We start from the raw sequence: 115343 nt of genomic DNA, 5'->3' as shown, positions 1-115343 counted from the left end.
ATGTTCTATCACCTAATTTATTAGCGTTATTACATAACTTAACCACGTTTGGAATAGTTTTGAAAAATTTTAAAATAAAATAGAATATGAATAAAAGAATGAGAGGATTTGATGAAAAATCCTTTCATTCTTTTAATTTTCCAGAAGAAAATAAAATATAAGGAGTTTATCGTCTTAATATGCTATAATATTGTCATGAGTAAAAGCCGAAGTAAAGGGGTGATTAAATGGGTAATAAAGTTAGCGAAAATATCGGAAAAGAAATAAGTGCTAAAGTAACTAAGGTCGAAGCCAATGGCTTATATTTTCAGTTAGAAAGTGGAGATCAAGCGTTCTTACCAAAGGAAAATATGCATGTAGGGAAGAAGAAAAAACTAACGGAAATTTTTTCGGAAGGCTTTGTAGTTAATGCAAAGATAAAAAATATCAAAAAAGATAAGGTTATTTTAACGCAAAAAGAAAAAGTAGATAGCACCCCAAAAACAGTAGAAGCTACAAAAGCTAAACATAACAAAAAGAAACCCAAAAAGTTAAATCAAGATAGTGTTAAAAAAGATAAAGAATCGAAAATTAATGAACAGCCTAAACAACCTAAACAAGAGGAAAATGTACAAGAAGAACCTAAACAAAAGACTCTAAAAGATTTGAAGAAGTTACAATATATAGGTAATATGAAAATCTCAGTAGGGCGTGGGAAAAAATCAAATTTAACGAAACTGGCAGAAGAAAAAGAAGAAGTTATTGAACTACCGAAAGTTCCAGATGGCTTATTAGATGATATAATTACCTCTACAGCCGAAGCAACCGAAAAATTTTCAAAATTAGTTGAGGATTTAAAAGAACGAAGTTTGTTAGAAGAGGGAGGACGTTAAGATGAATAGTAATGTAGAACTAATTGAGAATTTTGATGTTCTATGGACTAAAGAAGATAGACTTGCCTTAGCTCTTTCTGGTGGAGTAGATTCGATTGTTCTTTTTCATCTTCTAGTAACAAAATACCGTCATACTTACAAAGAATTAGTCGTTTTTCATATAAATCATGGGCTTCGCAAAGAGTCTTATGAAGAAGCGGAGTTTGTAGAAAAATTTGTAAGTAACTATGATATAAGATTTTATAAAAAAGAGTTGGAGATGAATTCTCTAGCGCGAGATAAACATATTTCTGAGGAAATGCTTGCACGAGAACTACGCTATAAAGCTTTTAATGAAATGGCGGCTAAAGAAAATATTACTAAGATTTTAACCGCGCATCATAAAAATGATCAGGTTGAAAATATTTTGATGCGCCTATTAACAGGTCGCAGTATGGATTATAATTTGGCAATAGATAATAAAGGCAGACATGGGAACTTAACTATTTATCGTCCGCTATTAAATGTTCTAAAGGAAACTTTGGAACAGTATGCTCAGAAAAATAACTTGAAGTATTATACGGATGAAAGTAATTTTGACACAGATTATACGCGTAATAATATTCGCCATAATATTATTCCGTTATTGAATGATATTAGTACGGCGAGTTTTGATAATTTAATTAATTTTGCCAAGTATTATAAAAATATTAACGATGTGTTAAAAACTAGGTTACTAGCCAATAAAGATAATTATATTTTGGAAAAGAATCAAAAAAAAGTAGTATTACCAAGGACGGACGTTTTAAGCCTAAGCGCTGAAGAAATATATTTTTTACTAAAAGATATTTTGATGGCAGATTTAGGTGTTTTTGATGTAACGCAACGCGCACTTTTTAAAGTAGTTGAACAGTTGCGCAATAATTTGGGTAATAAAAGTTACGATTTGAAAAATAATTTAAAAATAGTTAGCGAATATAGTGTCATATATGTTCATAAAATTGAAAAAAAATGTTATAATGATAAGATGGAATTAATTATAGATGATATTTGTAAAGATAAAATTTATAAATTTTGTCAGAGTGAATTTCTAATAACAACTAATAATGAAGAAGCAGAGATAGGTTTTAATAAAGAAGACTTACCGCTGCTTATTACAACAAAACGCCAAGGAGACAGGCTTCGACGCGGTAATATTACAAAAAAACTTTCAAGATTCTTTATTGATGAAAAAATTCCGAAAGAAATTCGTAGTCAGATCCCAGTTGTCCGTAGTGGTGAAAAAGTGCTTGGAATAATAGGTTTAGATACTAAGATTAATAAAGACAAAAAATATGATTATTATATAAAAACGAAAGGATAGAACAGTGGAAAATTTATTAAAAGACATAGAAGAAGTTTTATTTAATCATAAGGAGATTGTTGCAGCTAGTAAAAGAGTTGCTAAACAAATAGAAGAGGATTATAGAAATAGAGATCAAGAGCCTGTTCTTATTTGTACATTAAAGGGAGCTTTACCTTTTATGGCAGAACTTATGAAATATATAGATATTCATATAGTGACTGATTTTATTGATGTTTCTAGTTATCATGGTGGAACTAGTTCAACTGGAACTGTAAAAATTAAGAAAGATATTGGTATGGATATTGAAGGACGAGATGTAATCATCATTGAAGATATTGTTGATACTGGAAGAACTCTTAAAGCGCTTATTAATAATTTGAATGAACGAAAAGTAGCATCGGTTACATGTGCATCTCTAGTAGATAAACCTGAAGCTCGTATTGTTGATGTTGAGGCAGATTATGTTGGTATAGTTGCACCAAACGCCTTCTTAGTTGGATTTGGGTTAGATTATGATGAAAAATATAGAAACCTACCATACATAGGTGTATTAAAAAAAGAAATTTACTCATAAAAGTGAAGAATTAGCTTAAGTAAGAAGTAACTAGGAATATTAAAATTAAAAGTCAAAAAAAGTCAAAAATTTTAGTTTGATTTTAAGTGAGTTATGTTAGAATATTTCTTGAGTTAAAATATATTAAACTTAGATAAAAATATGTTAAAATTAAGATACTTTTAGGAAAATAGGAGGACATTGTCTATATGAACAATAAAAAAAGACAAAACCCTTTCCTTGGGATGCTTGCCTTAATCGTTATTGCAATTGGATTATTTGCCTATTGGCAGCAAGATTTACCAGGGACTACAGAAAAATTAGACTACGCTAAACTTGTTCAAAACATTAAAGATGATAAAGTAAAAGAGATTAGTCTACAAAGAAAAGATGAAAACTATAATGTAAAAGGAACTTTGTCAGATGGCAACAAGAACTTTGAAGCATTAGTTCCAGCTTCTGATAATGAGGTTCAAAAACAAATAAATGAAAAAGCTAAAGATGGGAAACTAAGCGTAGTAGAATATAAACCAGCGGAAAAAACTGGCGCTATTCTATCATTCTTAGGAAATATTATTCCGTTTATTCTGATGATGGGATTACTTTTCTTCTTTATGTCACAAATGCAAGGTGGCGGTGGAGGTAAAGTAATGAACTTCCAAAAATCTAAAGCGAAAAAACTTGAAGGTGGAGAAACTAAAGTTACATTCAAAGATGTAGCTGGTGCTGACGAAGAAAAACAAGAACTTGCAGAAATGGTTGAGTTCCTAAAAGACCACCGTAAGTTTACGAAAATGGGTGCGAAAATTCCTAAAGGTGTTTTATTAGAGGGACCTCCAGGAACAGGTAAAACATTATTAGCTCGTGCTGTTGCTGGTGAAGCAAAAGTGCCATTTTTCTCAATTTCAGGTTCGGACTTCGTTGAGATGTTCGTAGGGGTTGGGGCAAGCCGTGTTCGTGATCTATTCAAAGAAGCGGAGAAAAATGCACCATGTATCATTTTCATCGATGAGATTGATGCAGTAGGACGTAAACGTGGAAGCGGAGTTGGAGGAGGAAACGATGAACGTGAACAAACTCTTAACCAACTTCTTGTAGAAATGGATGGATTCGATGGGGAAAAAGGTATTATCGTAATCGCAGCGACTAACCGTGCTGATGTTCTAGATAATGCACTTCGTCGTCCAGGACGTTTCGATAGACAAATTAAAGTGTCTACACCAGATGTGCGTGGTCGTGAAGCTATCCTTAAAGTTCACGCTAAAAACAAACCACTAGCAAAAGATGTTGAACTTCGTTCATTAGCAGAAAAAACACCAGGATTCTCTGGGGCTGACCTTGCTAATATCTTGAATGAAGCTGCACTTCTTGCTGCTCGTGAAAATAAAAATAGTATAGAAAAAGCTGACTTAGATGAAGCTATGGACAGAGTAATTGGTGGACCAGCTAAACGTAGTCGTATCTACACACCAAAAGAAAAACGTTTAGTTGCTTATCACGAAGCAGGACACGCTATAGTAGGTATGGTTCTTGATAGTGCCGATAAAGTCCAAAAAGTTACAATTATTCCACGTGGAGATGCTGGTGGATACAACCTTATGATTCCAGAAGAAGAGAAATACTTCCAAACACGTACAGACCTTATCGACAAGATTTGTGGATTACTTGGTGGACGTGCAGCGGAACAAATCTTCTTTAATGAGGTATCAACAGGAGCTCATAACGACTTCGAACGTGTAACAGCAATTGCTCGTGCGATGGTTACTGAATATGGTATGAGTGAAGTTGTAGGACCAATGCAAGCTCCATTCCATGATCCATATGGTGGACGTCAACTTTCAAGTATTGGTAACTACTCGGAAGAAATGTTAAAAGAAATCGATATTGAAGTTCGTAAAATTATTAACGAATGCTACACTAAAGTTCTTCATATTATCGAAACTCATAGAGAACAATTAGAACTAATTGCACAAACGCTTATCGAAGTTGAAACAATTGATAGAAAAGAAATTGTTGCTCTTTACCAATTTGGAAAAATGCCAAAAGACTTAGATGAGAAAGAAGCAGAACAACTAGATAAAGTAGTTAATAAAAAATACTACGAAGAACAAGCACGTCTAGCACAAGAAGAAGCTGCAAAAGAAGCTAAAGTAGCAGAAGAAAAAGCTGAAACTACAGAAGAAGTAGAAGTTATAGACGTAGAAGCAAAAGAAATAGAATCAGAAGAAATACCGTCTGAAGAAATAAAGCAAGAAGACAAACCTTCTGAAGAACAATAAAAGAAAATTCCCGTAGAGAAATCTGCGGGAATTTTTATGTTTAAGCCAATAGTTCAAAAATATTTCTAACATTAACTCTGCTTAAGTTTATTGAGTTAGAATAGTATATGGAAAAATGATATAATAGATTTTATAGTGTTATCGTTTAGAGAATGGATTAGAAATTTTGAAATGATTTATAGAGATTAAAAGGAAGAAAGTTGAATATCGGAGGACAAATGAAGTATTTAACAAGTGAAGAAGTAAAAACTTCAAAAAAGAATATTAGTGTAATAAAATCTTATAAAACTACCAGAGAGATTATTACTTCTAATATTTTTACTTTTTTTAATGCCATGAACTTGGTTTTAGGGCTTTTTATCGCCACGACTTTAAGATTTGAGAATATGTTATTTCTAGGAGTTATCGCAGTAAACACGGCTATTGGGATTTATCAAGAAGTTCGTGCGAAAAATGCCCTTGCAGAACTTAGTCTGTTAGGACGTAGTAAGTATCGTGTTAATCGAGATGATGAAACGGTCGAAGTAGATTCTGAAGAAATAGTAGAGGGTGAGTATTTACACCTTAATCTCGGAGATCAAGTGCCTGTTGATGCTGAGGTCTTACATGGTAGTATAGAGGTTGATGAATCTTTATTAACTGGAGAAAGTGATAATATTTTCAAGGCAGAAGGCGATAAACTTATGAGTGGTAGTAACGTAGTAAGTGGTAGTTGCCTTGTGAAAGTTCTTGCTGTTGGTGATGATAGTTATATTAATAAACTGGCAAAAAGAACAAAAGCATTCAAAAAATATCCATCAAAATTGCGTGATTATATGGATGGAATATTAAAGGTTATTTCTGTTTTATTAATACCAGTTGCTATTTTATTATATGTTCGAGGAGCAAGTCTAGGTCGTAGCTATGTGGACATCGTTTTGCATAGTGCAGGAGCTCTTGTTGGGATGATTCCGGAAGGATTAATTCTTCTTGTTAGTGTTTCTTTGGCTGTTGCAGCGATGAAACTAGCACGTCGTAAAGTTCTTGTTCAAGAGTTATATTGTGTAGAAACACTTGCACGAGTAGACGTTCTTTGTTTTGATAAAACAGGAACAATCACAACTGGGAATATGAATGTAGTGGAAATAGATGACGAAGTAGGAGAAAAACTTTCGAGCTACTTAGCGTATTTTGAAGATGAAAATGCAACATCAAGAGCACTTAAAAAATATTTAAACTGTGAGAAAAAATGGCAAGTGGCAGAACTAGGAGCATTTTCTAGTAAAAATAAATACTCATATATCAGACTTGAAGAAGGTGGAACATACTTTTTTGGAGCGTATGAGTTTTTAGGTTTTGACACTCCGATGACAGAGTACTATGAAAATCTAAAACAACAAGGATTTAGGATTTTATCATTAGCTTATACAAAAGACAACATAGATAAACCAACCAATATGGAGCTTATTGGTCATGTTGTCCTAAGTGATGAGATAAAAGCAAATACAAAAGAAACGTTTAAGTATTTTGAGTCACAAGGCGTAGCGGTCAAGATTATTAGTGGAGATAATCATATCGCAGTTCTTGGAGTTGCCAAAAAGGCTGGGTTTAAAGAAGATGCACGAGCTATTGATATGACAAAAGTATCAGAAGAAGATTTTGAAAGAGTAGTTTTGGAAAATGATATTTTTGGACGTGTAACACCAGAGCAAAAACAACATATGGTAGAAGTGCTTCAAAAACATAAGAAAACAGTAGCTATGAGTGGAGATGGTGTCAATGACGTACTAGCGCTTAAAAAAGCTGATATTAGTTTTGCGATGAACGGAGCGACTAGTGCGGCTAAAAGTGTTTCGAATATTGTCTTTTTAACAGATGATTTCGATGTGTTCTACGATATTCTTATGGAAGGTCGTCGTGTTATCAACAATATTCAAAAAGTAGCCTCACTATTTTTAACAAAAACATTTTTCTCGATTACTTTCTCAATATTAAGTGTAATTTTTGCATTAGAGTTTGCGTTTATTCCGATTCAATTTACGATAATTTCAGCAATAACAATAGGAATTCCATCGTTTTTCCTAACGTTTGAATCGAATAAAGATAAAGTCAGCGATCACTTTATGCGCGATATATTAACAAATGCTGTAATAGGAGGAGGAGTGCTGGTATTAAGCGTTCTGTTGACGAATTTTGTAATCCATAATCCAGCACAGGTAAAATTTATTTGTTTCTTACTTGCCCTTATAAATGGATTGCTTATGGTAACTAAGGTTAGTTTACCATTCAATAAATATAAAGCAGTCCTATTAGTAGCCTTAACATTTGCAGCAGTGGTGGGGATATTTGCCAATATATTTATTTTGAAAAATCATTTTAATCCCCTAACTATAGGACAGATAACCTATGTTGCTTTAGTTGCGATAGTTATCGCAACAATTCATTATATGACAAGAAGAAAAAGATTAGTATAGAGCTAGTATAAATAGGTTAGTTATAGGAGAAATATACAAAAAATTCCCCGTTTAAGAGGTAAAGTTACTCTTGAGCGGGGATTGGTTAGTATTATTCAATAAAAAATTTATTATTAAATTTAAAATTAATGTTTAAACTAATGTAGATTATGAGTAAAGATGCTTCTTATATATATAAATAAAAGAGGAGTAAGAATTATTATCTATTTTATATATTTTAGTTTAGGAGATTTGTAATTCTTTTAATTAATTTTTAATGAATCGGAGTATGATTATAGTATCAATTTACATAAGGGTGTAATATAATAATTTAAAGATAATGGAGGATTTTCCAATGAAAAAACATAGCATTTTAAATGATCCGTTCCTTAATAAAGGAACTGCCTTTACACAGGAGGAGCGAAAGGAACTAGACCTTATTGGGTTATTGCCCCCTTATATTCAAACTATTGAAGAACAAGCGGCACAAACCTATGCGCAAATGCAAACAAAAGTAAACGATTTAGAAAAACGTCTATTTTTGATGGAGATTTTTAATACAAATCGCACGCTTTTCTATTATTTATTCTCTCAACACTTAGAAGAGTTCAATCCAATTGTGTATGACCCAACAATTGCAGATACTATCGAGGGTTATAGCGATCTTTTTGTTGAGCCACAATATGCAGGATATCTAGATATTAATCATCCTGAAAATATAGAAGAAACCCTTAAAAATGCAGCAGATAACCGTGATATACGTCTAATAGTAGTTACTGATGCAGAAGGTATATTGGGGATTGGAGATTGGGGTGTTAATGGAGTAGATATTTCTGTAGGTAAACTTATGGTCTACACAGGAGCGGCAGGAATCGATCCTTCTATGGTTCTTCCGTTAGTTATTGATGCAGGAACAAATCGTGAGGAATTACGTAATAATCCGAATTATCTAGGTAATCGTCATGAACGTGTACGAGGAGAGCGATATTATGAGTTTATTGACCAATTCGTCCAAACTGCTGAACGTTTATTCCCTAAACTTTATTTACATTGGGAAGACTTCGGGCGAATGAATGCGGCGAATATACTGGAAAAATATCGAAAAAACATCCCAACATTTAATGATGATATTCAAGGGACAGGTATCGTAACTCTAGGAGGTATTTTTGGAGCTATGGATATTACAGGTGAAAAATTAATTGACCAAGTGTATCTTTGTTATGGTGGGGGAACTGCAGGTGCAGGAATTGCATCACGTGTACTACGTGAGATGGTAAGTCAAGGGTTATCTGAAGAAGAAGCATATAAACGTTTCTTTATGGTAGATAAACAAGGGCTTCTCTTCGATGATATGGATGATTTAACTCCTGAACAAAAACCGTTTGCTAAAAACCGTGCTAATTTTCCAAATGCTGATAAATTAACAGATTTATTAGAAGTTGTTAAAACTGTTAAACCAACTATTCTAGTAGGAACTTCGACACAGCCGAATACTTTTACTAAGGAGGTAGTCGAAGCTATGTGTCAAAATACTGAGCGTCCATGTATATTTCCGTTATCAAATCCTACTAAATTAGCAGAAGCATCAGCAGAAGATTTGATTGTTTGGTCTGATGGTAAAGCGTTTGTAGCAACAGGTATTCCTTCTGATAATGTTATATATAAAGGTGTGGAGTACATTATTGGTCAAGCTAACAATGCCCTTATATATCCAGGGTTAGGGCTTGGAGTGTTAGCATCAGAAGCTAGCCTTTTAACAGATGAAATGATTGGTGCAGCGGCACACTCATTAAGTGGAATTACAGATATTACTAAACCTGGAGCTCCAGTGTTACCTCCGTTCAAATATGTTGCAGATGTTTCTATTAAAGTAGCAGAAGCGGTCGCTAAAAAAGCACAAGAACAAGGATTGGCTCGAGCTCAAGAAAAAGATATGGCGAAAGCGGTTCGAGATTTTAAATGGATTCCAAAGTATAAATAATTAAAAAGAAGTATCTTAACTCATTATGAGTAAAGATACTTCTTTTTAAAATATAGATTTGTAAAATTCTCCCCAGTCATGCATACTCTTACTAATAGGATCTAGAGTTTTCCCTAAATCTGTAAGTCTGTATTCGACGCGAGGTGGCACTTCTGGGAAAACTTCTCTTTCTATAATTCCTTTCTCCTCTAACGAGCGAAGGTTGGAAGTTAATACTTTTTGGCTGACTCCATTAAGTGATTTTTTTAATTCTCCAAAACGTTTAGTACTGGTAAATAAATCTCTTAAAATTAGTATCGTCCACTTGTTACTCAGTAAAAGTAATGTGACTTCAACAGGATAAGCAGGAAGATTTGAAGGTAGTTTTTTATTCGGCATATTATTCTCCTAAAATAATCATATATATTGATTTTATATTATATATACAATTAAGGTCAAAATAAAATAGGTTGATATATTTAAAAATTTTTTCTTGATAAATATATTCTTCTACTTAGCTCGTTGTGGAAATAACACAGCTAACCCTTGATTATATACCGCTTGTATCAATGATGGCCAAGCATTTTTTGTGGCTTTTGGTTCCTTTCCTTTTGCGATATTTTGCATAAGAACTTGATAATATACAATACCAAGGAGAGAGCCAAATATTTTATCTAACTTCTTAACTCCTGTTGATACACGTGTAGTTTCTACAATAGTGTAAGTTCCTTGTTTTATTTTATTAGGTATATTTGGATCAATTGTCAGTGGACGAGCGATACCTATAAAATCAGTAGTATTATCATTTAATAATGTGTTCATCGCATTAATAGAGCGGATACCGCCAGTAACGACAACAGGGATTTCAATTTTTTGTTTTAGTTTTTTGCTGTATTCTGCGAAAAATACTTGATTAGTAGATTTACTTGTAGCGCCCATCATCGCAGGTCTTTCATATGTTCCTCCTGAAATTTCAACAAAGTCTAGACCTAAGTTAGCTAATTCAATTATAGTTTTTAAAGAATCTTCTTCTGTAAGTCCATCTTCCTTAAAGTCGGTAGAGTTAATTTTTATTCCGATAGTAAAATCTTTTCCTAATTCTTCTCTCATCCCAAGGTAAATTTCTTTTAAAAATCTCATTCTATTTTCTAGAGAGCCACCATATTTATCAGTTCTTCTATTATCGTGTGGAGATAAAAATTGACTAATTAAATAACCGTGTGCTGCGTGAATTTGAACCCCAGGGAAACCTGCTTCTTTTGCAACTTTCGCAGAAGTTACAAATTTTTGAACAAGTTCTTCAACTTCACTAGTCGTTAGTGCGCGTGGAGTACTAAATAATTTATTAAGGCCATTTCCTAAAGGTATAGTGCTAGGTGCAACTGTCTCTTTAGCTATAGTTTTTGGGACTTGTTTACCAGGGTGATTTAATTGCACCATAACCTTAGCACCGTGTTGCTGACCTTGTTTTGCCCAATCTTTAAGAATTTCCATATTAGAATTTTTATCAAAAACTATATTTCCTGGTTCTGCAGTTCCTTTAGGGTCTACCATGATATTCCCTGTAATAATTAATCCAGTTCCTCCTTCAGCCCAACGTTTGTATAATGTAGCAATATTCTTTTTAGGTTGAAAATCTCTTGTGCCCATTCCTTCACTCATAGCCGATTTAAAAAATCTATTTTTTATAGTAGTTCCATTTGGCAATGTGATAGGGGTGAATAGTAAGTTTTCTGTCATTTTTTCATCTCCTTACTTTTATATGTTTAAACTATTCTACTATAATAAAAAATATTTAGCAATATAAAAAGGGCGTTAAAATTAGGGTGATTAAATAGTTTATTTAGAATTTATTAATTAATGGTAACTTTAAAGTAACTTACAGATGTTAAAGTGCCTACTTGTTAACTGGAAATCATGGTGTTAATATATAATTGAAATTAAAGAGATAGAGAGTTGGAAAAAAATGGATAAAATTTTACAAGCGAAAAAATTAATTGAAGAAGCAGACGCAATAGTAATAGGAGCTGGTGCAGGGTTATCGGCTGCAGCAGGATTAACGTATAGTGGTGAGCGTTTTGAAAAGAACTTTAAAGAATTTATAGATAGATATAAAATGACAGATTTGTATTCTGCAGGTTTCTATCCTTTTAAAACATCTGAAGAAAAATGGGCATTTTGGAGTAAACAAATTTTAGTAAATAGGTATACAGATGAAGGGATAGAATTGCATAGAGATTTATATAATATCGTGAAAGATAAAGATTATTTTGTTTTAACAACAAATGTTGATAGTAAAGTTGAGATGAGTGGTTTTGATAAAAGCAAAATTTTTGAAGTTCAGGGTAATTTCGGAGAATTTCAGTGTTCTGTGCCATGTCATAATAAAGTTTATAATAATAAAGAACAAATATTAGAAATGCTAAAAGAACAAAAAGATTTAAAAATACCAACAAGATTGATTCCAAAATGTCCAGTTTGCGGGGAAGAAATGGCTATGCATCTTCGTATAGATGGTACATTTGTAGAAACTAAAGAATGGCATAAACAAAGTAATGCGTTCTACGATTTTTTAAACAAGAATCAAGATAAAAAAATTGTTTTACTAGAGCTTGGAGTAGGCTTTAACACGCCGATAATAATAAGATTTCCATTTGAAAGATTAAATAAAATCCTACCAAATGCTTCATTAATCCGTGTTAATAAAGAAAATTTTGAAGTAGAAGGGGTTTTAACTATAATGAATCCAATGAATGAAATCTTTTCGGAATGGAAGAAGCAATTAACGTAGGTATTTAACTAAAGTATTAAGGAAGAAGGTGGCTCGAATGGAAAAATTAGATTATCTAATAAAAACATTAAATTCTAATATAGGAGTTCCTCAAGATAAAAAGGAAAAAGAGGATTTACTTAGAACGCTAATGAACATTTGGGAAGTTGAGGAATTACCTGATGAATTTTACAGACGTCAAGATGAATATTTACAGGAAAAGTTAGCTCAAACGGAGTTAACAAGCCTAGAACAATTAATAGAAGTAGAGAAAAATATTTATCTTTGGCAAGGTGATATAACAACGCTCAAAGTTGATGCAATAGTTAATGCAGGGAATAAAGCTTTACTTGGATGTTTTATTCCACATCATCGTTGTATAGATAACAAGATTCACTCTAAGGCAGGGTTGCAACTAAGAAAAGAGTGTTTTGATATTATGCAAAATCAAGGGCAATATGAAAAAACAGGACAAGCAAAACTAACAAGCGGTTATAATTTGCCGGCTAAGTACGTAGTGCATACGGTAGGCCCGATAATTTATGATAAGGTAGAAGAACGTGATAAAGAATTGCTCGCATCATGTTATAGAAATTGTCTGGAACTTGCAGTAAAAAACGGTATAAAATCTATTGCATTTTGTTGTATAAGTACTGGAGAATTTCGTTTTCCTAATGAGCTTGCAGCAGAAATAGCAGTATTAGCTGTAAGAACATTTTTTAAGAATAATCCAGAATGTGAAATCAAGGTAATATTTAATGTTTTTAAAGATAGTGATTTTAATATTTATAGAAAAATTTTAGACTAAGAATTTGCTGATAAAATAGCGAGTAGATATATTAAAGATTCATAATTTGTGAGTCTTTTTTCTTTGACAAAAAAGAGATTTTATCTTATAATAGTTCTAAATAGAACGATTAAAAAAGAGAGAAGAAAAATGAATTTTTGGGATCAACATAAAACAATTACTTGTTATTATGCGTTGCTTACTAAATCTGTTTGCGATAAATTCAATCTAACGCAGATGGAGTATGCTGTATTGATGTTTTTGCATAATAATCCCCAGTACAATACGGCTGCTGATATAGTGAGGGAACGCAAGTCTACAAAATCACATGTATCAACTACATTAAAATTGCTGGAAGATAATAGCTTTGTTATGAAAAAACAGAGTGCAGATAATAAGAAAAGAATAGAAATAGTATTGTTAGAACCAGCGCAAGAAATAATTCAAGCAGGGCTTAATGTACAAAAAGAATTTATCCAAAATATATTTCAAGGACTTACAGAAGAAGAAATGGCTATTTGGAAAAATATTTTTGTTAAGATGTGTAATAATGCCGAAAAATGTTTACAGGATAGATAAGAATGGAGATGAAACCATGTTTAGTGTAAAAAAGAGAACTCTTTTATTAATAGCAGGAATAGTATGGTTTATAGCGGGATTTAATGTAGCAAGATTAGGGTTTTTATCATATTTTATGATAAAATCTCAGTGGTATTTCTATATATTCTCTATAATAGTTTTTGCTTTGTTTGCGAAAATGTTTTTCAAAATGAGTATGAATCATACTAAAAGGATAGTTTCGTATGAAGATTACAGACCATTTTGGCACTTTTTCGATTTAAAGGCGTATATTATTATGACTTGTATGATGAGTATGGGAATAGGTTTCAGAATAATGGAAATTTTCTCAGATAATTTTGTTGCATATTTTTACTCTGGACTTGGTTGTGCTTTGACGCTTGCCGGAGTGATGTTTTTTATAAATTATCTTTGTTACGCAGAAATAGTAGAGAATCTGCCAAAAACATTGAAATAAAGTATTTTTTGAGTCACATTTCTTGGTAAGATAACAATAGAAGTTTGAAAAAGACTTGCAAAAATTTTGCAAGTCTTTTTAATATTATTCATCTTTTGCAAAAAATTCAGTTGCACGAACAGCGCGCTTCCAACCTTTGTATAATTTTTCACGTTCATTCTCTTTCATGGCTGGAACAAATAGCTTTCCAGCAGAGTTAAGATTTTTAATTTCTTCAAGGTTTTTCCAATATCTAGTTGCTAGTCCAGCAAAGAATGCAGCTCCAAGAGCTGTTGTTTCTAGATTCTCTGCGCGTGCAATTTTCACTCCTAATATGTCAGATTGGAATTGTAGAAGGTAGTTGTTATGTGCAGCTCCACCATCTACTTTTAGTAGTGGAATTTCAACATTGGCATCTATTTTCATTGTGTCAATAATATCGCGTACTTGATAAGCAATGGATTGTAATGTTGCTTTTACTAAATCTTCTTTTGTTGTAGCACGAGTTAATCCGAAAATTGTCCCGCGAGCTTCTGGATTCCAATACGGAGCACCTAAACCTGTAAATGCAGGGACAAGATAAACATCGTTATTATTAGAAGAATTGTAAGCTAGTTCCTCAGTTTCTGACGATTTTTTTATAAGGCGCAAACCATCTCGTAACCATTGAATAGCACTTCCTGCGATAAAAATAGAGCCTTCTAATGCATAGTAGATTTTTCCGTTAATACCATATCCGATAGTTGTCAGTAGATTATTTTTTGAAAGTTGCATACTTTCACCGATATTCATAATAATAAATGAACCAGTACCGTATGTATTTTTAATCATACCTTTATCAAAGGCAAGTTGACCGAATAATGCCGCTTGTTGGTCACCTGCTAGCCCGCTAATTTTAACTTCTCCCCCATAAAAATGATAGTCGGTAGTAATCCCGTAAATTTCAGAATTAGATTTTACCTCAGGTAGCATAATTTCTGGAATATTTAGTAGGTCTAAAATCTCTTTATCCCAAGTCAAGTCTTGGATATTGAATAACATAGTACGTGCTGCGTTTGTATAGTCTGTAACATGAGTTTTTCCACCTGTAAGCTTCCAAACTAACCAGGTATCTATTGTTCCAAATAATAATTCCCCTTTTTTTGCGCGTTCCTGAGCTCCTCCTACATGGTCTAAAATCCAACGGACTTTTGTTGCAGAGAAGTACGCATCAACAACAAGTCCAGTTTTTTTATGTATTAAATCTTTATAACCATCTTTAACTAATTTTTCAGCAATAGGAGCACTTTGACGTGATTGCCAAACTATTGCATTGTAGATAGGTTCGCCAGTTTGTTTATCCCAAACAACAGTTGTTTCACGTTGGTTTGTAATACCAATACTATCGATTTGTGTTGGTTTAATCCCGCTTTCAATAAATACTTCAGCGATAACGGATTGAACTGAGTTCCAAATAGCATTTGCATCATGTTCTACCCAACCTGATTGTGGGAAAATCTGCGGGAATTCCTTTTGACTACTTGCAACTATTTCTGCTTGTTTATTAAATATTATCGCCCTTGAGCTTGTTGTACCTTGATCTATTGCCATTATATATTTTTTCATATCACACCTCGAAAACCTTTTTCATTCTAATTATATCATTTTTATAGAAAAAATCTCTAATAATTAAAAAATATAGTTTGCTACATTAAAAGTAATTACCTCCAGATAATAAAAATATCTGAAGGCAATTTTGCTTATTTCAATAAAATTTTATTAATAGTATCTAGGATTGCTGTTTGTTTTTATCTTTATAAGTTCTTTTTATAAAAATAATAATCTCTGCTGTTAAAAGTATTAATACTATTTTAATAAGTTGTGGATAAAATAGACAAAGTATAGCGGTCAAAAGTAATATAAATGAAGCGAATTTAGCTCCACCTTTTAATATACCACCACTTGGTCCTTGTATTTTATAATATACAAATCCAACTACCAAAGTAGCGACTAAAGTTCCCCAAAATTGATCATTAGTGACAAAAATTCCCCAAATTTTTTCCATAATTATACCTCCGAGAAGATTAATAAATTTAACTTCTATTTCGATAGAATATTAATAGTTTTTAAACTGACTAACATATAAGCACTGATATAAGCAAGGTGCTACGAATATCCCCTATATAGCTACAATATATCATAAAAATAAGTAGGTGTAAATTAAAAGTATAAGTGAAATTTAGAAAATGAAAACATATAAAAAAAGAGGGATTATTAATATCTATATTTAGCAAAAATATATAAGATGAAGCGAATATATATATGAGTTTAAAACTGTTAAATAAAGATAAGAGACATTTTTAAGAAAAAATATAAAGTTATTAATTGCGCATTGTTACTATTATTTAAATTTTGGGAAATTTTCCTTGTTGTTATAAAAAATAATAGATTTTTTAAATTATAAGATAAAAATTAGAGAAGCTCCGTTTTGATTTTTAGCAAATAACTAGCGATTTTTCTTATTTTCTTATAAAATAGATAATAATGTATAGAGGCTTTTAAGGGCTGATATAAAGTTTGATTGAATCGAGAAAATACAAGGAGAAAAAATGAATTCTTTACACACATCATTGGCTAAGTTATTAGCGAAGTTAGAAAATAAACAAGTTTTAACAAAAAGTAGTGCGAATATAGGAAAGTTCAAAGTAGAAGAATTGGCAAGTTATATTCGTGATCTTTTCATAAAGGAATATCCGGAAATAGAAATAAGAAGACTATTAGAAAAAGTACATTATGCCAATACCTATGAGGATAAAGTGTTAAAAGAAATTGCGTTTTTAGTTGATGAAATTAGCGAATATATGTTTAAATTAGAAGTAGCTAATCGCGATTTTGTAGTAGGATATTTTAACACACTTATTATTGATCCAAAGATTGAACCAACAGAATATAATTTTGTTTTGATGGAAGTTGATAGCCTAATTGAAAATAGTTTTGTTGAAGTGCCTGAAGAGGAATAAAGATGAAAATTTTAATACCGACAGCGAAAGAATTAAATAAAAAAGCACAAGAAGTACCCGAAGAGCTTTTAGGTGAGAAAACAAAAAATATTATTGACGAATTTGCTGATAAAAAGCCAGAAGAACTTGCTAAAATATACAAAATAAAAGAAGAGAAAGCTCAGGAAGAATATGTGCGTTGGCAAAATTTAGCAAACTACAGCACAAAATCTTATAAAGCATTAGAGCTTTTTAATGGTTTAATGTATCGAAATATTAGTCGTGATAACTTTACTGAGGAAGATGCAGAGTATACAAAGAAAAATGTGTACATCACAACTGCTCTTTACGGGGTTATAAATGCCTATGAGGCAATTCATGAACATCGTCTTGATTTTCTACAAAATGTAAAAATTAAAGAGAGTTCTTTAAAAAATTTTTGGCGCGAAGATTATGACAAAAATGTAAAAAATGATAAGATTATTATTTCTTTATTGTCAAGTGAATTTGAGGAAGTTTTTTCAAAAACTATACGCGATAAATTTATTAAGATTACTTTTATGGAAGAAAAAAATGGAGATTTAAAAATACATTCGACTATCTCTAAAAAGGCACGTGGTAAATTTTTGAGTGAGGCAATAAAAAGAAAGATTACTAATATAAGAGAATTAGAAACTATAAAATTTGATGGTTTTGAGTACAAGTCTGAGCTTTCGACTGAGAACAATTTGGTATTTGTAGCTAAAAGATAAAAGCACAGATAAGGAGAATTTAAATAAAAAGATAGGAGTAGGGGAAAAGATTTAATGAAACAAGAAATAGATACGAAGAAGCTTTACTATGGTTTTCCAGTTATTTTAATTGGCTATAAGGATTCTAAATGGCGTTATAATGTAACGACATCAAGCTCATCATATACATTAGGTGATATGATAACTATTGGAATTGGAACTAATAGTAATGCAGAGAAAAATATAAAAAAATATAAAGAATTTACGGTTAATATACCTTGTCAGGAAATTTTGAATAAGGTGGAAATTGCAGGTTTCCATCCAGGACAAAATAAAATAGGAATGGCAGATATAACGTATGATCCTGGAAAATATGTTGATGCGCCAATATTAGATGAATGTATTTTATCTATTGAGTGCAAAGTTGAACATATAGTTGAATATGGAGGATATACTAACTTTGTTGCTAGTATCAAGCGCCGTGTAGTGGAAGAAAGTGTTATTGATGAAGAAGGTAAACTAAAAGGAGTAGAGTTTAATCCTATTTACTTCGTTGGGGACGAGCATCAAAGAGTATATCGATATTTTAATGATGAAAGTAGGAATTTAGGAGATAACATTGGTTGTTCATCGGAAGATGATGGGCCGACATGCGGTTAATCATAAGTAATCTGCTAATTTAGTTAAGGTTTAACTTATGATGCTAGAGCATAATAATTTTTAGAAGAAAGGAGGATTTTTATGGCTTATTATAATTTACAAGTTCATAGTGCATACGATTTACTCAATAGTACGATAAAGTACAAAGAATTGTTTGAGAAGCTAAAGAGCGACAATCAAGATTCGGTAGTAATAGTCGATCCTAATATGTACGGAGCGATAAAGGCTTATAAAGAAGCTAAAAAGACTGAAACAAGTTTAATTTCGGGATTAGAAGTTAAGTTGGGATATGGTATTAGTTTTTTAACCTTTAATATTTTATGTAAAAATGAAAGAATGTTCCATAAATTATTTGAGTTATCAACTCGCTTTTTGAACGAGGAAGAGTTATCGTTAGAAGTTTTTTTAGCGGAGATGAAAGATTTTAAGGATGATTTTGTTCTTATTGTTACTAGTGAATTAAGAGACAGTATAGAATTTAGTTATCTTCAAGAACAGTTAATCGGATATGATTTTTACTTTGGGTTTAATGAGAAATATAATTATAGTATTTATACATATTATGATAATATCGTTTATACTAAACCAAGTTATTATTTAAATAAAGACCACTATCAACAAGTAGTTGTAGCGCGGGCTATAAGAGATAATACTAAGTTGAATATAAGAGAATTAACGACAACTATTGGAGATCATTTTGTACGTAGCGTACAAGATTTTTCTTTACTTTTAGAGTCAGATAATGAAGAATATACTTTTATACTTCAAAAATCTCTAGATAATCAGCAAAAAATAATAGATAAATGTTATTATGAATTGGAATTTTCAGGTTATCATCTTCCTAAATATATTTATGGAGAGCATGAAGATGTTTTTGCAAAAATGTCTGCTAAGGACTATCTTCGATACTTAGTTCAAAAAGGAGCTAAGGAAAAGCTTGTCGGAAAAGATTATTATGCATATAAAAAGCGTTATGAGTATGAGCTTAAGATTATCGATGATATGGGCTTTAATGACTATTTCTTAATCGTTTATGATTTTGTTAAATATGCAAAGGATAATGGGATTTTAGTTGGAGCAGGACGTGGTAGTGCAGCGGGAAGTTTGGTTTGTTATTTACTAAATATTACCGAAGCTGATCCACTTCAGTATAACTTGCTTTTCGAACGTTTCTTAAACAAAGAGCGTATTTCTATGCCGGATATCGATATTGACTTCCAGGATACGCGTCGTGATGAAGTGATAAAATATGTGGAAGGAAAATACGGAGAAGATAAAGTTGCACAAATTATTACCTTTACAACATTTCAATCAAAGAGTGCTGCTAGAGAAACGGCAAGGATACTCCAGTTTAATGAAGAGGATTTGAAATTTATCAGCAGTAATGTAAGTTCTACAAGAACATTAACCGAATGCTACGAAGTATCAGAAAATCTTAGAAATTTTGTTAATAAAAGTGATTTGAATAAGCGTTGGTTCTCTATTGCGTTAAGTCTTGAAGAATTGCCGAAAAATCCTTCGGTTCACGCAGCGGGTATAGTAATAAGTGATGATAAACCTTTGATTAAACATACGCCATTGGCTGCTTCAAATGTAACAAAATATTTAACACAGTGGACTATGGATGATGTTGAAAGTGTTGGACTTTTGAAGATAGACTTTTTAGGAATTCGTTACTTAACGATGGTTTCAAATATAGTTGACCAGATTAAAAAAGATAATCCTAATTTTGATATAACGAAGATTAATTATGCTGATCAAAAAGTATATAATTTATTTACGCAAGGAAGAACGGAAGGTATTTTCCAGTTTGAATCAAGCGGGATGAAGGAAAAACTTCGTTTGCTTCGCCCGACAGAATTCAATGATATAGTTGCGATGAATGCTCTTTATCGTCCGGGGCCTATGGCGCAGATAGAGACGTATGTTCGAAGAAAACATGGTGAAGAAAAAGTTGTTTATCCGCATCCTCATTTGGAAAAAATATTAAGGGATACTTATGGGGTTATTGTTTATCAAGAGCAAATTATGCTTATTGCGGTAAACTTCGCTCATATGTCACTGAATGAAGCTGATAATATGCGTAGAGCGGTGAGTAAAAAGAAAAAAGAAGATTTGGAATATTACGGACGAATTTTCATTGAGAAAAGTGTAGCTGCGGGATATGACCTTAATATCGCTAAGAAACTTTTTGACTTGATAGTAACATTTGCTAATTACGGATTTAACAAGAGTCACGCAGTTGTTTATAGTATGCTTGCTTATCGTTTGGCATACTTAAAAGTTTATTATACAAAGTATTTCATGACAGCTCTTCTAAATAACGTAATTAGTAGTGAGAAGAAAATTAATGAGTATAAACAAGAATTGAATAATCTAGGGATTACCTTGGCTAAGCCAGATGTCAACGTTAGTTTAAGTGATTTTAGTGTTTATAAGCAGGATATTGTTTTTGCATTAACGGCGATAAAAAATGTTGGTTATCGCAGTAGTTATGAGATTGTTCAAGATCGACTTAATTTCGGGAAATATCAAGATATAGATGATTTCCTAAAACGTATGAATAAAAAAGTTGACTACCAAGCAGCGCAGTCATTAGTTAAGGCTGGAGCATTGGATACTTTTGGTTACAATCGTGCAACACTTATGAAAAAAGTTAAAGATTACTATGAAGATGACCGTAAGTATATAAATAATGTAAGAGTAGCCTTATCAGCAGAATCAGGCTTAACTTTGAAGGTTGAGGAGATAGAAGATTATCCGATTGCTGAAAAAATTCAAATGGAAAAAGAAGTAACTGGTACATATTTCTTGAAGCATCCAGTTCAAATAGAAAAAGAAAAATATGCTTATTTACCTCTTCGATATATTGGGCGAGATGTAAGTGATAGTTATGTTGAAGTTATTACGAAAAAAGAGATAAAAACAAAAAAAGGTGAGTATATGGCCTTTTTAACAGTTAATGATGGAAAAAATGACTATGATGTTACGGTGTTCCCTAGTGTATATAAATATGCGAGTGGTTTTATTAAGGTTGGAGAATTTTCTGTTATGACTTTGAAAAAGCAAATTCGCAACAATCGAGAACAATATATTTTAGAGAAGATAGCGAGCTTAAAAAATTATAATGATTACTGCTTAAATAATATAAAAATAATTTACATTATAGAAAGTAAAGATGTTTTGGAATTATTACAAGAACATAAGGTAGAAGATTCTGGTGTAGAAGTGGTATTATTCCAAAATAATAATACAGATAAGGCGCGTAAATTCTACATAGAAAATGAACAATTATTTGTTCATAAATTTTTGAATAAATTCCCTGGAAAACGCATTAAAATAGAATATTCAAAGAAATAAGAAAAAAAGAAAACAAAAAACGCACAATACAATTTTTTCACTAGAAAAAAAGTATAAAATATGATATTGTTGATAAGTAAATTTAAAAATATTAATAATTAAATTGAAAGAAGGTAAAACTAAATGAAAAAAATCGCAGTTTTGACAAGTGGTGGAGATGCACCGGGAATGAACGCAGCGGTACGTGCGGTTGTAAGAACAGCAATCTATAATGGTTTAGAAGTTTACGGAGTATATCAAGGATACAAAGGTCTAGTAGAAAATAATATTAAAAAATTAGAAGTTGGAGATGTAGGTAACATTATTAACCGTGGTGGGACAATGCTTTATTCAGCGCGTCTACCGGAGTTTGCTGATCCAGAAGTAAGAAAGGTTGCCATTAAAAACTTAGAAGCATTAGGTATCGATGGTTTAGTGGTAATCGGTGGTGATGGGTCATACCGTGGGGCGATGGCTTTAAGTAATGAGATGAACATCAAGACAGTAGGTGTTCCAGGAACAATCGACAATGATATTTGTTGTACGGATTACACAATAGGATTTGATACAGCGCTTAATACAATTGTAGATGCAATAGACAAAGTTCGTGATACTGCATCAAGTCATGAGCGTGCGTTTATTATCGAGGTAATGGGGCGTAATGCAGGAGACTTAGCGTTATATGCTGGTATTGCTGGAGGAAGTGAGAGCCTTCTTATTCCAGAGAAAAAAGAAGATCTTGAAGAAGTAGTTTCTCGTATTAAAGCAGGAGAAAGCCGTGGTAAAAAACACTCAATTATTGTTCTTGCAGAAGGAGTAATGGGTGGCCAAGAATTAGCCGATAAACTTCAAGAACTTACTGGTGAAAAAGTTCGTGCGACTATTTTAGGGCATATTCAACGTGGAGGAACACCATCAGCACAAGACAGAGTACTAGCATCACGCTTTGGAAACTATGCAGTTCAACTTTTATTAGCGGGTGAGTCTGGACGTGCTGTAGGTATTCAAAACAATAAACTTGTAAGTACTAAGTTCCAAGACGTATTTAGTGATGTTCATAATGTTGATTTATCAATGTATGATGTATCAAAACAACTTTCAATCTAAGTGTTTTTACGAAAACATTTTCTTTGCATGAAAACGTTGATATTTCAAGAAAAAATTTGAAAATAGAATGAAAATAAGTTAAAATAATAGGGTAAAGATAAAACTAAGAGGTAAATTAAACTATGATACAGAAAAAAACTAAAATAATTTGTACAATTGGACCTAAGTCAGAATCAAAAGAAAAACTTACGGAAATGGTTGAGTTAGGGATGAATGTTTGTCGCCTTAACTTCTCACATGGAGACTATTCTGAACATGGTGCACGTATTCAAACGATTAAAGAAGTAAGAGAAGAAACTGGAACAAATCTAGCGATTTTATTAGATACTAAAGGGCCAGAAATTAGAACACACAACATGGAAAATGATGCGATTATGTTAGAAACAGGTAACGATGTTATCGTATCTATGACAGAAGTATTAGGAACTCCTGAAAAATTCTCTATTACTTATGGAGAATTAGTACATGATGTAAAAGCTGGAGATACTATCCTTCTTGATGATGGATTAATTGGACTAACAGTTAACTCTGTTGATTCTGAAGCGGGATTAATCTATACTACTGTTCAAAATGGTGGAGTGCTTAAAAATAAAAAAGGGGTTAATGTTCCAGGTGTTTCTACTAAATTACCAGGTATTACTCCAAAAGATGAAGAAGATATTCGTTTCGGATGTAAACAAGATATTGACTTTGTTGCTGCGTCATTCGTCCGTACTAAAGAAAATGTGTTAGAAGTTCGCCGTATTCTTAAAGAAGAAGGATGTGAACATGTTCAAATCGTTCCTAAAATCGAATGTCAAGAAGCTATCGATAATATTGATGAAATCATCGAAGTATCAGATGGTATTATGATTGCTCGTGGAGACCTTGGGGTAGAAGTTCCAGCAGAAGAAGTACCAATTATGCAAAAATCTATTATTGCTAAATGTAATGCAGCAGGTAAATTTGTAATTACGGCTACTCAAATGTTAGACTCAATGCAAAAAAATCCACGTCCAACACGTGCTGAGGTATCAGACGTAGCGAATGCAATTTATGATGGAACTGATGCAATCATGTTATCAGGAGAGTCAGCAGCAGGAGCTTATCCAATTGAATCAGTTCGTACAATGGCAACTATAGCTAAACGTACAGAAGAAATGCAAGATTACTCTCGTATTCTTAAAGACCGTTCAAGAAAAATTGTATCAAAAGATATTACAAATGCGATTGGGGTATCAGTTGGGTACACTGCATTAAATTTAGATTTACACACTATTGTAACTTATACTGAGTCAGGCCAAACAGCAAGATTAATTTCTAAATACCGTCCTAATGCTGCTATTTTAGCAGTAACTCCAAGTGAAAAAGTAGCTCGTGGGTTAAGTCTAGTTTGGGGTGTAGATGCTAAAGTATCAGCACAAGTAACTTCAACTGACGAAATGTTAGACACGGCAAAAGAAATTGCTGAAACTTCAGGGTATGCTAAAAAAGGTGATGCTATCGTGATCACTGGTGGTATTCCGGTAAATACTTCAAGAAGTAATGTAGGATCTACTAACTTCTTAAAAGTTTCAGTAGTAGACTAATAAAAAAGGAAAAGGCTAGAAGCTCATTTGAGTTTTTAGCCTTTTAAAATAAGAAAAAGTAGCCTTGAGGGCTACTTTTTCGTTATGTGGCACAAAATAAAATTAGGGTAAATTCTTATTTTGTACTCTAAAACTTGAATGTTTTAGTATTAAATTAAAAGTTTTATTAAAAATTTAGCAACTATAATATAGTTATAAAAAGGTTGCTAAAAATTACAGTTATGTGAGCAATCCAAAGGATTGCATGAGAAGTATAGGTTCCCCTAACTACCTATTAACCCATATAATAATTATCATTATATGATATTAGAGGATTATCCCGATAATACCGTATTTCAGTAGTAATTAATATTAGAGTGTAACAAACAGTGTAATTAAAAGAAATAAAGATAGTATTAATTATACTAAAATATTTTAATGATAAAATTACCACAATAACTGGCTACATTATAATTGTATCAGAATGTTGAATATTGTCAAATGATAGCTGAAAAATAATCTATATTTTGTGAAATATTTTAATAAAATAGTGGAATAGCTGGGAAAAGAGTATTTATATAAAATGTATAAGTAAAGGTAATCATAAAAAATGGAATGGCTTTGAGCACATTCCATTTTTGGTGTTTTTATTAATTATCTATTTACAATATTAGGTGAATCACCAGTAGATATTACTTCGGTTGCCGCATTTAATGCGCCTTCTACAAGGTTTTTAACCGCTGTTTCTGTGTAAAAGGCGGTATGAGGAGTATAAATAATATCATCTCTAACTATTAATTCTTGCATTAATTTGTCATCAAACTCTTTGTTTGAGAAATCCTTAGGTACATAGTTTCCTTCATTTTCATATACATCAAGGCTGGCTCCTAATAGTTTTCCACTATCTAAGGCACGGATAACAGCTTTAGTATCAACAAGAATACCGCGAGCGGCGTTAGCAAAGATAGCACCATCTTTCATTTTGCTGAAGAATTCATCATTTACCATATGAGTATATTCTTTAGTGGCAGGTACATGAATAGTAACTACATCAGATTGGGCTAATAGCTCATCGATGCTATCTACATACTCAAGTACTTCGCGAGCAGCATCTGATGGATATAAATCATATCCAATAACACGGCAACCTAAACCTTTGAATAATGTTGCTGATTGGCGTCCGATATTCCCTGTACCAAGGACGCCGACAGTAAGTGTTCTAAGCTCTCTTGAAATAATATTTTTATTCCAAGTAAAATTGTGCTTCTCTACATTGTTAAGAATTTTTTTAATATTTCTACTAATGTATAAAACTGTTGTAACTACGTGTTCTGCAATTGCATTAGGAGAGTAGCGTGGAACATTTGTCATGCTTATTCCTAATTCACGCATATATCTTATGTCATAGATATCAAACCCAGCCATTCTGTTTGCTATTACTTTAACACCTTGTTTTTTAGCGTAGTCATAAACTTCTTTTGCGAATGGTCTATTTTGGAACATGACGATACCTTGTTTACCGTCGATTAAATGTTTTGTTTCTAATTGCAACTCCCCCTCGTGCAAATCAACTTCTACATCTGGATGTTCTTTTAACCAAGCATCAACAAATGGTCTTTCATCTTCTCTTAAATTGAATAGTGCTAATTTCATAATGTAAACTCCTTTTAATTTTATATTCTAGATGAATATTAGATTAGAATATTGTAATAAATAGATAATTATAAGTATCTAATATTCAGCTAGCACACAATTTGCTCAAAAAGTGTAACACGTTGAAATGTCTCATTACACCCTTTATTTTAACAGAAAAATATACGGTGTCAATATACTTAAAATTATAATACAGAGAATATATTTAACAAATAGAGTACTCTAGGAATGCTTATATAAAATATACTAGATGAAAATAATCTAATGAAAACTTAATATTTCTTAATTGAATATTAAGGTGAATTATGCTGGATAATAAAGATAACTTACAACTACATAAATATAATTTTATTAAATTAAGATGTAATTATAGAAATTAGATTATTGTTAACACAGTTGTGGATATGTATTATAAAATACTTTTGAGAACTATTTAGAAAAACATCTAAATAGTTCTTGACTTAACATGAAAATAGATATACAATCTATTTAGAAGGATATCTAAATAGATAGGTGACATAAAAGAGGTGGTATACATGGGATGAGTGAGACTTTAAAAGCTATATCAGATCCTATTAGAAGAAATATATTAGAATTACTAAAAGAAGAAAAGAAAAGTGCAGGAGATATTGCAGCAGAATTTCATTTAACAGGGGCAACAGTATCTTATCATTTATCTCAGTTAAAAAAAGCGGGATTAATTATGGAGAGTAAATATAAAAACTATATTTACTATGAACTTAACGCTTCTGTTTTTGAAGAAGTGCTAATGTGGATATATGAATTAGGAGGACAAAAAAATGAAAAAAGTAGATAGAAAAATGTTACTATTTGGATTTTTATTATGTTTATTGCCGATATTGGTAGGATTTTATTATTATGATTTACTACCTGATAAAATAGCGACACACTTCAACGTCCATAATCAACCTGATGATTTTGTTTCAAAAACCTGGGGTATTATTGGAATACCTCTTGGAATGGGGGTATTATTCGTAATTTTATCCGCTATTTTAGATATCAAAGAAGAGGCCAAAAAAGGTGTGACTATGATTAAGGTTACGATTCCTATTTTAAGTATTGTGGTACAAGGGGGAGTAATTTATTATGCTCTTGATAATAATTTTGATATAGGAAAACTAACATTATTTACTATAGGAATAATTCTAATGGTTCTGGGAAATTATCTACCCAAAAAAGAATATTGGGGTAAATATAATTTTAATCTTTGTGGCTTAGAAGAAGGTTTGAATGAGCAAAAATTTATCCGTATATATTCAAGGTTTATAGTTATAGGCGGAGGGTTGATTTTTGTTAGTGCATTTTTAGATAATCGTATTGGATTGACTCTAGTTATAGTATTTGCCATTCTATCAGGGATTTTGCCGTTTTATTTAGCTAAAAAGTATAGAATTAAAGATTAGGGAGAAATTTTTCATTTTTTAGAAGGTAGTAATAAAAGAGGAGATACAAAAAATGCTCCACTAAAGATTATGCTAAAAGAATAATTTTATATACTTTAAAGATATAAAATATCAAGTTAACATAAAGTTTTAAGTAAATATTATGTAGTTTTACTATACTAGGAATGTTGTATAAAATAGGAAGGGGAACGGAATGTTACAATTAAAAAATATTATTAAAAAATATAAAACTGGCGGCAATGACGTTGAGGTACTAAAGTCGGTTAATATTAGCTTTCGTGAGAGTGAGTTTGTTTCAATCTTAGGTGCTAGCGGTAGTGGTAAGACTACGTTATTAAATATTATTGGGGGTTTGGATAAATATTCTTCTGGAGACATGCTTCTTCTGGGGCGTTCTACAAAGGAGTTTAAAGATCGTGATTGGGATAGTTATCGCAATGGGACTATCGGTTTTGTTTTTCAAAGTTATAATTTGATTTCTCATCTAAGTGTTCTTGAGAATGTTAAATTAGCATTATCGATATCAGGGGAATCGAATAAAGAAAATTACGCAAAGGCGAAAAAAGTGCTAGAAGATGTTGGTTTAGGTGATCACATTAATAAAAAACCAAATCAACTTTCTGGTGGACAGATGCAAAGGGTAGCGATTGCGCGTGCTTTGGTGACGGAACCAAAAATTATTCTAGCTGATGAACCGACAGGAGCGCTTGATAGTAAAACAAGTGTTCAAATAATGGAACTTATTAAAGAAATAAGTAAAGAAAAATTAGTGATTATGGTTACACATAACCCAGAATTAGCTAAAACATATAGTGATAGAATCGTCCGTTTAAGAGATGGAGAAATTATTGAAGATACAAATCCATTTGTAGAGGAAACTTCTAATAGTGATTATAGTCTTAAAAAGACAGCGATGGCATTTAGTAGTGCGATAAAATCGAGTTTTAAAAACTTGCTTACGAAAAAATTTCGTACATTGATGACGATTATTGCAAGTAGTATAGGAATTATAAGTATAGGGTTAGTACTTGCTATTTCGTCGGGGATGGATAAATATATCCAAACTATGCAAAATGAAAACTTATCAAATATGCCAATTATGATTAACGCAAATCAGATTAATTTTGGTTTAAGTACAGAAGATGATAGTTCTGAACAAGATGCTAAAGGTAATGAGTTGGTTCCTAAATCACGTCGTGATGTTCATAGAAACTTATATACTGCTGATGCGCTAGGGACTGGTGAAACCTTTATCAACTACATTCAAAATAATGCTAAAGATTACTATTCATCTATTGATTTCGTTAAAGGGTATCAAGTTATGGCTCTTAAGAAGAATGCTAAAGGCGATGTGAGTGCGGTAAAAGGTGATCAAAAATCTTTTCGAGGAGAGAGTATTTTTGGAGTGCTACCAGAAGATAAAAATATGATTTTGAAACAATATGAAGTTGTGAAATCTTCTGAAAGTAACTTTGAGTATCCTAAAGGTAACGAATTAGTGTTATTCACAGCGTACAATAATGAAATAGACAAAGATACGCTAAGAGCATTAGGGTTTGACGGAAATAGTAAAGTTAAGTATGACGATATTTTAGGAAAAGAATTTAGTATAGTTGATAATAATAGCTACTATAAAAAGATAGCGGATAGATTTATTCCGGTAGAAACAGATGATAAAATGTATGATTCAGGGACAAAAGTAAAAGTAGTTGCAATATTAAAAGCTAAAGATAATGTAACAAATCCGAATTTTACTTTAGGATATACACGTGAACTACAAAAAACAATACTAGATAAAGAAGTTAAGTCGGATATTGTAGTTGCTCAACAAGCAGACAAAACTAAAAATATCATAACAGGTGAAAAAATGGATGCAGATACTGCAGAGCAGGTATTAGCTACACTAGGAGCAGATGTTGCACCAAGTTCAATTAATATTTATCCGAAAACATTTGCCGATCGTGATAAAATTGCAGAAGTAATTAATGACTTTAATAAAAAAGTTTCTGAGAAGTATGGAGCTAATAGCGCTGATTACCACAAATACAGTATTACTTATGCTGATATGGCAAAACAAATGACATCAATTATGTCTCAAATGATAAATACAATTTCATTAATTTTAACTGCGTTTGCGGGTATCTCACTAATCGTATCATCAATTATGATTGGTATTCTTACGTATGTATCTGTAGTTGAAAGAACAAAAGAGATTGGTATTTTACGAGCAATAGGGGCGCGCAAGAAAGATATTACTCGTATCTTTATTGCAGAGGCAGGACTTATAGGATTTGCTTCGGGAGCGATAGGAGTTCTAGTTGCAATGGGGTTAGCGATACCTATTAGTAGCTCAATCGCAAATGCCCTTAAAATAGAGAGTTTCAGTGCGAATCTAGATGTAAAAGCAATAGTAGGATTAATCCTACTAAGTTTAGTATTAACGCTTATCGCAAGCATTATCCCATCAAGAATGGCTGCGAAAAAAGATCCAGTAGAAGCTCTAAGAACAGAATAAAATAAAATTTTTGTGATAGAACTTCAGTAATAAGAAAAGTATACAATATATAATATGAAATGTACCCTAAAAGTTAATTGAGGAAAAGTCTAACTTTTAGGGTACTCTTTATAGATACAAGGACTAAGGTATAAAGTTAGGATTTAAGAAATAATATAAAGTAAAGATGCTTTCGAAAAAAATTGACAGCATATTATTATCCCCGTATAATAATATACTGTATTATAAATTAACCAATTTTTAACGGATTGGGGAGAGGAGGTTTGGATGTCGGTAGAATTAGGAGTTTTTATTGTTTTTGTTTTTTGGCTTTTTATATTTTTATTTGTTTTGTATAAGGACAGACGAAACTTATTTTTGGGGATAAGTTTTCTTGCAACAATGCTTTTTCTAGCGTTATATTTAATCTTTATTGTGGTGAAATATGCTAATGACTATTCAATTGTTTACTATATAGGTGTACTTGGTTTAATAGGTATATTGTTTATTATAATGGTTTTGCCACTTGGAGTAGCGTTAATGTTTTTTTACAATTCTTTTATGATTGTTAGGCGTGAAGGATTAAAACTTAGAAATCTTTTGAGTCTTGGAACAATAATTTTACTTATAGGGTATGTCGTGTGGTGGCCTAGTGTAGGGCGCTACACATATGAAAGTAGAATCTTAAATGGTGTTTACATCTATATCACTTTAGTAATATTGTATTTTATCTGTATAGGAGTATCTTATTTGGCAGCGAGTACACTAAATATTATAAATTTACTTCCAAGGAAACTTGATTATGTTGTTGTTCTTGGGGCGGGACTAATAGGAGAGCGTGTAACGCCATTGCTTGCTAGTCGTATAAGAACGGGGATAAAGGTTTATGGTAAGCATCCAGGTAGTAAACTTATTATGTCTGGAGGTCAAGGAGTTGATGAAGTAGTATCTGAGGCTTTTGCCATGAAAAATTATGCGTTTGAGCAAGGAGTCCCTGAGGAAGATATAATCATGGAAGATAAGTCGACTAATACAGAAGAAAATATTAAATTTTCAAAAAGACTTATGAAAGATGCTAACTCGCGCTTTGCCTTGGTTACTAATTATTATCATGTTTATAGAGCGTTAATTCTTGCGAAAACTTTAGGTTTTAGATGTATTGGTTATGGAGCACCAACAAAATTCTATTTTACTCTTAATGCGTTTATTCGTGAATTTATAGGGTATTTATATTTAAAAAGAAAGATACATGGTATTGTAATAACTATTTTAACGATATTATTTGTATTAGTTATTACTGTTATTGAAATATTATCGAGTTAATTTTGGTGGGGAACCAAGCCTAAAATAATAAAAGAAATATAAAATTCTGAAACTAGAAATAGTTTTGGAATTTTTTTATGTTTATAGTATAATGAGATAAAGATTAGAAGCTAGTGCATAATGAGATAAGTGAGGATAAGAATTTTGAAAGATCATAATTATTATATGGAGATGGCGTTGGAAGAAGCGCGGTGTGCCTATCAAAAAGGAGAAGTACCTATAGGAGCGGTTTTAGTTATAGATGATGAGGTAGTAGCGAAGGCTCATAATACCCGAGAAGCTAGTCAACAAGCATTAAATCATGCGGAGATGTTGGTTATAAAAGAGGCGTGCAAGAAAATAGGTTTTTGGAGATTGGATAATAGTTATCTTTATACGACAGTAGAGCCCTGCGTCATGTGTAGCGGAGCGATTATCCAAGCTCGAGTAGAAAATGTGATATACGGTGCGGCTGATGTTAAATATGGTTGTTGTGGCAGTTGTATTGATTTAGTTGCGAATAATAAATTTAACCATCAAGCACATATAATTTCAGGAGTATTAGAAGAAGAGTGCGCAGCACTTATGAAAAATTTCTTTAGGGAACTACGTGATAGGAAAAAATAAATAATATTTTTTCAGATGTATTCCTTAAAAGATTATAATTATAAAATAATAAAAAATAGTAATAAATAAATATAATAACGATAAATTTATTCTTAAATAAACTTATCGTTGTTTTTAATTTAAAGTCTATTAAAGTAAAGAAAATTAGATAATAAAGATAAAATATATTGTAAAACTAAAAAAACAAAAAATTATATCTTTATTCTATATTTTCACTATCTTTATTTTAAGAAATTTGATACAATGAGAGTAGAAAGTAAAAGAGGAATTTTGATGAAAATAGAGAATGTTATAAAGAAATTTAAAGACGAAGACATTTACCTTTGTCCGAAGTGTTTAAAGCAATCTAATATACAAAATATAAGTCTAGTTTGTGAAAATAATCATCAATATGATTTTTCGAAAAAGGGTTATATTCATCTTATAAATAATTATAAAGCGACAAAATATAGTATGGAATTATTTGAAGCCCGAAGTGTGATTTTTAAGGGGGAGTTTTACAAAGAGGTATTTCTTGAGTTAGGAAAACTTGTAGAAAAATATTCTAAGGATGTTTTAATAGATGCTGGATGTGGTGAAGGATATTATATTAGGCAACTAAAAGAGATATTTCCTGAGAAATATTTTTTCGGACTTGATAATAGCAAGGCGGCGATAGAGCTTGCGGTAAAAGAGGATAAATTAAATCCGTATATGTTAGCGAATATTGAACCACTACCTTTTCAAGATAATAGCGTGTCGTGTATTTTAAATATTCTTACACCTGCTAATTATAATGAGTTTTTTAGGGTGTTAGATGAAGAAGGGTATTTAATCAAAATAATACCTAATACGGATTATTTAAGAGAAATTCGAGAGTTAATGGGAGTAAAGGAATATAAAAATACTGAAACGGTAAATCTTATTAAAGAAAACTGCACCATAATAGAGCGTGTTAGGGTAAATAAAACGTACGAACTGGATGAGTATTTGGCGGAGAATTTTTTAAAGATGACACCATTAACATTTTCTAAAGATGTATCAAAAGAAGATATAAAAAAATTAAAGAAAATAACTATAGATTTAGAGATTTTAGTTTGTAAAAAATATAATGGACATTTTTATTAACAAAGGGGGAATTTTTTATGAATACTAAAGATTATGATCGAGTTGTTGAAGTGAAAAAATATGTAAAAAAATCATGGCCTACGAATTGTCTTGATTTTGCGTTAAGAGAAGGGGATATGTATCTTATGAGAGAGGCTAGTATTCGTCAGACGAATTATTACCTTTGCGAAAAAGATGGGAAAACGTATCTAATAGATAGTGATAAACACAAGGATGAAATAGATTGGGTAAATCTAGCTAAGTTCGTCGAAGTAGAAATAGATGATTCTGTGTACAGAAGATATAGAGTATTGAAGTAAATTGACAATTAAATAATTTCTGATGTAAAAGCGTGTAATGGCTCTAGAAGAAATAGTCTAGAGATTTAAAGGAGAAAAATCATGTACGTAGCATACGATAGTAAAGATGAAGTTTGGAACGCCTTAGATGACAAGATAGAAAAAGAAAGAGAGTATCATTGCCCAATCTGTGGAGGAAAGGTTATTTTTAAATAAGGCAAAAAAATTCAGTCTCATTTTGCTCATGCTAAAAATTGCTCATGCCAATATGAAACGTATAAAAAAGAGAGTAAGGAGCATTTAGAGACGAAAAGAGATCTTTACGAGCATTTTATGAAAAAATATCGCAATGTAGAAGTGGAACATATTTTTAAAGTAGGTGAAAATACTATCCAAATAGCAGATGTATTTATAAAGGATAAGAATGTCGCTTTTGAATATCAGCGCTCCGTAATACCTTATGAAGCGATAAAAGAACGTACAAAAGGTTATGAAAAAGCAGGATTGCGTCTGATTTGGTTAATAGATACAAATAAGTTTGTAAAAACACTTAAAACATATGACGGTATAAGTTATATACGCTATGCACCGTTTGTGGATACTTTTCTAAATTATTATCAAGGGAAGATATTTTTCTACGGTTGGGATAATCTCAATAAAAAGTTTGAATTCTATCAAATTTGGGCACATAATCTTAAAAAAAGAAATGCTATTTGTATAAAGACCAGCTTTGATATTGATGAATTTGATATACCTTTAGATTTAAAGTTACTTGATAAAGATTTGACATCTAAATTGTATCCTGAAGATATTGAAAATTACGTATATGAACAGATTAAATATGATAAAACTGTAAAAAATAAAATTCTAAGTATGTTTTATAATCAGCATATAGAGTTAAATAATATTCCGAATGTTATCGGGATAAATATGCTTGAACAAATACTTATAAAAACACCGCTTATCTATTGGCAAGGGATGATGTATAAATTTTTTAAAGAAGGAAAAACTTATCCTGAACTTATACGCATAATGAGTAATATTATTGAGTTTAAAGATAATATTTATATAAACAATACTCAACAAGGAGAGATTTTCTTGAAAGTATTTAAACAATACTATAGAGAATTAGTAGAGAAAGCGAATTAAGGGGAATATATTATGGAAGAGTCTTGTGGGAAACTATCAGATATAGAAAAAAAGATACTATTGTCGTTATTAGCGATAGAAAAAGTTACTACTTTGAAAATACATAAAATACTTAAAGACTTAGGCTGTATAGAAAAATTCTCGGAGTTGTCCTTAGAGGGGTTTAGGGTCTATTTTGGAGATAATGCAGAAGAAGTCTATGAGAAATTTAATAATAATATGAAATTTGATTTCGATAGTTACTTTGATTTCTATAATGTGAAATGTATCTTTTGTGATGATGTTTATTATCCGCAAGATTTTTTCAGACTACATGACTATCCATTTGTTATTTTTTATAGAGGAAACAAAGATTTATTATTATTTAAAAGAAAAATGTCAGTTGTGGGCAGTAGAAATAATACGTCATATTCAGATACTGCATTAAAAATTATTGTGCCACATTTGATAGATAATAATTTTGTTATAGTTAGTGGCTTGGCATCGGGAGTTGATAGTTTGGCTCATCAAGCAGCCATAGAAAGCAAGGGATACACAATAGGGGTAATAGCTCAAGGGCATAATATTGTTTATCCTGAACAAAGTAGAGAGTTATACAGACAATTAGAGGCTAATCATCTTATAATATCGGAGTATTTTCCGACTTCTCCGATAAGGAAATACAAATTTTTGGAAAGAAATAGGCTTGTAGCAGGGCTTTCAAAAGCACTTTTGGTAACAGAAGCGGCACAAAGAAGTGGTACGCAACGAACGATAGATTTTGCTTTAGACTTAGGAAATTCTGTATTTTGTTTACCGGGAAGGTTTGGTGATAAGATGAGTTGGTCGATGAATGAATATATAAAAGAGGGGGCGATACTAGTTAATAAATTAGAGGATTTTGGTAGTGAGTTAGGATTTTAGTAAAAATATTTGAGAGGATGATTCAAATGACAGATATTTTATTTATTAATCCACTAGGTTGGGATAATATTATCTGGGCGAGAGTCACAGAGCAAATTCCAAACAAAACCTTTGATTTTATTGAATTTACAGAAGAGAGTTTTAAATCTATATCAAAAAAAGAAATTGAACAGGTTCTATTGAATAAAATGACAAGAGTAAAAAGAGGGGGCTATATAGTAGCGGCTTCTTATGGTACGGTTGTTTTGCTTAATGGGTTGGAAATTTTTAGTGAATACCTTGATGGGGTTAATCTTATTGTCATCGAGGGGCTAGAACCTATACCTCCGAAACCAGTTTTAAAAACATATTTTGAACCAGAGATAAAGTTTACTAGTAAAGAAGAATATTTATCAAAGACACTTAGTGAAAAAGAAATGCAAGACGGTTTTTTGGTTGAGCTACTTTTAAGGAAGCTCAAAAAAGAGGGTAGTAAATATGTTATGAAACCAGGGATAAAAATAGAGTATGATTATTTATCTTTATACGTTGGAATAAATAATTTGGAGTTGCTAAAAAAATGTAGATTGATTTTCCATAAAATTACTATATTTTCATATTTCAAATTAGTAGCTGCAAATTATATACAAATAGAGGAGGGTGATCACCTGCTAATGGTGACAAAACCGCAGATGATTTTAAGGATTTTATTAGGGAATTAGAAAATTATGTTAAAGAAAGTAGATAGAAAGATTTTTCCGAGAAGAGTTATTAAAAGAAAGGAATATATACTTCTTGAGAAATATAAGGAAATATAGTAAAAGGTAGTTAATTAATAAGATTAGCTACTTTTTTATTGAAAGTCTTTTTATTTGATAGTAGTTCTCAAATATAGTAAAATTATTGAGCTAATAACTTATACAAGGAGATAATTTAATGGTAGAGTTTTTTGATGTAATTAGAAATAGAAGATCGGTAAAATACTTTGATAGTAGTATAAAAATAGAGCGTGAAGAAATTTTAGAAATGTTAGATCAGGCTAATATCTCTCCATCATCGTGCAATTTTCAACTGTGGAGATATATTGTAGTCGACACACCTGAGGGAAAAGAAAAGTTAGCTAATGCAAATTATAATCTAACGCAAAATGAAACTTCAGCGGCGATGATTATAGTTTTAGGGGATTTAAACTATTTTGATAAATTCGATACTATATATAATGAAGAAGTGAGCCAAGGTCATATGACTGAGGAAATAAAAGATTCGTTTAAACAAGGTATGGGGAAAATGGTTGAAAGTTTACCGCAAGACGTAAAAAGAGAATTAGTTTACTTTGATTGTGGAGTTTGGACAATACAATTTTCTAATATCGCCCACGCTAAAGGATATGATACTAATATTATTGGTGGATTTAAAAGGGATAAAGTTTCAGAATTATTTGATTTAGACGAAAACTTAATGCCGGTAATGTTAATCGCTCTAGGTAAAAAAGAAAGAGATGGACGTCCATCAACTCGTATGAGCGCCAAAGATTTGGTAAGATTTGAATAATATAAAAGTTGCTTAATAATGCTGTATTGGTAAGAAGATTGTACTTCTGTACAGATTAATGTTAAGCAACTTTTTATTATATTGCTGGCATATTATTTTGAAAAAATGGATTAGCATTATAAAATATATAGTATATGATTGGAAGGAGAACTATATTGAAAAAACTAGAAGCGGTAATTTTTGATTTTGATGGAACAATAGTGGATACAGAAAAAGTCTACTTTGAGAATATGCGCGATTTAACAAGTGAGATATTAGGGCAAACTCTTGATAAAATGGATTATATTGAGAATGTTTCGGGGACTAATGAAGAAATAAGTAGGCGATATTATAATAAACGATTTGGTATGTCTGATGAGGATTATGATAAGTTTGAAGAGGAAATCACTAGACGTATTATTAAAAATTATCATAATGCACCTGTTTTGCCAGGGATAGCTGAAGTCATGGAATATTTACATGAGATAGGTGTTAAAATGGCGGTAGCATCTAATGGTAAGGAAGAACACATAAGAACAGGGTTGCAAAAAAAGGGATTTGAAAAATATATTGAGGCGATTGCTACAAGAGAAGAAGTAGAGAATCCAAAGCCAGCGTCAGATGTGTATTTATTAGCTGCTAGAAAATTAGGTGTAAAAATAGAAAACTCAATAGCTATTGAAGATTCTAAACCAGGTGCATTAGGGGCAAGTAAATCTGGAGCTACATTAATTTTACAGACCAATGAGATTACAAAGTATATGGACTTTAGTGAAGTTCAATATGCGTATAAAGATGTTGATTTATTAGAAACTATAAAAAATGTAGTAGAAGATAAGTAATATAGAAGAAATTTATAAAAAGATGCTGCGGAGGTATTTTTAATGTATATATCAAATCTAAAAATTAAAGAAGGGTTTACTGCTGATGCTACGACTCCTCTTGGTGGGGAGTATTCTATGAGAATAGAAGAAGGGTTCGATGGACCGATGGACGTTTTTACCGTTGCTTACAACGGGTGTATAAGCATGTGTGCTAAAGGGTATTTTGTCAGAGCCTATGGTCTAACGGACTTGTTGGTGGAGACGGAATTAAAGGTAGACTATGATAATAAAATAATTATAGCTGATGTTTATGTGGATAGAACAGAAGAAGAATTAAGTTTAAAAGATAGAGAAGGTGTATTGGAAAATATTAAATTAAGATGTAAAGTTTCTCATCTTCTGTCTAGTGAACTAAAAATTCAATATAATATATTGCCTTTTAAAAAATAGATTTTTTTAGAAAAAACTTAGAGTGGAAATTCTAGGTTTTTTATTATATCTATGAAAGAAGTTTGTTATGCTTTGTGTGAGAATTTTAAAAATAAAAAGATATAATAGATTTTTTTCTTCTATATTATTATAATATTTCTGAGGTGAAAAATTTCAAGAGGAAAAGCTCTAAAAAATAGAAAACACATTCATTAATTTTTTTTAATTTTTTTCATCAAAACTCTTGCAATATCTAGAATAACAATGTATAATAATGAATGTTGGTCTGTAAAAGACTTGCGTTGAAGCGAAAGGTTACTGACACGCCCGGCCGCTTTGCCATGGCGTGGCGTGCTGGAGAACTTTCGTGGAGAAGTTGCTACTAGATAGCAGCGAATAAATGTATAGGAGGAGAAATGATGGCAAAACAAAAAATTCGTATTCGTCTAAAAGGATATGATCACAGATTAGTGGATCAAAGTGCAGAGAAAATTGTTGAAACTGCAAAACGTTCTGGAGCAAAAGTTTCTGGGCCAATCCCATTACCAACAGAAAAAGCAGTATACACAATTTTACGTTCAGTTCACATTTACAAAGATAGCCGTGAACAATTTGAACAACGTACACACAAACGCCTAATCGATATTATTGAACCAACACAAAAAACAGTTGACGCTTTAATCAGCTTAAACTTACCATCAGGTGTTGACATCGAATTAAAATTATAATTATAGGAGGTGACTTTCGATGACCAAAGGTATCTTAGGAAGAAAAGTAGGTATGACTCAAATCTTCGCTGAAAATGGAGAATTAATTCCAGTAACAGTAGTTGAAGCGAAAGGTAACGTCGTATTACAAAAGAAAACAGAAGAAGTTGAAGGATACAACGCAATCCAATTAGGATTTGATGATAAACGTCCTTACGATAAAAAACGTAAAGATCGTTTAGTAAAAGTTGCGAACAAACCTGAACAAGGTCACGCAGATAAAGCTAACACTGCTCCAAAACGTTTCGTACGCGAAATCAGAGATGCAGATGTAGCTAGTTATGAAGTAGGTCAAGAAGTCCAAGTTGATATTTTTGCAGCAGGGGACTTAGTTGACGTAACAGGAGTAAGTAAAGGTAAAGGATTCCAAGGGGCGATTAAACGTCATGGACAAAGTCGTGGACCAATGGCTCACGGTTCTCGTTACCACCGCCGTCCTGGGTCAATGGGACCTGTAGCACCTAACCGTGTATTCAAAGGTAAAGCATTACCAGGTCAAATGGGTGGAGTTACAGTTACTACTCAAAACTTAGAAATCGTAAGCGTAGACGTAGAAAACGGACTAATCCTAGTTAAAGGATGTATTCCAGGATCTAAGAAAAGCTTCGTAAAAATCCAATCAGCAGTTAAATCTGGTAAATAATCGGAAAATATACGGAAGGAGGAAATTAGATAATGCCACAATTAGATTTATTTAAACAAGACGGTACTAAAGTTGGTGCAGTTGAAGCTAATGATGCAGTATTCGGGATTGAACCAAATCAACACGTTTTATTCCAAGCTGTAACTTTACAAAGAGCATCACTTCGTCAAGGTACACACAAAACAAAAGGACGTTCTGAAGTTTCAGGTGGTGGTCGCAAACCATGGCGTCAAAAAGGAACAGGTCGTGCTCGTCAAGGATCTATCCGTTCACCACAATGGCGTGGAGGTGGAATTGTATTCGGACCTACACCACGTAGCTATAGCTTCAAAATGCCACGTAAAATGCGTCGTTTAGCATTACGTTCTGCTTTATCTTCTAAAGTAGCAGCTAACGAAGTATTTGCATTAGAAACATTAACATTTGATTCAATCAAAACTAAAAACTTTAAAGAAATGTTATCAAACCTTAGCCTAGAGAAAAAAGTATTATTCGTAGTTACTGAACTAGAAGAAAATACTGTTTTATCAGGAAGAAATATTCCAGGAGTTGAATTCGTAGAAACTACTGGACTTAACGTATTAGATATCTTAGGAAGCAACAAAGTTGTATTCACTAAAGATGCATTAGAAAAAGTTGGGGAGGTATTAGCATAATGGAAGCACGCGATATTATCAAACGCCCAGTATTAACTGAAAAAAGTTATTTATTAATGCAAGAAAATAAATACACTTTCCTAGTAGACACACGCGCTCACAAAACTCAAATTAAACAAGCTATCGAAGAAATCTTCGGAGTTAAAGTTGAGAAAGTAAACGTAATGAACTACAAACCAAAATTCCGTCGTGTTGGAAGATACGGTGGATACACTAACAAACGTAGAAAAGCTATCGTTAAGTTAGCAGCAGGACAAACAATCGAAGGATTATTCGCATAGGATAATCGTTAAAACCACTAAGGAGGAAAAATGACAAATGGCAATTAAAGTATACAAAGCTATTACTAATGGTCGTCGTAATATGACTTCATTAGACTTTGCAGAAATTACAACTAACAAACCAGAAAAGTCATTATTAGCGCCGCTACCGAAAAAAGCGGGAAGAAATAACCAAGGTAAAATTACTGTTCGTCACCACGGTGGAGGACATAAAAAACAATACCGTATTATTGACTTCAAGAGAAATAAAGACAATGTACCAGCGAAAGTTGCTACAATCGAGTATGATCCAAACCGTTCAGCAAACATCGCTCTATTACACTATGTAGATGGAGAAAAAAGATACATCATTGCTCCTAAAGAATTACAAGTAGGACAAACCTTAGTATCAGGTGAAACTGTTGATATCAAAGTTGGTAATGCATTACCATTAGCAAACATCCCTGTAGGGACATTAATCCACAACATCGAACTTAAACCTGGGAAAGGTGGACAATTAGTACGTTCAGCTGGAGCAAGTGCTCAAGTACTTGGTAAAGAAGGTAAATACGTACTTGTACGTCTTAAATCAGGAGAAGTAAGAATGATCTTAGCAACTTGTCGTGCTACAATCGGAGAAGTTGGTAACGAACAACACGGATTAGTTAATATCGGTAAAGCCGGTAGAACTCGTTGGTTAGGTAAAAGACCTACTGTACGTGGATCTGTAATGAACCCGAACGATCACCCACACGGTGGTGGAGAAGGACGTACTTCAATCGGACGTAAATCACCAATGTCACCATGGGGTAAACCTACACTTGGTAAGAAAACTCGTTCTAAAAAAGCTCGTTCAAACAAATTCATCGTACGTGCTAGAAACAAATAATAAAACGAAACAAAGGTCGGCTGGTGAGGAGCAAGTGCTCTTTACCACAACCTTAAGTATGCAAAGTATCGGAAAGGAGATAACACAATGGCTCGTAGTTTAAAAAAAGGACCATTCGCTGATCACCACTTATTAGCAAAAGTTGAAAAAATGAGCGAACAAGAGAAAAAACAAGTAATCAAAACTTGGTCTCGTCGTTCGACAATCTTCCCAACATTCATAGGACTTACTTTTGCAGTATATGACGGAAGAAAACATGTACCTGTATATGTGACTGAAGATATGGTAGGACACAAATTAGGTGAATTCGCACCAACAAGAACTTACAAAGGTCACGCAGCAGACGACAGAAAAACAAGAAGATAATAATTTAGAAATAAAAATCAAGGAGGCACATTCATGGAGTCAAAAGCAATCGCTAAGACAGTCCGCATCGCTCCTCGTAAAGTAAGACTAGTATTAGACTTAGTACGTGGAAAAAAAGTGGGCGAAGCATTAGGAATTTTAGAATTCACAACTAAATCAGCTTCTTTACCAGTAGCTAAAGTAATTAAATCAGCTGCTGCTAACGCTGAACATAACTATGGAATGAATGTAGAAGACTTAGTAGTATCACAAGCATTTGCAAATGAAGGACCAACTCTTAAAAGATTCCGTCCAAGAGCAAAAGGTGCTGCAAGTTCAATTAACAAAAGAACAAGTCACATCACTATCGTTTTAAGTGACAACAAATAATAAAAATTAAGAATTATAAGCTAAACTAATTAAAGGAGGCTACAAACTGTGGGTCAAAAAGTACATCCAATAGGCTTACGTGTTGGAGTTATTCGTGATTGGGATTCAAAATGGTATGCTGAAAAAGATTTCGCAACTAACCTACACGAAGATTTCAAAATCCGTGAGTTCATCAGTAAACAATTAAAAGATGCTTCAGTTTCTAAAGTTGAAATTGAAAGATTTGATAAGAAAGTAAATATTTCAGTACACACTGGTAAACCAGGTATGGTAATCGGTAAAGGTGGATCTGAAATCGATAAATTAAGATTAGAATTAAACAAATTAACTGGAAAAAGAGTACACATTAATGTAGTTGAAATCAAAAAAGTTGATATCGACGCTAAATTAGTAGCTGAAAACATTGCTCGTCAATTAGAAGCTCGTGTATCATTCCGTCGTGCTCAAAAACAAGCTATCCAAAGAGCTATGAGAGCAGGAGCTAAAGGAATCAAAACTCAAGTATCAGGTCGTCTAGGTGGAGCAGATATCGCTCGTGCAGAACACTACTCAGAAGGTTCAGTGCCTCTACACACATTAAGAGCAGACATCGACTACGCTCACGAAGAAGCAGATACAACTTATGGTAAACTTGGAGTTAAAGTTTGGATTAACCGTGGTGAAGTATTACCAACTAAGAAATCTGAAAAAGGAGGTAACTAATTTATGTTAATGCCTAAACGTGTTAAATATCGTCGTCAACACAGACAATCAACAAAAGGTAAATCTAAAGGCGGAAATGTAGTAGATTTCGGTGAATATGGTTTACAAGCTACTACTGCAGCAAGAGTTACTTCTCGCCAAATCGAAGCTGCGCGTATAGCGATGACTCGTTATATGAAACGTGGTGGTAAAGTTTGGATCAAGATCTTCCCTCACATGCCTTACACTAAAAAACCATTAGAAGTTCGTATGGGATCTGGTAAAGGTGCAGTTGAAGGATGGGTTGCAATCGTTAAACCAGGTAGAGTGATGTTCGAAGTTGCTGGAGTAAGTGAAGAAGTTGCACGTGAAGCTCTAAGACTTGCATCTCACAAGTTACCTGTTAAATGTAAATTTGTAAAACGTGAAGAAACAGGTGGTGAAGCATAATGAAAACAAATGAATTCAAATCAATGATTAGAGAATTAACTTCACAAGAGTTAGAAACAAAAATCAAAGAATTAAAAGAAGAGCTTTTCAACTTACGCTTCCAATTGGCAACTGGTCAATTAGAAAATACAGCTCGTATTAGTCAAGTTAGAAAATCAATCGCTCGTATGAAAACTGTTATTCGCGAAAGAGAATTAGCGAATAAATAATATAGGAGGCAAACATGACTGAGAGAAATGATAGAAAAGTTTACGTTGGAAAAGTAGTTTCAGATAAAATGGATAAAACTATCACAGTTTTAGTTGAAACTTACAAAAAACACCCTCTATACGGTAAACGTGTAAAATATTCTAAAAAATTCAAAGCACATGATGAAAACAATGTTGCTAAATTAAATGATATCGTTAAAATAATGGAAACTCGTCCATTATCTGCAACTAAAAACTTCCGTTTAGTAGAAGTAGTAGAAGAAGCAGTTATAATCTAAGAAAACTAGGATAAACCCTAAGAAGGAGGCAAAAAGCGCATGATTCAACAAGAAACACGCTTAAAAGTGGCTGATAACTCAGGAGCAAAAGAAGTTTTAACAATTAAAGTTCTAGGTGGTTCAGGACGTAAAGTTGCTAACATTGGTGACGTAATTGTATGTTCTGTTAAGAAAGCAACACCAGGAGGAGTTGTTAAAAAAGGTGAAGTAGTTAAAGCCGTAATCGTTCGTACAAAAACAGGAGCTCGTCGTAACGACGGTTCATATATTAAATTTGATGAAAATGCTTGTGTAATTATCCGTGATGATAAGAGCCCACGTGGTACACGTATTTTCGGACCAGTTGCTCGTGAATTAAGAGACGGTAACTACATGAAAATCGTATCACTAGCTCCAGAAGTATTATAATAAAAAAGTACAGTAAAGAAGGAGGTTAACAAGAAATGTTCATTAAAAAAGGTGATAAAGTTGTAGTAATTACTGGTAAAGACAAAGGTAAAGTTGGAACAGTAATCGAAGCACAACCTAAAAAAGATCGTGTTGTTGTAGAAGGTGTTAACATCATTAAAAAACATGTTAAAAATTCACAAGATGCACCTCAAGGTGGAATCGTTGAGAAAGAAGCAGCAATTCACGTATCAAACGTAATGTTACAAGATCCTGAAACTGGAAAAGCAACAAGAGTACGTTTCGAAGAAAAAGATGGTAAGAAAGTACGTATCGCTGTAAAATCAGGAAAAGAAATATAATAATAGTTGAAGAAAGGAGGCACTATTTTAGATGGCTCGTTTAGAAGATAAATTTAAATCTGAGATAACAAAAGAATTAATGACAAAATTTGAGTACAGCAGTGTAATGCAAGTACCAAAAATTGAAAAAATCGTAATTAACATGGGTGTAGGTGATGCAGTTCAAAACTCTAAAGCCCTAGATAACGCAGTAGCTGAATTAGCTTTAATTTCTGGTCAAAAACCATTAGTAACAAGAGCTAAAAAATCAATCGCTACTTATAGACTTCGTGAAGGTATGCCTATCGGTGCAAAAGTTACTTTACGTGGAGAAAGAATGTATGAATTCTTCGATAAATTAGTAACAGTAGCACTTCCACGTGTACGTGACTTCCACGGTGTTTCTAAAAAAGCATTCGATGGTCGTGGTAACTACACATTAGGTGTTAAAGAACAATTAATTTTCCCTGAAATTGATTATGATAAAGTAAGTAAAGTACGTGGTATGGACATCGTAATAGTAACTACAGCTAACACAGATGAAGAAGCTCGTGAGTTATTAGCACAATGTGGAATGCCATTCGCAAAATAAGAAAGGTGAGGTAACTAACACATGGCTAAAAAAGCAATGGTAGAGCGTGAATTAAAACGCCAAAAATTAGTTGATAAATATGCAGCTAAAAGAGCGGAATTAAAAGCTAAAGGTGATTACATCGGACTTAGCAAACTTCCTAAAAACTCAGCTCCAGCTCGTTTACACAATCGTTGTAGCATAACTGGACGTCCTCACGGATACATTGGGAAATTTGGTATCAGCCGTATTAAATTCCGTGAATTAGCTTACAAAGGACAAATTCCTGGAGTTAAAAAAGCAAGTTGGTAATATATTAGTAGAAGAAAGGAGGATTTATCCTAATGACAATGACAGATCCTATCGCAGATATGCTAACACGTATTCGTAATGCTAACATGGTTAAGCACGAATCATTAGAACTACCTGCGTCAAATATTAAAAAGCAAATTGCAGAAATATTAAAACAAGAAGGTTTTATCAGCGATGTAGAATACATTGAAGATAACAAACAAGGAAAATTAAAACTTACTCTTAAATACTCAAAAGGTGAAAGAGTTATTAAAGGAATTAAAAGAATTTCTAAACCTGGATTACGTGTTTATGCTAAAGCAGATGAACTGCCAAGAGTATTAAACGGTCTAGGAATAGCAATCGTTTCAACTTCAAATGGAGTTGTAACTGATAAAGTTGCTCGTAAAAACAATACAGGTGGAGAAGTATTAGCTTACATCTGGTAATATTTATAAGGAGGTGCCAATTAAATGTCACGTATAGGTAATAAAGTTATTACAATACCTGCAGGTGTTGAAGTTAAGTTAGACGATAACTTCGCAACAGTAAAAGGACCTAAAGGTGAATTAAAACAACAATTTGACAAAGACATGACTTTCAACGTTGAAGGTAACGAAATCACAGTAGTACGTCCATCAGACTCTAAACGTCATCGTACAGTACACGGAACAACTCGTGCTATTTTAGCAAACATGATAGAAGGTGTTTCAACTGGATTCAAAAAAGAGCTTGAATTAATCGGGGTTGGGTACCGTGCTCAAATGCAAGGTAAAAAATTAGTACTAAACGTTGGATACTCTCATCCAGTTGAATTTGAAGAAATTGATGGAATTAAATTAGGTGTTGAAGGAAACACTAAAGTTAGTATCGAAGGTATTAACAAAGAAGTAGTAGGACAATATGCAGCGAAAGTTCGTGCAGTACGTCCACCAGAACCTTATAAAGGTAAAGGTATTCGCTATGTTGGTGAATATGTACGCCGTAAAGAAGGAAAAACTGGTAAATAATAGATAACAGAAAGGAGTGTTTCAAATATGATTACGAAACTTGATAAAAATAAAGTTCGTAAAAAAAGACACGCAAGAGTACGTGTTAAAGTTCAAGGGACTCCAGAAGTTCCGCGTTTAAACGTATACCGTTCAAACACAAATATTTACGCACAAATTATTGATGACACTAAAGGTGTTACATTAGCACAAGCTTCTTCATTAAAACTTGAAAATGTTTCTAAATCAAGTGTAGAAGCAGCTAAAGAAGTTGGTAAATTAATCGCAGAAGTAGCTAAAGAAAAAGGAATTGAGAAAGTTGTTTTCGACCGTGGAGGATACTTATATCACGGACGTGTTAAAGCATTAGCTGAAGCAGCACGTGAAAACGGACTTGTATTCTAATAAAGGAGGGAAATAAGTAGATGCGTCAAGAAGAAATCAAAAAAGAATTTGAAGAACGCGTAGTTGCCATTCGTCGTGTAGCTAAAGTTGTTAAAGGTGGACGTCGTTTCCGTTTCTCTGCTTTAGTAGTAGTAGGTGACAAAAATGGTCGCGTAGGAGTTGGTACTGGTAAAGCTCAAGAGGTACCAGATGCAATCAAAAAAGCAGTAGAAGCTGCAAAACACAACTTAATTACTGTACCAGTAGTTAACGGAACAATACCTCACGAAATCATCGGACAATTCGGAGCAGGTTCAGTATTAATTAAACCAGCTGCGCCTGGTACAGGGGTTATCGCTGGTGGACCAGTTCGTGCCGTATTAGAATTAGCAGGTATTTCAAATATCTTATCAAAATCTCTAGGTTCAAACACACCAGTAAACATGGTTCGTGCTACACTTGAAGGATTAACAAGATTACAAACAGTAGAACACGTAGCAGCTTTACGTGGTAAATCTGTAGAAGAATTATTAGGATAAGAGGAGGGAAAAGAATATGACATTAAAAGTAACCCTAACTCGTAGTACTATTGGTCGTCCAAAGAATCAAAGAAAAGTTGTTGAAGCTCTTGGTCTTAAAAAAATGAACCAAACAGTAGAACACAAAGATAACGCTGCGATTCGCGGAATGATTAATAAAGTTTCACACTTAGTAACAGTAGAAGAAAAATAATTATTAATACAAGGAGGTGCTAGTCTAAATGAAATTACATGAATTACAACCAGTTGAAGGTTCTCGTAAAGAACGTAACAGAGTAGGTCGTGGGATTGGATCAGGAAATGGTAAAACTTCAGGACGTGGTCAAAAAGGACAAAAAGCACGTAGTGGTGGTGGAGTTCGCCCAGGATTTGAAGGTGGACAAAACCCATTATTCAGACGTATTCCAAAACGTGGATTTAACAACGTAAACAGAAAAGAATTTGCAGTTGTAAATCTTACAGATTTAAACAAATTCGAAGATGGTACTGTAGTATCACCTGCTCTATTAGTAGAAACAAAAGTTATCAAGAAAGAACTTTCAGGTGTTAAAGTATTAGCTAACGGTAGTTTAGAGAAAAAATTAACTGTACAAGCTCATAAATTCTCATCTTCAGCAAAAGAAGCTATTGAAGCCGCTGGAGGAGTTTGCGAGGTGCTATAATGTTTAGTGCAACGCTTAATCTATTTCGAGTAAAAGAAACTCGTAACAAAATATTATTTACCTTATTCGGTATATTTTTATTCCGTATAGGTTCATATTTACCGATACCAGGGGTAGATGCAGACGTGCTTAAAGCACAAGATTCATCTGGATTATTCGGAATATTTAATACATTTGCAGGAGGAGCATTACAACAGTTTTCTGTGTTTGCTATGGGTATCATGCCATACATCACAGCATCTATCGTAATTCAACTTATGCAAATGGATGTTATTCCTACATTAACTGAGTGGTCAAAACAAGGTGAAGTAGGACAAAAGAAAACACAAAAATTAACAAGAGTATTAGCAATCGTATTAGCATTTATTCAATCACTAGTTATGTCTTATGGATTTAATAATGCTTATAAAGGATTGATTAAAGATACTTCAGTTCTTGGATTTATAACAGTAGCCATTGTATTAACAGCAGGAACTGCGTTACTACTTTGGTTAGGAGATCAAATTTCACAATATGGTGTAGGTAATGGTGTATCAATTATTATCTTAGCTGGTATCATCGCGCGTATGCCAACGGAATTTCTTCAAATTTATGAATCACAAATTAAAGATGCAGAAAACTTAACTTTAGCTATTTTGAAAATAGTTGTAGTAGGAATTGTTGTTATAGGTATTGTAGCTGCAGTTGTATATATGCAAGAAGCTATTCGTAAAATTCCTATTCAATACTCACAAGCAAGAGCTGGACGCAGAATGTTAGGAGCTCGTTCAACATTCTTACCATTGCGAGTTAACAGCGCAGGGGTAATTCCAGTAATCTTTGCTATCGCATTCTTACAATTACCAAGAACAATTGCGATATTCGCACCAAATAATGAAAAACTACAAAAAATTGTAGCGTATTTTGATTTCAGTCATTGGATTGGGTTAACTTTATACGTAGCATTAATTATAGCATTCTGTTATTTCTACGTAATGGTGCAAGTAAATCCTGAAAAAATGGCAGATAACTTAAGAAAACAAGGAAGTTTTGTTCCAGGGGTTAGACCAGGTAAAAAAACTGAACAATACATTACAGGTATTTTATACAGACTAACGTTTGTAGGTTCAATATTCCTAGCAGCTGTTTCGGTTCTTCCAACAATATTCACTAATTTAGCAAAATTACCAGCATCTGTACACATAGGTGGTACAAGTTTAATAATTGTTGTCAGTGTAGCACTAGAGACAGTTAAACAACTTAATACACAATTAACAGAAAGAAACTATAGAAGTTTTATAACTGGAAAAAAAGGTGGTAAATAATCATGATGAATATTATTTTAATGGGATTACCAGGAGCGGGGAAAGGTACTCAAGCAGAGCAAATTAAAGAGAATTATCCAATTCCGCACATCTCAACAGGAGATATGTTTAGAGCTGCTATTAAAAATGAGACACCGCTTGGAAAAGAAGCTAAAAGTTATATTGATAAAGGACAACTTGTTCCTGACAGTGTAACTATAGGATTAGTTGAAGAAAGATTGAATCAAGAAGATGCAAAAGAAGGCTTTTTACTTGACGGTTTTCCAAGAACAGTAGAACAAGCTGAAGCCCTTGATCAAATTTTAGCGAAAACTAATAGAAAAATCGATAAAGTATTAAATATCGATGTAGATCCGGCTATCTTGTTACCTCGTTTAACAGGTAGAAGAATCTGTAAACAATGTGGAACTACTTACCACTTAATCTTCAATCCAACAAAAGTTGAAGGTGTTTGCGATAAAGATGGTGGAGAGTTATATCAAAGAAGTGACGACAACGAAGAAACAGTTGCTAATCGCTTAGAAGTTAATATTAAACAAACAAAACCGTTATTAGAATTTTATAGCCAAAAAGAAGGTGTAGTTGAAAATATTAACGGTGACCAAGACATCAAAGTAGTTTTCCAAGATGTAAAACAAATATTAGATAAACTAAAATAATCAGGGAGGAAAAGTATGGCAAAAGATGTCATTGAAGTAGAAGGTTTAGTAGTAGAAAACTTGCCGAATGCAATGTTTAAAGTAGAATTAGAAAATGGTCATATTATTTTAGCTCATGTTTCTGGAAAAATCAGAATGAATTATATAAGAATTTTACCAGGTGATAAAGTTACAGTAGAAATGAGTCCGTATGACCTGACAAAAGGTAGAATAACTTATAGATTCAAGTAAGTTATAAACTCAAGGAGGAAATAACGATGAAAGTAAGACCATCAGTAAAAAAAATCTGTGACAAATGTAAAGTAATTCGTCGTGGTGGTAAAGTATTAGTGATTTGCGAAAACGCAAAACATAAACAAAAACAAGGATAATTAATTAGGAGGTGCAAACTTAATGGCACGTATAGCAGGAGTTGATATTCCTCGTGAAAAACGAGTTGTTATATCATTAACTTATGTATATGGTATAGGTTTAAAAACTGCTCAAAAAATCTTAAAAGAAGCAGGAGTTTCTGAAGATATAAGAGTAAAAGACTTATCAGGTGAACAACTAGATAAAATTCGTGAAATCGTAGATAACTACAAAACAGAAGGTGACCTTCGTCGTGAAGTTTCATTAAACATCAAACGTCTAATGGAAATCGGATGTTACAGAGGTATTCGTCACCGTCGTGGACTTCCAGTAAGAGGGCAAAATACTAAGAACAACTCTCGTACTCGTAAAGGTCCTAAGAAAACAGTTGCGAACAAGAAAAAATAATTAGGATAGGAGGAGAAACACAACTATGGCTCGTAAACAACAATCACGTAAACGTCGTGTGAAAAAAAATATACAAAACGGTATAGCTCACATTCGTTCTACATTCAATAACTCAATAGTAACAATAACAGATGAACATGGTAATGCAGTATCATGGTCAAGTGCAGGAGCACTAGGATTCAAAGGTTCTAGAAAATCTACTCCATTCGCAGCACAAATGGCAAGTGAAGCAGCAGCTAAACAAGCTATGGAACACGGAATGAGATATGTAGATGTAACAGTAAAAGGTCCAGGTGCAGGACGTGAAGCAGCTATCCGTGCATTACAATCTGCAGGACTAGAAGTTACATCAATCAAAGACGTAACTCCAGTTCCTCACAATGGATGTCGCCCACCTAAACGTCGTCGTGTATAATAATTTGCATACACTAAATTTAGGAGGTTTAACATAATGTTAGCAATAGAAAAACCAAAAATTCAAATCATTGAAGAATCATCAGATAAAAGATTTGGTCGCTTTGTAGTAGAACCACTAGAACGTGGTTATGGAACTACATTAGGTAATTCATTGAGAAGAATGTTAATCTCATCATTACCAGGAGCAGCAGCAAGAAGCATCGATATCGAAGGAGTTCAACATGAATTCCAAGCCATTAAAGGTGTGGTAGAAGATGTTACTGAAATTATTATGAATGTTAAAAACATTGCGTTTATTATTCATTCAGAAGAAGAAAAAGTATTATCAATTAATGTAAAAGGTCCAGCAGTTGTAACAGCAGCTGATATCGCTATCGATTCTGATGTAGAAGTAGTTAATGTTGATCAACACATTGCTACAGTAGCAGAAGGTGGACACTTTGAAATGCTTATTTATGTAGGTACTGGACGAGGATTTGTACCAGCAGATGGAAACAAACGTCGTGATTTACCAATCGGTGTTATTCCAATTGATTCAATTTATACACCAGTATCTAAAGTAAACTACACTGTAGAAAAAACTAGGGTAGGACAAAGTACAGATTTTGATAAACTTATCTTAGATGTTACTACAAATGGTACAATTTCAGCTAACGATGCTTTGGCATTAGCATCAAAAATTTTAATTTCTCATTTAGAATTATTTATGGAAATGTCAGAACAAGCAAAAGCTGCTGATATATTAGTAGCTAAAGAAGAAGATAACAAAGTTCAAATGTTAGAAATGACAATTGAAGAACTTGATTTATCAGTACGTAGTTATAACTGTCTAAAACGTGCAGGAATTAACACAGTACAAGAATTAGCTAGCAAAACAGAACAAGAAATGATTAAAGTAAGAAACCTAGGTCGTAAATCTCTAGAAGAAGTAAAAATTAAACTTCAAGAATTAGAACTAGGATTTAAAGATGAATAAAACTAACAAGGAGGCACACTAATGGGTTACAGAAAATTAGGACGTACATCAGCTCATCGTAAAGCGATGTTAAGAAACTTAGTAACTGCTCTACTAGTACACGGTAGAATTGAAACAACTGTTACAAGAGCGAAAGAAGTTCGTTCATTAGCAGAAAAAATGATTACATTAGGTAAAAAAGGTGATCTAGCAGCAAGACGTAATGCAGCTAAATTCATCCAACCTGTTGCAGTAGCAACTGAAGAAGGTAAGAGTCAATTAGCTCTTAAAAAATTATTTGAAGAAGTAGCACCTAAATATGCTGACCGTAATGGTGGATACACTCGTATCTTACGCGTTGGACCACGTAAAGGTGATGGTGCAGAAACAGCTATTATAGAATTAGTTTAATAAAAATTTTTCATACAACAATAACATACTACATACACAACTAAACAACACATACAACAATATTTAAACTAATTTTTTTGGCAAAAGAGTGCTTGAAATGCGTAGTAAAAGGCTACGTCGTCTAGCTCTATATGTATCCCAACTTATCGGGGTTGGGATATCCTTTTGTCCCTTTGAAAAAATTAATCTAATTATACTTTAAAAGATTACCAGGCAAGGTAGTCTTTTTTATTTTGCACGTTTGGATTTCTAGTGCCAAAGGCACGACGAAATCCTTACGTACAAAATACGCACAGTTGCTCCAAGAACGCAGTGATTGGTAAGCAACCACTGCGAAGTGACAAAGTAGAATTTGAAATTATGAAATATAAAACGTTAGGTACAACGTACGCAAGGACGTACCAAGAAGCAAGACGTTAGTCGCAGATGATTGGATTACGTCTACTGCGAAATAACGTTAAGATTTCTAGTGTTGATGACACGTAGAAATCATTACGTGCAAAATACGCAAAAGAAACTAAATTTCTAAGGAATGAAGAGATGAGAGAACTTATCAGTTTTAACAGCAAAGTTATATTTTTTAAATCTCAAATTTCAAAGAAAAGGTAATTTTAAAATTATAAATAATCTTGAATGAAAAAATTAATTAATGTATAATTATAAAAAAGCTCTTATATAAGGGGTGATTAGTAGTGATATTACATATTAAAAACAGAGAATTAGAACGTCATGGAAAACTTTTATGTAAAATAAAAAATATAAGTCTAAATGAAGGAGATATTGTAGGAATAATAGGGAAAAATGGTTCCGGGAAAACATCATTATTAAAAGAAATATATGAAGATATTCAAAATGATAAACGAAACAAAGGAAGTGTAGAGTTTCTTCAATTTAATGAAAATCTTAATTTAGATAAAAGTGGCGGCGAAATGGTAGTTCAAAAGATATTAGAACACTTTGCAAATGATAAGGGAATATATTTGTTAGATGAGCCGACAACATATTTAGATAGTGCTAATGTTAATAAAATAGTGAACTTAATAAATAAAAAAAACTCTACATTTTGTATAGCAACGCATGACAGAAGTTTCCTAGAAAAAGTTTGTACTAAATTGTGGATTATAGAGCAAGGAGAACTAGTAGAGTTTAACGGAAATTACACGGAGTATAAAGAGCAAAAAGAAATAAAGATTAGTGAATATAACTCAGAGTTAAAAAAATATCAAAAAGAAACTCGTAAAATACGTGATACTATCCGTAATATGAAAGAAGAACAACAAGGGAAAACTTTAGGAAAGCCAAAAAATATGATGGCCTCGGATTATCGTATTATAGGAACGAAGACTAAGATCACGCAAAATCAGAAGAAAATGCAGAAAAATATTCTGAAACAAGAAGAAAAATTAAATTCATTGTCTAAACCTAAAAAGATTGAAGAGGAATACGATATATCATTTTTAAACATATTTAATAAAAGAAGTAAGAGAAGTTTTTATATAGAAGAAAAAGAGTTCTTTATTAATGGAAAATGCTTATGGATGACTACCAATCTCTCGTTTAGTAGTGGTGATAAAGTAATGTTAGTAGGAAAAAATGGTTCAGGAAAAACTACATTTCTTAATTATATAAAAGAGCAGATTCCTAACAATTTTAAAGTAGCTTACTTTGAACAAAATAATTTAGAAATTTTTGAAAAAGAGGAAACAGTATTAAACTTTATAAGAAACATAACAGATATAGAAGAAAAAGAGTTGCGTAATATACTTGCCTTACTTAATTTTAGAGGAACAGATATTAACAAAAAAGTGAGTGTTCTCAGCAACGGCGAAAAAGTAAAGCTATATTTTATAAGCCTTCTTTTCCAAGAAACAGATGTTTTGTTGTTGGATGAACTTACAAATTTTTTAGATATTGTAACTATAGAGGCTGTAGAAAAAATACTTTCTAAATATCCTGGGATTCTTATTATGATCAGTCATGATAGTCAATTTGTAAAGAATGTTGCGACAAAGGTAATAGAGCTTAACTCTAAAGAAATACTAAGGTTTAGATAATTTTTAAATTTAATTTTCAAGAAGAGTGATGAGAAAATTTTAATTCTTAATTGTTAATAATATTTTTTTCATGATATTTAATGGCTTGCTAATATTAGCAAGCCATTCTCCTTTTAAGAACCATATGATTTATTATCATATGGCTCTTTTGATATATTTATGCATCAGATCTTGAGAATTTGTTTTTCATATTGCAACTTGCAGTATAAAGTGCTTTATCTAATAAATCATCTGTTTGAACTTTAAGTTCATCCGCGATGTTTTCGTTGGCTTTTTCTAAGAAATCTTTAGCATTATCTTTAGAAATTTTTTCGGCAATAAATTTTTCATCATATTTATTTATTAACGCTGTTGATTGCGATTGAACTTTTAGTTGATAACGCTCAATATGAGAAGCAGTATCAGCAAAATGAGCATCGCATAAAGCTGCGATTAGGCGATTAGTCCAATAGAAGTTTTCTGTAGTTACTTGATTTGTAGTGTTAGCTAGATAATCAGGTGTGCGATTGATATTAGTGTAAAATGGAACTATAGCATTGAAAACACAAGAACCAATAGCTAACCATTGAAGGCATTTAAGTTCATCTGGCATATATGGTCTAATTTGCACAAGCCCTAAAAAGTTTGTACGATTAATTCCGATTGGGCGAAGAGTTCCTTTCTTCACTGAATGAATATCTTTTGAATATGAATCATATTCTGTTCCTTGATAATGGTGAGATAAGGCATATTTAATATCTTCAACTGTTATTTTTTTCTCTGGAATACGCGCCCAAGGAAGGTTATCAGAATCTGGACGATAATCAGCATTTATTCCATCATATGTATTTGATGTTGGATTGAAATAACGTTGAAGTATCCAAGCACGCGGTGTATTGTAAGTGTGGTCAGCATCACTACGACTACCAAATGTATGACGAGGGTTAAAGTCACCATCAATAGATAAATCTAGATGATATTTTTTAACAAAGTCTAGTAAATCAGCTGAACACATAAATTCTTTTTTAGCTCCAAATGCATCGTCAAAATCAAACTTATCAATACCAAGTTGATTTGGCATAATAACATAGCTATCATCTGGAACACGACGTGCCATCCAGTGATGTCCTCCGATAGTTTCTAACCACCAAATTTCATCTTCATCTTGGAAGGCAATACCGTTCATCTCATAAGTTCCGTATTTCTCAAGAAGATTACCTAAAAAAGTAACTCCCTCACGAGCGCTTGCGATATACGGCATTACTATAGTATAGATATCTTCTTCCCCAATTCCACAGTCTACCAAAGGATCAGCACCTAAAACACGTTCATTTGAAGTAATAGTTTCAGTTGCACTCATAGAAACGTTGTATTCATTAGCTCCACATTGCCCCCAAATACCATTATCTAAAATAGCATTAGGAACAGCAGTATAGCGAACTGGATTGTTAGGTAAGTCGATTTCTACTTTAGAAATAACTGATTTATATTTACGTGGTTGTTCTTCAGGCGCTACATTAACGAATTTTTTCGCTCTAAAAACTCCAGATGGTGCATCTTCAGTACGAGCAACCATAGTAGAACCATCAAAACTAGCATTTTTTCCGACAAGAATAGTTGTACATCCCATAATATTTCTCCTCCTATTTGTATGTTGATTGATATTTATTTAATGATAATATTATTTATGTAACGTATTTTAATGTAATTCTTGTGATATTCCCCCTTATAACCTAAATACTTCTATTTTTATTGTAGTACTAATAAATATTTTATTCAAGAAATAAGAGGTTGGATAATAAAAAACTTAATTATTTAAAGAATATGAAACAGCGAATGGCTTTGAGTAGATAACAGCTTTTTAATATTATTATAATTACTAGTTACTAATATAATAAAATATTAAGGCTGATAAAAATTCACTTTAAAAAATTAAAATAATAATTTAGAAATTATACAAAAAAAGTGTGTTTTTATTTGGGGTTTTATGTTATAATAGCTTTGGAAATGAATTTGAGAAAGGTGACAAGATTAGAAGAAGTTTTTTTTATAAAAGATAAAAAAGATAATAATGAAAAGAACTGTGTCGTAGGTATATAGTTTTTTTATTTTCTTTAGAGTAATCTAGTCTTTAGTTTAGAGAGAAAATGGATGAAAAATTATTAATGAAGACCGCCTTGCTTGCAGGAAAGATTCTTATGGAAAATGGAGCAGAAGTTTACCGTACAGAAGATACATTGGAGAGAATTATAAGAAAAGGCGTTGGAGAAACAAGAATAGATGAATATTATACTCATGTTACAATAACAGGTATATTTATTCGTTTAGAAACAATAGGAACAGATTTTAGAAGAGTTGGCGATAGAACGTATAATCTAACTAAAACAACAGCGGTAAATACTTTATCTCGAGCGTACACATCGGGCCAAATAAGTTTAGTGGATATGTATGAGGCTCTAAAAAGGGTTCAAAATGAAAAAAGTCCACTACCAAATTGGTTTAAAGTCCTATGTTCAGGAATACTTAGCGGTAGTATCGTTTTAATATTTGATGGTAGTTTCTGGGATGTTATTCCGGGAAGTATTGCAGGTGCAGTAGCATATTATGTTTATGTTAAGGTTATCGGTTATTTAAAAGCTCCGTTTATTTCGGAGTATATTAGTACTTTTGCTGGGGGAGTAGCCGGTTATATCGGTTTTGCTCTTCTTAATGGGCAATCACTTCGTCTTGCAATGATAGGAGCAGTAGTTCCCCTGGTACCTGGTATTACAATTACTAACTCGATGCGTGATATTATAGCGAAGCAATTTATTTCTGGGACTATTCGTTTTATAGAAACATTCTGCGTTGCATTTGCGCTTGGTGCAGGGATAGTTACAGTTTATTATATAGTTAAATTACTAGGAGGTGCTTTATAATGATTGCAGTATTTAGCCATTTACTTTTATTATTATATCACTTCGTATTTAGTTTTATTTCGTCGGTATCATTTGCGATAGTATGTGACGTGCCACGAAAAACATTAGCTACAGGTGGCGTCATCGGAGCGATAGGTTGGTGTGGATATTGGGAAATGTGGAGCCATGGACAAAGTGTTTTCATGTCGAGTTTAGTATGTTCGTTACTTTTAGCTAATATAAGCCAAATTTGTGCGATTAAATTTAAAAATCCACTAACAGTTTACTTCGTACCTGGACTTGTTCCAGTAGTGCCAGGGGTAACTATTTATGATGCATTTAGAACATTATTATTAGATGAGTATGGAAACTCAGCGCGTATTTTCTTAAATAGCTTTTATGGTGCGGTAGGACTTGCGGTGGGAATTATTATCGCTGACTCAATATTTAGAGTGGTGTTAAGTCCGTTATTACAAAAAAGACAAAGTAAATAAAAGAATCAATATAAAAGTATCTTCACTTGAATAAAAAAGATGAAGATGCTTTTTTATAGTTTCACCAAAAGATAGTATAAAGAAAGTTGAGTATATGAGATATCATTGAACGTTGTAATTGAATTTGATATAATCAAAATAAGAAGCAACATGTTGAAATAATAATAATACTATTTGTATTTGAATAACTATATAGAGGAGAACTATAATGAGAATAGAAAGGGGCTTTGGAGAATATTTTAAGTACTCATTGCATGACGCAAGAATATTAAAAATTGAGCATATAAATGACAATTTGATATTGTACTTTGATTATATTTTTTCTTATAATGAAGATAAATCAGAAAATACTCATAAAGCGAAGATTATCTTTGAAAAAGTAGATATAGATGATGTAGATTTTCTAGTATTTAATGACACAATAAGAGAAAAGTTTTCAGGGGCATTTATTTATTTAGAAGAATATCAAGATAAGTATAGAGACGGTGAATTTGAAGTAATTGTTGAAACATATAACTGGGGGAGAGCTGTATTTCAAGGATGGTTGTGGCTGGATGATGATATTCATGTAGATTGCATTATGAATATTTACTATTTAGGAAAAATGATATATGAAATAGAGGAGTAGTAAAAATCTGTGGAGAAAACATGGTTAGAGTTAAAACAATCTTTGGAAGATGCCAACGAAGCAAGCTAAAGTAATCTAATTATTTGACTTGATTAGAGAGAATATGAACTTGAAGATTAAAAAGAAGAAGGGGAAATTAACTTAAAACATATCTTCAACATAAGGTTAGAAATCAGTTTTTATTAATGTAGAACTAAGTGTAGTATAAATTCCAAATAATAGTTTGAAGTCTGTGAATATTCAAACGTAGATATATGTTATAATAAAGTGTAATAAAAATTTTGTTAATATAATTATTAACGAAGAAAGGACAATAAAATGGTGGCATTTGATAAACTTTGGTTTGAATTTACTAAATTACCAGAGGTAACGGCAATAGTATTAGGAGGTTCTAGAAGTAGTAATAACTATGATGAAAGTTCTGATTATGACCTATATATTTATTGTACAAGCATTCCCGACAAAGATGTTAGAAAATTAATTTTAGATAAATATTGTTCTTATATTGAGTTAAATAATCAATTTTGGGAATGTGAAGATGATTGCACTTTATCTGACGGAATAGATATAGATATTATCTATAGAAATATAAATGATTTTGAAAATAATATAGAAAATGTTGTGGAAAAACATCATGCAGGTAACGGATATACAACATGCCAATGGCATAATTTGAAAAATAGTAAAATTCTTTATGATCCTTATAAAGAATATTATAGAATACAACAAAGATTTGGCGTTCCGTTTCCCAAGGAGTTAAAAGAAAATATTATTTCAAAAAATTTCCGTTTATTAACAGGGAATTTACCTTCTTATGATAAGCAGATTTTAAAATCATTTAATCGCGGAGATTTTGTGAGTGTAAATCACCGTATTGCAGCATTTATAGAATCTTATTTTGATATTATCTTTGCGATAAATGAACTTACTTATCCAGGGGAAAAGAGAATGATTTCGTATGCTAAAGAACATGCTAAGATTCTTCCTAAACAATTTGAAGAGTTTCTGAATATGTTATTATATAGTGTAAGTAGTAGTATAGGTGACGTAGAAAAAAACTTGAAAAATATTATAAAAAATTTAGAAGAAATCATATAGTTATAGATACACCGCATGATGACAAAACTAATCTAGAATCTAAAAGAATTTAAGTTTGATAAAAGTGTAGCATAAAAATTCTCGGAAAATTTTTTCTATTAATTATTCGAGAAATACAGTTGTTCGTTATAAACAAAAGTCCGTTTTTATCTTTTTAAAGAAACAATTAGATTGATTTAGAAAAGAAATATAATTAAAAAACGAATTATATATTAATTAAGTCCGAAATAAGCTCTAAAAAACAAATTTTATTTTCAAAAAACTATTGACATTACTTTTAAAAGTTGGTATACTTAATCACAAGTTAATGATTCACACGTCGATAAGATAAGTAAAAGTGAAAGATGGTAAAGAGAGTCTCGGTTGGTGAAAAGAGATCGTATTGGAAACTTTGAAAATGGTCTTTGAGTGTTAATGGTCGAATAATTAGACCTTTACGGGTGAGCCCGTTATAGCTTCAGGGTATAACATCAAATTTGATGCGTACTTTTTGAGCTGATATTTGTGAGAATATCATAAAGTAAGGTGGTAACACGTAAATGATTAGACGTCCTTGCAGAAGCGTAGCTTCTGTGAGGATTTTTTTATTTCTCAAAATAATCAAAAGGAGAATTAACTTAGAATTTTATATAAATATTGGAGGAAAAACAATGTCAGAATTATTAAGTATTTATAAAACGTTAAAATCTAAAAAATGGGTAAATTTAAGCCACAAGATTGATGAAAACTCTCCGAAGTTTCCAGCATTACCAGCATTAGAAAAAGAAACATTATTTACATTGAAAGATGGATTTTATGTCCAAAAATTTTCAGTAGTTGGTCAATATGGAACTCACATAGATGCCCCTATCCACTTTGTAGAAGGTGGAAGATGGCTTGATGGGATTGAGCTAAAGGATTTATTGTTACCTTTATATGTTATTGATAAGAGTGTTGAAGTAGCTACTAACAATGATTATGAAATTACTAAACAGGATATTCTTGATTTTGAAAAAAAATATGGGGAGATTATTCCAGAATCATTTGTAGCATTCCGTAGTGATTGGTCTAAGCGCTGGCCTAACTATGATGAAATAAGAAATCTTGATGAAAATGAAGTGCAACATACACCAGGTTGGTCTCGAGAAGCATTAGAATTTTTAATTAAAGAAAGAAAAGTTAAGGCAGTTGGTCATGAAACTCTAGATACTGACTCTGGAGTGAGTGCGGCGGCAGAAGGATTGGTAAATGAGTATTATTTATTGGAACAAGATATTTATCAAGTAGAAGTACTTGCAAATCTTGATCAAGTACCAGCAACTGGAGCATTGATTTCAGTAGCTTATCCAAACTGGACAGAAGCGACTGGATCTCCAGCTCGTGTAGTAGCAATACTGCCAGAAGAAGAAAAATAAAGGCCTTTTATAGAAAAAAAGTAAAGAAGTAAAGAAAGTTAGAAGTTTATAAAATATAGAAATTAAGAAAGTAAAGAAGTTAGAAGCAAAAAGTTTTATGAAGTAAAAAAATCAGGATTAGAGAGGAAAAAATTATGTGTAAAAATTGTCAAAATAAATTAGTAGGAAAAGCACCGTATAGAGTAGATCATGTGGGATCATTTTTAAGACCGAAAGAGTTAGTAGAAGCAAGAGCTAAGTTTTCGGCTGGAGAAATTACTCAAGAAGAGTTAACAAAAGTAGAAGATAAAGTAATTACAGAATTAGTAGAAAAACAAATTGCTAATGGTTTAAAAGGAGTAACAGATGGAGAGTTTCGTCGTGCATACTGGCACCTTGATTTCTTCTGGGGGCTTAATGGAGTAGAACATACTCAAGCAAAAATTGGTTATCAGTTCCATGATGAAACTACAAAACCAGACTCAGCAGATGTAGTTGGAAAAATTTCTGGAGAAAATCACCCATTTGTAGAACATTATAAGTTTTTACGCGATTTAGTAGGTGATAGAGCAGAAGTTAAGCAAACTATTCCAGCACCAGCACAGTTTTACTTTGAGTTGATTCGTGATGAAGAGCATATTGCCCAAACAAACAGTATTTATCCAAATAAAGAAGAGCTATTCGCAGATATTATCGCAGCTTATAAACAAGTAATTAAAGAACATTACAATGCGGGATGTCGTATAATTCAATTGGATGATTGTACTTGGGGTGCAATTGTTGATGATAGATTAATTAAATTAATCGCAGAAGGAAGCGGCTTTGATCCAGAAGGAATCCGTGAAACATTCAAAAAAGAATTTATTACCCTTAATAATGGGATTTTAACAGATCTTCCAGAAGACTTAGTGGTAAATACTCATATTTGTCGTGGGAACTATCACTCGACATGGGCTAGTTCTGGCGGTTATGACAGCGTGGCGGATACGTTATTCGGTGAAGAGAACGTTAATGCCTACTACCTAGAATATGATACTGATCGTGCAGGTGATTTCAAACCACTTGCCAAAGTAGGAAATGATAAGAAGGTTGTTTTAGGACTACTTACTTCAAAATCAGGAAAGTTAGAAAATAAAGATGAGGTAATCGCGCGTATTCGTGAAGCAAGTGAATATGTACCATTAGAAAATATTTACTTAAGTACGCAATGTGGATTTGCTTCTACAGAAGAAGGAAATATTTTAACAGAAGAAGATCAATGGAAAAAAATTGCTTTAATTAGCGAAATTGCACAAGAAGTTTGGGGAGATAAGTAATATAGAACATTAAGTAATATAACTTATCGGGCTGCATATGAAATATTAATAAGTTTATATCTGAAAACATCTTAAGTTTGAGTATATATAAGAAAGGCGGAAATTCTATTTTTGAGTTTTCGTCTTTTGATATATTATTTTATAGAATAAATTAAATTTAAAGGATTCAATTAAGATAATAACAGCTAAATTCTTCTATAATCATATATAATTTACCGTAATAAGTTTTTGACACATATATTACTTTGGAGTAAAATATAGTTTATAAATAATTACTGAGATAAGTACAAAAGTAATATAATGAGGTAAAAGTATGGCTAAGAAAAAAGAAATCAAAACAAATGCTATGAGATTTTTAGATGATAATAATGTAGAATATACCCACTTTGAATTTGACGCAACAAGTGACGCTGCAAAGACTGGTGTTGGAGTTGCTGATATAATTGGTCGTAATCATAATCAAGTTTTTAAAACAATTATGACGACAGATGGTAAAGGAAATTACGTAGTAGGTGTGCTAATGAGTGAGGATAACATCAACTTCAAAAAATTGGCGAAAGCAGCAGGATTAAAAAGTTTATCGATGTTACCATTAAAAGACTTAACAAAAATTACAGGATATGTAAAAGGTGGGTGTTCTCCATTTGCGATGAAAAAACTTTTTCCAACATTTGTAGATGATAGATGTCGCGAGGTTGAAACAATTATTGTTTCAGCGGGTAAAGTAGGACACCAAGTAGAAGTTAAACCAGAAATATTGGAAAGTCTTATAGATGCGCAAATAGTCGATATTAAAGCAGAATAAAATAAAAATAGTTTTTAGTTTTCACTAAAAACTATTTTTTTTATGCCGCTACCCAGAATTGAACTGGGAACGGAGCATTACCATTGCTCTATTATACCATTTAACTATAGCGGCTTATAAGAATTATATCATATAAGATGTTTATTATGCAAATTTACTTTATAAGAAAATTGTAAACTCTAAAATAGGTAAAATATAAATTATTAGGAGATATTTTTTAAAATTTATTAGAAGAAAAATTGAAACAGAAATTAAAATTTTAGCTTGATTTAAGATATTATAGATATAATATGTAACTAATACTTTTTAAAATTCCCAAGAGAACATTGATTTATAAGGGCTTTAGTCAGTTCTTTGTGAAATGAAAAGGTATTGTAACGTAATTGAAATAGTTTAGATATTCTACTGAAATTTTCTTTTGTTATAATCTTAAAGGTGAAGGAGGCGTAATATGTTATTTGATACACATGCGCATTTAAATGATGATGCTTATTTAGATGACTTAGAAGAAACTATAGAACGCGCCAAAGAGGCGGGCGTAAAGTTAATAAATATAGTAGGCTTCGATGACAAAAGTATAGAAAAAGCACTAGAAATCACGGCTAAATATGACTTTTTGTATTTAACAGTAGGTTGGCATCCAGTTGAGGCGATAGATTTCACAGAAGAAAAGTATGAAATGATAAAAAATATCGCATTGACAAATGATAAAGTAGTTGCAATCGGAGAGATTGGCTTGGATTATCATTGGGATAAAAGTCCGAAAGATATTCAAAAGGAAGTATTTAGAAGGCAAATTCAACTAGCGAAAGAAGTAAATAAACCAATCGTAATTCATACAAGAGATGCGATGGAAGATACTATAAAAATCCTTCAAGAAGAAAAAGCTAGTGAAGTTGGTGGAATAATGCATAGTTTTTCAGGTTCAGTAGAAAGTATGAAGATTATGTTAAAAGAAGACTTCTACATCTCATTAGGAGGTCCAGTAACATTTAAAAATGCTAAGACACCTAAAGAAGTAGCAAAAGCTTGTCCATTGGATAAACTTTTAGTAGAGACAGATTGTCCGTATTTAACGCCAACACCTTATAGAGGTAAAAGAAACGAACCTGCATATGTGCATTATGTTGCACAAGAAATAGCAGACTTAAGAGAGATGACTTATGAACAACTAACAAAACAAACATTTAATAATGCATGTAAGTTGTTTAAAATAGATAAAAAGGAGATTGATTAACAAAAATGAAATTAGGAAAAATTTTCGTAGCAGCGGCTACATCAGGAGTATTATTATCAGGAGCATTTATGATAGCAGAAGAGTACACAGGAAAATCGGCTTTTGCGGTAAACATGGATAATACACGAATTGAATTAAAAACTAAAAAAGGAACTGTAAGAGAAATACTTATTGCAAATGATATTCCATTTAGTGCTGATGATAGAATCGAGCCAGGGCTTGACACAAAAGTTAAAGGTGGAGAAACTATTAATATCTACAGAGCTCGTGAAATCACTATAGTTGATGGAGAAACTACAACAACAAGAAAAACTACTTATAGAAAAGTAGAAGATATCCTAAAAGAGCTTAATATTACTTTAGGAGAACAAGATAAAGTAACTCCAGAATTAAGCAGTGAAGTAGCAGAAGTAGATACTATTAAAATTACAAGAAATAGTACAACTACGGAAACAAAAAAAGAAGCTGTAAAATTTGAAACTAAAGAAGAAAAAGATGATACTAAATATGTAGATGAAAAAGTTACTAAAGTTGAAGGTAAAGATGGAGAAAAAGAAGTTACTTACAACATAGTAAGAGAAAATGGTAAAGAAGTATCTAAAACAGTTGTTTCAGAGAAAGTTTTAACAGAAGCAACGTCAGAAGTAGTAGTTGTTGGAACAAAACAACGTCCAGCTAGCCAAATGGTGAAAACAGCGGGTGGTTCAGTAACACTAGCAAACGGGAATACAGCTGGAGCAACAGGTGCAGCGGCAGCGCAAGAAATGGCTCGTCGTACAGGAGTAGCAGCTGCTACTTGGGAATATATCATTGCTCGTGAATCAAATGGTCAGCCAGGTGCAAGAAATGCATCAGGTGCAAGTGGATTATTCCAAACAATGCCAGGATGGGGATCTACAGCAACAGTTGAAGATCAAATCAACGCAGCAACTCGCGCATATCAAGCACAAGGGTTATCTGCTTGGGGAATGTAATATAAAATAAAAAACTCTCGGAAATTTTTTCGAGAGTTTTTTTAGTAAGATGTAGAAAAATCTCTTAGAAAGGTAAATGACCATAAAGCCAACACTTCTAAGAGATTGTTTATTCTATATTCTTTTCTCAACTGCCTTATATAGTAAGAATGATGCAACTGAACATATAAGAATAGCTATTGCACTAGAATAGAAAATATTACCAATTCCAACTAGAGGCGAGACAATTCCACCTAAGAAGAATGGAACAAAACCTGATAGGGCAGATGCACTACCAGCACGTTCGTGCTCTAAACTCATGGCTAAAGCCCCACCTACAGGTAAAATAAAACCTAATCCTAAAAGAAGTAAAAAGAAACCAATCTCAACAAAAATAAATGGTAGTGTCAGAGTAAGAACGATGGTTAAATAAATACTTACTAAAAGCATAATAGATAAACCTAAAGTCATGCTCGTTTTTTCTCTAAAATTTGTAGTGCTTTTACTTCCTAAAACTAAAGCTAAACCATTAAGTCCAAAACATAAACTATATGCAAACGAAGATAAGTTGTAATGGACTTGTAGAATAAAAGGAGAAGCAGCGATATAAGCAAACATAGCTGACATAGCCAAACCTTGAATCATAACAAGCATAAAGAATAGTTTGTTTTTAGCTACTGCTACAATAGATGAATATGTTTTTAGAACTGGGACATCAAGACGCTTTTCTTTTTTTAATGATTCATTAAATTTCACGGATGTAATAATTAAAGGTGCACCTATAAGTGCTAAGGTAACAAAAATCCCACGCCAGTCAGTAAATTGTAGCAACAAGCTACCGATAATCGGTGATAAAATTGGAGCAAGACCATTTACCGCCATAAGAAGTGCAAAAAATTCCGCCATTTCTCGACCTCTATAAAGATCGGTAGAAACAGCTCTTGAGATAACTAAAGCTCCAGCAGATGCAAGCCCTTGGATAAGTCTAAGGATTGCCATTAAATATATATTAGGTGAAAAAATAATGGCAACTGTGCTGATTAGATAAACAATAAGGCTGATTAATAGTGGTTTTTTTCTTCCATATTTATCACTAATAGGCCCGATAAGTAACTGTCCTAAGGCCAAACCAACCATACTTCCTGTAAGTGTAAGTTGAACTGTAGAGGTATTAGCGCCAAAATATTCCCCCATAAATGGTAAAGCTGGTAAATATAAATCTGTAACGAATGGCCCAAATGCCGATAGAGTTCCTAAAAATAAAACTAGGAACAATTTTGAATTTTTTCTATTTGTCATTACGACTCCTTTCTTTTTTGAGAATATTAACGATTATAGCACAAAAAATTTTTTTGTGTAAGTTTTTTTTTAGCGTATTTAAGAAAATTTTTTGAGCAATAAAAATAAGAGTATAAAATAGAATTTCAATTTTATCGAGTGTTTTCGATATGATTTTAAAAAACTAGATTATACTCTTATTTTATTTTGAAATCAACACTGTCAATTTTAGCGATTAGTTTATTATTTATAAACCAAATTAGTGAGCCTACATAAATAACGTAAGCAAACATAAGTAAGCTTGCAGTAGTGAAGATACGATGGTTTTTAAACAATAAAAAGTTTAGCAGTAAAACAGTGCAATAGATAATAAAAACGATTAAAAGTTTTAGTTTGCTTTTTTTTATCCAATTAGTATATTTAGTTAGCAACTCTAATCTTTTGTTTTCTTCATTTGTTGCCATTATATTCTCCTTATAAAATAATATCTAAATTATAACAAAAGAAAAATAAAGGTGCAAATAAAAATAGATAAAATATTTTATAGTAAAGCTTCAAATAGCTTATTGGTATTGCTAGAATATAAAGATATATGGTATAATTAAATTGCCATATTATACACAATAGGAGGAAATATGTCTTATACAAGAGATGGTATTTTTGAAAAAATTATAGAAAAATTACCTACTTTAAAAATTCACGAAAGACGAGAAAAAGATAATAGTATATTTATTTTAGAATATAATAATCGCCGAGCAAAGATTGATATAGATAGTTTTATAAGAAAGCTAGGCGACAAAAAAAGTGAGAAAAGCGATAAAAAGGTAGAAGAATTTATTTATTATATTGTGAATAATTTTACAGCTCAAGATAATGTATCTTTAGACGATATTATAAAAGAAGAGTTGGTAGATAAGGTTTACCCCGTTGTTCGCTCAACAGGGTTTAACAGAGATAATAAACAACAACTTGTTAAATTTCCGCATACAAATGAAACGGACATTTATTTAGCTTATGATTTTGAAAAAGGGTATAAGCTTCTAGATAAGACTTTTTTAGAGAAACTTTCGTTGTCATTAGATGAGATTTTTGAATTTGCTAAAAGAAATCTAGAGAACTTACCACTAAAATATAATCTAGATGAAGTAGAAGGAAATAAATTTTATTTTCTAAATGCTAAAGATGGCTATGATGGAGCACGAGTTATTGATAAAAATATTTTAGATTATTTTTATAAAAAAATTGGAGAGTCATATTATTTAGGCTTACCTCATCAGGATGTTCTTATCATAGCGGATATAAAAAATAAAAAAGGGCTGGAGATTCTGCAAAAAATGATGGTTCATTTCTTTACAGAAGGTACAGTTCCGATAACAACAATTACATTCAAATATGATGGAGAAAAATTAGAAAGTTATTTTATTTTTGTTGAATAAAGCGACTAAAATTTAAAATAGTATAGGAGAACGATTATGTTATTTTTTTACAATAAGAAAATGCTAGGAGAAACATTATTAATTACTATTCAAAATAGTGAAGAGATTACTTATGAAGATAAGAAAAATATTACACTTATTAAAGATAATAATGGAGTATTAGTAGGATTAAATATTTTTAATGTTGAAAATTTGAAACTAGAAGGTGAGGGAAGTATCGAATTATCTGATGAACAAAAAGAAATTTTGAGCAAACGTCTAGAAAAGAATGGTATCAAAATAGATTTAGAGGGTAATAACGATGATTACTTCGTAGTAGGGGAAGTTCTTACTTGTGAAAAGCATCCAGATGCAGATAAACTGAAAGTAACAACGGTTAATGTTGGAGAAGAAACTTTACAAATTGTTTGTGGAGCACCTAATGTAGAAGCTGGACAAAAAGTCGTAGTAGCTCTTAGTGGAGCGATGATGCCGAGTGGATTACTTATTAAACCATCGAAATTACGTGGTGTAGATTCTAACGGTATGCTATGTTCAAAACGTGAATTAGGTTTACCTCAAGAAGAAGTAAGAGGTATTTTAGTATTAGAAGAAGATGCTAAAGCAGGTACTAAATTAAAAGAATTGAATTTAAAATAATTTATAAATAGGAGGTGTAACTATGGTTAATTGGAAAAAATGGTTTTTAGAAGAAGATGAAGATGAAATTTATAAAGCTGAAGAAGGGCGTAGAGATAAACAAGAAAAACCTGCTTCTTTAACTAAAGAGAGTGATTTTGATATAGAAGAATTTGAAGAAGAATCGATTGTAGACAAAAAAGAAGCTAGAAAATACGAAGAAATTGATTTAGATGAATACAGTGTTCCAGAAGATTTTGATATAGAGTTTACAGAAGAAGATGAAGAAGATTTACCTCCGCAAAAATATAAAAGAGAGAAAAACAATGGCGGATTAATGGGGCGAATAAAAGGTTTATTCTCTAGTTCGAATGATAAACAATTTTCAGATGATGACTTTGAAAAAGATTTCGAAGAAGATGAAGCTGAAGATTATAAAACATATTTAGAACGTCAAAGACGTGAAGAACAGTTAAGAAAAGAAGAAAATTACACTATAGTAGAAGACTTTGATGAAGAAGATGAAGAAGAGTACGAAGAAAAACCACAAGGATTCTTCAGCCGTCTAAAAGAACGTTTATTTAGTGTAAGTGAAGAAGATATAGAAAAAGAAGAATTAGATGCCATACTTGACGACTTGGAAGATGAGCAAACTTCTGACAAATTTGTAGAAGAAATTGACGAAAAATTTGAGAGAACTGGACAACAAGATTTTTCAGAGCGAGTTCGTAATGAGAAAGTTATCGATGTGGAATTTGAAGAAATAGATTTATCAGAATATGAAGAAGATCTAGAAAAAGAAGGAAAACCTGAAAATACTACTAGTTTAACAGACGCACTAAAAGAACTAGGAGTAGAAAACTCTGAAATAAAAGATGTTGATATTTTTGGAGATAAATCAGATAGAAGAACACATCCAACACTTGCAGCTGTTCGAACAAAAAGATTAAAACAAGATCATAAGATGGATACTTTAGGTACGGATGTTGCTTTAGAAAAAGATCATAGCGATTTGAAAAATGAGATAGCTAAAGCTTATGAATTGAAAGAAGCATATGCTGAACAAGATTCAGAAGCTAGAGAAACTAAAAATAAAGATGCACGTGTTGAATTAAATGAAAACTTCAATAAATTAGAAAGACGCGAAGATAAAATACAAAAAGATAACGTATTATATAAACAAGATAAAGAATTAGATGAACTTTTTGAAGAGATTAAAGTAAAAGAAGAAGAGAGTCATCTAAGAACTGTGCCAGAATTAGAAGTTCGCACTGTAGATGCAGAAGGTGAACGTCGTGAAAAAGTCAAATATACTACTGTTGACGACATTTTAGAAGGAAATGATGATTTATTTGAAGACGATATAGATAGAACTAGCAAGAAGCTAGTAGGTGAGCGTTTTGATGAAACTATTAAAGCGACAAAAGAGGTAGAAGATTTTAGAAAAGACTTATATGAAGGTAGAAGAGCAGAAACAGTAGAAAAAACAGCCTTAGACGAGCTTATCGAGGCAGAAAATATTGATATTTTCAAAAAAGAAGAGACTTTACCTGAAATAGAAAAATTAAACACCAATCTAAAAGAGTTTAGAGAAGAACATAATGTAGAAGATATTGAAGAAGATATTGATTTAGTGGAAAAAGCTGCACGTATAGAAGATATCGAAGTAGAAGACTACGATGAAATAAAAGATCATAAAAAAGATATCCTAGAGGGTTATAGCGACTATCATTTAGATGAAAATGAGATTATTGAACTTGAAGAACAAAATCATTTAGATGAAACAGCAACAGACGTTGATATTGATAGATTATTAGCGGATATTTCTCCTCGTAATAAGGTGAAAACGATGAATAATGATGTTGATAAGTTTGTTAATGAAAAAGTTGAGCCAATAGAAGTTGCTGTTCAGAGAGTCGAAAAACACTTAGAAGAAGATGAAGTAGTAGAGGAACAAGAGGAAGAGGAAATTGGTATCGACTATACTGAAAAACTTTATACTGATGATGTTTTTGACTATTTCGATAAAGGTAATGGAAGAAAACTAGGTGAATATAAAACTATAGACCATGGTTATAGACCTGTAAGCAAAGAAAAAATAGAGAATAATCAACGTATCTTAGATGCAATTTTTGAAAAGTATTCTAATAATGGAATATCAACAAATAAATCGGTAACTGCTAAAACTATGGAGACAAGCATTATTACACCAAAACTTAGAAATGTAGGGAAGTTTAAGCCAACTCCAGTTTATTCATCAGTTTATGGTTCAGGACCACGTAAAGATGTAGAAGTTAAATCTATAACTAAGTTGGCAGAAGAAGCGGGTTTATCAGATAAAAAAAGCGTTCCTGTGAAAAAAACTGCAGAACCAAAAAATAAAAAGAAGTCAGAAGCTAAGGTAGGAAAAAATGAGCAGGCAAGTGCTGATATTTATAAAGAAATAGCTTCTCAAGAAGAAACTGTATGGAATATTGGCTCTGCTAAAAGAGTGCCTAAAAGCAAAATAAAAACAAAAAAAGATAAAAAGTAATTTAATATTTTTCAATTAACCAAAAAACACCAACCGTAAGAATATAATATTACGGTTGGTATTTTCTATGCTATGAAGTTAGTATTTTTCTAAGATTTCTGCTCTAACGGCAGAGATTAAATATAGCGAACCTGTAATTAAAAGTACTTCATCACTTTTTAAATTAGGAATAAGCTTAGAAAGAGCTAGTTCATAATTTTCATATTTAGTAACAAATGTATCATTAAAACTACGAACAAGATTATCCAAGTTCGATTCTTTGATTTCAATAGGAACTTTAGTTGCAGAAAACTCAGCGGGGATAGTTTTTAACTTAGTCACCATATCTTCATAGTCCTTATCCTCAAGGATACCTAACAAGATTTTTAGTTTTGGGAAGTTGTTAGCACTAAGGTAATTGACCAAACTGCCAATACCATCATTGTTGTGGGCTCCGTCTAATAGGATATTCGGACGAATCCATTCTAGACGACCTGCCCAAGTAGACAAAGCTAAAGCAGAACTAATTGTTTTATCATCTATATCGATAATACCACGAGAGCGCAGATTAAAGATCGCTGCTAGTGCTAGTGATGCGTTGCAAATTTGATGTTGACCGACCATTTTTGTTGTGTAGTCGATATTCCTGAAGCTAAACTTATTGCCATGAGCACCAATATCTTTTATTTCTATATTGTTTTCATCTAAAATAGAAAGTTTTGCATTTTTTTCCTTACAAATATTAGAAATAACATCTACAATACTATCATTAGCTGGATAGATAAGGACGTTATCATTTTCTTGGATAATACCGGCCTTTTCATAGGCGATTTTTTCCAAAGAATCACCTAGTATTGTAGTATGGTCCAACCCGATTTTTGTAATAATCGACAATAGCTTTTCTTTAAAAATATTTGTTCCATCATAACGCCCACCAAGACCAACTTCCATAATAACAAAATCTGTTTTTTGATCTTTGAAATATAGTAGAGCAACTGCTGTAATAATTTCAAAGAAAGAAAGCTTATCGCTAGGGTCATGATTATTTGCATCATAAACTTTAACAACTTCTTTATAGAGACGATATGCTTCTTTGTATGGAATAAAGTCATCGTTAATACGAATACGATCGTTAAAACTTAGCATGCTAGGACTAGAATAAAGACCAACACGATATTTAGTTTTTAGTATGTCTTTTATATAAGAACATGTAGAACCTTTCCCATTAGTCCCTGCGACATGAATAACTTTCAAGTCATGCTCAGGATTATTGAATAGAGCCAAAACATGCTCCATACGATGTAGACCAAGCTTCATTCCAGTGCGCTCTATTTTATAAGAAGCGGTGATAAGGAGTTCTTCACAGACGCATTCAAGCGCAAAGCTAGTTAGCTCGTCTTGAGGTAGTGTTTCCAGTTTATCGATAATATTTTCTAAGTTTTGTTCAGTAAATAATTCTAAAATATTATTACTATCTACTAAATTATTTTTTGTCAAAAAGTTTTCAACTTTATTTTTACATTTTAAATTCATAATAAATTAACTCCTAAGGAGACGGTATCTCCTGATTTTATACATTTAATTCTATAATGTTAAGAAGAAAAAGTAAATAGCAGAAAAAATAATTTTTAACTAAACTTTAGTTATAGTGTAAAGTTTGTGTTAAGTTCAGAATATATAATATAACTATAACAAGTTAATAATATTTTTTTCATAATATATGGCTCGTCAATTGACGAGCCGTTCTCCTTTTATTCCATATTTTTTGCGACTATAGCACCTATTCCGATAAAAGCTACTACTAAAACAGCTGCCGTTAAAAATTCTAAACTCCAGATATTATTTAATTTCGAACCAAAATTTAGCCAAATTAATCGACCGGGAATAAGACCGATAAGGTTGGCTATAAAATAATGTTTAAATGATATTCTAGTAAGTCCATAAGAATAACTAACAACACTGTTTGGTAATATCGGAGTAAGTCTACAAATAATCAAAAAGGTAGCGAGTTTATTGTCGTTAAGCCCAAAAATTCTATTAAACTGTTTTAAGGTAAGATGTTTTTCTAAAAAATTTTCAATTTTATTTCTCGCAAAATATCTTGAAAGTAAAAACATTATATTTGTATAAATAATAGCTGCAATAATAGTCAATATAGCACCTTTTGTAAATCCAAATAGAAGACCACCGATAACAGAAAAAATTCCAGGTGGGAATAGCAAAATAGGGAGAATAGATGCTAATAATAAAAATATTATAGGTGCATAATCACCAAATTGTTCAATAAAGTTTTGCATATTTTCTCCTTTAACTATAAATGTATTTTCAGGTTTTCCTATTCAAATAGTATAACATAAAGCATGGGGAAAGGTGAATATAATAGTTTTCTAGAGAGTGACTGCAGGTCAAGCATGGAAAGATGAAAAAACAAGTTTTAGTCTAGGCTAGAACTTGTTTTTTCTATAAATTCACTTGCATATGATATAATATGTTTTATATAGTAAAGAATAATACAGGTGATAATAATGACTAAACTAAAAAAACTTTTAGATGAAAAAAAATATTTGATAATGGGGATTTTAAACTTCACTCCGGATTCTTTTTCAGATGGAGGAGATTTTTACGATGTTGAGACTGCGATAGAAGGTGTTCGTAAGATGCTAGATGAAGGTGCTGATATTATTGATATAGGAGCGGAATCAACGCGACCTGGCTCAATAGCTATTTCAGAAGATGAGGAGCTTCGCCGTTTAGAGAGAATTTTCCCGATTTTGCGTAAGGAGTTTCCTGAAGCATGCTTTAGTATAGACACTTATAAACCAGCTGTTGCTGAATATATGATTAAAGCTGGTGTTGACGTGCTTAATGATGTAAATGGAGCAAAAGGAAGCAATATGGCAGAGGTTGCTGCAAAGTATGATATACCGATTGTTATTATGCATAATGGTGGCGTAGAAGAAGGTAGTGAAGTCGAACAAGTCGCTCGTGAACTTGGGGAGAGTTTAGATATTTGTCTTGTGGCTGGTGTTAAAAAAGAAAATATAATAATCGATCCAGGAATGGGATTTGGTAAGACTGCTGAAGCTAATTTAGAGATTACTAGAAAATTAGACTCGTTAAACTCTCTAGGTTGCGAGATTTTATATGCGGTAAGTAGAAAGAGAACGACGGATTATGTTTTAGGAGGAAATACTAACCCTAAAGAACGAGATATAGTTACTGCGACACTATCTTTAGAAGCAATACGTCGTGGAGCAAAAATGGTGCGTGTTCATAATGTAAAAGTTATGAAAGAAGCATTGATAACTTATGAAATAATAAATGGATAAAATATAGAGGAATACTAAGAAAGGAGGTTAAGATGAAAAATACTTTTATTTATAATAATCATTTAGAAGCGAAAAAAGTACTTAGTACCCTTGAAAAAGAGTTAGAGTTATGCGATGAATTTATTTTTAGCGTGGCATTTATTTCGGAAAGTGGTTTGACAAGTTTGCTTCAGACTTTAAAAAACTTAGAAGAAAGAAATATTCGCGGGAAAATATTGACAACAGATTATTTGTATTTTAACACACCAAAAGTTTTAGATAAACTAGCTACTTTTAAAAATATAGAGCTAAGAATGTATGCTAGTTCGAAAGATAATCATGGTTTTCATACAAAAGGTTATTTGTTTAAGAAAAAAGATTCTTGGAATATTTTGTTAGGTAGTTCGAACTTAACGAGTGCTGCATTAACGATTAACAAAGAGTGGAATACATTTGTTGAAGAAGATAATCAGCTATGTTCAAGCATATTAGAAGAATTTCATACATTATGGAATATGTCAGAAGACTACTCCAACGTAAAAGATAAATATAAAGTTGAGTTTTTGAACAATAAGCAACAAACTCCTAAAACAATAGATAATATTACCGATGAAATTAGTCCAAATGAGATGCAACAAAGTTTTATAGAAAACTTTAAAAAGCTACGAGAACAATATAATAGAGGATTACTTGTGTCTGCTACTGGTACTGGTAAGACATTTGCAGCAGCTTTTGCGATGAAAAATATAAATGCCAAAAGGATTTTATTTATTGTTCATCGTGAACAGATTGCAAGGCAAGCTTTGGAAACTTTTAAAATTATTTTTGGGAACAGTCGTACATATGGACTTCTTACAGGTAAAAATAAAAATATAGAAGCGGATTTTGTTTTTGCAACAATACAAACAATATCCAAGTCTGATGTGTTTGGAAGTTTTTCTAAAGATTGCTTCGACGAGATTATTATTGACGAGGTGCATCGAGCGGGGGCGAAAAGTTATTTAACAATAATAGATTATTTTGAGCCAACTTTTTATTTGGGAATGACAGCAAGTCCGGATAGAACAGATAGCTTTAATATTTACGAGTTATTTAATAACAATATTGTTTATGAAGTACGCTTAAAAGAAGCGATGGAAAATAACCTTCTTTGTCCGTTTCACTATTTTGGGATTAGCGATTTGATAGTAGATGGCGAAACGCTAGATGAACTTAGTGATTTTACAAGATTAACCTCTGATAAGCGAGTGGATCATATTATTGATAAAATAAATTACTATGGCTATTCGGGGGATAGAGTAAAAGGATTAGTATTTTGTTCTTCTAAACGAGAAGCACAAATACTTAGCGATGCATTTAATAGTAGAGGATTTAGAACTACTAGCTTAACAGGTGAAGATAGTCAGGAAAAACGCGAAAAAGAAATTGAGAAGCTAATAGCTGACTCGGGAGATATATTAGATTATATTTTTACCGTAGATATTTTTAATGAAGGTATAGATATTCCAGAAGTTAATCAAGTGGTTATGCTCCGTCCAACACAAAGTGCGATAATTTTTATCCAACAGTTAGGTCGTGGTTTAAGGAAAAATAAAGACAAAGATTTTGTCGTAATAATAGACTTTATCGCAAACTACAAAAATAACTTTTTAATACCGATTGCCCTATCAGGAGATAGATCTTATGATAAAGATACAGCTCGTAAGTTCCTATCACAAGGGAATAGATATTTACCAGGAATGTCGACTATCCATTTTGACAATATATCGAAACAAAGAATATATAGCGCAATTGATAATGTGAAATTGAATACATGGTTATTTATTTCTGATGAGTACAACAAGTTAAAAAATAAACTCGGTAGGATTCCAACCTATTATGACTTTGAAAATTATGACACGGTAGATATTAAAAAGATTTTTGAGGTCGCAGGTAGTTATTACGCGTTTTTATCTAAAAAAGGCCGAGATTATAGCTACAATGGGAAAATATCAAAAACAGCAGAAAATATGTTAAACTTTGTATCAACTAATTTAATCTTAAGCAAGAAAATAGAGGAGCTTATACTTTTAAGATTAATTTTAAAAAATTCTCAAAATCTTGAAGAGGATTTTAGAGGTGTGATGCTTACAGATTATACTAAATTAATCGCTGATTATGAACTTGAGGTAAGTAGGAAGATTCTTACAAATAATTTTGTAACGAGCAGTGTTACGAAAAAGAAATTTAATGACTGTATATTTTTAGATGAGTATAACAAGGTGGTAAAACCATCAAAAGAATTAGAAAAAGAATTGCAGTCAGATATTTTTAGAACATTGTTGGCAGAATTAGTAGAATATGGAATTTATAGATATAACAAATATTATAAAGCTAATCTATATAGGGATACTAATTTTGTCCTTTATGAAAAATATAGTTTTGAAGATATTTGTAAACTTTTTTCTTGGAGTATCAATTATGTACCTTTAGCTATTGGCGGTTATAAATATGATGAACAGACAAAAACTTTACCGGTATTTATCAATTATGACATAGATGAAAATTCATTCAACCATGATTATGTCCATGGATTTTTACCAGACAACGGTTTTACATCAATGTCGAAACCACGTCGTAATTTAGAATCAAAAGAATGTGAATACTTCTATAAAGATGAAACAAAGATTTATCTATTTATGAGAAAAAATAAAGATGATAAAGATGGAGCGAGAATATTCTATTTCCTTGGAGAGATGAAAACAGTAGGAAAACCGGAATTAGTTCATAGAGAAAAAAGTGGCGATACAGTTCTTCAGTTTTTCTATAAACTGCAGACACCCCTTAGGGAAGACATGTATGAATATTTTACAAAGGAGAAGATATAATGATAGATATAGAGTTAATAGAAGGCTTAAGTATAGATGATGCTAAAAGAGTTTGCTTATGGACAAATGAAAAAGGTATAGAGTTTTTGAGAAGGTGGGCAGGACCAGACGTCGAGTTTCCACTTAATGAGGATTCATTATTAAATTTTGAAAACATATACTCTATACAGAAAAATGGAGAATTTATAGGTATAATTAGAAAAATACGTCAAGTTGGCACAAATATTCATATAGGAAATTTCATATTAAATCCTGAGTATACAAACCGTGGTTTTGGGAAAATAGCTTTAAGGAAATTTATTAATAGTATTTTTTTAGAACAACAAGTAGAAACTATAACTCTTAATGTTTTAGCTGATAATAAGAACGCTATGGAATTATACAAAAAATGTGATTTTGAAGTTCTTTCTACAATAACTCAACCCATTAAAAAATATTTGATGGTTAGAAGAAAATAAAAGCTTGAAAAACTAGTATAATATTTACAAAATATAGTGGATATTTGTTGATTTTTAATTTTATAATTGATATAATGGAAAACAGAGTAATTTTATTACTCCTTACTCTCTTGCAAAAAAGGGAGTCGCAAAGACCAAAAGGAGGTAACACACATGAGAAAATATGAAGTAATGTTTGCTGTTCAACCACGTATCGATGAAGAAGCTAAAAAAGCTGTGGTTGATAGATTCGTAAATATTCTTTCAGAAGGTGCAGAAGCAGTAGAAGTTAAAGATTTAGGTAAAAAACGCCTAGCTTATGAAATCGAAGACTTCACTGATGCTTTCTACTATGTAGTAGAATTAACTTCAGAAACAGATGCGTCTACAAAAGAATTCGATCGTTTAGCAAAAATTAGCGATGACATCATCCGTCACATGGTAGTTAGATTAGAAAAATAAGGGGTGACTTACTATGATTAATAACGTAGTATTAGTAGGAAGATTAACAAAAGATCCAGAATTAAGATATTCTAGTTCAAATATCCCGATGGTTTATTTTACAGTTGCTGTGAATAGAACATTCGCTGATCAAAATGGTCAAAGACAAGCGGACTTTATTGGCTGTGTAGCTTTTAGAAAGCAAGCAGAAAATATGGCGCGTTTCTTAGGACGTGGTAGTTTGATTGGTGTAGAAGGAAGAATCCAAACTAGAAATTATCAAGGAAAAGATGGGAATACTGTCTATGTTACAGAAGTTGTAGCTGATAGAATCCAGTTCCTTGAATCTAAGTCTAGTTCAAATAGACAAAATAACGGATTTGATTCAATGAGTTTCAATCAACCTCAATCACAACCATCATTTAGTAATAATCAAAATTATTACAACAATTCTAATCATAACCAAGGGCAAGCTAATTCAGCTATGCAAGATTTTATTAATGACAGTTCATTTTCTGATTTTGGAGAAAATTTCCCAAGTAACTTAGATGATGACTTCATGCAGGATGTAGTAAATCCGTTTAAAGAAGACTAAAATTACATAGGAGGACATGCGCAATGGCAGTAAATAACAATCGTCGTAACAACATGCGTCGTCGTAAAAAAGTATGTTATTTTACAAAAAATAACGTTGAATTTATCGATTACAAAGATGTAGAATTACTTAAAAAATTCATTTCTGAACGTGGGAAAATCTTACCACGTCGTGTAACTGGTACTTCAGCTAAGTATCAAAGAATGTTAACTACAGCAATTAAAAGAGCTAGACACATGGCACTTTTACCATACGTAGTAGACGAAAAATAAGATTAAATAGAGAAAAAGACGAGCTTAGGCTTGTCTTTTTTTTATGCTTTGATATAATAAAAGAAAATACGTGTATGTTGAGAGTGAGGTAGTAGAATGGAATTCAAAAAATTGAGTGAAACAAAAGTGCTAAAAGATCCTGTTCATAGTTATATTCATATTAACTATGAGGTAGTTTGGAATTGTTTAGATAGCAAGGAATTTCAGCGCTTACGTCGTATCCGACAATTAGGTGGAGACTTTCAGGTTTATCCAACAGCAGAACATTCTCGTTTTTCACACTCATTAGGGGTTTACGAAATTGTTCGTAGGATGGTTACGGAGATAAAATCTTTAAGTGTGGAACTTAGTGAATATGATAAAATCTGCGTAATGTTGGCAGGGTTGTTGCACGATGTAGGTCATGGCCCATTTTCTCATGCATTTGAACATGTTACTAATCATAGTCATGAAGATTATACAGCTAAAATAATCTTAGGAGAAACGGAGCTTAATCAAGTATTAACTGAAGTATCTCCAAGATTACCAGAGGATATAGTATCGATAATAGAACATAATCATCCAAATGATATTCTTAACCAAATTATTTCTGGTCAATTAGATGCTGATAGAATGGATTATTTACTTAGAGATTCATACTTTTCAGCAACAAGCTATGGACAGTTTGACTTAGAAAGAATATTACGAACAATGCGGGTTAGAAAAATAGATGAAAATAAGAAAGCTCTTGTCGTGAAATACACGGGGATTCATAGTGTAGAAGACTATATTATGGCAAGATATCAGATGTATTGGCAAGTATATTATCATCCAGTAGCACGCAGCTATGAGGCAGTATTTATTCAACTTTTTAATAGATTAAAAGATATTTTTAAAGATAATAAAGAGTATTTTTCTGATATGAAAGTTTTAATCCCATTTCTTGAAAAAAATGTGGTTAGTGTAGAGGAGTATTTCAAATTAGATGAAAATTCTCTATTGTATTGTTGTAGTTTAATTCAGGATAAAGATGATGAAATTGCAGCGGATTTAGCTCGAAGACTACAAAATAGAAGACTTTTTGAGTATGTAGATTATAGTGAAGAGAACTTGGCACAAATAAAAAATATGCTAAAAGAGCAGAACCTAGATGAAAAATATTATTTGCGAGTAGAAAATGTAGAGGCGAGTGTTTACAGCCCATATAAAGGTAGAAAGATTCTAATAGAACAATTAGATGGTAAGATAGTTGCTTTAGAAAAAGCTAGTACTATAGTAGAATCGATAACAAAAGGCGAAACAAAAAGAGAAGGAACGATATTTTATCCAAGATAAAAAGAAAGCTAACTTAGGAAGGGGATTCTAGGTTAGCTTTTATTGTTTCAAAAATAATTGTCAGAAAATAATTATATATTAACTTACTATTGATTTTAATTGTCGAAAATGTTATAATCATACTTATAAAAAATTGAATGATGAGATAATAAAGGAGAGATAAGAATGTTTGAATTAGCAAATGTAGCAAGACCAGGAGTGAGTGAATATATTTCAGGGAGTGGAGCTTTGGCTGTACTTGATAATAGGCTAGAAGGATTTAATACTCCTTTGATTGTTACAGGTGAAAAATCTTATGAAGCGTTTAAAAAATTTTATAAGGGGAATAGAGAATTTAGAGTAGCAAAATATGACGGGACATCATCTTATGAAGATATGAAACGCATTGCAGATGAATATGGAGAAGATGTTGATGTGGTTATTGGTGTAGGAGGAGGTCGTGTTATTGATACAGCTAAAGGTGTGGCAAGCTTTTTAAATAAAGAGTATATGACTATTCCAACGGTAATAGCAACATGTGCTCCTTATGCTCCAGTAGCGGCGGTTTATAATCCGGATAAAACTTTTAGAGAGGTTGGATATTTTAAACGTACTGCATATGCTTGTATTGCAGACTTAGATTTATTACTAGAATCACCAAAAGAATATTTTGTTGCGGGTATTGGAGATACTCTTGCGAAGTGGTATGAAGCTGTAGTGCTAGTGGAAAGAAATAATAAATATAACGATCCTTTAGTAAGAATGGGACTAGAAGCTGCAAAAATTACGCGTGATGCTCTTTTACGTGATGCTAATGGTGCATTAGAAGCTATGAGTACAAAAACAGTAACAGAAAGCTTCAAACACGCCGTAGATACTGTATTTGCGATTTCTGGAGCGGTAGGATGTTTTGGAGTTCATTATGGACGTATGGCAGGAGCTCATGCTGTGCATAATGGTATGAGTTTAGTAAAAGAAACACATAAAGTTCTTCATGGAACAAAGGTTTCATATGGTATTCTAGTTCAATTATTAGCAGAAGGTAAGGAGGAAGAAGTAGAAAGATTAATTCCATTTTATAAAGAAAATGATTTAGCTTATAACCTAGCATGTGTGAATGTAGTAGAAGATGTAGAAGAAAAAATTGAAAAAATTGCAGAGTTTGCTGCTAGTGAAAAAGAATCATTTAAATTGGCGGTTGATGTTTGTACACCAGAGGTTGTAGCAACAGCAATGAGACAATTAGAAGAGATGACAAAATAAATATAAATATCCCTCAAATAATAAATTTGAGGGATATTTTTTAGATATTATCTTTTAATACGGGTAGTAACATTTGTTCTTTTACGGTATTAGCTGTCTCATCTTTTAGAAGATAATTAACTATCTCATAACCAAAAAGAATTGCGACTGTGGGACCTTGAGCAGTAATAACATTTTTATCAACTACAACAGCTTTTTTAGAATTGTAAGATTGACATTCTAGTTCTTTATCGAAACCTGGATAAGATGTAGCTTCTCTGTCTTTTAAAATCCCTGCCGCACTCAGTACTATAGGCGCTGCACAAATAGCTGCGACTAATTTGTCTTCATTATACATAGTTTTGAAAAACTGAATGATTTTGTTATTGTCACGTAATAATGTACTTCCTGGCATTCCTCCAGGAATAACAATAGCATCATATTCTAGTATATCTTCAATATCATTAATCTTTTTATCGACAATAATTTTAATATTATGAGCACCTGTAACGTATTCGGCGTTATTAGCTGAAATAAGATCAACTTCTAAATTCGCACGGCGCATAATATCAAGAGGAGCAATTAGCTCTAACTCTTCACCACCATTGTCAACGAACAAGGCAACTTTTTTTGTCATAATAACCTCCTAAGTAATAATTTGATAATAAATATAAAGTATTGTAAAAATAATCGACCATCTGCGGAAGATGGTCGATTAAAGTTTAAACTCATAATTATTTAGAAATTTCCAGAACCCCGTAACCAGTGTCACGACGTTTATAAACTATAGAAATTTCGTTAGTATTTGCATCTAAGAATGCGAAGAAGTCATGTCCTAAAAGCTCCATTTGGAATACAGCTTCATCTCTTGTCATAGTTTCAACTTTTAGTTGTTTAACTTTACCGAAATCAAGTGATGTTTCTTCTACATCTTCTAATGCGCTAGTAAGAAGATTTTCTTCTACAAATCCTTTTTCACGACCTTTTCTATTAATTCTAGTTTTGTGTTTTCTCATTTGACGCTCAAGTTTGTCCACAACTAAATCAATAGCAGCGTAAAGATCTTCGTTTGTTTCCTCTGCGCGAAGTGTCACACCTTTAAGAGGAACAGTTATTTCAATTTTTTTCTTATTATTTTTGTATACTTTAGCATTAGCGTAAACGTTTGCTTGTAAACTGTCGGCAAAGTATTTTTCTAATTTAGAAACTTTGTTCTCAACATACTCCCTAATTGCTTGAGTAATTTCTAAATTTTCTCCTCGTACTTGATATCTTAACATTTTAAAGCACTCCTTTCATAAAGTAGCTAGTCTACTTTATAGGGTATCCCCTTGTTTTTATACTTATATTATAACACTTTTTGATAACGTTAGCAACATAATTTCTAGAAAAAGATTTTTCCAAAAAAATAGATTATTATTTGTTTTATAAATATATTTTTGTTAAAATTAAATTAAAATAGAGGATTAATAACATTTTAACGTTATGTAAAGTCTTAAATATAAGAATTAAAGGCAAAAATTGCAGAAAAATACTAAAATCAATAAAGTTTTAGGTAGAGATGAACTTTTGTAATCTTTGTTATATTCAATAGTAAAAATTAAAAGGGATTATGAAATATTTTTAAAAGGTAACTGTGGGGAGTAGGTTATGTTTTTTGAAGAATATAGTGAGTTTATCGAAGCACTTTATTGTGTTCGTTATTCAAAAAGAAATGAAGAAGAAAAGTTAAATAGTTATAAAGAAATTTATAATGATTATATAAAATTTGGAGAAGTAAACAAAGATTTTGAAGAAATTTACAACGATATAATAACGGGAGTAGTCTATACTTTAAAAGCTTGTGATTTAGAGTTTTTAAGAGTGTATAATGGGCTACTCCTTTCTATTTCTAAACTTTTACGACTTAAAGTAAAAATTCATTATTTAGAAGAGTCGACTTATATTGACAAGGTATATGTTGTTCAAGGAGAAGAAAGAAATTATCATTGTCTTCAGTGTGATAATAAAAATCAAAAATTATTTTTTAGCTACGAAACGGAAGGAATAAAAATAACATATTGTAAAAGATGTCTAGAGTTCGGAAGATGCGATAATTATTTTATAAGATTTTATATAAATATTCCTTTTAATAAAATTAATAAACTAAAAGAACCACCGGTGATCTTAAGTGATGTTCAGAAAGAAGCAAGTGAGAAAATAGTGGAAAGTAGCGAATTAAGGAAGAATACTTTAATCTGGGCGGTCTGCGGTGCAGGTAAAACAGAAATAGTCTATAAGGTTATCTACAATAATATAAAAAATAATAAAAAAGTCTGTATGGCTATTCCACGAAAAGATGTTGTACAAGAATTAGCAAGACGTTTTAATAGGGACTTCAGCGATATTCCTATAAGTGTTCTTCATGGTGACGAAAAAAAACTAGTCAATTCATGCTTTTATCTAATGACTACACATCAACTTATAAAATATTATAATTATTTTGATATTGTCATAGTAGATGAGGTAGATGCTTTTCCATACTACGGTGATGAATGTTTAGAACAAGGAGCTATGACAAGTCTAAAAAATCAGGGAATATTAGTGTTTTTATCAGCAACGCCATCAGATAAAGTAAAAAAACTTGTCGATGAGATTATAAAAATTCCTATAAGATTTCATGGGTATTTGCTTCCTATTCCAAAAATAAAAATAGAACAAAGTAAAGTATTTACCTATGAGAAGAAGTCACAGTACATTACGCAGTTTATTACTCAAAGATTAGAACTAGCTAGGAGATTATTAATATTTGTTCCAACTATCGCTACGAGTAAAAGCTTAAAATTATATTTAGAAAAAAGTCTAGTGGACGATATAGTTATAGATTTTGTTTATAGTGAAGATGAAAAACGACAAGAAAAGTTGGAGAAGTTCAAAAAGTGGGAGATAGATATATTAATTACGACGACTATACTAGAAAGAGGCGTCACATTTGATTATCTCGATGTTTTAGTGTTTGAAGCTAATCATAAGATTTTTACAAAAGAGGCATTGATACAAATAGCGGGACGAGTAGGAAGGAAAGAATACGATTATAACGGTAAGGTCGTATTTTTAGCAGATAAAATTAATAAAAATATGAGGCTTGCGATAAAAGAAATAAACTATATGAATAACCTAGCTAAGTATAGACGGTTAAATAAGGAGTAAATAATGGAATGCAGTTTTTGTAAGAAAGAGATAAAAGAAAAATTAGGGTTTAAAAATGTTTTTTCAAAGAAGGAAAGTTTTATTTTGTGTGAAAGTTGTAAGATAAATCTAAATATAAATATAGAACAGTTAGGAGAATATACCTTGTATTATTTCGCTGATTATGAATTTTTGAAAGATAGCATTTATGCGATTAAATATGGAGGAGACGTAGAAGAATGCCTAAAGTATAAAAGTTTGTTTAGAAAATTTTTTGAAGAGTATAATTTTGATTTAATTACAATAGTTCCAGCTAATAATGAGAGAAAAGTAATTCGTAGCTTTGACCATATAGAACAACTGTGTACGTTATGTAATGTAAAATTTGAGAAAATTCTAGAGTCTGATTATCGACCTAAACAAGCGAAGCTACATAAGCAAAGAGCGGGACATCCATTTTATACATTATCTTCTACTATACCTGACACAAATATTTCCAAAGTGCTTATAATCGACGATATTTTTACCAGTGGAAATACCCTACTATCTTGTGCAAAACCACTAAAAGAACTTTTTCCAAATTCAGAAATTAGTTTTTTAGTTCTTGCGAAAAGTATGCACTAGGGTTTTATTGAAGAAATAACAAAAAACATCATAAAATTTAATAGGTATCTTTTATAACTATAAACTAGATTTTGTGATATAATTTATTAGTTGAATAAATTTAGTTAGGAGATGGTTAAAACAAAAATTTTATTTTCGCTAATAATGATAGTTTTTATTTTGATATTAGTATATTACTTATCTAAAAAATTTGAACTAAAAAAAGAGCAAATAATAATTTTTTGGATTTTGGTGTTGTTTTGGACGGCGATTAGTATAATAAGAGCTTATAGGAAGCTTTATGTGATAACACCAATAGAGCAGGGTGGATTGTCTTTAACTCCGGTTTTAGCGGCGCAAATAGCCGCTGGCTATGGTCTTATGAGTTTAATCGTTAGGTTGCCAATGTTTTTGGCGAGTGATATTTTTAAACGTCGTAAAGTGTTTATACAGATTGCATTATTCTTGTTAATTTTAACCTCGTTTTTAGTGGCGTTTAATGCGAATTATTTAACACTTTATTTATCTTCGTTGTCACTAGGGATTAGTGCGACAATGCTAGCATTATTTAGTGTTATTTTCTCAGAAACATTTTCGAAAGACAAGGCGGCGGTGTCGGTATCTATTTTATCTATAGCACCGCTTTTAGCAGAATTTATGGCGGCTCCAATCCAATATTTATTAACAATGGATACATATAAGCAGTTTAATTATATGTGGCTTGTATCAGGATTAATAGCTCTAATAACATTTGTACTAACTTTTATGATGAAGGATTATCGTCCTGTTGATAGTGATTTTTCATTTAATAAGGTTAAGGTAGTTTTAAAACATAAGAGTTTTATTTATATTTGTTTATTAGCTGTCTTATTATCATTTATCAAGTTTTCTACCAGTGGGGCAAATATGATCGCTTATGGGAAGACTGATTTAAATATGACACCACTTATGTTGGCGTATATAGATGCGGTTTTTGCTGTGCCACAATTAATTGCAGGTGTTCTTGTAGGAGTATATCTTACTCGTAAATGGGGAATTCAAAAAACATTGTTATTTTTACTTGGGTGCTTATTAACTTTTTACATAATAGCCTTATATATCAACAATCCATATATAATTTATTTTAGCTATACTCTAAATGGTTTAGGATATGGTGGAGCGTACAATATTCTTATTGCACTAGCAATGCAATATTTTGACAGAGAGTATCGTAACGTTAGTATGGGTATTTACCAAGCGTTCTTTGCTTTAGGTATTTATTACGGGGATTATGTTTATGTGTGGATAGCTAAACATATTAAACATGGTTTGTTTGGTTTTAGCCAAAGTAAAGCAATATTTTTAATAGTAATTGGAATAACCTTGATAAGTATGATTATGGTAAAATTAAAAGTAAAAGATAGTTAAGTATTATAAAAGATGAGTATATCAAGATAGCGATATACTCATCTTTTTTTAAATAAAAAGTACTAATTTGTTAAATTTTCAGAATTCTTTAGGAAATTACTTGACAAACAGAAATAGCAGTGCTAGACTAAAAATAACAAGATAAAAAGAGAGGAACACTGTTATGTTATCATCAAAATTATTTAATACACAATTAAATAATTATTACTACAGCTACTATTAGATAGTGTTTGTACTTAGGTCTTATAGGTACAAACAAGGTTTGTATCTATGGGAGCTGTAGAGTTTGGTGATGCTCGCATAGAGGAATATTCTAAGCGGGCTAACAGTTTATAAAAAATAATACGAGGTTAAGAACTTTTTAAACTTGTATAAAAACTATTGAAAACCGTTTAGAACATTCTAAACGGTTTTTTCTTTTAGGAAAATCTTAAAATTAAAAAATAAAAAGGAGAAAAAGAAAATGAAATTTAAAAAATTAAAAGTATTGTTAGGAATAAGTTTATTAGTACTTGGTGGTTGTAGCAATAAAGGTGAAGTTAAAACAGATAATATAAAAATAGGAGTTTTGCAATACGCTGAACATAATGCTTTAACTAGTGCAAGAGAAGGTTTTGTAGAAGCGTTGGCAGAAGAAGGATACACTTCGGACAAGGTAACTTTTAATGTTCAAAATGCTATGGGAGATCAGAGTAATCTTCAAACTATAGCGGAACAGCTTGCAAGAAAAAATGATTTAAACTTTGTTATAGCAACACCTGCAGCACAAGCTATGGTTAATGTTGATGATAGAACGCCGACTATTTTCACAGCTGTAACGGATCCAGTAGCTGCTTCATTATTGGTTAAAACAGACGCTCCAGAAGGAAATGTAACAGGAACTGTTGACTTAACGCCAGTAGATAAACAAATAGAGAAATTGCTAAAAATAGTTCCAAAAGCAAAAAAAGTTGGAATTTTCTACAATTCAAGTGAAGTAAACTCTGAAGCACAAGCTAAGATTGTAAAAGAGACTTTGAAAAAATCTGGTGTAGAAGTTGTAGAAAAAACAGTAACTACAACAAATGATGTTCAACAAGTTATTACATCGCTAGCGAGTGAAGTAGATGCAATTTACTTCCCAACAGACACTACGGTAGCGTCAACAATTTCAACGATTGGTGCAGTCTTAAAAGAGAAAAAAGTTCCAGCATTAGGAGGAGATAAAGCAGTTTTAGAAGGAATGTTGGTTACTTACGGTGTAGACTACAAAGAGATAGGTCGTCAAGCAGGTCGTCAAGCAGCGCAAATCTTAAAAGGTAAGAAAATATCAGAATTACCAGTTGAACAACCTAAAAAGTTAGCTGTTGATATAAATGATGATATGGTGCGTACATTAGGTTTGAATAAAGAAGAATTATTAAAAGTATTAGTATAATATAGGAGGATAAGATGGATATATTATTATCAAGTGTTTCACAAGGTTTACTTTGGTCGGTTATGGCAATAGGGGTATATATAACTTTTAGATTATTAGATATTCCCGATTTAACAGCAGAGGGAAGTTTTCCATTAGGTGCAGCTATATGTGCAATAAGTTTGGTGAATGGTATGAATCCTTTTTTAGCAACCTTTTTAGGAATGCTAGGAGGACTTGTTATAGGGGTGGTTTCTGGTCTATTGCATACAAAGATGAAAATTCCGGCATTGTTAACAGGAATTATAACTTTAACAGGGTTATACTCAATAAACTTGAAAATTTTAGGGAAAGCTAATATAGCATTATTAAAAGAAAAAACATTGGTGACTATGTTACAAGGTTTTGGAATACCGAAAGTCTATGCGGTAATTCTATTAGGGTTAGTATTTTCATTAGTATTAATAGTCTTGCTAACTATATTCTTAAAAACAGAAGTAGGGCTAGCGATTTTATCAACAGGTGATAATGAAGATATGAGTGCAGCTAATGGTATACGAATAGATAATATGAAAATCTTAGGCTATATGATAAGTAATGGTTTTATCGCTTTATCAGGAGCGCTGCTTGCTCAAAATAATGGTTTTGCTGATTTGAATATGGGGGTAGGAACAATTGTTATAGGTCTTGCTTCTATTATAATCGTAGAAGTAGTTATCAAAAACCTTAGCCTAGGTAAGAGAATAGCCTCTATAATTATCGGTTCAATTATTTATAGACTTGTTATTTCAGTAGTATTAGAGATACCAGGTATGGATACGCAACTTGTAAAATTATTCTCAGCAATTATTTTAGCAATAATTTTATTTATACCTGAATTAGAGAAAAAATTCCCAAAGGGTGTTAGGAGATAAAAATGAGTTTAGTATTAAAGAATATAGAAAAAACATTTGAAAAAGGAACGATAAATGAAAATCATGTTCTTAGAAATCTTTGTTTGGAGATAGAAGATGGGGAGTTTGTTTCTATAATAGGAAGTAACGGAGCTGGGAAGTCTACATTGATGAATGTTATTGCGGGCGTGTTATTCCCAGATAGTGGAACGGTATCTTTAGATGGAGTAGATGTAACAAAAGATGATGTAACAAAACGTTCAAAAGATATTTCGCGTGTATTTCAAGATCCAAAAATGGGGACAGCTACAAGGATGACTATTGAGCAAAATATGGCGATAGCGCTAAAAAGAGGAAAATCAAGATTTTTTTCTCCAGGTGTGAAAAAAGAAGATAGAGAACTTTACAAAACAGCATTAGAGGAATTAGGATTAGGTCTAGAAAATAGATTGAAGAGTAGTGTGGAATTTCTATCAGGAGGGCAACGCCAAGCGTTAACTTTGGTTATGTCGACACTTGTTAAACCTAAACTTCTTCTTTTAGATGAACATACTGCAGCTCTTGATCCAAAAACAAGCGCTATGGTAATGAAACTTACAGATAAAATTGTTAAGAAAAATAATTTAACGACGGTTATGATAACTCACAACATGGAACATGCAATAGAATATGGTGATCGTCTAGTTATGCTTCACGAAGGCCATGTTGTTGTTGATATAAAAGGTGAAGAAAAAAAAGATTTAACCGTAGCAAAACTGCTAGAATTATTCAAAAAGAATAGTGGAAGCAATATTATCAACGATGATATGATGCTGTAGAGGTTAAATAAGAGATAGATATTAGATGTGTCTATCTCTATTTCTTATTGGAGAAAAAGAAAGAATTTATATTTATTTAGGTAGAAAAGTTACTTATAAATTTTAATTAATTTTCGTCGCTATTCTTTCAAAAAACAGCGAAATTTGGTATAATAAAAAGGATATCATACATGAAGTATAGATATAAAAAACAATAAAGGAGTGTTAAGTTGGATAATAACATTTCAGAAACATTAAAGAAAGAGTTAGAGAAACTTCTTGATAGTAAATTTTTCTATAGAGAGCCAAGTAATAATAAAGTTATAGCCTATAGTATTAGCTTTTTATTATTAATACTTTTGGGAAGTTTGTTAAAAGTTGAATTATTAACAGCCCTTTTAGCGATATTTCCTCTTACTTATGTTTTAGGGGCCAAAGGTTTAAAATTTTATATACCACTTGCTGCTGTTGGGACAGCGATGTTAGTATTTTTATCATCACCTCATATGCTGTTTTGGTTTGTGATGCACATGCTTCTTGGGTATTTAATATACCAATCTATAGTTAAGAGATATTCAAAAATATATTTACTTACTATGATTACAACATTCTTATTTATAGGATTAGCATTTTATGTGTTGTTACTTATAAAATATGGGGTTATTAATATTAATCAAGAAGAAATTTTAAAGTTTATAAATGATTATATTAATGCTATGTTGACAGCTAATCAATCTTTAGATAAGAGTTTAGTTTTATCAAGTTTTGAAAATATACAAAGAACGTTCCCTGTAACATTATTTGTTTTATTATTTATTTATAGTTTGGCTTTGTTACAATATACATTATCAATGCTATCAAGGGAATACATTATAATACCAACATTTCCAAAACTTAGCAGAATTATGATAAGTACTAAAACGGGATATATATACATAACTATTACATTGGTATACTTAATAGTTGAATCTATGATGGGGGCTAATTCTTATAATTTTTGGTATATGCTTTTACAAAATTTAACGAATATTTTATCATTGATTTTTGTTTTAAATGGTCTATTTACAGCGTTCTTTTTCATAGAACAAAAAGGGGATTCACCAGTAACTAAGGCGTTAGCTGTGTTTGGTATGATTCTTTTTAGTTCTGTTTTTGAACTAGTTGGTTTTGTTGATAGTTTGTTTAGATTACGAGAAATTTATATTATAAAGAAAGGAGAATAGTATGAGCGCAAAGAGAAAATATGAAATAGTTATATTTGCTTTATACACTATTGGTGCAATTATAATAGGATTAATGAATCTTATAAGTTTAGCAGTCTATCTAGTAGTAGGTCTTAGCGTGTTCATGCTATTTTTCTACTATAAGAAAAAAGTTTCAGAACAGACTGAAAAATATATTAGTAAATTGACTAATCGTATAAAAGATTCAACAGAAAAAGGTATTAATAAGTTCCCTATAGGAATTATTGTTATCGATAAGGATAGAAATATAGAGTGGGCAAATAACTTTATTTACAAAAATATAAAAGTAGAAGAGATAAAAGGGTTAAACATTTTAGAATTGATGCCAGAGATAAAAGATCTTTTTGAATTGGAAACGCCAGTAGATAATCAATTTGAGATTTTTGGAAAGCATTATAAGGTGAATTATCAAAAAGATAGTGGTTATATTTATTTCTTTGATATAACTGAAAGTAAAGTTGTTATGCAGAGATTTCGTGATACTCGACCTATTATTTTTAATTTAAGTTTGGATAATTATGAAGATGTTTATGATTCTCTTGACGATGAGGTTGCGAGTAAGTTTGATGCACAGATTGTAACAATATTAACGGAATGGGCAAAGAAAAATAGTATTTATCTTAAACGTATTGATGAAGACAGATTTATAGGGCTATTAAATGTAAAAGACCTTAAAAAAATAGAGAAAAATAAGTTCCAGATTTTGGATTCTATTAGAAATTTGAAAGAAGAGTTTGATGCTCCTATTACTCTTAGTATAGGGGTAGGAATGGGAACTGACTTTTTACCGGAATTAGGGGAACTTGCGAAAAGTTCGTTAGATCTTGCTCTTGGACGAGGTGGAGATCAGGTTGCCATGAAAGATATAGATGGTACAATTAAATTCTATGGAGGTAAGACAAATCCTCAGGAAAAAAGAACTCGTATTAAGGCTCGTGTTGTGTCAAATGCTTTAGCCGATATTATTAGTGATAGTGACAAGATTATTGTTATGGGGCATAAACGTCCAGACTTTGATGCTATAGGTGGATGTATAGGGATATATACTTTTGCCAAGTTAGTAGGAAAAGAATGCTATATTATTTTAAATGAAAGTGATCAGGATGAAACAATCCAAAAAATAATGTTTGAGATTAATGATACTGATGAAACATTGTCAAATGTTTTTGTTGATAGTGATGAGGCTTGGGAACTTATGACGCCACAAACAACGTTGATAGTAGTTGATACATCTGATGCTTCACGTGTCATTGATGCAGCTATTTTATCAAAAGCAAATAAAAAGGTTGTTATTGACCATCATAGACGTGGTGAAGATATAATTACGAATCCGCTACTGACTTATATAGAGCCATATGCTTCGTCATCTTCGGAGTTGATAGCTGAGCTTATAGAATATCAAACTAAGATTGAAAAAATTACACCATTAGCTGCGACAATTATGTTGGGTGGTATTGTGGTAGATACTCAAAACTTCTCAATAAGAACAGGATCAAGAACTTTTGATGCTGCGGCTTACTTACGTAGTAATGGGGCAGATCCAACAAAGGTGAAGACTATTCTAAAAGAACCTATCGAAAACTTTATGAGTAGAGTTGAAATTATTAATAATGCAATCCAAAAAACACCAGAGATAATTATCGTTAAAGCGCCAGATGATAAGAGATATACAAATGTCATGCTTGCTCAAAGTGCAGACTTACTGCTTACATTAAAAGGTATTGAATGTAGTTTCGCTTTAGGATATCTGGATGAAGATAAAGTGGGTATTTCAGCTAGATCTTTAGGGAATATGAATGTTCAATTAGTCATGGAAGAACTTGGTGGTGGCGGACACCTTGCTAATGCAGCTACACAGATTGAAGGTATAGATTTAGATGAGGCATTAGTTCGCTTAAATGATGCGATAGACAAGGTGCTATTGCAAGAAGATTAGTACTTGAATCAATCGGCTAGAAACATAAGAAAATAAAGGAAAAAGGAGATAAGGTAATGAAAGTTATTTTTATAGAGGATGTTAAAGGAAAAGGGAAGAAAGGTGATGTTAAAGAAATAGCGGATGGATATGCTAAATTTTTGATAACTAACAAAAAAGCTATACAGGCAACTAACGCTAATATGGCAACATTAAAAGGGCAACAAAAACGTGTAGAAAAAGATAAACAAGAAGAGTTAGTTCAAGCAAATCTGTTAGCAAAGCAATTAGAAGGGTTAGAAGTTAAGATTAAAGTAAAAGCTGGAGAAGGTGGAAGATTATTCGGATCAGTTTCTTCAAAACAAATTGTTGAAGAGTTGAAAAAACAACATGATTTAAAAGTTGATAAAAAGAAAATTGACTTACCAAATGGAATTCAAGCTTTAGGATATACAAATGTAAAAATTAAAATACATAATCAAGTAGAAGGAACTATTAAAGTTCATGTAGTGGAACAATAAGAAATAGTTTATAGGTGATAATATGAAATATCATATAGATTCTGTCTTGTTGGCAGAGCAATCTTTACTGGGAGCTCTTATGCAAGAGCCTGAAAAGTTGATAGAAGTTAAAGCAACAGTTGATCCAGAAGATTTCTATGATGAAAAAAATAAAGATATTTATAGTGCTATTTTACGCCTTGATGAAGCGGGAATACTACCAGACACCACTACTATATTTGAAGAAATAAATAACAGTGGGGCATTCAAAAACGTGGATGCCTCGTTGTATATAGTAGATGTTTATGACGTTACTCCGAGTGCTCGTAATATTATGCATTATGCAAATCTTGTAAAAAGATATTCTATTTATCGTGAAATACGTGGAGCTTTATTAAGCAGCACAGAGGAAATGAATCAAGGTAATGCTGATATTGATGCACTAACATCTACGTTATTTGATCAAGTAGAACGTGCGATGGAAAGAGCAAAAACATCTCATTTTAAAAATATGCGTGATGTTACTGATGAAGTATTTAAAGAAATACTTGCACGTATGTCGGGAGAAGGTAAAAATATAGCAATTCCTACAGGATTTAGTTCGTTAGATCAGGTTATTGGTTTAGGTAAAGGAGATTTGGTAATCTTAGCTGCGCGTCCATCTATGGGGAAAACAGCTTTTGCTCTTAATATAGCGTTAAACGTAGCTGGGAAAAATCATCGTTCAGAAGAAGAAAAACGTACGGTTGCTTTATTCTCACTAGAGATGGGAGCTGATCAACTGGTTTCTAGGATGATTTGTAGTGAAGGAATGTTGGATTCTGAGAAGATAAAAAAAGGTTCATTGGATAAAGATGACCTTATGAAACTAGAAACAGCAGTGCATTTCTTGAATCAAAAAAATATCTTTATAGAAGATAGCGCATTTATTAAAGTAAATGAAGTTAAAGCAAAGTGTAAGTTGCTAAAAAGTGAGCATGGTCTAGATTTAGTAATTATTGATTATCTTCAACTCCTTCAAGGAAGTAAACGAACGGATAATCGTCAACAAGAAGTATCAGAGATTTCGCGAAGCTTAAAACAGATGGCTCGTGAGTTAGAGTGTCCTGTTATTGCTTTATCACAGCTATCACGTAGTGTAGAATCACGTCATGATAAAAGACCGATGATGAGTGACCTAAGGGAATCAGGAAGTATAGAGCAAGATGCGGATATAGTTTCATTCCTTTATCGTGGAGATTACTATCGCAGTGAAGATGCTGATGAAAATGAAGTTCAAGAACCTAGTGATGTATCAACTGTAGAGGTGATTGTTGCTAAGAACAGAAATGGTCAAACTGGGACTGCAGAGTTAGCGTTTATGAAGAGATATAACAAGTTTGTATCTAAAACATACGGAGAATGATTTAGGTATTTTAAAGTATAAAAATTAAAAGGGGATAGAGGTTAATATATGAAATTTAAAAATAAACGAGTGATTTCATTAGTTATAGTAATGGTGCTAGTCGTGTTCTCTCTAATTAATGGAACATTAACTAAAAGCGTTATACAGAAACAAAATACAGAAGATAGTTATGTGCAGATGTTCTTGAGAAGCCAAAGTGTACATAAGTTAACATTAGTTGATGGGAATAGTGATGAAACTATTCAAAAGATTTCTATAGAAGGTGAGATTGGAGCGGAAATGACAAATACATATTCGCGCGCTTCAGTAATAAACCAAATAAAAGAAGCTAAATCTAATTCTAACGTAAAAGCTATCTTATTATCGGTTAATACTCCAGGTGGAGGAGTTTATGAAACAGCAGAACTTTACAATGAATTAAAAAATAGTGGAAAAGATGTTTATGTATCTATGAAAAAACAAGCGACATCAGGTGGTTATTATGTGTCTATGGCAGCTAAGAAAATTTTTGCTAATACTGAGACAACTACTGGATCACTAGGAGTAATAATGAGTTATGTTTCAGCACAAAAGTTCTTAAATGATCATGGTATAAAACAAGAGACTATTCGCTCTGGAGAACAAAAAGCAGTAGGTGGGTTAACTGAAGATTTACCAGAATCAACTAGAAAAATCTATCAAGAGCAAAATAAAGAAGCATATGATAGATTTGTAAAAGCAATTGCTCAAGGGCGTAGTATGAGTGAGGATGAGATAAGAAAACTTGCTGATGGCCGTACCTATACAGGAACTCAGGCTGTTGAGAATAAGTTAATTGATAAAATTGGGACTGAAGAAGATCTTATTAATTTTATCAAAGAAGATAAAAAACTATCTAATCCAAAAGTAATAGAATTACGACCAGATAAAGCAGCAGAAAGCTTATTAAGTCATTTTGTAAAAGCTACGATGAAGAGTATTATTTCAGAATTGAATAGTAAAGCTACATCTAATCAAGTAGAGAGAAGTTATTTAGGATAAGGGGGTTATTAATATGACAAATAATAATTTCAATTCAAATGACTTTTCTAATGGATGCGAAGGTTTAGAAAATGGTTCGGAACAGACTTTTGATAAGATTGCTGAATCTGTAGATAAAGCTAATGTTGAGGGGATATCTAGTAGCATAGAAGAAAATAGATTTGATGAACAAACTAAAGAAACTAACAGTAAAGATAACACCAACTTTTCATTACCAACTACATTAAAAGATTATTTAATTTTTTCTAGAAATTTTTATTCAGGTTTTTGGGTTAGATTTATTGCGTATATAATTGATCTAATAGTAGTAGCTGCTTTAGCGGGATTGTTAAATACTTATTCTTTTGGATTATTGAACAGAGAATTATATTTCCCGATATTAGGAGAAGAGGGACTTAGTTATGTAGTTGTAATGTTTTCTTATTTTATTTTAATGACGTATTATTTCTCGCAAACTTTAGGGAAAATGATAATGAAGATTAAGGTAGAGACAAATAAGGGGACAAAGTTAAAATTATCAGATGTTTTATACCGTGAAGTGATAGGAAGATTATTAGCAACTGCATTATTTAATATACCATATATAGCTGTTATATTCACAGACAAGAAAAAAGGGCTTCATGATTATATAGCTGATACAGTGGTAATTAAAGAAGATTTTTCTAATATTCGTCGCCAGATGAATGAAAAGATAGAACGTATGAAGTAAGAAAGTTAAATTAAGAATGCCATAGAATTTGATTCTATGGCGTTCTTAATTTTTTGTAATACTATTTTTCGTATTCTAAATATCCAATTCCAACTGCACGAGGGCCTGCATGAGTTCCTATAACAGGAGAGATAATTACAGATTCTATTTCTATGTTACCGAATGTCTTTTTGACTACTTCTTGAGCTTTTTCAAGGAGTTCGTGACTTGTATATAAAATAATAAGAGACTTAGGATTTTTATCTTTTATTTCTTCACAAATTTTAGTTAAAGCCTTGTTCATTCCTCTATGTTTTCCAGAAACGTCAAGAATACCATCTTTTATTGTTATTATAGGTAAGATGTTAAGAAAGTTAGATAGTAAAAATTGAGTTTTAGTTAAACGTCCACCAGCATACAAGAAATCCATATTTTCGATGGTTACTAAAATATTTTGTTGCTTGAGTAATTTACTGTACTCATCTTCAATATTTTCATAGGCTAAGTCGCCATTAGAAAAGTCTTTTATAATCTTTTCAACGGCACAACCTACTATTCTAGCCACTTGTAATGTATCGATAATTTTTATATCAATACCTTCTATTAACTCGCTAGCTTGAGTAAATGAAGAATAAGTTCCAGAAAGTTTACTAGTAACTGTGAATGCTACTATACGTTCGAAATCTTGTGCTTTTAGATTTTCATAGACTTCAAGAATTTTCCCAACAGAAGGTTGGCTAGTGCTTGGTTTCATTCCACTGTTTATTTTTTTGTAAAATTCTTTTGGGGTAATTGTTACGTTATCTTCATATAATTCATCGTCTAAACGCACTTCTAGTGGTACGATTGACAATGGATAGTTTTTACAAAATTCTTCGTTAACTTGTAGTGTAGAATCACATACAAAAGCTGTTTTCATTTTTTTATGTACCTCATATTTTTAAATATTTATTAAGTAGAAATTTTCCACTTAATTATAATACGATAAAAAATAAAATTTTTCAACCAAAAAGAGAAATAAAAAGTTAACTATTTATTAAATGTTAAAAATAAAAGTATCGATTAACCTATTATTTCAATCTTTTTCAATAAAACCTATCAAACAGATATATTTGCTATCCCTAATTATATTTTTATTTATTTTGAGTAATAATTTATGGTTTGGTATAGTAATAAAAAGGGACTGATTTAGAATCAGTCCCGATAATTATTATTTTGCTAAGTTTGTAATAGTCTTGTTAGCTCTATTGTACGAAATGTAAGTAAGTACAAGGAATATAATTCCTAAAGCAGCTAAGATTAATATAGCATTAGTATAAATTTCACCAGTCAATCCGCCAAGAACTGCATGACGAACTGCAACATCTCCGTAATAAACAGGAGTGAATGGAATTAAACCACTGTATAATGTAGGTAGCATTTCTTTAGGGAATAGTGGTGTAGTAAGAACAAATTGTAATGCTACAAATCCAATACTTAATCCATTACCTACTTTTCCGAATGTATATGATAAGAAGTGCGTTATTATCATAAATACTATAGCTGAAATTATTAATCCAAAGAAGTACATTCCGAAATATTCTATTCTGAAATCAAAGAATAATTTCATAGCAATAACTTCGATTATTACAGCGAAAATAGCGAATGTAGACATTGCCACAAGACGTGAGCTAAATAGTCCAGCTACACTTTCTCCAGCTTCACGATTACGGGCTGGGAATAGAATGTTAAATGCAGCTGCTGCTATAAGTAATCCGAATACTAAGAAGAATGGTGCCATAGCATTACCATAGCTAGTTTCTTCTGCAATATCATGAGTATTAGTTTTGATTGGATTAGCTAACATATCTGAGTTTTTGTCTCCAGTTTTCGCAGATGCTACTTTGTCAGCTCCACTAGAAAGTTTATCGGCTAATAGACCTGAACCATCTTTTGCTTTATTTAATCCCTCAAGTAATTCTGGTGCTTTAGCTTGCATTTGAACAAGTGCTGTAGAAAGGCTAATCGCTCCAGTTTTAGCAGTTGACATACCTGCAAGTAATTCTGGTGCTTTAGATTTCATAACGGTCAAGTTTTGATATAGCTTTTTACCACCATCATCAAGTTTTTGGATACCAATGCTAAGTTCAGGGATTTTTGCTTGTAGTTTGTTAAGTCCAGCATTGATTTTAGCATTTCCATTAACTAAAGCATTGATTCCTGTTGTTAGTTCAGGAAGTTTTCCGTGTAATAGGTTAATTCCTCCAGTTAATTTATCAAATCCATTTTGTAGTTCTGAACTCTTAGTAGCAAGGGCTCCAACACCTTGTGCTAATTCTCCTGTACTCATAGATGTAGTAAGTAAATTAACACCATCAGTAAAGTTAGTTAAACCGGCTTTCAATTTTGGTGTTTCAGTTGCTAGTTTGTTAACTCCATTTGCAAGTTCACCAGTTGTAAGTGATGTTATAGTTTGATCTACTCCGCCTTTGTATTGATTGAATCCAGCTACAAGAGTAGGTGTTTTGTCATTCATTATTGATAAACCAGCTTTTAATTCGCCACTACCAGCAGCTAATTTACCAACGGCATTTTTTATTGTAGAAAAACCAGATATAGTTCCATCAAGGTCTGTTGCAAGGTTGTTTACATCAAATTTATCAAGTTGGTTTTTGATGTATTGTAATTTTCCTACACGATACTTCATGCTTGAATATTTTGAAGAAACAGAATTGATTGCTGTAGTAAGATCAGTTTTTATCTGGTTATTACTTTGAGTAGTAGCGCTTGGTTGAGGAGATGCAGCAGAAACATCGCTTTGAGCAGCAGCAAGAATGCTAGCTTTTTGAGTTTCTGTTAAATTAGTCGCATCTAATTGTTGTTTTAAGTTTGTGAAGTTGTTACTGCTTTGAGTGGCAGCAGGTGCAACTTGTGAATCCATTTTACTTATAAGTTCTTTAATACTCTCTATTTGCGTTCCTAATTCAGTAAAGGCGCTAGATAGTGGGTTAAAGTTTGTTCTATAAGTAAGTTTTAGACCTTTTAATTGATCGATAGTCGAGTTAAGTTTGCTTTTTTTAGATGATAAATCACGGTCGCTAGGTAAACTAGAGTTTAGTGTGTCTAAACCAGCATTAATTTTACTAGCACCTTCGTATAATTTCGGTGCTTTTTCAGAAAGGCTAGTTACACCGTTTTCTAACACTGTACCGCCAGCGATTAATCTATTTAAATCATCTTGTTTATCTAGAAGTTTAGAATTAATTTTTAAAATACCATCTACTAATGTTTCCATACCATTGTTTAATGTAGCACCACCAGCATTAATTTTATTTAAATCATCTTTTTTAGCTAATAATTTTTCATTAAGAGTAAGTACGCCATTAGTATATTTTAAAAGTCCGGCTTGAAATTCTTTGCTTCCGTTGTAAAGAGTATCTACACCAGAAGCTAACATAACACTTTTAGTTTTAAATGCATCGAATCCAGCAGTTAAGGTATTAGAACCAGCAGTAAGCTCATTAATACCTGCACCTAGTGTAGTTTTTTTGTCATTTAATGAACTTAAGCCATTTGATAGTGTTCCTGAACCACTTTGTAATTGAGAAATACCGTCTCCTAGTTTAGCCCCAGCATCATTTAATGCTGTAAGACCAGTCGCAAGACGTTTTGAACCGTTTGAAAGTTGATTGATACCACTGCCAAGTTTTTCTCCTCCAGCGCTAATGCGAGAAAGCCCGTTATTTAAAGTGCTAGATGCATCTGCAGCTTTTTGAAGAGAACCTCCAATTTCAGAAAACTTGCTGTATAAGGTAGTACTATAAGTTTTTACGACTTGATCCTTAACTGTCTTTGTTAAGTTGCTCGCTACGGTTTCCATGATTTTTTCACCGTTTTTACTTTTTGTAAAGTTAGTAGTAAAATCAATATTCATTTTTTCTGGATTTTCACTTGATAAAGTAGTAGCATTTTTAGAGAAGTTTTCTGGAATAGTTACTACCATATAGTAGTCCCCTTCTCTTAGTTGTTTTTCTGCTGTTTCTTTATCGACGAATTGCCAATTTACTTTTTTGTTTTCTTTTAGTTTATTAACCATTGAGTTTCCAACTTCTAGAGTCTTTCCTTCAAAATCTACTTTCTTGTCTAGGTTAACAACTCCGACTTTCATATTACCAGTGTTGTCATACGGATTCCAAACAGATTTCAGGAAAGTTCCTGCATATAGGATAGGAACTAGAAGTACGATAGCCATAGTGATAATTAAACCTTTATTCTTCAAAAGAGTTTTAAATTCTTTGTTTATCATAAATCCTCCTAAGAAATTTTATTAATAAAATTTCTTTAATTAATATAATATCGTGATATAGCTGCATACCACGTACAATATTCTATACCCTTTTAAACTAAAAGTCAAAATATTTTTAAGTAATAATAAACTATTAAGTTTTAAATATAAGCTACAGTATTTATAATATGGATAAATAATATATCTTTTATGATATTATATCATCAATTAAGCTTTATTCTAAAAGAGTTGCGAGGGATTATGGTTATTTTTTGTAATCTTATAAAATAATATATATTAATTAAAATTTTTTCCGGAACCGTCCTAATTAAAGAAGGAATAAGTACACTATTAAAATATGGAAAATAGAGTTATAATAGAAAGTGTAAGAAAAATTAATACTAAGATTAGTATAAGTAAATATTAATTTTTTTTTGTGTTGTCAATAAAAAAATTAAAGTAATCCAAAATATGCATACTTATAGCTAACTATAAGTTTTGAAAGAGTTTTTCTTTTCCTAAGAAAATAACCGTATTAATTTTTTTTAGTTTGAAATATATAATAAATATAGGTGGTGAAGTAAATGGAGATTTTTAATTATGATAATAGAAGTTTGCGACTGCTAAATATACTAGAATCGAATTTCTTAGTTCAGGATAAATATTTGATAGACGTATTAAAAGTTAGTTCAAAAACTATTAATAATGAAATAAAATCTTTAAATGAAATATTTGGATCTTGTGCATATATTGAAAGTAAAAATTCAAATTATAGTCTTTATATAATAAAACTTGAAGAATATCTCAAAAAGAAACGTAGTATTTATGAAGCTGGGGAGAATTTTGACTCTAGTAAGGTAAGGTTAGTTTATATTTTTAAAAAGTTAGTGTCAACAAGTGATGGGCAATTAATAGATGATCTCGCTTTTGAAATGATAGTAAGTCGAACTACACTGAATACTGATTTGAAAAAACTAAATGAAATAATAAATGATTATAATTTAGTAATAAAAGGAAAGCCGAACATAGGAATTAAAATAGTTGGCTTAGAAAAGGATATTCGAATTTTTATTTTAGAAAATATTTATAACTATATGTATAAAGAAGATATTTTTGATAAAGAAGACAATAAATTTTTTGATGAGATGTTTGTAAAATATAAGATTGATGAGCAGGCTAAAGGTGAGTTTTTAAAGTATTTGACAGTAAGTATTGATAGATTTGCTAATGGATTTAGGCTGAACTTAGTAGAAAATCAATATGAAGAACTGCTTGATAGTTATGCCAAAGATTTTATTAAAGAAGTATGTGAATACACAACTTTAAAATATGGAATAACATTGAATCAAGATGAAATGAAATTTTTAGCAATTTGCTTCGCTACTATGAGAGTTCCTACTAAGATAAATAAGATAAGGGAAAATCTAAAATATACAGAAGAGTATAAAAAATTAGTTCAAGAAATATTAGAAATAGTTGTCTATGAATATGGACTTAAGTTTGATACATCAGATATTATAGAAGAATTCATTTATCATATCTATTTTTTAATGGAGAGGTTAAAGTACGGTGTTCGATATCATAATAATATGAAAGAAAAAATCAAAAAAGATTTTCCAGTATCATATAAGATAGCAAGAACGGCGAGTGAAGTTATAACAGAAAAATATCAGTATAGTGTTTCAGAAGATGAAATCAGTTATCTGGCAATATATTTTGAAACTTTTCTTAAAAAAATTAAGATTCAACCAGACAATTTGAAAATTTTATTAGTAACAAATGCTGGACCAGCGTACAAAAAACTTATGATTAAGGAATTAGAAAATATAAGTCAAAGTTCAGAAATAACAGTAGTCACCACTTATGAAAATGTTAAATATGATGATTTTGATATTATAATTTCTACAGTAAATAAGAATTTTGAAACAACAATCCCTATTATCTATCAAAATGAGATTTTGGATATAGTCTACTTAAAAAAAGAGATAAATTTTTTAAGATATGTTAATAAAATGAATAATCCTGCTATAAGAGGAATGGAATCAATAGTGTTAAGTTCTATATCAGAAAGTACATTTTTTGTTTGTGATAATCGCAAAACATATGCAGAAAACCTAGAAACAATGATAAGAGGACTTGAGGCTAAGGGATTTGTAGATAAAGAATTTCTGTTAAGAATAAGAGAACGTGAACAGAAATCTTCGATGATTTTTGCTGATAGCGTGGCATTCCCACATACACAAAATGAAAAAGAAAATAGTTTATTAATAGCCCTTGGGGTATGTAAAGATGGTTTTAAAGACAACAAAGAGTTAAAATTAATATTTTTGGCGTGTGTACCTAAAGATGGTGATCAAGGTTTACTTTTGGCGAAAACCTATGATGAACTTATTTCGATAATAAAAGATAAAAAATTAATTGATGATATATCAAAAGTAGAAGGATATAATTCACTTGTGAATTATTTTATAAAACATACTAATTTATATAGATAAATATTAGGAGGAACTCATGAATTTATTGGTTTTGGGAATATTATTTATTGCAGCCTTTATTTTGCAGTATGCTTTAACTTTTGTTCAAATGAGCAGTTTTAAAAAAAGTTATGCAGAACTTAGAAGAAAAGGAAGGGTTGTTATAGGGAGAAAAAAAGGTGCTGCTCGTGCAGGTGCAATTGTTATGTTTGCTATAGATAATAACGATAAAGTTATTACTGGAGAAGCAATGCAAGGTGTTACAGTTCTTGCGAGATTTAAAAAGTTTGATTACTTTGATGGAATTAAAGTAGGAACAATAAATAGAGATGATTGCAAAGCGATTAGACTTTCTTCATCATTAACGAGTGCAGTATTAGATGGTGTAGTTAATTATAAAACAATTTCTGCGGGTGGAGAGGTTGAAATGGAACAAAGTCCATTCGGGAAATTGGCAAAAAAATTAAAATTTAATTAAATATTATTAAGGAGGGCAATATGGATTATATTGTTAAAATAGCTTCAGGCTTTACAGGTTTATTTGATGAAGGTGCAAAAGTTTTCGTAAGTTGGGTAGGAGGAATAGTACCTAAAGTTCTATTACTACTAGTTTTTATGAATGCATTGGTTGCTTTTATAGGGCCACATAGAGTTGAAAAGTTTGCTAAAGTTTGTTCTAAAAATGTAATTTTAGCATATGGTATCTTACCTTTTGCTTCAGCTTTCATGTTGGCAAACCCAATGGCATTATCAATGGGTAAATTTTTACCAGAGCGAATGAAACCAAGTTATTATGCATCAGCATCATATCACTGTCATACAAACAGTGGGGTATTTCCACATATTAACGTTGGAGAAATCTTTATTTACTTAGGTATTGCGAACGGTATTACTCAATTAGGTTTAAATGTAGCACCTCTTGCAGTAAGATACCTATTAGTAGGGTTAGTAATGAACTTCTTTGCAGGTTGGGTAACAGATTTCACAACGAAAATGGTAATGAAACAACAGAAAATTGAGTTAAGTAATACACTTAAAGCATAAGGTTAGGAGAATTAATTATGACATACGGAACAATTAAAATAGAAAAAGGTAGTGGAGGTTTTGGAGGACCGTTAATAGTTACTCCAAAACCAGGAAAAGATAAAATACTTTATATTACAGGTGGTGGAGCGGAGCCGGAAATTGTAGAAAAAATCGTTAAATTAACTGGTGCAACGCCGGTTAATGGTTTTAAAACATCAGTTCCTGATGAAGAAATTTTCTTAGCTATTATCGATTGTGGAGGAACACTTCGTTGTGGAATTTACCCGCAAAAAAGAATTCCAACAGTAAATATTATGCCAGTAGGACCTAGTGGGCCGCTTTCAAAATTTATTAAAGAAGATATTTATGTATCGGCAGTAGGATTAGATCAAATTACTGTAGCAGAAGGTAGTGAAGTTGCTGAAGAAGTAGTGGCAGTTGAAGAACCAAAACGAGAATTTAAATATAGCGCTGATAAAAAAGTTTCTCAAAGCTTAGCGGAAAATTCAAAATCATCTATTATTCAAAAAATTGGTATGGGTGCTGGGAAAGTAGTACATACATTATATCAAGCAGCTAGAGATGCTGTTCAATCTATGATTACAACAATTTTACCTTTCATGGCATTTGTTGCTATGTTAATCGGTATTATACAAGGATCAGGATTTGGGAATTGGTTTGCTAAATTATTAACACCACTTGCAGGTAATATTTTCGGTCTTGTAGCACTTGGGTTTGTTTGTTCTATTCCACTATTATCAGCACTACTTGGACCTGGAGCAGTTATTGCTCAAATAATTGGTACATTAATCGGTGTTGAAATAGGGAAAGGTACTATTCCACCTCAATTGGCATTACCAGCATTGTTTGCAATTAATACGCAATGTGCATGTGACTTTATCCCAGTAGGGCTTGGACTAGCAGAAGCAGAACCAGAAACAGTAGAAGTTGGTGTGGTATCTGTGCTTTATTCAAGATTCATTATAGGGGTACCAAGGGTAATTGTTGCGTGGTTAGCAAGTTTTGGAATGTACTCTTAAGAAATACTTTTAAATAAAAATTAAATTTTACGGGGAGCATTCGCTCCCTCATTAACGACAAAGTCGACCAAAAATATCTCTAGGGAAATAAAATGTAAAGGAACAATATTATGATTATTTATGAAAACATTATAAAAGCAAAAGGAAGTTTAGTTGGTGAATTTGGTGACGGAATGTTTATCTTATTTGGAGATAATGCACCAGATATGTTAAAGGATTATTGTTATAGCATTGATGTTATACCAACGAATGGAAAAATAGAGGTAGGGCAAACTCTGACAGTTGATGGAGAACGATTTGAAATTCTTGGAGTAGGTGATGTTGCTGAGAAAAATCTTGTAGATCTTGGACATTTAACTGTACATTTTTCAGGTGATTTAGAGAGTTTGTTACCTGGAGCAATCGTAGTAGAAAATAAAAGTTGCCCACCAATAGATATAAATACAAAAATAACAATTGAAAAATAAAAATTAAAGGAGAAAAGTAAAATGAGTTGGTTAAATTTAGAAGGAAAAACAGTAATAGTAACTGGAGGTGCTTCAGGCATTGGAGCGGCTGTAGTTGATGAATTTTTAAATCAAGGATGTAATGTTGTGGTGAGTGATTTATCAGAAAAAGAATCTGATAATGAAAAACTTCTATATGTAAAATGTGACGTTACAAAAAGAAGTGATGTGAAAAGTGTTGTTTCTAAAACGTTAGAAAAGTTTGGAAATATTGACATACTTGTAAATAATGCTGGTATTAATATTCCACGTCTACTAGTAGATAAAAATAATCCGAAAAGTAAATATGAATTCACTGATGAAGTGTATGACAAGATTATGGATATTAATGTTAAAGGATTATTTATCTTTTCACAAGAAGTAGGTCGTATTCTGGTTAAAAATGGTAAAGGGGTTATTGTTAATATGTCATCGGAATCTGGATTAGAAGGTTCAGAAGGACAAAGTATATATGCAGCAAGTAAAAATGCAGTTAATTCACTAACTCGTTCTTGGGCAAAAGAACTAGGTAAACTTGGTGTTCGAGTAGTGGGTGTTGCACCAGGTATACTAGAAGCAACAGGACTAAGAACACTTGCATATGAAGAGGCGCTTGCGTATACACGAGGAGTTACAGTAGAACAAATTCGCGCTGGATATACAAGTACAAAAACTACACCATTAGGTCGCGATGGGAAACTATCAGAAGTTGCAGATTTAGTAGTTTATGTGGCAAGTGATCGTGCAAGTTATGTTCACGGTGTTACATATAATGTAGCTGGAGGAAAAACAAGAGGATAAAATAAAAACTAGGGGTAAAGTTGAAGTGTATTCTAAAAGGTAGATTTTCTTTTTCTAGCTTTAGATATACTTTTAACAAGGTTCTCCTAGTTTTTTAAAATTGTTTTTGAAAACTATTTGTGCAGAAATAATTTTTGAATTATAATTATATTGAAAAATAATAATGTATGAGGATTAGGGAATGAAAATAGAAGCAGTTCTTTTTGATATGGATGGTCTAATGGTAGACACAGAAAGTTTATCTACAAAAGCCTTAATAAGTAGTGCTAAGAAGCAAGATTATGAAATGACTAAAGAAGAAACGTTACAGGTATTAGGTTTTACTGAAGCAGCTATCTACAAGTTTTGGGAGGATTATTTTGAAGATAGTCACGTTGATGGAAAAAAATTAGCTGATGATCATTATGACTATATTGAAGAGGTTTTATTCACAACTGGACCGGATAAAATGCCTAATGTTGAAGAACTTTTAGTATATTTAAAAGAAAATAATTATAAAATAGCAGTGGCTTCTTCATCTAATATAGATCATATAGAAAATAATATGGAAAAAACAAGACTTAGAAAATATATTGACAAAATAGCAAGTGGTCAAGAAGTTTCAAATGGGAAACCAGCACCGGATGTATTTTTATTAGCCGCAGAGAGATTAGGAGTAAAACCAGAAAATTGTTTAGTATTAGAAGATTCTAAATCTGGGATAAAGGCTGGACGTGCGTCAGGGGCAACTGTTTTTATGGTACCAGATATGTTCAAGCCAGATGAAGAATGTATTGAGATTGCTAACAGAATTTTGAAAAATCTAGGAGAAGTGATTAATATTTTGGAGGAAGAAAATGACAAAGATTTTAATAGATAGCGCCGATATAAAAAAAGCTAAAGAAATAGAAAAATATTATACGATAGCAGGAATAACTACCAATCCAACGATATTATCAAAAATAGAAGGCTCTTTAGAGGGTAAATTAAAAGAACTAAAAGAATTTACTTATGGAAAATATGAAGTTCATATTCAAACGACAGAAAGTGAAGTTGAAAAAATAGTAGAAGAAGCTAAAAAACTTCGTGATTATTTTGGAGAGAGTTTCTATATAAAAATTCCTGTGACAAAGGCAGGTTTAGAAGCAATAAAACTTTGTAGTAAAGAAAATATACGGGTGACGGCAACAGCTATTTTAACTACTATGCAAGCTTTAGCTGCAGCGAAGAATGGAGCTAATTACGTCGCGCCGTATGTAAACAGAATGGAAAATGTAGGGCAAGATGCAAAAGAAGCTATTTTGGAAATAAGCAATTTATTAATAGATTATCCAACTGAAATTTTGGCGGCAAGTTTTAAAAATGTAAAACAAGTTCAAGATATTCTACGTTGTGGAGCAGAAGCAGTAACAATAGCTCCTGAGATAATAGAGGCGAGTATTTGGCATCCTTATACAGATAAATCAGTTTTTGATTTTGAAAAAGATTGGGGAAATAGATTTGGTGATAAAAAAATAGTGGATGGGATTTAACTTTAAAAAAGTCTTAAGAAGTATTCTTAAGGCTTTTTTCTAGATAAAAGAAAATTCTGATACTTTGTTGACAAAACTTGATAATAGTTGTAAAATGAAATTACAATAAAGTTTACAAATGTAAACGAATATATTTTCATAAACAATTTAGAAAGAAGGAAATGGATTATGCTAAAAAAAGAAATATATAATATAGAGGGTATGAGTTGTGCTTCTTGCGCAAGTAGTATTGAAAAAATAGTGGGCAAAATCTCTGGTGTGAGAAATGTAAGTGTAAATCTTGCAACAGAGAAGATGTTTATTGAGCGAGAAGAAGAGGTTAATGTAGAAGAGATAGAACAAACTGTAAAAGATGCTGGGTATCTTGCAAAATTAATAGACAGTAATGTAAGTACTTTTTCTTTGGAGGGGATGAGTTGCGCGTCATGTGCTCGTAATATAGAAAATGTTGTCGGAAAAATTTCTGGAGTACAGAGTGTTAGTGTTAATCTAGCTACAGAGAAAATGACTGTTATTTTTGATAGAAGCAGAGTAAATATAAAGGATATAGAAGATGCGGTAGAGAGAGCAGGATTCAAGGCGATAGAAGATAAAGTTCTGAAAGATTCTCTTCAAGGGCAAAGAACAAAAAAAGTTAAACGGATAACCAATTTATTACGTAGATTTTATTTATCTGCTATATTTGCGATTCCCTTATTATACTTGGCTATGGCCGATATGGTAGGCTTACCTATGATAATAAATCCAATGGAACAAGCAAGATTATTTGTTGTTATTCAAATAATTTTAGTTTTACCAATTTTATATATGGGTAGAAGTTTTTATTTAATTGGATTTAAGTCATTGTTTAAAGGACATCCTAATATGGATTCGTTAGTTGCACTAGGATCAGGTGCTGCAGTTATTTATAGCTTGTATTCAACTGTTCTAATTTATTTAGGAAATGAGCATTCAGTGATGAACTTGTACTATGAATCTGCAGGTGTTATTTTAACGCTGATTACACTTGGTAAATATTTTGAAGCAGTTTCTAAAGAAAGAACTTCTGGGGCGATAGCAGCGTTAGTTAGTCTAGCACCAAAAACAGCAAACGTCATGCGTAATGGAGAAGAGGTGAAACTAAATGTTGAAAATATTGTTATTGGAGATATAATTGTTGTACGACCTGGAGAAAAAATACCTTTGGATGGAAGGATAACAAAAGGTGCAAGTTCGGTTGATGAAGCAATGTTAACTGGTGAAAGTTTACCTGTTGACAAAAATATTGGTGATAATGTAATAGGAGCAAGTATTAATAAAACAGGAACTTTTGAAATGATAGTAACTAAAGTTGGAGAAGATACTGCTCTTGCTCAGATTATAAAACTTGTTGAAGAAGCACAAGGATCAAAAGCACCAATTTCAAAATTAGCTGATAAAATTGCAAGTGTATTCGTTCCAGTAGTTATTTTCTTAGCTGTTTTATCGGGAGCTTTTTGGTATTTTATTGGACATGAATCTGGGGTATTTGCCCTTACTATTTCTATTTCAATATTAGTAATTGCTTGTCCGTGTGCGTTAGGACTTGCGACTCCAACGTCAATAATGGTAGGGACAGGACTTGGTGCGGAGCATGGAATTTTAATAAAAAGTGGGGAAGTAATAGAAACAGCTCAAAGCGTAAATGTGGTAGTTTTTGATAAAACAGGAACACTAACTGAAGGAAAATTAAAAGTAACAGATGTAGTTTCATTTGATAATTATGATGAAAATGAGGTTTTGCGTTTAGCAGCAAGTATAGAACATTATTCAGAACATTCACTAGGAGAGGCAATAGTGAATTTAGCGCGTGAGAAAGAGTTTATGCTAAGCGAAGTAGAAAATTTTAAAGCTAGTTTGGGCCTTGGGATTTCGGGAGAAATAGATGGAGAGAATATTTTAGTAGGGAATAAAATATTTTTAGAAAATAATTCTATTTCAACAGAAGGACATCTTTTAATAGCTGATCAACTTGCAGCAGAGGGGAAAACACCACTATTTATTGTTTATGGCAACAAATTAGTAGGGATAATCGCTGTTGCAGATACAATTAAATCATCAAGTAAAGAAGCGGTAAAAAAATTAAAACAAATGGGAATAAAAATAATTATGCTCACTGGTGATAATAAAAAAACTGCAGAAATTATTGCGAGACAAATTGGGATTGATGAAGTAATTAGCGAAGTGTTACCAGAGAACAAGAATAAAGAAATAACAAGACTTCAAAAAGCTGGAAATAAGGTTGCAATGGTTGGAGATGGAATTAATGATGCTCCAGCATTGGTACAAGCAGATGTTGGGATAGCTATGGGGGCAGGAACAGATGTAGCAATAGAATCTGCAGACATTGTTCTTATGAATAATGATATGCTTAGTGTAACTCGTACAATAAAATTAAGTCGTGTGACAATAAAAAATATTAAAGAAAATTTATTCTGGGCATTTATTTATAATATTATCGGTATTCCTGTTGCTATGGGAGTATTACATATATTTGGAGGGCCGCTATTAAATCCGATGATAGCAGGAGCTGCAATGAGTTTTAGTTCAGTATCGGTGGTATTAAATGCGTTGAGACTAAAAAGAGCGGGAATAAAATAATTTACAGGAGGTTCACATGGAAAAAGTTTATAATATAGAAGGAGTAAAATGTGGTGGCTGTGCTGCCGTTGTTAAAGAAAAACTTAGCGATATAGAAGGGATAGAAACTGTAGAAGTTGATATCTCTAGGAAAAAATTAATAGTAGTAGGAACAGCCGATAAGGATGTATTACAAAAAGCCTTGAGTGATACAAAATTTAAAATTAATTAAATAAAAGACCAATCAAGATTATTTCTTGGTTGGTCTTTAACTATGATGAATAGAGTTACTTAAGTTTCTATTAAAAATAGATAAAGAAAAAACCGAATAGGTATGTAAAATAACCAGATAATCAAAAGGTATAGATTTAATATTGTTTTTTCGCTAAAATAATAATTGAAAGGAGGAGTTATTATGAAACTCGAGTTAAATATAGACGAAAAAGTAAAAGAGACATTAGTTGTAGTTAGTGCTAATAAGATTGATAAAGAAGTTCAGAATTTAATAAATTATATCGAATATAGTTCTGAGTATTTAATAGGAATAGTTGAAGATAAGGCGAGTATTATAGATATAGATGAAATAATAAGGGTGTATATAGAGAATAGAAAAACTTTTGTTGTAACATTAAAAGATACATATGTTGTGAAGAAAAAGCTTTATGAAGTAGAAAATATGGTAACTCGTAATTTTATAAAAATATCACAAAGTGAAATAGCGAATATAAAATTTATCAAAAACTTAGATTTTAGTAATACAGGAACGATAGTCATAAAGTATAAAAATTCTGATATTAGCTATGTATCTCGTAGGATGATTAAAGAGTTTAAGTTGAGACTCGGTATATAGGAGGAAAATAAAATGAGATTATTTAAAAAAATGGTGGCATTTGGTTTGATGGGTATTGGGATAGGAAGTATCTTATCTTTAGCATTTAGCTTAATACATGAGGATTATTCTCCAGGTGTTCCTGAATTTTTAGAGAGCTTTTTAAATACTAATAAAGCAATGGTAGTGCAGACTATAATATTTATCGTTTTAGGGGTTTTACAAGGCTTTGCTAGCGAAATTTTTAAAAATGCAGGTGAGCAAAACTTTAAAATGATATTTTTAAAACATTACCTTGTAATAATGCTTCCATTATTACTAGCAGGATATTATTTAAAATGGTTTGTAGGGTTAAAAACTCTAATGCTAATGTTAGTATTTTCAAGTTTCTTATATGCTGTAATAGCATTAGTATCTTATCTAAGTGTTAGAAATGATATAAAAAAAATAAACAGTAAATTATCTAATTATAAATAAAAAGGAGTTGACGATTCATCGTCAGCTCCTTAATGTTATTGTTAATTATTTACCTTCTTTTAATAAATCACGGATTTCTTTAAGAAGTTCTTCTTTACTATCAACTTCTGGTGCTTTTTCTTCAGTTTCTTCTTCTTTAGCCATTTTTTCTTTAGCAGTGTTAATAGCTTTAACAAAGATGAAAATAGCTACAGCAGTTATTAAGAAGTCGATGATAATTTGAATAAAATTACCGTATTTAATATTGTTCCACATTAAGTTAGTGAAATCTGGTTTAGATGGGAAAAGAAGCCCGATAAGTGGCATCATAATATCAGTTACTAATGAACTTACGATTTTACCAAAAGCGGCCCCCATAATAACCCCGATTGCAAGATCTAATACATTACCTTTAAAAGCAAATTTTTTAAATTCGTTTAACATAAAATATTTTTGTTCTCCTTTATAAAAATTTATACTTGTGTATGATACACTAAATTGGAAATAAAAGCAAGAATTTTAATATAATTAGATAGTTTTTATAATAAAAATTAATGATAAAATTAATATCCCTCAAAGATAAATGTTTTGAGGGATACTAATTTTCTATATTAATTGTCTTAAATCTTAGTTTTCTTCTGAAGATTTTTCTTTCTTAAAGAATTTGTTAAGTAAATCAGCTGCTTTACTCTTATTTTCTTCAACTTTTTCAGATAAATCGTTGATTTTTTCATCAGTATTTTTTCTAAAACCTGTAACATTATTTTTCATGTTATCTACAGAAGATTGAAATCCATTAATAGAAGAAGCTAGACCTTCAGCTGTATTAAATAATGGATCTAATTTTTCAGATTTTACTTGCATATCTTCAGCAAGGATATTTGCGTTTTGTAGTAAGATATTAGTTTCAACCATAATTGGTTCTAAATGACCTTCTACTTTTTTAACAGTTTCGTTTAAATCTTTTGCAAGAGTAAGTGCGTCCTCAGCAATATTAGTTACATCTTCCACACACTCTGTAACAGATATAATAGATTTTCTTGCAGTTCCTAAAGTTCTTGCAGCGCTAATACAAATAATAAGTACTCCTACTCCTGATAGAAAAATTCCTGCGTAGGCAAGTACAAGCCAATCGATATTTAACATTTATATTTCCTCCTTGAGTGTTGTATTCGTTATATTTAAAATAAGGTTTAATTACTAGTGTTTTTTTCAAAAAATTTATGGCAAAGTTTATTGATATTTCCGGCTCCCATAAATAAAAAGACCGTATTTTCAAAGTTTAGTTTGTCAAAATCTTCTTCTCCATGAATGATTTCAGAACCTGGAGTTACTTTTTGTAAATCTTCAATTCCAACAATTTTTTCTTTTTCACGGACTGAAGCGAAAATTGGACATAAAAATACTTTATCTGCAGTTAGCAGACTTTCAGCAAATTCATTTAAGAACTTGGCAGTTCTTGTATAAGTATGTGGTTGAAAAATAGCTACAATTTGTTTACCTGCATATTTGCGGCGAGCACTATCAATAGTAGCTTTTATCTCGCTAGGATGATGAGCGTAGTCATCAACAACTACATTACTACCGAATTTATATTCGCTAAATCTTCGTTCTGCTGGACGATATAAGTCTAATGATTCTTGGATTTTTTCTACACTAATACCATTGATATCAGCCAAGGCAATGGCAGAAGTAGCATTAGAAATGTCATGTAAGCCAAAAATCGCCATAGTGAATGTTCCAAGTAAAGTATTATTTTTATAAATATCAAACTTGCTGTGCTCAGTAGAAGTTTGAACGTTTTTTATTTGGTAGTCATTTCCATCGTTAAATCCATAAGTAATTGTTTTAGCGTGAACAGGTTTTAACTTAGAAGCCAAACGGTCATCACCGCATATAACTACTGTATTTTTAACTTGGTTGACAAAGCTTTGAAATGCATCAAACATATCATATTCATCATTAAAATAATCAGGATGATCAAAATCAATATTAGTTACGATAGCGTAATCTGGATGATAGGCTAAAAAGTGACGATAGTATTCGCACGCTTCTGCAATCATAAAGTCTGAATTTTTTTCACCGTGCCCAGTTCCATCTCCGATTAGATAAGATGTAACACGATTATGTTTAAAAATATTACTTGTCATAGTAGTAGTTGTAGTCTTACCATGTGCTCCAGTTACGGCGATAGAAGGGGTTTCTTCTAGTAGTTTACCTAAAAATTGAGCATAGGTATAGATTTTTAAACCTAATTCTTTGGCGCGACGACATTCAATATGCGTGTCATCAAAGGCATTTCCTAAGATAACTTCATAGCCTTCTTTTATATTCTCTTCATTATAGTAGAACATCGGTATATTACGCTGTTCTAATTTTTCTTGTGTAAAAAAATAAGTTTCTTCATCGGAACCTTGGACAATATGTCCCATATCATAGGCAATCTGTGCGAGGGAACTCATACCAGATCCTTTGATTCCTATAAAATGATATTTACTCATTATAATTCTCCTAAAATCTCGTTAATTCAAATAGAAAATAATTACTACAAAAAATTTCTATAAGCACTACAATTTTACCTTAAAATAGGGAAAAATTCAACTGATAATATTTTTTGATATGACCCAAAAGGGTAGTAAAATAATAATTATAGGGAATGTTAATGTAAATTTATTAAGTGATATTTATTAAAATATGAACCAAGTTAGGGGAATCCTCTAACTTGATTCATATTAACTAATATATTGTTTTTTTAATTTCTTCTCTTTTTGTTAGCTAAGTATAGAACTCCGCCTAATACTAGTATTAATGCTCCAAATAGTTGTGAGTTTACAGTTTGAGAGCCTGTATTACTTAATAATTTTCTATTTGTAGAAATTTGATTAGAATCTTTTTTATTTTCATTTACTAGGGCAAATTTACTAAAGTGATCTATTTCAAACGTCAAGATATTACCATTAATTTGAGATTTAATTAGTTCTAAAGAGCCGTCTTCTTTTACATGGTAAACAGCAACATCTTTTTCACCCTCTTTTAAAGTAATTGATACCTTACGTTTGGCGTTAGAATTAACCGTATTATTATCTTTATCTAAAAGTTTAAGCTCTAATATTCTTACATTACTGTTTGGTAGATTTAATTTCGTTAAAATATTTTGAGCTAATTGATTATCATTGATTTCTTTTGCTTCTAGTTTTGTAGCAGGGCTATTACCAATTAGTTCTACTTGAACACCAATTTTTTTATCTTCAAAGAATTGTTTAGTGACTGCCGGTTTATCAGTATTAGGTTTATCAGTATTAGGCTTATCAGTATTAGGTTTATCAGTATTAGGTTTATCAGTATTAGGTTTATCAGTATTAGGTTTATCAGTATTAGGTTTATCAGTATTAGGTTTATC

Annotated in this window: 122 protein-coding genes, 1 tRNA gene and 1 other annotated feature (1 of these 124 running past the window's edge); of the genes, 104 read left to right on the top strand and 19 right to left on the bottom strand. The window is 31.7% G+C overall.

Annotated features, from left to right (window positions below):
* The 7 genes from O3802_RS04035 to O3802_RS04005 all read left to right on the top strand — a co-directional run.
* Window positions 1-83 carry the 3' portion of a heavy metal translocating P-type ATPase gene (locus O3802_RS04035; RefSeq protein WP_371458397.1) on the top strand. The gene continues 1972 nt to the left of window position 1, outside the view, so the window shows 83 of its 2055 coding nt (coding positions 1973-2055); its start codon lies beyond the left edge, outside the window; the stop codon is at window positions 81-83.
* Window positions 84-227: 144 nt separating this feature from the next.
* On the top strand, window positions 228-872 hold the full coding sequence (locus O3802_RS04030; RefSeq protein WP_371458396.1) for a S1 RNA-binding domain-containing protein: 645 nt from the start codon (window positions 228-230) through the stop codon (window positions 870-872).
* Between the two features lies 1 nt (window position 873).
* Window positions 874-2214, top strand: a complete 1341-nt coding sequence (gene tilS, locus O3802_RS04025; RefSeq protein WP_371458395.1) for a tRNA lysidine(34) synthetase TilS — start codon at window positions 874-876, stop codon at window positions 2212-2214.
* 4 nt (window positions 2215-2218) lie between these two features.
* Entirely contained in the window at window positions 2219-2770 is a 552-nt protein-coding gene (gene hpt, locus O3802_RS04020; RefSeq protein ID WP_371458394.1) for a hypoxanthine phosphoribosyltransferase, read from the top strand.
* A gap of 188 nt (window positions 2771-2958) precedes the next feature.
* Window positions 2959-5028, top strand: a complete 2070-nt coding sequence (gene ftsH, locus O3802_RS04015; protein WP_371458393.1) for an ATP-dependent zinc metalloprotease FtsH — start codon at window positions 2959-2961, stop codon at window positions 5026-5028.
* Window positions 5029-5246: 218 nt separating this feature from the next.
* The gene (locus O3802_RS04010; RefSeq protein WP_371458392.1) at window positions 5247-7481 is read left to right on the top strand and encodes an HAD-IC family P-type ATPase; all 2235 of its coding nucleotides are present in this window, start codon (window positions 5247-5249) and stop codon (window positions 7479-7481) included.
* A gap of 334 nt (window positions 7482-7815) precedes the next feature.
* Complete coding sequence (locus tag O3802_RS04005) at window positions 7816-9441, top strand: malolactic enzyme (RefSeq protein WP_371458391.1); 1626 nt, start codon at window positions 7816-7818, stop codon at window positions 9439-9441.
* A gap of 45 nt (window positions 9442-9486) precedes the next feature.
* Here the strand turns inward: O3802_RS04005 and O3802_RS04000 are convergent, their stop codons facing one another.
* Together O3802_RS04000 and O3802_RS03995 are read right to left on the bottom strand one after the other, a co-directional pair.
* A complete protein-coding gene (locus tag O3802_RS04000; protein WP_371458390.1) occupies window positions 9487-9819 on the bottom strand; it encodes a winged helix-turn-helix transcriptional regulator in 333 nt (110 codons plus the stop codon).
* A gap of 111 nt (window positions 9820-9930) precedes the next feature.
* Window positions 9931-11160, bottom strand: a complete 1230-nt coding sequence (locus O3802_RS03995; RefSeq protein ID WP_371458389.1) for an NADH:flavin oxidoreductase/NADH oxidase family protein — start codon at window positions 11158-11160, stop codon at window positions 9931-9933.
* Between the two features lie 226 nt (window positions 11161-11386).
* Between O3802_RS03995 and O3802_RS03990 the strand changes: the two genes are divergently transcribed.
* From O3802_RS03990 to O3802_RS03975, 4 genes are all read left to right on the top strand, one after another.
* Window positions 11387-12211 (top strand): Sir2 family NAD-dependent protein deacetylase, encoded by an 825-nt coding sequence (locus O3802_RS03990; protein ID WP_371458388.1) that lies wholly within the window; start codon window positions 11387-11389, stop codon window positions 12209-12211.
* 37 nt (window positions 12212-12248) lie between these two features.
* Window positions 12249-12998, top strand: a complete 750-nt coding sequence (locus tag O3802_RS03985) for a protein-ADP-ribose hydrolase (RefSeq protein WP_371458387.1) — start codon at window positions 12249-12251, stop codon at window positions 12996-12998.
* A 129-nt stretch (window positions 12999-13127) separates the two neighbouring features.
* Window positions 13128-13556: a MarR family transcriptional regulator gene (locus O3802_RS03980; protein ID WP_371458386.1), complete on the top strand. Its 429-nt coding sequence runs from the start codon at window positions 13128-13130 to the stop codon at window positions 13554-13556.
* Window positions 13528-14013, top strand: a complete 486-nt coding sequence (locus O3802_RS03975) for a hypothetical protein (RefSeq protein ID WP_371458385.1) — start codon at window positions 13528-13530, stop codon at window positions 14011-14013. The genes O3802_RS03980 and O3802_RS03975 overlap by 29 nt, the downstream gene beginning before the upstream one ends.
* 84 nt (window positions 14014-14097) lie before the next feature.
* Here O3802_RS03975 and glpK read toward each other — a convergent pair whose 3' ends face one another.
* Together glpK and O3802_RS03965 are read right to left on the bottom strand one after the other, a co-directional pair.
* Window positions 14098-15597: a glycerol kinase GlpK gene (gene glpK / locus O3802_RS03970; protein ID WP_371458384.1), complete on the bottom strand. Its 1500-nt coding sequence runs from the start codon at window positions 15595-15597 to the stop codon at window positions 14098-14100.
* Window positions 15598-15760: 163 nt separating this feature from the next.
* Window positions 15761-16036 carry a hypothetical protein gene (locus O3802_RS03965; protein ID WP_276684737.1) on the bottom strand — a complete coding sequence of 92 codons (276 nt, stop codon included), beginning with the start codon at window positions 16034-16036 and terminating at the stop codon, window positions 15761-15763.
* Window positions 16037-16580: 544 nt separating this feature from the next.
* Here O3802_RS03965 and O3802_RS03960 point away from each other — a divergent pair.
* From O3802_RS03960 to pyk, 6 genes are all read left to right on the top strand, one after another.
* Window positions 16581-16991, top strand: coding sequence for a hypothetical protein (locus O3802_RS03960; RefSeq protein WP_371458383.1), 411 nt, complete (start codon window positions 16581-16583; stop codon window positions 16989-16991).
* Between the two features lie 2 nt (window positions 16992-16993).
* Window positions 16994-17722: a peroxide stress protein YaaA gene (gene yaaA / locus O3802_RS03955; RefSeq protein ID WP_371458382.1), complete on the top strand. Its 729-nt coding sequence runs from the start codon at window positions 16994-16996 to the stop codon at window positions 17720-17722.
* A gap of 54 nt (window positions 17723-17776) precedes the next feature.
* A complete protein-coding gene (locus tag O3802_RS03950; RefSeq protein ID WP_371458381.1) occupies window positions 17777-18361 on the top strand; it encodes a flavin reductase family protein in 585 nt (194 codons plus the stop codon).
* An 81-nt stretch (window positions 18362-18442) separates the two neighbouring features.
* Window positions 18443-21721, top strand: coding sequence for a DNA polymerase III subunit alpha (locus O3802_RS03945; RefSeq protein WP_371458380.1), 3279 nt, complete (start codon window positions 18443-18445; stop codon window positions 21719-21721).
* A 123-nt stretch (window positions 21722-21844) separates the two neighbouring features.
* Window positions 21845-22807 (top strand): 6-phosphofructokinase, encoded by a 963-nt coding sequence (gene pfkA, locus O3802_RS03940; protein ID WP_371458379.1) that lies wholly within the window; start codon window positions 21845-21847, stop codon window positions 22805-22807.
* 122 nt (window positions 22808-22929) lie between these two features.
* Window positions 22930-24375: a pyruvate kinase gene (gene pyk, locus O3802_RS03935; RefSeq protein ID WP_281665488.1), complete on the top strand. Its 1446-nt coding sequence runs from the start codon at window positions 22930-22932 to the stop codon at window positions 24373-24375.
* Window positions 24376-25008: 633 nt separating this feature from the next.
* On the opposite strand, the gene O3802_RS03930 is transcribed toward pyk, so the two are convergent.
* Window positions 25009-26007 (bottom strand): D-2-hydroxyacid dehydrogenase, encoded by a 999-nt coding sequence (locus O3802_RS03930; RefSeq protein WP_371458378.1) that lies wholly within the window; start codon window positions 26005-26007, stop codon window positions 25009-25011.
* A gap of 541 nt (window positions 26008-26548) precedes the next feature.
* Here O3802_RS03930 and O3802_RS03925 point away from each other — a divergent pair.
* The 43 genes from O3802_RS03925 (at window position 26549) to O3802_RS03715 (ending at window position 54344) form a co-directional block, all read left to right on the top strand.
* Window positions 26549-26824, top strand: coding sequence for an autorepressor SdpR family transcription factor (locus O3802_RS03925; protein WP_371458377.1), 276 nt, complete (start codon window positions 26549-26551; stop codon window positions 26822-26824).
* A complete protein-coding gene (locus tag O3802_RS03920) occupies window positions 26808-27431 on the top strand; it encodes a DUF1648 domain-containing protein (protein WP_371458376.1) in 624 nt (207 codons plus the stop codon). The genes O3802_RS03925 and O3802_RS03920 overlap by 17 nt, the downstream gene beginning before the upstream one ends.
* Before the next feature lie 193 nt (window positions 27432-27624).
* Window positions 27625-29946 carry an ABC transporter ATP-binding protein/permease gene (locus O3802_RS03915; protein ID WP_371458375.1) on the top strand — a complete coding sequence of 774 codons (2322 nt, stop codon included), beginning with the start codon at window positions 27625-27627 and terminating at the stop codon, window positions 29944-29946.
* A 267-nt stretch (window positions 29947-30213) separates the two neighbouring features.
* Window positions 30214-31248, top strand: coding sequence for a YdcF family protein (locus O3802_RS03910; RefSeq protein WP_371458374.1), 1035 nt, complete (start codon window positions 30214-30216; stop codon window positions 31246-31248).
* Between the two features lie 144 nt (window positions 31249-31392).
* On the top strand, window positions 31393-31854 hold the full coding sequence (gene tadA, locus O3802_RS03905; RefSeq protein ID WP_371458373.1) for a tRNA adenosine(34) deaminase TadA: 462 nt from the start codon (window positions 31393-31395) through the stop codon (window positions 31852-31854).
* Between the two features lie 273 nt (window positions 31855-32127).
* Window positions 32128-32961, top strand: a complete 834-nt coding sequence (locus O3802_RS03900; protein WP_371458372.1) for a methyltransferase domain-containing protein — start codon at window positions 32128-32130, stop codon at window positions 32959-32961.
* Window positions 32962-32978: 17 nt separating this feature from the next.
* Window positions 32979-33260 (top strand): hypothetical protein, encoded by a 282-nt coding sequence (locus O3802_RS03895; RefSeq protein ID WP_276684761.1) that lies wholly within the window; start codon window positions 32979-32981, stop codon window positions 33258-33260.
* A gap of 204 nt (window positions 33261-33464) precedes the next feature.
* Entirely contained in the window at window positions 33465-34388 is a 924-nt protein-coding gene (locus O3802_RS03890) for a competence protein CoiA (RefSeq protein ID WP_371458460.1), read from the top strand.
* A gap of 12 nt (window positions 34389-34400) precedes the next feature.
* Complete coding sequence (gene dprA / locus O3802_RS03885; RefSeq protein ID WP_371458371.1) at window positions 34401-35291, top strand: DNA-processing protein DprA; 891 nt, start codon at window positions 34401-34403, stop codon at window positions 35289-35291.
* Between the two features lie 26 nt (window positions 35292-35317).
* The gene (locus O3802_RS03880) at window positions 35318-35992 is read left to right on the top strand and encodes a hypothetical protein (protein WP_371458370.1); all 675 of its coding nucleotides are present in this window, start codon (window positions 35318-35320) and stop codon (window positions 35990-35992) included.
* Between the two features lie 214 nt (window positions 35993-36206).
* Window positions 36207-36821: a nitroreductase family protein gene (locus O3802_RS03875; RefSeq protein ID WP_371458369.1), complete on the top strand. Its 615-nt coding sequence runs from the start codon at window positions 36207-36209 to the stop codon at window positions 36819-36821.
* 155 nt (window positions 36822-36976) lie between these two features.
* Window positions 36977-37642 carry an HAD family hydrolase gene (locus tag O3802_RS03870; protein WP_371458368.1) on the top strand — a complete coding sequence of 222 codons (666 nt, stop codon included), beginning with the start codon at window positions 36977-36979 and terminating at the stop codon, window positions 37640-37642.
* Window positions 37643-37684: 42 nt separating this feature from the next.
* Window positions 37685-38074, top strand: coding sequence for an OsmC family protein (locus O3802_RS03865; RefSeq protein ID WP_371458367.1), 390 nt, complete (start codon window positions 37685-37687; stop codon window positions 38072-38074).
* Between the two features lie 398 nt (window positions 38075-38472).
* Window positions 38473-38781 (top strand): 30S ribosomal protein S10, encoded by a 309-nt coding sequence (rpsJ, locus tag O3802_RS03860; RefSeq protein WP_003147624.1) that lies wholly within the window; start codon window positions 38473-38475, stop codon window positions 38779-38781.
* 19 nt (window positions 38782-38800) lie between these two features.
* Window positions 38801-39463: a 50S ribosomal protein L3 gene (rplC, locus tag O3802_RS03855; protein ID WP_371458366.1), complete on the top strand. Its 663-nt coding sequence runs from the start codon at window positions 38801-38803 to the stop codon at window positions 39461-39463.
* Window positions 39464-39495: 32 nt separating this feature from the next.
* Entirely contained in the window at window positions 39496-40119 is a 624-nt protein-coding gene (rplD, locus tag O3802_RS03850; protein WP_004633608.1) for a 50S ribosomal protein L4, read from the top strand.
* On the top strand, window positions 40119-40400 hold the full coding sequence (gene rplW, locus O3802_RS03845) for a 50S ribosomal protein L23 (protein WP_004633605.1): 282 nt from the start codon (window positions 40119-40121) through the stop codon (window positions 40398-40400). Before rplD ends, rplW begins: the two co-directional genes overlap by 1 nt.
* Window positions 40401-40437: 37 nt before the next feature.
* On the top strand, window positions 40438-41268 hold the full coding sequence (gene rplB, locus O3802_RS03840; protein WP_371458365.1) for a 50S ribosomal protein L2: 831 nt from the start codon (window positions 40438-40440) through the stop codon (window positions 41266-41268).
* Window positions 41269-41355: 87 nt separating this feature from the next.
* Window positions 41356-41634, top strand: coding sequence for a 30S ribosomal protein S19 (gene rpsS, locus O3802_RS03835; RefSeq protein WP_004633602.1), 279 nt, complete (start codon window positions 41356-41358; stop codon window positions 41632-41634).
* Window positions 41635-41667: 33 nt separating this feature from the next.
* A complete protein-coding gene (gene rplV / locus O3802_RS03830) occupies window positions 41668-42003 on the top strand; it encodes a 50S ribosomal protein L22 (RefSeq protein WP_003144105.1) in 336 nt (111 codons plus the stop codon).
* A 48-nt stretch (window positions 42004-42051) separates the two neighbouring features.
* Entirely contained in the window at window positions 42052-42705 is a 654-nt protein-coding gene (gene rpsC / locus O3802_RS03825) for a 30S ribosomal protein S3 (protein WP_004633600.1), read from the top strand.
* 3 nt (window positions 42706-42708) lie between these two features.
* The gene (gene rplP, locus O3802_RS03820) at window positions 42709-43134 is read left to right on the top strand and encodes a 50S ribosomal protein L16 (protein ID WP_003147629.1); all 426 of its coding nucleotides are present in this window, start codon (window positions 42709-42711) and stop codon (window positions 43132-43134) included.
* Window positions 43134-43343, top strand: a complete 210-nt coding sequence (gene rpmC, locus O3802_RS03815; protein WP_003144404.1) for a 50S ribosomal protein L29 — start codon at window positions 43134-43136, stop codon at window positions 43341-43343. The genes rplP and rpmC overlap by 1 nt, the downstream gene beginning before the upstream one ends.
* Before the next feature lie 14 nt (window positions 43344-43357).
* Window positions 43358-43621, top strand: a complete 264-nt coding sequence (rpsQ, locus tag O3802_RS03810; protein ID WP_003144356.1) for a 30S ribosomal protein S17 — start codon at window positions 43358-43360, stop codon at window positions 43619-43621.
* A 39-nt stretch (window positions 43622-43660) separates the two neighbouring features.
* Entirely contained in the window at window positions 43661-44029 is a 369-nt protein-coding gene (gene rplN, locus O3802_RS03805; protein ID WP_003144098.1) for a 50S ribosomal protein L14, read from the top strand.
* 35 nt (window positions 44030-44064) lie between these two features.
* Window positions 44065-44370 (top strand): 50S ribosomal protein L24, encoded by a 306-nt coding sequence (gene rplX, locus O3802_RS03800; protein WP_004633598.1) that lies wholly within the window; start codon window positions 44065-44067, stop codon window positions 44368-44370.
* A gap of 31 nt (window positions 44371-44401) precedes the next feature.
* On the top strand, window positions 44402-44941 hold the full coding sequence (gene rplE / locus O3802_RS03795; protein WP_004633597.1) for a 50S ribosomal protein L5: 540 nt from the start codon (window positions 44402-44404) through the stop codon (window positions 44939-44941).
* 21 nt (window positions 44942-44962) lie between these two features.
* Entirely contained in the window at window positions 44963-45232 is a 270-nt protein-coding gene (gene rpsN, locus O3802_RS03790; protein WP_003144337.1) for a 30S ribosomal protein S14, read from the top strand.
* A gap of 32 nt (window positions 45233-45264) precedes the next feature.
* The gene (gene rpsH, locus O3802_RS03785; RefSeq protein ID WP_004633596.1) at window positions 45265-45660 is read left to right on the top strand and encodes a 30S ribosomal protein S8; all 396 of its coding nucleotides are present in this window, start codon (window positions 45265-45267) and stop codon (window positions 45658-45660) included.
* A gap of 24 nt (window positions 45661-45684) precedes the next feature.
* Complete coding sequence (rplF, locus tag O3802_RS03780) at window positions 45685-46221, top strand: 50S ribosomal protein L6 (protein ID WP_371458364.1); 537 nt, start codon at window positions 45685-45687, stop codon at window positions 46219-46221.
* 27 nt (window positions 46222-46248) lie between these two features.
* Window positions 46249-46605 (top strand): 50S ribosomal protein L18, encoded by a 357-nt coding sequence (rplR, locus tag O3802_RS03775; RefSeq protein WP_004633592.1) that lies wholly within the window; start codon window positions 46249-46251, stop codon window positions 46603-46605.
* 20 nt (window positions 46606-46625) lie between these two features.
* Window positions 46626-47123 carry a 30S ribosomal protein S5 gene (gene rpsE / locus O3802_RS03770; RefSeq protein ID WP_004633591.1) on the top strand — a complete coding sequence of 166 codons (498 nt, stop codon included), beginning with the start codon at window positions 46626-46628 and terminating at the stop codon, window positions 47121-47123.
* 16 nt (window positions 47124-47139) lie between these two features.
* Window positions 47140-47316, top strand: coding sequence for a 50S ribosomal protein L30 (gene rpmD, locus O3802_RS03765; RefSeq protein ID WP_004633590.1), 177 nt, complete (start codon window positions 47140-47142; stop codon window positions 47314-47316).
* Between the two features lie 28 nt (window positions 47317-47344).
* On the top strand, window positions 47345-47785 hold the full coding sequence (gene rplO, locus O3802_RS03760; protein ID WP_371458363.1) for a 50S ribosomal protein L15: 441 nt from the start codon (window positions 47345-47347) through the stop codon (window positions 47783-47785).
* Window positions 47785-49089, top strand: coding sequence for a preprotein translocase subunit SecY (gene secY / locus O3802_RS03755; RefSeq protein ID WP_371458362.1), 1305 nt, complete (start codon window positions 47785-47787; stop codon window positions 49087-49089). The genes rplO and secY overlap by 1 nt, the downstream gene beginning before the upstream one ends.
* A gap of 5 nt (window positions 49090-49094) precedes the next feature.
* Window positions 49095-49748, top strand: a complete 654-nt coding sequence (locus tag O3802_RS03750) for an adenylate kinase (RefSeq protein WP_371458459.1) — start codon at window positions 49095-49097, stop codon at window positions 49746-49748.
* A gap of 15 nt (window positions 49749-49763) precedes the next feature.
* On the top strand, window positions 49764-49979 hold the full coding sequence (gene infA, locus O3802_RS03745) for a translation initiation factor IF-1 (RefSeq protein WP_003144387.1): 216 nt from the start codon (window positions 49764-49766) through the stop codon (window positions 49977-49979).
* Window positions 49980-50005: 26 nt separating this feature from the next.
* The gene (gene rpmJ, locus O3802_RS03740; protein ID WP_003144208.1) at window positions 50006-50119 is read left to right on the top strand and encodes a 50S ribosomal protein L36; all 114 of its coding nucleotides are present in this window, start codon (window positions 50006-50008) and stop codon (window positions 50117-50119) included.
* A 22-nt stretch (window positions 50120-50141) separates the two neighbouring features.
* A complete protein-coding gene (rpsM, locus tag O3802_RS03735; RefSeq protein WP_004633585.1) occupies window positions 50142-50507 on the top strand; it encodes a 30S ribosomal protein S13 in 366 nt (121 codons plus the stop codon).
* A 25-nt stretch (window positions 50508-50532) separates the two neighbouring features.
* Window positions 50533-50922, top strand: a complete 390-nt coding sequence (gene rpsK, locus O3802_RS03730; RefSeq protein ID WP_004633577.1) for a 30S ribosomal protein S11 — start codon at window positions 50533-50535, stop codon at window positions 50920-50922.
* A gap of 36 nt (window positions 50923-50958) precedes the next feature.
* Window positions 50959-51900 (top strand): DNA-directed RNA polymerase subunit alpha, encoded by a 942-nt coding sequence (locus O3802_RS03725; protein WP_004633575.1) that lies wholly within the window; start codon window positions 50959-50961, stop codon window positions 51898-51900.
* A 21-nt stretch (window positions 51901-51921) separates the two neighbouring features.
* Window positions 51922-52290 carry a 50S ribosomal protein L17 gene (gene rplQ / locus O3802_RS03720; RefSeq protein ID WP_003144119.1) on the top strand — a complete coding sequence of 123 codons (369 nt, stop codon included), beginning with the start codon at window positions 51922-51924 and terminating at the stop codon, window positions 52288-52290.
* A 692-nt stretch (window positions 52291-52982) separates the two neighbouring features.
* Window positions 52983-54344 carry an ATP-binding cassette domain-containing protein gene (locus tag O3802_RS03715; protein WP_371458361.1) on the top strand — a complete coding sequence of 454 codons (1362 nt, stop codon included), beginning with the start codon at window positions 52983-52985 and terminating at the stop codon, window positions 54342-54344.
* A 157-nt stretch (window positions 54345-54501) separates the two neighbouring features.
* On the opposite strand, the gene O3802_RS03710 is transcribed toward O3802_RS03715, so the two are convergent.
* Window positions 54502-55953 (bottom strand): C69 family dipeptidase, encoded by a 1452-nt coding sequence (locus O3802_RS03710; protein ID WP_371458360.1) that lies wholly within the window; start codon window positions 55951-55953, stop codon window positions 54502-54504.
* A gap of 517 nt (window positions 55954-56470) precedes the next feature.
* On the opposite strand from O3802_RS03710, the gene O3802_RS03705 reads away from it, so the two are divergent.
* The 7 genes from O3802_RS03705 to ybaK all read left to right on the top strand — a co-directional run bounded on the left by O3802_RS03705 (window position 56471) and on the right by ybaK (window position 62934).
* Window positions 56471-57241, top strand: coding sequence for a threonine/serine exporter family protein (locus O3802_RS03705; RefSeq protein ID WP_281665471.1), 771 nt, complete (start codon window positions 56471-56473; stop codon window positions 57239-57241).
* Entirely contained in the window at window positions 57241-57714 is a 474-nt protein-coding gene (locus O3802_RS03700) for a threonine/serine exporter family protein (protein WP_281665470.1), read from the top strand. The genes O3802_RS03705 and O3802_RS03700 overlap by 1 nt, the downstream gene beginning before the upstream one ends.
* 208 nt (window positions 57715-57922) lie before the next feature.
* On the top strand, window positions 57923-58342 hold the full coding sequence (locus O3802_RS03695; RefSeq protein WP_371458359.1) for a hypothetical protein: 420 nt from the start codon (window positions 57923-57925) through the stop codon (window positions 58340-58342).
* A gap of 318 nt (window positions 58343-58660) precedes the next feature.
* A complete protein-coding gene (locus O3802_RS03690) occupies window positions 58661-59440 on the top strand; it encodes a DUF4037 domain-containing protein (protein ID WP_371458358.1) in 780 nt (259 codons plus the stop codon).
* A gap of 310 nt (window positions 59441-59750) precedes the next feature.
* Window positions 59751-59998: a binding site (T-box leader), on the top strand.
* A 92-nt stretch (window positions 59999-60090) separates the two neighbouring features.
* The gene (locus O3802_RS03685; RefSeq protein ID WP_371458357.1) at window positions 60091-60834 is read left to right on the top strand and encodes a cyclase family protein; all 744 of its coding nucleotides are present in this window, start codon (window positions 60091-60093) and stop codon (window positions 60832-60834) included.
* A 134-nt stretch (window positions 60835-60968) separates the two neighbouring features.
* On the top strand, window positions 60969-62129 hold the full coding sequence (locus O3802_RS03680; protein WP_371458356.1) for a 5-methyltetrahydropteroyltriglutamate--homocysteine S-methyltransferase: 1161 nt from the start codon (window positions 60969-60971) through the stop codon (window positions 62127-62129).
* Window positions 62130-62442: 313 nt separating this feature from the next.
* The gene (gene ybaK, locus O3802_RS03675; RefSeq protein ID WP_371458355.1) at window positions 62443-62934 is read left to right on the top strand and encodes a Cys-tRNA(Pro) deacylase; all 492 of its coding nucleotides are present in this window, start codon (window positions 62443-62445) and stop codon (window positions 62932-62934) included.
* A 43-nt stretch (window positions 62935-62977) separates the two neighbouring features.
* Here ybaK and O3802_RS03670 read toward each other — a convergent pair.
* A tRNA-Thr gene (locus O3802_RS03670) sits at window positions 62978-63048 on the bottom strand.
* Window positions 63049-63385: 337 nt separating this feature from the next.
* Between O3802_RS03670 and O3802_RS03665 the strand changes: the two genes are divergently transcribed.
* Together O3802_RS03665 and O3802_RS03660 are read left to right on the top strand one after the other, a co-directional pair.
* Complete coding sequence (locus O3802_RS03665; protein ID WP_371458354.1) at window positions 63386-64171, top strand: TatD family hydrolase; 786 nt, start codon at window positions 63386-63388, stop codon at window positions 64169-64171.
* A gap of 5 nt (window positions 64172-64176) precedes the next feature.
* Complete coding sequence (locus tag O3802_RS03660; protein ID WP_371458353.1) at window positions 64177-65145, top strand: resuscitation-promoting factor; 969 nt, start codon at window positions 64177-64179, stop codon at window positions 65143-65145.
* A gap of 114 nt (window positions 65146-65259) precedes the next feature.
* Here O3802_RS03660 and O3802_RS03655 read toward each other — a convergent pair whose 3' ends face one another.
* The gene (locus O3802_RS03655) at window positions 65260-66423 is read right to left on the bottom strand and encodes a multidrug effflux MFS transporter (RefSeq protein ID WP_371458352.1); all 1164 of its coding nucleotides are present in this window, start codon (window positions 66421-66423) and stop codon (window positions 65260-65262) included.
* Between the two features lie 176 nt (window positions 66424-66599).
* Window positions 66600-66866, bottom strand: coding sequence for a transporter (locus O3802_RS03650; protein ID WP_371458351.1), 267 nt, complete (start codon window positions 66864-66866; stop codon window positions 66600-66602).
* A 171-nt stretch (window positions 66867-67037) separates the two neighbouring features.
* Here O3802_RS03650 and O3802_RS03645 point away from each other — a divergent pair, with 171 nt between their 5' ends.
* From O3802_RS03645 to O3802_RS03635, 3 genes are read left to right on the top strand one after another with little or no spacing between them, the layout of a single operon-like run.
* Window positions 67038-67838 carry a DUF1444 family protein gene (locus O3802_RS03645; RefSeq protein WP_371458350.1) on the top strand — a complete coding sequence of 267 codons (801 nt, stop codon included), beginning with the start codon at window positions 67038-67040 and terminating at the stop codon, window positions 67836-67838.
* Window positions 67839-67874: 36 nt separating this feature from the next.
* Entirely contained in the window at window positions 67875-68477 is a 603-nt protein-coding gene (gene ytpR, locus O3802_RS03640) for a YtpR family tRNA-binding protein (protein ID WP_371458349.1), read from the top strand.
* Between the two features lie 22 nt (window positions 68478-68499).
* Window positions 68500-70989 carry a V-type ATP synthase subunit I domain-containing protein gene (locus O3802_RS03635; protein WP_371458348.1) on the top strand — a complete coding sequence of 830 codons (2490 nt, stop codon included), beginning with the start codon at window positions 68500-68502 and terminating at the stop codon, window positions 70987-70989.
* A 78-nt stretch (window positions 70990-71067) separates the two neighbouring features.
* Here the strand turns inward: O3802_RS03635 and O3802_RS03630 are convergent, their stop codons facing one another.
* Together O3802_RS03630 and O3802_RS03625 are read right to left on the bottom strand one after the other, a co-directional pair.
* On the bottom strand, window positions 71068-72501 hold the full coding sequence (locus tag O3802_RS03630) for a bifunctional folylpolyglutamate synthase/dihydrofolate synthase (protein WP_371458347.1): 1434 nt from the start codon (window positions 72499-72501) through the stop codon (window positions 71068-71070).
* Window positions 72502-72719: 218 nt separating this feature from the next.
* The gene (locus O3802_RS03625) at window positions 72720-73265 is read right to left on the bottom strand and encodes a TVP38/TMEM64 family protein (RefSeq protein ID WP_371458346.1); all 546 of its coding nucleotides are present in this window, start codon (window positions 73263-73265) and stop codon (window positions 72720-72722) included.
* 228 nt (window positions 73266-73493) lie between these two features.
* Between O3802_RS03625 and folP the strand changes: the two genes are divergently transcribed.
* From folP to O3802_RS03585, 8 genes are all read left to right on the top strand, one after another.
* Window positions 73494-74297 carry a dihydropteroate synthase gene (gene folP, locus O3802_RS03620; RefSeq protein WP_371458345.1) on the top strand — a complete coding sequence of 268 codons (804 nt, stop codon included), beginning with the start codon at window positions 73494-73496 and terminating at the stop codon, window positions 74295-74297.
* Window positions 74298-74329: 32 nt separating this feature from the next.
* Window positions 74330-77143 (top strand): DUF3427 domain-containing protein, encoded by a 2814-nt coding sequence (locus tag O3802_RS03615; RefSeq protein ID WP_371458344.1) that lies wholly within the window; start codon window positions 74330-74332, stop codon window positions 77141-77143.
* Window positions 77143-77601, top strand: coding sequence for a GNAT family N-acetyltransferase (locus O3802_RS03610; protein ID WP_371458343.1), 459 nt, complete (start codon window positions 77143-77145; stop codon window positions 77599-77601). The genes O3802_RS03615 and O3802_RS03610 overlap by 1 nt, the downstream gene beginning before the upstream one ends.
* Before the next feature lie 153 nt (window positions 77602-77754).
* Window positions 77755-78042: a 30S ribosomal protein S6 gene (rpsF, locus tag O3802_RS03605; protein ID WP_111743574.1), complete on the top strand. Its 288-nt coding sequence runs from the start codon at window positions 77755-77757 to the stop codon at window positions 78040-78042.
* Window positions 78043-78055: 13 nt separating this feature from the next.
* Window positions 78056-78616 (top strand): single-stranded DNA-binding protein, encoded by a 561-nt coding sequence (locus tag O3802_RS03600; protein ID WP_004633523.1) that lies wholly within the window; start codon window positions 78056-78058, stop codon window positions 78614-78616.
* A gap of 23 nt (window positions 78617-78639) precedes the next feature.
* On the top strand, window positions 78640-78888 hold the full coding sequence (rpsR, locus tag O3802_RS03595) for a 30S ribosomal protein S18 (protein ID WP_003148047.1): 249 nt from the start codon (window positions 78640-78642) through the stop codon (window positions 78886-78888).
* A 96-nt stretch (window positions 78889-78984) separates the two neighbouring features.
* On the top strand, window positions 78985-80202 hold the full coding sequence (locus O3802_RS03590) for an HD domain-containing protein (protein WP_276766287.1): 1218 nt from the start codon (window positions 78985-78987) through the stop codon (window positions 80200-80202).
* Window positions 80203-80367: 165 nt separating this feature from the next.
* Complete coding sequence (locus O3802_RS03585; protein WP_371458342.1) at window positions 80368-81444, top strand: iron-containing alcohol dehydrogenase family protein; 1077 nt, start codon at window positions 80368-80370, stop codon at window positions 81442-81444.
* A gap of 40 nt (window positions 81445-81484) precedes the next feature.
* On the opposite strand, the gene O3802_RS03580 is transcribed toward O3802_RS03585, so the two are convergent.
* Together O3802_RS03580 and hpf are read right to left on the bottom strand one after the other, a co-directional pair.
* On the bottom strand, window positions 81485-82060 hold the full coding sequence (locus tag O3802_RS03580) for a DJ-1 family glyoxalase III (protein WP_371458341.1): 576 nt from the start codon (window positions 82058-82060) through the stop codon (window positions 81485-81487).
* Between the two features lie 97 nt (window positions 82061-82157).
* Window positions 82158-82703 carry a ribosome hibernation-promoting factor, HPF/YfiA family gene (hpf, locus tag O3802_RS03575; protein WP_004633518.1) on the bottom strand — a complete coding sequence of 182 codons (546 nt, stop codon included), beginning with the start codon at window positions 82701-82703 and terminating at the stop codon, window positions 82158-82160.
* Window positions 82704-83073: 370 nt separating this feature from the next.
* On the opposite strand from hpf, the gene O3802_RS03570 reads away from it, so the two are divergent.
* The 12 genes from O3802_RS03570 to O3802_RS03515 all read left to right on the top strand — a co-directional run bounded on the left by O3802_RS03570 (window position 83074) and on the right by O3802_RS03515 (window position 96480).
* Window positions 83074-84612, top strand: a complete 1539-nt coding sequence (locus O3802_RS03570; protein ID WP_371458340.1) for a DEAD/DEAH box helicase — start codon at window positions 83074-83076, stop codon at window positions 84610-84612.
* 3 nt (window positions 84613-84615) lie between these two features.
* Window positions 84616-85215 (top strand): ComF family protein, encoded by a 600-nt coding sequence (locus O3802_RS03565; protein WP_371458339.1) that lies wholly within the window; start codon window positions 84616-84618, stop codon window positions 85213-85215.
* 282 nt (window positions 85216-85497) lie between these two features.
* Window positions 85498-86601, top strand: a complete 1104-nt coding sequence (locus tag O3802_RS03560) for an MFS transporter (RefSeq protein ID WP_371458338.1) — start codon at window positions 85498-85500, stop codon at window positions 86599-86601.
* A gap of 463 nt (window positions 86602-87064) precedes the next feature.
* Entirely contained in the window at window positions 87065-88018 is a 954-nt protein-coding gene (locus O3802_RS03555) for an ABC transporter substrate-binding protein (protein WP_371458337.1), read from the top strand.
* A gap of 14 nt (window positions 88019-88032) precedes the next feature.
* Window positions 88033-88911 (top strand): ABC transporter permease, encoded by an 879-nt coding sequence (locus O3802_RS03550; protein WP_371458336.1) that lies wholly within the window; start codon window positions 88033-88035, stop codon window positions 88909-88911.
* A 2-nt stretch (window positions 88912-88913) separates the two neighbouring features.
* Window positions 88914-89708, top strand: coding sequence for an ABC transporter ATP-binding protein (locus tag O3802_RS03545; protein WP_371458335.1), 795 nt, complete (start codon window positions 88914-88916; stop codon window positions 89706-89708).
* A gap of 209 nt (window positions 89709-89917) precedes the next feature.
* Window positions 89918-90910 (top strand): DUF2232 domain-containing protein, encoded by a 993-nt coding sequence (locus tag O3802_RS03540; RefSeq protein WP_371458334.1) that lies wholly within the window; start codon window positions 89918-89920, stop codon window positions 90908-90910.
* A 1-nt stretch (window position 90911) separates the two neighbouring features.
* Window positions 90912-92867: a DHH family phosphoesterase gene (locus tag O3802_RS03535; RefSeq protein ID WP_371458333.1), complete on the top strand. Its 1956-nt coding sequence runs from the start codon at window positions 90912-90914 to the stop codon at window positions 92865-92867.
* 56 nt (window positions 92868-92923) lie between these two features.
* On the top strand, window positions 92924-93367 hold the full coding sequence (rplI, locus tag O3802_RS03530; protein ID WP_371458332.1) for a 50S ribosomal protein L9: 444 nt from the start codon (window positions 92924-92926) through the stop codon (window positions 93365-93367).
* A gap of 22 nt (window positions 93368-93389) precedes the next feature.
* Entirely contained in the window at window positions 93390-94751 is a 1362-nt protein-coding gene (dnaB, locus tag O3802_RS03525) for a replicative DNA helicase (protein ID WP_343013403.1), read from the top strand.
* A 48-nt stretch (window positions 94752-94799) separates the two neighbouring features.
* The gene (gene sppA, locus O3802_RS03520) at window positions 94800-95771 is read left to right on the top strand and encodes a signal peptide peptidase SppA (RefSeq protein ID WP_371458331.1); all 972 of its coding nucleotides are present in this window, start codon (window positions 94800-94802) and stop codon (window positions 95769-95771) included.
* Window positions 95772-95784: 13 nt separating this feature from the next.
* Window positions 95785-96480, top strand: coding sequence for an RDD family protein (locus O3802_RS03515; protein ID WP_371458330.1), 696 nt, complete (start codon window positions 95785-95787; stop codon window positions 96478-96480).
* A gap of 61 nt (window positions 96481-96541) precedes the next feature.
* On the opposite strand, the gene O3802_RS03510 is transcribed toward O3802_RS03515, so the two are convergent.
* A complete protein-coding gene (locus tag O3802_RS03510; RefSeq protein ID WP_371458329.1) occupies window positions 96542-97378 on the bottom strand; it encodes a DegV family protein in 837 nt (278 codons plus the stop codon).
* A gap of 291 nt (window positions 97379-97669) precedes the next feature.
* Window positions 97670-100744 carry a YhgE/Pip family protein gene (locus O3802_RS03505; RefSeq protein ID WP_371458328.1) on the bottom strand — a complete coding sequence of 1025 codons (3075 nt, stop codon included), beginning with the start codon at window positions 100742-100744 and terminating at the stop codon, window positions 97670-97672.
* 563 nt (window positions 100745-101307) lie between these two features.
* On the opposite strand from O3802_RS03505, the gene O3802_RS03500 reads away from it, so the two are divergent.
* From O3802_RS03500 to O3802_RS03445, 12 genes are all read left to right on the top strand, one after another.
* Window positions 101308-103218, top strand: a complete 1911-nt coding sequence (locus O3802_RS03500) for a BglG family transcription antiterminator (protein WP_371458327.1) — start codon at window positions 101308-101310, stop codon at window positions 103216-103218.
* Between the two features lie 16 nt (window positions 103219-103234).
* Window positions 103235-103675 (top strand): transcriptional regulator GutM, encoded by a 441-nt coding sequence (locus O3802_RS03495; RefSeq protein WP_276685217.1) that lies wholly within the window; start codon window positions 103235-103237, stop codon window positions 103673-103675.
* 20 nt (window positions 103676-103695) lie between these two features.
* Window positions 103696-104241 carry a PTS glucitol/sorbitol transporter subunit IIC gene (gene srlA / locus O3802_RS03490; RefSeq protein ID WP_371458326.1) on the top strand — a complete coding sequence of 182 codons (546 nt, stop codon included), beginning with the start codon at window positions 103696-103698 and terminating at the stop codon, window positions 104239-104241.
* Between the two features lie 17 nt (window positions 104242-104258).
* Window positions 104259-105263, top strand: coding sequence for a PTS glucitol/sorbitol transporter subunit IIB (srlE, locus tag O3802_RS03485; RefSeq protein ID WP_281666332.1), 1005 nt, complete (start codon window positions 104259-104261; stop codon window positions 105261-105263).
* A 110-nt stretch (window positions 105264-105373) separates the two neighbouring features.
* Window positions 105374-105730 (top strand): PTS glucitol/sorbitol transporter subunit IIA, encoded by a 357-nt coding sequence (locus tag O3802_RS03480; RefSeq protein ID WP_276767672.1) that lies wholly within the window; start codon window positions 105374-105376, stop codon window positions 105728-105730.
* A gap of 21 nt (window positions 105731-105751) precedes the next feature.
* Window positions 105752-106549, top strand: a complete 798-nt coding sequence (locus O3802_RS03475) for an SDR family oxidoreductase (RefSeq protein ID WP_371458325.1) — start codon at window positions 105752-105754, stop codon at window positions 106547-106549.
* A 181-nt stretch (window positions 106550-106730) separates the two neighbouring features.
* Window positions 106731-107408, top strand: coding sequence for an HAD family hydrolase (locus tag O3802_RS03470; protein ID WP_371458324.1), 678 nt, complete (start codon window positions 106731-106733; stop codon window positions 107406-107408).
* Entirely contained in the window at window positions 107386-108060 is a 675-nt protein-coding gene (locus O3802_RS03465; protein WP_371458323.1) for a transaldolase family protein, read from the top strand. Before O3802_RS03470 ends, O3802_RS03465 begins: the two co-directional genes overlap by 23 nt.
* Window positions 108061-108228: 168 nt before the next feature.
* Window positions 108229-110679 (top strand): heavy metal translocating P-type ATPase, encoded by a 2451-nt coding sequence (locus tag O3802_RS03460; RefSeq protein WP_371458322.1) that lies wholly within the window; start codon window positions 108229-108231, stop codon window positions 110677-110679.
* Window positions 110680-110695: 16 nt separating this feature from the next.
* Window positions 110696-110890: a heavy-metal-associated domain-containing protein gene (locus O3802_RS03455; RefSeq protein WP_371458321.1), complete on the top strand. Its 195-nt coding sequence runs from the start codon at window positions 110696-110698 to the stop codon at window positions 110888-110890.
* Window positions 110891-111073: 183 nt separating this feature from the next.
* Complete coding sequence (locus O3802_RS03450) at window positions 111074-111508, top strand: LytTR family DNA-binding domain-containing protein (RefSeq protein ID WP_371458320.1); 435 nt, start codon at window positions 111074-111076, stop codon at window positions 111506-111508.
* A gap of 12 nt (window positions 111509-111520) precedes the next feature.
* Window positions 111521-111964: a DUF3021 domain-containing protein gene (locus O3802_RS03445; protein WP_371458319.1), complete on the top strand. Its 444-nt coding sequence runs from the start codon at window positions 111521-111523 to the stop codon at window positions 111962-111964.
* Between the two features lie 45 nt (window positions 111965-112009).
* Here O3802_RS03445 and mscL read toward each other — a convergent pair whose 3' ends face one another.
* The 4 genes from mscL to O3802_RS03425 form a co-directional block, all read right to left on the bottom strand.
* Complete coding sequence (gene mscL / locus O3802_RS03440) at window positions 112010-112387, bottom strand: large conductance mechanosensitive channel protein MscL (protein WP_371458318.1); 378 nt, start codon at window positions 112385-112387, stop codon at window positions 112010-112012.
* A 183-nt stretch (window positions 112388-112570) separates the two neighbouring features.
* Window positions 112571-113089, bottom strand: coding sequence for a DUF948 domain-containing protein (locus tag O3802_RS03435; RefSeq protein WP_371458317.1), 519 nt, complete (start codon window positions 113087-113089; stop codon window positions 112571-112573).
* Window positions 113090-113136: 47 nt separating this feature from the next.
* Entirely contained in the window at window positions 113137-114444 is a 1308-nt protein-coding gene (gene murC, locus O3802_RS03430; protein ID WP_371458316.1) for a UDP-N-acetylmuramate--L-alanine ligase, read from the bottom strand.
* 251 nt (window positions 114445-114695) lie between these two features.
* A partial coding sequence (locus tag O3802_RS03425; protein ID WP_371458315.1) for an LPXTG cell wall anchor domain-containing protein occupies window positions 114696-115343 on the bottom strand: 648 nt, incomplete at its 5' end.

This window comes from Gemella sp. 27098_8_92 (genome assembly GCF_041433685.1).
Taxonomy (GTDB): Bacteria; Bacillota; Bacilli; order Staphylococcales; family Gemellaceae; genus Gemella.
Note: the sequence above shows the minus strand (reverse complement) of the source record. Positions and strands in the feature narration are given on the sequence as shown.

Excerpts from the sequence above, each read along its gene's own strand:
- O3802_RS04030 (WP_371458396.1), top strand. The coding sequence starts at position 228 with ATGGGTAATAAAGTTAGCGAAAATATCGGAAAAGAAATAAGTGCTAAA.
- tilS (WP_371458395.1), top strand. The coding sequence starts at position 874 with ATGAATAGTAATGTAGAACTAATTGAGAATTTTGATGTTCTATGGACT.
- ftsH (WP_371458393.1), top strand. The coding sequence starts at position 2,959 with ATGAACAATAAAAAAAGACAAAACCCTTTCCTTGGGATGCTTGCCTTA.
- O3802_RS04010 (WP_371458392.1), top strand. The coding sequence starts at position 5,247 with ATGAAGTATTTAACAAGTGAAGAAGTAAAAACTTCAAAAAAGAATATT.
- O3802_RS04005 (WP_371458391.1), top strand. The coding sequence starts at position 7,816 with ATGAAAAAACATAGCATTTTAAATGATCCGTTCCTTAATAAAGGAACT.
- O3802_RS04000 (WP_371458390.1), bottom strand. The coding sequence starts at position 9,819 with ATGCCGAATAAAAAACTACCTTCAAATCTTCCTGCTTATCCTGTTGAA.
- O3802_RS03995 (WP_371458389.1), bottom strand. The coding sequence starts at position 11,160 with ATGACAGAAAACTTACTATTCACCCCTATCACATTGCCAAATGGAACT.
- O3802_RS03990 (WP_371458388.1), top strand. The coding sequence starts at position 11,387 with ATGGATAAAATTTTACAAGCGAAAAAATTAATTGAAGAAGCAGACGCA.
- O3802_RS03985 (WP_371458387.1), top strand. The coding sequence starts at position 12,249 with ATGGAAAAATTAGATTATCTAATAAAAACATTAAATTCTAATATAGGA.
- O3802_RS03980 (WP_371458386.1), top strand. The coding sequence starts at position 13,128 with ATGAATTTTTGGGATCAACATAAAACAATTACTTGTTATTATGCGTTG.
- O3802_RS03975 (WP_371458385.1), top strand. The coding sequence starts at position 13,528 with ATGCCGAAAAATGTTTACAGGATAGATAAGAATGGAGATGAAACCATG.
- glpK (WP_371458384.1), bottom strand. The coding sequence starts at position 15,597 with ATGAAAAAATATATAATGGCAATAGATCAAGGTACAACAAGCTCAAGG.
- O3802_RS03965 (WP_276684737.1), bottom strand. The coding sequence starts at position 16,036 with ATGGAAAAAATTTGGGGAATTTTTGTCACTAATGATCAATTTTGGGGA.
- O3802_RS03960 (WP_371458383.1), top strand. The coding sequence starts at position 16,581 with ATGAATTCTTTACACACATCATTGGCTAAGTTATTAGCGAAGTTAGAA.
- yaaA (WP_371458382.1), top strand. The coding sequence starts at position 16,994 with ATGAAAATTTTAATACCGACAGCGAAAGAATTAAATAAAAAAGCACAA.
- O3802_RS03950 (WP_371458381.1), top strand. The coding sequence starts at position 17,777 with ATGAAACAAGAAATAGATACGAAGAAGCTTTACTATGGTTTTCCAGTT.
- O3802_RS03945 (WP_371458380.1), top strand. The coding sequence starts at position 18,443 with ATGGCTTATTATAATTTACAAGTTCATAGTGCATACGATTTACTCAAT.
- pfkA (WP_371458379.1), top strand. The coding sequence starts at position 21,845 with ATGAAAAAAATCGCAGTTTTGACAAGTGGTGGAGATGCACCGGGAATG.
- pyk (WP_281665488.1), top strand. The coding sequence starts at position 22,930 with ATGATACAGAAAAAAACTAAAATAATTTGTACAATTGGACCTAAGTCA.
- O3802_RS03930 (WP_371458378.1), bottom strand. The coding sequence starts at position 26,007 with ATGAAATTAGCACTATTCAATTTAAGAGAAGATGAAAGACCATTTGTT.
- O3802_RS03925 (WP_371458377.1), top strand. The coding sequence starts at position 26,549 with ATGAGTGAGACTTTAAAAGCTATATCAGATCCTATTAGAAGAAATATA.
- O3802_RS03920 (WP_371458376.1), top strand. The coding sequence starts at position 26,808 with ATGAAAAAAGTAGATAGAAAAATGTTACTATTTGGATTTTTATTATGT.
- O3802_RS03915 (WP_371458375.1), top strand. The coding sequence starts at position 27,625 with ATGTTACAATTAAAAAATATTATTAAAAAATATAAAACTGGCGGCAAT.
- O3802_RS03910 (WP_371458374.1), top strand. The coding sequence starts at position 30,214 with ATGTCGGTAGAATTAGGAGTTTTTATTGTTTTTGTTTTTTGGCTTTTT.
- O3802_RS03900 (WP_371458372.1), top strand. The coding sequence starts at position 32,128 with ATGAAAATAGAGAATGTTATAAAGAAATTTAAAGACGAAGACATTTAC.
- O3802_RS03895 (WP_276684761.1), top strand. The coding sequence starts at position 32,979 with ATGAATACTAAAGATTATGATCGAGTTGTTGAAGTGAAAAAATATGTA.
- dprA (WP_371458371.1), top strand. The coding sequence starts at position 34,401 with ATGGAAGAGTCTTGTGGGAAACTATCAGATATAGAAAAAAAGATACTA.
- O3802_RS03880 (WP_371458370.1), top strand. The coding sequence starts at position 35,318 with ATGACAGATATTTTATTTATTAATCCACTAGGTTGGGATAATATTATC.
- O3802_RS03875 (WP_371458369.1), top strand. The coding sequence starts at position 36,207 with ATGGTAGAGTTTTTTGATGTAATTAGAAATAGAAGATCGGTAAAATAC.
- O3802_RS03865 (WP_371458367.1), top strand. The coding sequence starts at position 37,685 with ATGTATATATCAAATCTAAAAATTAAAGAAGGGTTTACTGCTGATGCT.
- rpsJ (WP_003147624.1), top strand. The coding sequence starts at position 38,473 with ATGGCAAAACAAAAAATTCGTATTCGTCTAAAAGGATATGATCACAGA.
- rplC (WP_371458366.1), top strand. The coding sequence starts at position 38,801 with ATGACCAAAGGTATCTTAGGAAGAAAAGTAGGTATGACTCAAATCTTC.
- rplD (WP_004633608.1), top strand. The coding sequence starts at position 39,496 with ATGCCACAATTAGATTTATTTAAACAAGACGGTACTAAAGTTGGTGCA.
- rplW (WP_004633605.1), top strand. The coding sequence starts at position 40,119 with ATGGAAGCACGCGATATTATCAAACGCCCAGTATTAACTGAAAAAAGT.
- rplB (WP_371458365.1), top strand. The coding sequence starts at position 40,438 with ATGGCAATTAAAGTATACAAAGCTATTACTAATGGTCGTCGTAATATG.
- rpsS (WP_004633602.1), top strand. The coding sequence starts at position 41,356 with ATGGCTCGTAGTTTAAAAAAAGGACCATTCGCTGATCACCACTTATTA.
- rplV (WP_003144105.1), top strand. The coding sequence starts at position 41,668 with ATGGAGTCAAAAGCAATCGCTAAGACAGTCCGCATCGCTCCTCGTAAA.
- rplP (WP_003147629.1), top strand. The coding sequence starts at position 42,709 with ATGTTAATGCCTAAACGTGTTAAATATCGTCGTCAACACAGACAATCA.
- rpmC (WP_003144404.1), top strand. The coding sequence starts at position 43,134 with ATGAAAACAAATGAATTCAAATCAATGATTAGAGAATTAACTTCACAA.
- rpsQ (WP_003144356.1), top strand. The coding sequence starts at position 43,358 with ATGACTGAGAGAAATGATAGAAAAGTTTACGTTGGAAAAGTAGTTTCA.
- rplN (WP_003144098.1), top strand. The coding sequence starts at position 43,661 with ATGATTCAACAAGAAACACGCTTAAAAGTGGCTGATAACTCAGGAGCA.
- rplX (WP_004633598.1), top strand. The coding sequence starts at position 44,065 with ATGTTCATTAAAAAAGGTGATAAAGTTGTAGTAATTACTGGTAAAGAC.
- rplE (WP_004633597.1), top strand. The coding sequence starts at position 44,402 with ATGGCTCGTTTAGAAGATAAATTTAAATCTGAGATAACAAAAGAATTA.
- rpsN (WP_003144337.1), top strand. The coding sequence starts at position 44,963 with ATGGCTAAAAAAGCAATGGTAGAGCGTGAATTAAAACGCCAAAAATTA.
- rpsH (WP_004633596.1), top strand. The coding sequence starts at position 45,265 with ATGACAATGACAGATCCTATCGCAGATATGCTAACACGTATTCGTAAT.
- rplF (WP_371458364.1), top strand. The coding sequence starts at position 45,685 with ATGTCACGTATAGGTAATAAAGTTATTACAATACCTGCAGGTGTTGAA.
- rplR (WP_004633592.1), top strand. The coding sequence starts at position 46,249 with ATGATTACGAAACTTGATAAAAATAAAGTTCGTAAAAAAAGACACGCA.
- rpsE (WP_004633591.1), top strand. The coding sequence starts at position 46,626 with ATGCGTCAAGAAGAAATCAAAAAAGAATTTGAAGAACGCGTAGTTGCC.
- rpmD (WP_004633590.1), top strand. The coding sequence starts at position 47,140 with ATGACATTAAAAGTAACCCTAACTCGTAGTACTATTGGTCGTCCAAAG.
- rplO (WP_371458363.1), top strand. The coding sequence starts at position 47,345 with ATGAAATTACATGAATTACAACCAGTTGAAGGTTCTCGTAAAGAACGT.
- secY (WP_371458362.1), top strand. The coding sequence starts at position 47,785 with ATGTTTAGTGCAACGCTTAATCTATTTCGAGTAAAAGAAACTCGTAAC.
- O3802_RS03750 (WP_371458459.1), top strand. The coding sequence starts at position 49,095 with ATGAATATTATTTTAATGGGATTACCAGGAGCGGGGAAAGGTACTCAA.
- infA (WP_003144387.1), top strand. The coding sequence starts at position 49,764 with ATGGCAAAAGATGTCATTGAAGTAGAAGGTTTAGTAGTAGAAAACTTG.
- rpmJ (WP_003144208.1), top strand. The coding sequence starts at position 50,006 with ATGAAAGTAAGACCATCAGTAAAAAAAATCTGTGACAAATGTAAAGTA.
- rpsM (WP_004633585.1), top strand. The coding sequence starts at position 50,142 with ATGGCACGTATAGCAGGAGTTGATATTCCTCGTGAAAAACGAGTTGTT.
- rpsK (WP_004633577.1), top strand. The coding sequence starts at position 50,533 with ATGGCTCGTAAACAACAATCACGTAAACGTCGTGTGAAAAAAAATATA.
- O3802_RS03725 (WP_004633575.1), top strand. The coding sequence starts at position 50,959 with ATGTTAGCAATAGAAAAACCAAAAATTCAAATCATTGAAGAATCATCA.
- rplQ (WP_003144119.1), top strand. The coding sequence starts at position 51,922 with ATGGGTTACAGAAAATTAGGACGTACATCAGCTCATCGTAAAGCGATG.
- O3802_RS03710 (WP_371458360.1), bottom strand. The coding sequence starts at position 55,953 with ATGGGATGTACAACTATTCTTGTCGGAAAAAATGCTAGTTTTGATGGT.
- O3802_RS03705 (WP_281665471.1), top strand. The coding sequence starts at position 56,471 with ATGGATGAAAAATTATTAATGAAGACCGCCTTGCTTGCAGGAAAGATT.
- O3802_RS03700 (WP_281665470.1), top strand. The coding sequence starts at position 57,241 with ATGATTGCAGTATTTAGCCATTTACTTTTATTATTATATCACTTCGTA.
- O3802_RS03695 (WP_371458359.1), top strand. The coding sequence starts at position 57,923 with ATGAGAATAGAAAGGGGCTTTGGAGAATATTTTAAGTACTCATTGCAT.
- O3802_RS03690 (WP_371458358.1), top strand. The coding sequence starts at position 58,661 with ATGGTGGCATTTGATAAACTTTGGTTTGAATTTACTAAATTACCAGAG.
- O3802_RS03685 (WP_371458357.1), top strand. The coding sequence starts at position 60,091 with ATGTCAGAATTATTAAGTATTTATAAAACGTTAAAATCTAAAAAATGG.
- O3802_RS03680 (WP_371458356.1), top strand. The coding sequence starts at position 60,969 with ATGTGTAAAAATTGTCAAAATAAATTAGTAGGAAAAGCACCGTATAGA.
- ybaK (WP_371458355.1), top strand. The coding sequence starts at position 62,443 with ATGGCTAAGAAAAAAGAAATCAAAACAAATGCTATGAGATTTTTAGAT.
- O3802_RS03665 (WP_371458354.1), top strand. The coding sequence starts at position 63,386 with ATGTTATTTGATACACATGCGCATTTAAATGATGATGCTTATTTAGAT.
- O3802_RS03660 (WP_371458353.1), top strand. The coding sequence starts at position 64,177 with ATGAAATTAGGAAAAATTTTCGTAGCAGCGGCTACATCAGGAGTATTA.
- O3802_RS03655 (WP_371458352.1), bottom strand. The coding sequence starts at position 66,423 with ATGACAAATAGAAAAAATTCAAAATTGTTCCTAGTTTTATTTTTAGGA.
- O3802_RS03650 (WP_371458351.1), bottom strand. The coding sequence starts at position 66,866 with ATGGCAACAAATGAAGAAAACAAAAGATTAGAGTTGCTAACTAAATAT.
- O3802_RS03645 (WP_371458350.1), top strand. The coding sequence starts at position 67,038 with ATGTCTTATACAAGAGATGGTATTTTTGAAAAAATTATAGAAAAATTA.
- ytpR (WP_371458349.1), top strand. The coding sequence starts at position 67,875 with ATGTTATTTTTTTACAATAAGAAAATGCTAGGAGAAACATTATTAATT.
- O3802_RS03635 (WP_371458348.1), top strand. The coding sequence starts at position 68,500 with ATGGTTAATTGGAAAAAATGGTTTTTAGAAGAAGATGAAGATGAAATT.
- O3802_RS03630 (WP_371458347.1), bottom strand. The coding sequence starts at position 72,501 with ATGAATTTAAAATGTAAAAATAAAGTTGAAAACTTTTTGACAAAAAAT.
- O3802_RS03625 (WP_371458346.1), bottom strand. The coding sequence starts at position 73,265 with ATGCAAAACTTTATTGAACAATTTGGTGATTATGCACCTATAATATTT.
- folP (WP_371458345.1), top strand. The coding sequence starts at position 73,494 with ATGACTAAACTAAAAAAACTTTTAGATGAAAAAAAATATTTGATAATG.
- O3802_RS03615 (WP_371458344.1), top strand. The coding sequence starts at position 74,330 with ATGAAAAATACTTTTATTTATAATAATCATTTAGAAGCGAAAAAAGTA.
- O3802_RS03610 (WP_371458343.1), top strand. The coding sequence starts at position 77,143 with ATGATAGATATAGAGTTAATAGAAGGCTTAAGTATAGATGATGCTAAA.
- rpsF (WP_111743574.1), top strand. The coding sequence starts at position 77,755 with ATGAGAAAATATGAAGTAATGTTTGCTGTTCAACCACGTATCGATGAA.
- O3802_RS03600 (WP_004633523.1), top strand. The coding sequence starts at position 78,056 with ATGATTAATAACGTAGTATTAGTAGGAAGATTAACAAAAGATCCAGAA.
- rpsR (WP_003148047.1), top strand. The coding sequence starts at position 78,640 with ATGGCAGTAAATAACAATCGTCGTAACAACATGCGTCGTCGTAAAAAA.
- O3802_RS03590 (WP_276766287.1), top strand. The coding sequence starts at position 78,985 with ATGGAATTCAAAAAATTGAGTGAAACAAAAGTGCTAAAAGATCCTGTT.
- O3802_RS03585 (WP_371458342.1), top strand. The coding sequence starts at position 80,368 with ATGTTTGAATTAGCAAATGTAGCAAGACCAGGAGTGAGTGAATATATT.
- O3802_RS03580 (WP_371458341.1), bottom strand. The coding sequence starts at position 82,060 with ATGACAAAAAAAGTTGCCTTGTTCGTTGACAATGGTGGTGAAGAGTTA.
- hpf (WP_004633518.1), bottom strand. The coding sequence starts at position 82,703 with ATGTTAAGATATCAAGTACGAGGAGAAAATTTAGAAATTACTCAAGCA.
- O3802_RS03570 (WP_371458340.1), top strand. The coding sequence starts at position 83,074 with ATGTTTTTTGAAGAATATAGTGAGTTTATCGAAGCACTTTATTGTGTT.
- O3802_RS03565 (WP_371458339.1), top strand. The coding sequence starts at position 84,616 with ATGGAATGCAGTTTTTGTAAGAAAGAGATAAAAGAAAAATTAGGGTTT.
- O3802_RS03555 (WP_371458337.1), top strand. The coding sequence starts at position 87,065 with ATGAAATTTAAAAAATTAAAAGTATTGTTAGGAATAAGTTTATTAGTA.
- O3802_RS03550 (WP_371458336.1), top strand. The coding sequence starts at position 88,033 with ATGGATATATTATTATCAAGTGTTTCACAAGGTTTACTTTGGTCGGTT.
- O3802_RS03545 (WP_371458335.1), top strand. The coding sequence starts at position 88,914 with ATGAGTTTAGTATTAAAGAATATAGAAAAAACATTTGAAAAAGGAACG.
- O3802_RS03535 (WP_371458333.1), top strand. The coding sequence starts at position 90,912 with ATGAGCGCAAAGAGAAAATATGAAATAGTTATATTTGCTTTATACACT.
- rplI (WP_371458332.1), top strand. The coding sequence starts at position 92,924 with ATGAAAGTTATTTTTATAGAGGATGTTAAAGGAAAAGGGAAGAAAGGT.
- dnaB (WP_343013403.1), top strand. The coding sequence starts at position 93,390 with ATGAAATATCATATAGATTCTGTCTTGTTGGCAGAGCAATCTTTACTG.
- sppA (WP_371458331.1), top strand. The coding sequence starts at position 94,800 with ATGAAATTTAAAAATAAACGAGTGATTTCATTAGTTATAGTAATGGTG.
- O3802_RS03515 (WP_371458330.1), top strand. The coding sequence starts at position 95,785 with ATGACAAATAATAATTTCAATTCAAATGACTTTTCTAATGGATGCGAA.
- O3802_RS03510 (WP_371458329.1), bottom strand. The coding sequence starts at position 97,378 with ATGAAAACAGCTTTTGTATGTGATTCTACACTACAAGTTAACGAAGAA.
- O3802_RS03505 (WP_371458328.1), bottom strand. The coding sequence starts at position 100,744 with ATGATAAACAAAGAATTTAAAACTCTTTTGAAGAATAAAGGTTTAATT.
- O3802_RS03500 (WP_371458327.1), top strand. The coding sequence starts at position 101,308 with ATGGAGATTTTTAATTATGATAATAGAAGTTTGCGACTGCTAAATATA.
- O3802_RS03495 (WP_276685217.1), top strand. The coding sequence starts at position 103,235 with ATGAATTTATTGGTTTTGGGAATATTATTTATTGCAGCCTTTATTTTG.
- srlA (WP_371458326.1), top strand. The coding sequence starts at position 103,696 with ATGGATTATATTGTTAAAATAGCTTCAGGCTTTACAGGTTTATTTGAT.
- srlE (WP_281666332.1), top strand. The coding sequence starts at position 104,259 with ATGACATACGGAACAATTAAAATAGAAAAAGGTAGTGGAGGTTTTGGA.
- O3802_RS03480 (WP_276767672.1), top strand. The coding sequence starts at position 105,374 with ATGATTATTTATGAAAACATTATAAAAGCAAAAGGAAGTTTAGTTGGT.
- O3802_RS03475 (WP_371458325.1), top strand. The coding sequence starts at position 105,752 with ATGAGTTGGTTAAATTTAGAAGGAAAAACAGTAATAGTAACTGGAGGT.
- O3802_RS03470 (WP_371458324.1), top strand. The coding sequence starts at position 106,731 with ATGAAAATAGAAGCAGTTCTTTTTGATATGGATGGTCTAATGGTAGAC.
- O3802_RS03465 (WP_371458323.1), top strand. The coding sequence starts at position 107,386 with ATGACAAAGATTTTAATAGATAGCGCCGATATAAAAAAAGCTAAAGAA.
- O3802_RS03460 (WP_371458322.1), top strand. The coding sequence starts at position 108,229 with ATGCTAAAAAAAGAAATATATAATATAGAGGGTATGAGTTGTGCTTCT.
- O3802_RS03455 (WP_371458321.1), top strand. The coding sequence starts at position 110,696 with ATGGAAAAAGTTTATAATATAGAAGGAGTAAAATGTGGTGGCTGTGCT.
- O3802_RS03450 (WP_371458320.1), top strand. The coding sequence starts at position 111,074 with ATGAAACTCGAGTTAAATATAGACGAAAAAGTAAAAGAGACATTAGTT.
- O3802_RS03445 (WP_371458319.1), top strand. The coding sequence starts at position 111,521 with ATGAGATTATTTAAAAAAATGGTGGCATTTGGTTTGATGGGTATTGGG.
- mscL (WP_371458318.1), bottom strand. The coding sequence starts at position 112,387 with ATGTTAAACGAATTTAAAAAATTTGCTTTTAAAGGTAATGTATTAGAT.
- O3802_RS03435 (WP_371458317.1), bottom strand. The coding sequence starts at position 113,089 with ATGTTAAATATCGATTGGCTTGTACTTGCCTACGCAGGAATTTTTCTA.
- murC (WP_371458316.1), bottom strand. The coding sequence starts at position 114,444 with ATGAGTAAATATCATTTTATAGGAATCAAAGGATCTGGTATGAGTTCC.